Here is a 115,343-nt window from a genome sequence, read left to right on the forward strand (position 1 = left end):
AAAATAAATGCTAAAATGGTCCGAATATCGGATTTTCATTAGAAACATCAGTTTCTAGTACCCTAAAGTGAAGAGGGTTGAAGAACTCTTTTCGATGGCCCCCGAGCACTTGCTTGGGGGATCTTTTTTTTGGATAATTTGTCCACTTTATTTCTATAATATGTTTCGTTTTGTTTGTATATACATGGGTAAATATAAGAAACAAGATGAATTAACCTGTGTTCATCGCAGTTTAATCGGAGGAATATATTTTATGGATGTGAAAGTAAAGAATGATCCCACGAAGCGAACTTTCCAGCAGTACATTTTTCCATTTACGCTTGAAGGTAATAAGATTGAAAAATTTGTGGAAAAGTTGTTTGAGGACAATTTCGTTTTTTTGAACCTGAAAGATATGGAACAACAAGATCAATTTTACGGCGGCCATAAAGTTTCGCACCGTAAACTGGAAAAGTATTTCATGCCTTACATCGAGCCGATTTTATTTCCGGGTAATGCCAAAAAGAAGGAAGGCTTACGGCGTTTCACGAAAAAACTGGATATTGAATGTACCTTCGAATCACCCTATCTGAATACCCCATTTATTATTAACTCTATAGATATCTTCATATGCCCATTTCATATTGGCATGATGAATCTTCGTGTTACTTTACCTGAAGGGCTTGCACATGATGATGTGCTTTATTTTGGCGATACATTCCGAATCCTCGAACCGATTGCTGATGATGAGGAAAAAACGAAAGTAGGCTATCGGAAAAATCAGTATGAACAGGTGAAGGATTTCATTTTCAATGAGCTATTGCCGCCAATTGAGGAATATATGGATGAAGAACAAGCAGACCCGACATATTTTGGCAGTTTGCCCTTCTTCATCGATGAAAGAATGTACGTGATCAGTTATACTGCATTTCCTGAGGATCGTGAAATTTCTAAAAATGACTTATTCCGGATCAGTGAGCTGAACGGGTATGACAATGATGGTGTGCCATATATAGGCGCATTAAACCCTGATTATATAGAAAAGTATTATGAAGGAAGGGTATATGACAGGTGGGGCAAGGAAACCTATTATATAACTAGCATGTATCATTTCGCATGTGTCACGAAAGCGACAGGTAAACTGGAACAGGAACTGGCGAGCGAAATGTATGGCCAGCATTTTTATACAGTGTTGCTTTTCTTCTATTATAAAATCGTACTGCTTAAATTGGCTCATGAACATTCCCAGATTGATGTGGAAAAAGATCAATCGGATACGGAACAGCTGATTTACATGATCACTGAGTTTTCTGCAAAGTACTTATTCACTGAAGTTAATAGTACGGCAATCGGTAAAGAGCTATTCAAAAAAACGGATGAAACCTTCAGGATTGCGCCTCTCTACAGAGAAGTGAAGGAAACTCTTTCCTACCTTTATCAAAATCAGGATAAACTGTCTGGGAAAAGCAGTAATTATCTCTTGCAAATACTAACGATTTATACGGTTGTCTCCGGGATATTCGGAATGAATCTATATATTGAAGATTGGAAAGGGAATTTACCGTGGAAAGCTTATATGCATTACACCTTATACGAATGGGTAGCTGTCATTGTGACGACAAGCGGCCTAGTCATTTCTTGTATCCTGGGCTTTTTCTTCTTGAAAAAATGGCTGCAAGAGAAAAAAAGCCGAAAAAAAAGAATGCTTTAAAGTCCTGTACAATATGTACAGGACTTTTGTTTTAGAAAAAACATGGTTAAATAGAAAAATGAAGAAATTCGGCATGCAAAATCCCCCATTCCCCTAATATTTTGCTAAACTATAGGTATATCATTCTAACTATTCATTAGGAGGAAATCATGAAGAAACTAGCTTTAGTTTCCAGCTTATTGTTGATGAGCGTTTTGTTTCTGGCCGGATGCTCGGATGAGCCAAGTCCGGAAGATCGCTTTGCGGCATACACGAAGCTTTGGAATAAACAGGATTTTGCGAAGATGTACGAGTATCTGTCACCTGAGACAAAGAAAGAAATCAGTGCGGATGAATTTGAGAAGCGTTATGAAAAAATCTATACGGGCATAGAAGCCGACCAATTAAGGGTGGACTATAAACAGCCAAAAGAAGAAAAAGATCATAAAGATGGAGAAAAGGTAAGCCTTTCATATACCGTTGATATGTCCACTATGGCGGGTGCTGTCAGCTCTGACCATAAAGCGACACTTGTCAAGGAAGGGGAAGGCGAGGAAGAAAATTGGTACATCAAGTGGGATGAAAGTTACATATTCCCTCAATTGGAAGCCGATGAGAGGGTATCGGTTGAAACGTATCCAGCCATTCGCGGGGAAATTGTCGATCGAAATGAACGCGGCCTTGCCATGAATGGAACGGTAGCAGAAGTGGGAATCGTGCCAGAGAAAATGGCCAACGAATCTGAAACAGTTAAAAAGGTCGCTGGAATCCTCAATATGTCCACCGACGAAGTGAATCAGAAATTAAAACAATCATGGGTAAAGCCAAGCTATTTCGTGCCCATCAAGAAAGTGTCAAATGATAATACCGCAACCTTGGAAAAGCTATTGAGCATTGCTGGGGTATCTGTCAATAATACGGAAGAGCGTATATATCCGTATAAAGAGGCTACTGCCCATCTAATTGGATATGTCGGTGAGGCATCGGCCGAGGATCTGGAGAAATTGAAAGGAAAAGGATATACCGCAAGTGACGTCATTGGCAAGCGAGGTCTTGAGGAAGTGTTGGAAGCTCGGCTTAAAGGTGAACCTGGCGGTAAAATCTTTATTAAAACCGAAGATGGCGAAGAAAAAGTGATTGCTGAAAAGCCTGCTGAAGAGGGAGAAACAATTACCTTGACCATCGACGCTGAGCTTCAAAAGGATATCTACAAGCAATATAAGAACGAAACCGGATCGGCATCGGCAATTGATCCGAAGACAGGCGAAACGCTTGCACTTGTTTCAAGTCCGTCATTCGATCCTAATAAATATATTTTCGGGATAACAAAAGCGGAACAAAAAGCGCTTGAAGAAGACCCGAGAAAACCACTTTTGAACCGCTTCAGTTCGACGTTTGCACCTGGTTCAACCATTAAGGCCATCACTGCGGCAATCGCTTTGAAAAATGGTGTGGACCCGAAAGAGTCGATCAATATCCAAGGGAAAACGTGGGCCAAATCGACATGGAAAGATCATTCCATTACAAGGGTGTCGGACCCCGGTGTTCCAATCGATATGGAAAAGGCATTAATTTATTCAGACAATATTTACTTTGCCCAAAAAGCTTTGGGGCTTGGAAAGGATAAGTTCACAAATGGACTCAAGGCATTCGGATTTGATGAGTCTTTGAATTACGATTATCCGATCAAAGCATCGAGTATCGGTAAGATTGACAGTGAGGGACGCTTGGCAGATGCCGGATATGGTCAAGCGCAAGTCCAAATGAGCACGCTCCATCTCGCCATGACCTATTCAGCCTTCTTGAATGAAGGAAACATCCTGGCACCTTCGTTAATAACGGGAGATAAAATAGAAAAGAAAATATGGAAAGAAAATGCGATATCAGCAGACCAAGCATATCAGGTCACCAAGTTGCTGACACAAGTAGTGGAACATCCTAAGGGAAGCGGACATGGAATAGATGATCTTGGCATCAAAATCGCTGCCAAAACGGGAACTGCTGAAATCAAGGCATCCAAAAATGCTGACGGAACAGAAAATGGCTGGTTCGTTGCCATGGACACAGAAGACCCGGAACTTCTGATGGCATGGATGATGGAGGATGTAAAAGGACGAGGCGGCAGCCATGTCGTTGTCGATCATATGAAACCGGTATTGAAGAAGTATCTGAAGTAAAGAAAAAAGTCACCCATCAGCAAGCATTCACCATTGAAAAGCAGGACATGGTTTCTTCCATGTCCTGCTTTTATTTTTTTACACGTTATGGATCCCAATTTGTTACGACAAAAAAGCTGGACTTGAAGGATAATGAGTCGTACTTACAGAATGTAAAAAGAGAGTTCAGTAACCTACAAGTAAACCGCAATTCCAATGTGGTCCTGAAATCATGATTTCTGCAGCAGTGACACTCCAGGCCGTTATTTTTCTTTTGCCAATGGATTGAACAGGATTAATTCAAAATCTTAGAAAGATAAATGGAAAAGGAATGAGGATGAAAAGGAATGGGAAGTTTAAAGTATTTGTTTATCGCTTTCTTTATCATTTTGTTTGCATTTCCTTCTCATGAAGCAACGGCAGCGGAAGCGGAAGAGAATGCAACGATGGAAGTGAAACTGAAGAATTATTTGGGGAATAGAACCAGCGTTAAAATAACGGCAACCGGGGACTACCGTACTTCAGGGGGAGAGATATTCATCAAGGGTGGTGAAAAGCTGACTTTGAAAGTGGAGTCGGCTGAACTTGCCGTTTACAAAGGTTTTAAGAAAACGGGATCTTATGCTTCCTTTAAGGTAATGCCAGTTAAACCCAATGCTTCATTGTCCATAGACGGCCGTCCGTATCAAGGCTCATTTTCATTTACAGCGGAGGACGGTTACATCCGGCCAATCAATCATGTTTATATTGAAGATTATCTAAAGGGCGTTGTCCCGCTGGAGATGCCCGCACTATGGCATGCCGAAGCCTTAAAAGCACAGGCGATTGCCGCCCGGACTTATGCACTTCGCCATCAATCCACAATAATTGATGATACGGTTTCTTACCAAGTATATGGAGGGGCTGCCGGCCACTATCGAACTAATTCAGCCATTGAACAGACAAAGGGCATGGTAATCAAACATGATGGCGAAATAATCGAAGCGTTCTTTTCCTCAAGCAATGGAGGAATGACCGAATCGAATTCAAATGTTTGGTCAAGTGGCAACCCTCTTGCGTATTTATCTATAAAACAAGATTTCTATGATCCGAAAACCAATTGGGCGATAACGCTGGACAAGCAGCAAATCGACCTGTCAAAAATAGATTTATCCAAACCGGAAGAATGGTGGACAAGTGTAGAGGAAAAAGATAAAACGGTTGTGCCGAAGCTGAAGGTTTGGCTGAAGAATAATGGATATGCGAAGAAAGATATTAAAATAACGGAGATTCCCTTGTTAACATTTACAGATGAAAAAACGGGAGGCCGTGTTACGAAAGGCTCCATCCAACTGAATTTCTATGTAAGGGATCTCGTTGATGACAGGGGAAAACTTTTGCAGCAAACGGTTAAGCTTACTAATGTAGAAGCCTCCAAAGTCAGGGGTATGGTGGGGCGAGAGGTGATGAAAAGCTATCTGATTGACCATTCAGCCTCCGGTCACTCCAAAATTGCTATTGAAGGGTCTGGATATGGGCATGGTGTCGGGCTAAGTCAGTTTGGAGCGAAAAATAGAGCAGAAGCAGGACAATCATATCAAGATATTTTGGGGTTTTATTATCCTGACACAACTATAGAAAAGGAATATGGACCAGGTGCTGAATCTAAAACGGATCTTGTCGTAAAGTCGGAACCGAATTCAGTAAACATGAAAGCGAAGACGGATCATATAAATGATGAGGTTGGAATCACATATTCCCTGAAAGAAGATGCTATGGTAACCCTCACGATTAAAGATGGTAAAGGTAAAGCCTTAGCTACCCCAGTCCGTAACCAAACCATGAAAAAGGGTACCCATTCAGCAATCTGGAACACAAAAGCGGTAAGTAACGGTACATATAAAGCAGAAGTATCAGCAATGGACCGAGGCGGGAATGAAGGCTTGGCAACAACTGCGATTAAGATCAGTAGAGATACGTCGGCACCGAAAATCACCGATGTCAACACATCGGGTGATTACAGTACCGAGAAAGCGAACATAACGTATACAATTAATGAAAACGCTAATGTAACAGTGGAAATCAAGAACAGTAAAGGTAAGGTTGTCGGCATCCTTTCTGAAAGGCAGTTCAATAAAGGCAGGCAATCAGCAACCTGGGATTTCAAAAATATGTCCAACGGGATATTTACAGTGAAAATCTCAGCAAAGGATGAGAGTGACAATCAGAAAACCATTTCAACGAAAGTCTCGATTAGGAAGACGACGGGAATAGTGACAGCAAGCGAATTATCTATTAAAGAAAGTAGGAATGCATCTTCTGAAACGGTCGGAAATCTATACAGGGACCAAGCCGTAACGATCCTGGCTCAACAAGATGAATGGTATAAAGTGAAAAAGGGAAGCCAAATTGGGTATGTATTAAAAAAACATGTAAAAAAATGAATGGTGGGACGTCACGTATGGCGTCTTTTTTTTGATCTTTTTTATAAATGGTATTAAGGTTCTTCATCAAGTGTACGAGTAAACGCCGCAAACTCACGAGTAAAAGCACCAAATTCACGAGTAAAAGGCGCAAACTCACGAGTAAATGCAGCGAACTCACGAGTAAACGCCGCAAACTCACGAGTAAATGCTGCAAACTCACGAGTAAAGGCGTAAACTCACGAGTAAATGCACCAAATTCACGAGTAAAAGGCGCAAACTCACGAGTAAACACACCAAACTCACGAGTAAACGCCGCAAACTTACGAGTAAATACACCAAACTCTGGGATATCGAACAATTTCGTTAGTAATTACCCTTAAACTTCGGGAAAATTTCCCGAAACTTGAGCTAACGGACCTCAATAGATATGAATACCGAAAAAATCCAGTTAATGAGATAGAATTTTAAAAGAGGAATGAATGTATGTATTCATTCCTCTTTTGTTTTATGCTGACCGGGTGTGAACGGAACACCGGCGGCTTTTGTGATGATTTTCGAAATATCCGTATTTTCAATGACTCCATCAAAGGCTTCACTGCCTGGACCCGAGGCGAAAACGGGAATCATATTGGCTGTGTGCCCTCCTGTGGAACTGGCCGCCCGTATGCTTCGATCAGCTACACCCGCCTTATGATGCCTGGCGATGGTGCTTCCGATTTCCCAATCAATTTGATGCTGTGGATAGACAAGCGTTCTATTCTTTCTTACGTTATCGATGAATTGATCGACTTCCTGATGCGTAAGGGATATATGTGCATACTTCTTGAATGTTGAAACGACACTTTCTGGATTGATTTCATTATTTTTATCGAATGTAATCTGTTTGGACATATATTCGGATGAAACCCTGATTTTTTTCAATGCAGTGATATCCATTGTTTCAGAAGCGGAGGTCCCCATTGTTTCGTGGTCTGCAAGTACAACAATCAAAGTATCATTTCGATTTTTTGCCCAATTTACAACCTCTTTCACGGTTTGGTCAAATTCGATCGTTTCTTTCCATATTCCAGTAATATCGGCTGCATGCTCCATATGGTCAATACGAGCACCTTCGGCCATCAAGAAGAATCCCTTATCACCGCGGGATAAAATATCCATCGCTTTGGATGTCATTTCGGGCAGGGATGGCTCTTGAGAATGTAATACTTCTTTATCCAGTTTGAAATTCATATAGGTAGGGTTAAATAATCCTAAAAGTTTTTCCCGTTTATTAATGGAACTAAGTTCTTCTTTAGTCGTCGTAATCCCATAGCCAGCTTGTTTGAATTTAGCGATTAAATCTTCGCCATTCTGCTTATCCGCCTCGAAATAACTGGCACCTCCGCCGAGAATGACGTCGATCCGGTTTTCAAAGAGCTGCCTCGCGATATTTGCGCCACCTGTCCAGCGGTTAGGTACACTTGCACCAAAGGCAGCGGGTGTGGCATCGACCACCATATTGGTTGAGATGATCCCGACTTTTTTTCCATTGTTCTGAAACGCATCCAATACGCTATCCACCTCGGAACCATTGGCATCGACACCGATTGATTCATTGTTGGTTTTTATACCAGTTGCAATTGCGGACCCTCCTGCTGCCGAGTCAGTGACGTAATTATTGGCGGAATACGTGCGCATCAGAGCAACATGCTCCAGTTTTTCTAAATGGAGAACACCTGTCTTTCCATATTCCAATTGCCGGGCAATTTCTATTGCCCCTACCCCCATGCCGTCGCCAATCAGCAATATGACATTCTTGGGGGTGTTTTTTGTCTCTGCTTGAATAGGGGAGCTCATGCAAATAAAGCAAATAATAAGAACGAATAATCCAAAGTGATGAGGCTGTGTAAGTTTTAGAATGAATTTTCTGCTTGTCTTATTCATCTGTAATCCTCCATTGGGTGAAAGTCTTTCTATTATTTGTTTAAATCGATAAAAAATCCCCTCCCTGATATTCAGGATGGAGCTAATCTTTTTAGCACTGTTAGCTTTTATGGATGGGCATTCAGTTGCTTTTTACGTAATTTATCTTTCAAAAAAAGAAAGAATTTCTATATAATTACAATATGAAGGTGATAATTTATAAACAGTAAATAATTAACTGATATAATTTCACTAAAGTTCAATTGAAATAATAGGAGAGAAAACCCTATGCTATCCAGTATGAAAAAGTTCTTCCAAGAAGGTTCTAAAGACTTAAAGAGAATTTATAAGTTTGTAGAAGATGTGAATCGGCTAGAGGGTAAATATGAAAGATATTCAGATCTGGAATTAAGCGGAATGAAGGATAGATTTAAAAGCGTATTGGATGCTGGTGATATATTGGATATACAAGCCGAAGCTTTTGCGGTCGTGAGGGAGGCTTCTAAACGAGTATTGAATCTTAGGCACCATGATGTTCAGCTTGCAGGCGGTTTTGTCCTGAGTGAAAGGGGCATTGCACAAATGAATACGGGCGAGGGGAAGACGCTTGTCTCTACTTTGCCTAGCTATTTACATGCACTGTACGGTAATGGTGTCCATATTATTACGGCCAATGAATATTTGGCCAGACGTGATAAAGAGTTAATGGGACAAATTCATGAATTTTTAGGATTGACGGTTGGTTTGAACATTTCCCAAATGGGGCCTTCCGCAAAACGTGAAGCGTATGCGGCAGATATCACGTATGGAACGGCAACAGAGTTCGGTTTTGATTATTTGCGTGATAATATGGTTTACCGGAGAGAAGAAAAGGTTCAAAGAGGACACCGATTTGCCATTGTCGATGAGATTGACAGCATTTTGATTGATGAAGCGAGGACACCATTAATCATTGCGGGCAGGGCAAGCGACGGAACCGAGCTTCACCAGATCACGGCACAAATCATGAAGACATTTATAGAAAATGATGATTACGAGATTTTCATCGAGTCAAGGTCTGCCTATTTCACGGATCAAGGGGCTTCCAAGATTGAAGAGGCCTTTGGTATCGACAATCTGTATGGAATGGAACATCAAGAGTTATTACATAATGTTACACAGGCGCTAAAAGCCCATGCAATCATGAAATTGGATGTGGACTACATTGTCATCGATGGAAAGATTGCAATCATCGATAAATTCACAGGCAGGGTGATGGAAGGGCGAAGCTTCAGTGATGGGCTTCATCAAGCAATTGAGGCAAAAGAAGGCTTGGAGATTTCCGAAGAGAATGAAACACAGGCCATGATTACCGTCCAAAATTATTTTCGGTTATATCATACAATGTCTGGGATGACAGGCAGTGCCATGCCATCAAAGTCTGAATTCCAGGAAATATATCAGCTCCCCGTCATTGAAATTCCAACTAATGAGCCCATTATTCGAGTTGATGAGGTTGATTTGATTTATAAAGATGAAACCAGCAAAATCAACAAAATCGTCACGGAAGTAAAGCGGATTCATGATGGGGGAAGACCTATTTTGATCGGAACGACCTCCATTGAGCAATCTGAAAAAATTTCGGTTCAACTAGAGAAGGGGAAAATTAAACATCAAATCCTTAATGCAAAGACGGAAGAGGATGAAGCGGAAATCATCGCGAATGCCGGGCAAAAAAATCAAGTGATGCTGGCTACGAACATGGCTGGGAGAGGAACGGATATAATACTTGGGAATGACGTCAAGGAATTGGGCGGCCTTCATATTATCGGTACGGAGCGACACGAGAGCCGTCGGATTGATATGCAGCTAAGAGGACGTTCCGGCCGTCAGGGTGATCCTGGTTCAACACAATTCATCATTTCTTTGGAAGATGATTTGTTTGATTACTATGATGAAGATGAAATCGGACGTTATATCAAAAAAATCAAAACGGATGAAAATGGATTGGTGCTGAGCCCTGCACCCGATAAATTCGTTAAAATGGTTCAGGAAACGGTAGAGCAGATGCATCAATCAAGCCGTTACCATTTATTGAAGTTAGAACATGCATTAAATGAGCAGTGTAAAATCATCTATACAATGAGAGATCGGATTCTTGGTATGGAGCCTGGACGGATGTCGGCCATTTTACTTGAATATATCGAAAAATACATTACTCGGCTAGTGAAATATTACCCTGAACCTGATTCCTCTGCATTTATTGAAGAGCTTTCCCCTGTTTTCCTGTCGTTAGGTTGGCAGGCAAGTGATTTGCAGGATTTAGAAGGCCAAATTGAAGGAAAAGCGTTGGATGCTTTAGGTGAATTGGAATCGAGACTGGTGATCTTTCAAGACGATGCAGAATGGGGAAACCAGGTGCGCGCTTTCATGCTTCAGCATATTGATACAAATTGGATGAACCATTTGGATGAAATGAACAGTGTGAAGGAAGGCATTGGTTTAAGCGGATATGGTCAGCAGGACCCATATGCGTTGTTTGAAAAAGCGGCTCTCAGTCAATTCAACCTGCTATTAAGTAAAATTGAGTCGGAGATAAGCATCCGTTTTATGGAATATATGGAAAGCAATCAGGAAGATGCAGCTGCTTTGGAGGGTGAGGAACGATGAGTTTATTTGGAAAAAGGGATAATGCTGCTCCAGATGTACATGAATTATTAGTTCAGGATGACACCGTTCATACTGCCCTGATGTTTCACAAAGGGTGGGAAATTTCCAAGCAAGAGGAATATGTATATAAATTCCACCATCAAAGGCTGCCTGCATTAAAACCGAACCAAATTTCAATATCCGGCATCAAGCTGACTAGGGTGGAAGATGATGTAATCATAGTGGCTTTTCTGCGAAATTCAATAGAGAAAGCTGTCAGGTTTGATATCGTGGATTTACTGTTAGTGGATGGAGATGGAAAATTCCTCGCAAAAAAGACATTCGATCTTACAGAGCTTGGTGAGATTCCAGCACTTTCAAGCATGCCATGGAGTTTCTTATTCGAGGAAGGAGATATGTTGGCGGAATCGATTCCTGATGAAGGTTGGAAGATTGCTTTTGAATGGAAGAGAAAGTAGGAAAACAACCGCATGATTTATCGGCAACCGGTAGCTTTTTTTTTGCCGGAGTGCCAAAGCAAAGCCCTCATCATTAATCGTGATGAAGGCTTTTTTTATAAGGGAAGTCATTGTCATTCGTGCTAAATATTTATGCTGTTTTCAGTGTGCAATTTCTCATAAATGGCAACGCTAAGTAATATTTATAAGTAATCTTCCGCAATCAGGCTTAACTAAGGCTTGGAAATAATGAAGAGGAAAGTGGCAGGAGCATGAAGAATAACCTGAATCAACGATTGAAGGAGAGGCTATTTGAAATATTGTCATTTTCAATCGTGGCCATACTTTTCATTTATACGAATGATAGGATGGGTAACGATCTTTCTATTGGGATAATTACGATAATCATCGGTGTTGCCGGTTTTATTATTTATCTGAAGGAGTGGATACCGAATGGAATCGTAAAGGGCATCATTTTTTCAGTTTTCCTTCTTTCGATCATGGTCTTTTTCCTTGGGGACATCTGGTTTTATCGTTATTACTCGACACCTATAACTTCCTATATGTGGATGCAAAAAAGTAATCTGAATGGGCTTGGTGAAAGTATATTCAGTATGATGGAAATCAAGGATGCAATCTTTCTTCTGGTAGGCATTCCAATTGCCGAGTCATTTGTGAAGAAAAAATACCCCCTAAAGCATATGGCGCTTGTACCGGCAGTAATATTCCTGATGATAGCAGGATTAAAGCCGGTCAAGAATATTTTTATCGACAAAGTAGATATAACCCGGCGTTATGAGGCGAATACCTTCTTGAGAAACTGGGGCCCGATCGGTCATCACGCATTGGATACGTATGCCTATTTTACTGACTCGGGAAGGCATGGAATGTCTTCGGAAGAAAAGAAGGCCGTTTCAAACTACTTCAATAAAAAGAACAGGCAGGAAAATGCCCATTCAGGATCCTTGGAGGGGAAAAATCTCATTATCATCCAGGTGGAATCTTTACAGGCGTTTCCGCTATTTCAAAGTAGTGGCGGGCAGGAGGTCACGCCATTCATGAATGAACTGGCGAAAGGCGGGTTGTACTTCCGTCATGTATATCCACAGACGGTATTTGGAAATTCATCTGACGGAGAGCTTATCGTGAATACCGGACTATTTCCTTTAAAGCAAGGTGCGACCTTTTTTCGATTCCCTTATAATGATTTTCCGGGTCTTGCTAAGGAATTAAAGAAATCGGATTATCAAAGTTTTGCTTTCCATGGAGATGAAGAAGACTTTTGGAATAGGCAGCATGCATATCCCTCGCTAGGGTTTGATGACTATCTTTCCATAGAGGATATGCAGCAAGATGAGATGATTTCGATGGGCTTGGGAGACCGCAGTTTCTTCAATCAAAGCTATGATTTCTTAAAAGATAAACGAAATCCCTATTACGCTTTTTTCGTTACTTTGACCAGTCATGTGCCTTTTTCACTACCGAAAGAACAGATAAAATTGAAGCCCGAGGTTGGAAAAGAGAACAGTTACCTGACTAAATATTTTGAAGCAATTCATTATACAGATTCAGCCATCGGAGATTTCATAAAGAAGTTGAAGGATGACGGGAAATTGAAAGACAGCGTGATTGTCATTTACGGAGATCATGACGGGCTATTTTTAAAAGATAAACACGAGGTTGAAGCGTATTACGGGAAAAAAAATAGCGATGAAGAGTGGATTAAAAAATATATGCCCATTCCCGTGATCATTTATCAGGAGGATATGGAAGGAAGAACGATTGATAAGGTAGCGGGCCAAATCGATATTCTACCAACTCTATATGATCTGTTCAATATTAAGAGTACTTCATACTTTGGAGAGAGCATGCTGAATGGCGAAGAAGGCGATGCTTTGATATTAAAAGGGGATTATGGCTCTCAAATGAAAATAAATGAGGAAGGCAAGGTCGATCGATTTTCACCAGAAGACCAAAAGGAGATTGATCTGAGTGATCAAGTGATACGTTCCGATTACTTTAAACAAATGAAGGATTGAGAAAAAGGTAAAAAAAGAGGATGACTGATAAAAGCCATCCTCCATCCATTATAATCCCAGATGTGTTTTTACACGATTTTGGGCTTCAAGCTTTGTATCTTCTGGAACGATGTTGTACCAAACTCCATCTACCCGTTGATTGTCACCTTCAAGTGTATATTGTTCAATATTTTTGAGGGATGATTTGTAGTTATTTTGGATACTCAACATTTCATTGAAACTTAAATTGGTTTCCACGTTTTTACCCAGTGCTTCGAATATATCGTCATAATTGGTAAGTGTTGATAGGCTTGACCCTTTTTTCATGACAGCTTGGATAACCTGGCGTTGCCGCATTTGCCGTCCATAATCTCCGCGGGGATCTTCTTTACGGATTCGGGAATAAATCAAGGCCTCTTTACCGTTTAAGTCGATTGTGCCTTTGTTGAAGGTATATCCTTTATAGGCGAGGTCCATATCATTATTGACTGTGATACCACCAACAGCATTCACAATATCCTGAAAGCCTTCCATATTCATTTTGACGTAATAATCAATCGGAATATCCAAATAGGCTTCCACTGTATTTATCGACATGGCAACTCCGCCATATGCATAGGCATGGTTCATTTTATCATTTGTACCTTTACCGATGATCTCTGTACGCGTATCTCTCGGTAAACTCAATAACTCAATCGATTCTTTTTTAGGATTAACCGTCATGACAATCATCGTATCTGATCGGCCTGAGTCATTTTCTCTTTCATCCACACCAAGAATTAGTAATGAAAATGGATCTTTGCTTTTGAACTTGATGTCCTCTACACGCTTATCCGTTTTATGGGCTGTACCCTGCATAGTGTGAATCGCACCTGCTAATGATTGATAAACTGAAGCGCCATAAACACCTGCGCCAATGAAAAGGATAAGAAGGGTGAAGCCGATTATTTTAAACGTTTTACGTTTCTTTTTCTTTTTTTTATGTTCGGATCTCATTTAATATTCCTCCCTTAACCATCCCACAAAATGGAAGGTGTGAAAAAGTACCTAGTCGGTATTTTTAACTATACCTTTTTTTTGTCAAAAATAGAATAGTTTCTTTTTGTACTTAGAGTGCATATTTACCTTTTTTCATCCAAAAAAAACGAAGGATTCTGGAGAAACCGAATTCCTTCGTTGGCACATCATTCGAATGTTTCGTAAATTGTATAACCAGAGATAAAGAAGCTATGGTTCTTTTACATAAAATTGCCAGACTTTAAGAGGAAAGTCTGGCAAGTAAATCTTATAAACTTCTATAACCGATGATTTTACTTTTGAAATAAGAGTTTGAAGTAGTACTGATTGTTACTCCCTTACTTGATGAGGCATGTATGAATTCCCCGCCGCCCAAGTAGATTCCCATATGGCTTATCACTGCTTTATGGGAACCCGTTGCAAAGAAGATAAGATCGCCGCTTTTCGGTGAAGTAACTTTTTTACCCATATCATAATATGTGGAAGATGAAAGCCTGGGAACTTCATACCCAGCCTTCTTGAACGTATAGTAAATAAATCCGCTGCAATCGAAACCTGATGGGGAGGCACCCGCCCATGAATAAGGTGTACCAATTAATTTCTTTGCTTCGGAAACGAGCTTGGCCACTTTGTTCCCCGAACTTGGGGCTTCCACTTTTCCGTCATCGTTTTTATCTGCAGGGGCAGTGCTTGCCGACTTACTTAATTTTAGTTTTTGACCCACCCTGATTAAATCGGACTTTAACGAGTTGATTGATTTAAGCTGGGCTACAGTCAAGTTGGTTTTGTTGGAAATCTTGGAGAGAGTGTCACCTTTTACCACAATGTATGTAGACGAATTGGCTGTGGGAACATTGGATGGTTTGGAGCTGCTGGGTAAATCAATGGTAGTGGTGGTGGTTGATTTGGATACGATAAGTTTGGCGCCTGCATAAATTCTATCGGATTTTAAGTTATTCATTTTCATCAATTCAGCAAGTGTAAGGTTATGCTTGTTTGCTATCCTGGTTAAGGTATCACCTGAAACAATGGTATATGTGGTTTTCTTTGTTTTTTTCACGGAAACTGAAGAAGCATTTGATGTTGTTTTAGAGTTGGGTGTTATTAACTTTTGATTGATTCTCAAAAAGTCTGATCTTAAGTTATTAAGCTGTTTTAAGTCTTTTACCGTCGTATTATGCTTCTGGGCGATTTTACTTAAGTTATCACCGCTTTTGACTGTATATGTACCGGCAAGGGCAGGAGAAACAAAAGTCGAAGATAAAATGGCTAATGTCGAAAATGCGACAACACTTTTTTTCACGGTTTTCCACCTCTAATATGTCTTTTTCCCTATTCTAGCAAATTAAATGGATTTAAACATATTACATTTTTGTTACAAGGGGAAAATAGTAGTATTTTACTGGTTTATATTGGTGGGGTTTGAGTATTATAATCTACAATATTTTCTATATTGTGAGTCTTTTTTCACGTTGTTGAGTTTTGCGTTTCCATTTGTCTTTTGCTGTAAAAACGTCCCTGTTTTTAGGATGTGCATTTCCTTTGAGGGTTATTGAAAAAAATGAAAACCCACTTCGTTTCACGAAGTGGGTGGTTTTATTTAAAAAGGAAATCAACTAAATTCCTGCTTGAATTTCCCGTGGAGTATTCATTCCATTTTTGGTTAAAGGAAGCGATCTCCATCAATGAATGATCGGCGGCACGGATTTCCCTTAAGAGCTCTTCTGTGGTAGATACAACGGGTCCGGGCATGGAAGAAGAGTAATCCTCCCAGAATCCCCTTTCCTGCACATACTTTTCTAAGTCATATGCAAAGAATATCATGGGTCTTCCCAAAAAAGAGAATTCAAATGGAATCGATGAGTAATCGGTTATTAAAAGATTCGTACTGATCAGCAGTTGATTAATGTGAAAATCACTATTGACAGGGTAAATGAATCCCGGGAATTTATCTTGTAAATCATGCTCTGCTTTTACAGCTGGATGCAGTTTTAGTAATAACGCATAATTTTCGCCCTGAAGTTCCTTGTAGAGCAATTCCAAATCAAGTGCAATTTCTCCGTTTTTCAAACCGTCATTACGGAATGTAGGGGCATATAACATGATTTTCTTATGCTCAAGTTCTGGATACTTGGCCAGCAAAGCATTGCGGGCAGTTCTTTTTGATTCATCATTAAAAAAGAAATCGGTCCGGGGTATCCCAGTCCTTAGGATATGGGATGCCGGTAGTTGAAAACTTTCTTGATAAATCTCGGCCATTCTCTCTGAGCCTGCCGTAACATAATCAAATTTATTATATACCTCTAAAAATCTTTTCCTTGCACCGGCTGAACGGTTTTGAATGGAAGGGTCTTTTGCCCCGAATTGCTTAACGGCACCGGCCGCATGCCACACTTGAACACATGTCACTTGCTTTTTGAATGCAATAGCTGAAAGGAAGCCATAATAATTATCGATGATAATCCATTTTGATGTAGCCAGATGGTAAATCGATCGGATCATGGCAATGATATTTTTTGATTCAAACGGAAGGACGATGGTTTCCCCATCGTCCTTCACTTGTATAAAACTGCTCGATTTCATTAAAAATACTTTTTGAACGAAAATGTCCTGCTTGTCCATTTCATCTGCGATATATTGGCAATTGTCCCCAAATGATGTGACAAAGGTCGTTTTGTCATATAAAGGGAAAAGTTTAAAGATAGAGAATAAAACTTTGAAACAAAAAAGATAAATCCCTATCGCGAATTCTTTAGCCATTAGTAACTTGTAAAAGGTCATCTTTAATTTGGGAAGTCGAAATGCCGATTGTTCTTGGAAGGTAGACCACTTCACAAACTTCGGATAATTCATCGAATTGGCCTTTCCAGTCATCACCCATTACAAAGATATCTACACCTTCACGAACGATGTCTTCCCTCTTTTGTTCCCAATTGTCTTCAGGTATAACTTCATCCACATAGCGAATTGATTCAAGGATCATTTTTCTGTTTTCAAAGCTATGATAAGCTTTTTTATCTTTTAAAGCATTGAATTCATCCGTGGAAATGGCAACGATCAGATAATCCCCTAAATCTTTAGCGCGTTTTAATAGATTGATATGACCCCAATGAAGCAAATCAAAGGTTCCGTAAGTGATTACTTTCTTCATTTTTATTCCTCCTTTAAAACTCTTAAACTGTTATTCAATCAAATTAATATATATTTGGTCTATTAGAATATGAAATGGAACAATCAAACAGGCAGCTAGCATTTAAATTCTGCTTGTTGTTTTCCTATATTTTTAGGCAATGACATTCTCTTAATAATTATAACTTAATAGCTTTACAAATAAACCACAATTTTTTTACAAATAAACCACAATTTTTACATTGATGATTATTGTAAATATTAATTTTTAAGCTAAAATTAAATGTTGACTAATTTGTACTACTCTGTAGGGCATAATAAAGTGTCTATAGAAATGTATGGTTTATACTGAATGGTATTTAAAAATAATTTTCCATCATATTACTTTAAATAAGCTGATGAACGATATGATAAGAAAAATTTCATTATTCTTGCTGCAATCAGAATAAGCCATTCACAATTTTACCACGTTTAGGAGATAACAACTAGAGGAGCTTCATAAATCCCTGTTTTCTATTAGTGAAGGTGAAGTGGCAGAATCGTATGAAGGTCAGATGATGGGGCATGTATAGGCCGAAAATCTATCGCTTCACATTTTAGGGACCCAATTAATGAAGGGCAAGTAAATACAGTTGGCCTGTTTTAAAAGCGTTAACTTTAATGTCAAGAAGACTTCTATGGAATTAAAGAGACTTGTTTTTGCTATTCCCTTTCCATTCTGGCAACATGGAAGAACGTGCATATGATTTTTACGGCAGCACTTCCTTTGAGGTCTTATATTTACGGAATGTTTTTTAGTTTTAGCATAGTTCGTTTTCGACATTAATTAACCAATATTGTGTTTTTTGTTCATTGGAGGAATTATAAGGAAAATATGGGCAGTTTAACTGTCTGTTTAATGATATTGAGGAAAAACCGAAAAAAGTTTATGATTTTAAAGTACATTGAATGACTCATTTTTATTTAAATAATTTGTAATAGGTGGTCTAAAATGATTAAAAAGCTTCTTGGAAAAGGGAAAGCAAAAAAAACTCCTAAAATTAAGCTGAAACAAGTTCTGACCATTGTGCAAGAGGAAGATACGCTGTTGATAAAAGGGGAATTTTCAATAGAACATTATTGCGCAAAAGAACTATGGCTATATTCTAGGGAAAAAGAAGATCAAAAAATAAAAATAGCTGAATCGGTGAGTTCATCTAAATTTGAGTTTAAAGTAAATTTGAAAGATTTAATGCGGAAATTAGCAGATGATGAACCGACTGTTTATGACTGTTATATAAAGGTTTCCGTTCCAGTTGAAAAGCTGAGCCAAAAAACGATACTTAGTATCGAACATAAAGCTGATTATGTAGAAGTGAACGAACAGGTTAATATCGAATATCCAATTCGTCTAGGGCGCTTTCAGGAAACGCACACGAACAATTTGAGTATTTACAACTATGAAGATAAACAAAGTATACTCTCTATAACAAATAAAGGGAATTTATCTCTTTACTTCAATAAAGTCCCTAAAATTCAGATTAAGTCTCAAATTGAAAAAATCAAAAACAAATCGAAAACCATGCAAATTAATGGTCAAATTTTCACCAAGCATTCAAGAATCATAAAAGGTGAGGGCCTAGTAAAAGGAAGACAAAGTGATAAAGAATATCAGGCAAATATATCTTTTATTCATAATAAGGAAATGAATATTAAGAAATATGGACTGAATCGTTATATATATGATCTAAAAATGGATTTAGAACAATTAGTCAGTGCGGATTTGGAAGATGATGTATATGATGTTTACATGAAATTACATTTACATGATCAGGAAGAGCCGAAAATGGTACGCGTCGGAAGACCAACCACAAGAACTAAATTATTAACTAAAAAGACTGATGTCAGCTCGAATAATGGAGTTGCTATCGTCAATCCATATTATACCTTTAAAGCATCCAATTTATCTTTGGAAGTGTTTAATTTCTCTACTGAAAGTTATCGATATTTAAAAAGGATGATGGGGTGGAGGCGATTTCTAGCTTTATTTAAAAAGAAAAAGGATGTCTGGCTAATTGGAGAAAGAACTTATAAAGCCCAGGATACTGGATATCACTTTTTTAAATATATGAGGGAAAACCACCCTGAAAAAGAAGTGTATTATGTAATAGAAGAAAATTCCGTGGAAGCCAAGAACGTCGAGCCCTTTGGAAATATACTTTATTTCAAGTCAAAGGATCATATTAAAAAGACAATGGAATCGACACGTATCATTTCATCACATCACCCGGATTATTTATATCCTTTAAGAACATCTGAATTTAAAAATCGTGTTAAGGGAGTTAAGGTATTTCTTCAACATGGTGTTATGGGCACTAAGAATATGGTGGCAAACTACGGGAAAAATGCAGCCTCCGGTTTTAGTACGGATGTTTTTCTGGTAAGTTCAGACTTCGAAAAGGATATGATTGTAACGGATTTTGGGTACAACGAAAAAGAAGTATTCACGACAGGACTTTCGAGGTTCGACTCGCTGTTTAAGGATGATGTTTTAACAAAGCGGCAATTATTGATCATTCCAACATGGAGAGATTGGATTACATCCGATGAAATATTTTTGGAAAGCGAGTATTTCGAAAGGTATCAGAACTTAGTGAATCATCCGGTTTTACATGAGTTATCTAAAAATAATGGGTTTGAAATCATTTTTTGCCTTCACCCTAATATGCAGAAATTCACGTCCTATTTTAAAGATGCCCCAGTTCGGGTGATTAGTCAGGGTGAAGTGGATGTCCAAAGATTAATTAAGGAAAGTGCGATTATGATTACGGACTATTCAAGTGTAGCTTTTGATTTTAGTTTCCTGCATAAACCGGTTATTTACTATCAATTTGATAGAGATCGTTTCATAGGGAAAAGACCGTCGCATTTGGATTTGGATAACGATCTTCCGGGTGAAATCGTTGATGAATTGGATGAATTGTTAGGTGTAGTAGCTGAATATGTCAACACTGATTTTGTCATGAAGAAAAGGTATATGGATAAGGCCAACCGTTTTATTAAATATCGCGATGTCCATTCTAATTCAAGGATATTCGAAGTGATTCAAAATGCAGAAAAAGATCAGAATTCACTAATTAAATTATATAACCATCCGATATCAAAACTCATTATGAATCGATTTAGGAAAAGTGAAAAGTATTTCCCTGTCATGAAAAAAGTTTATAAAATTATGTCCAGGCTTATCCCGGTTGACCGGAACCTAATTCTTTTTGAAAGTGGGATAGGGAAGCAATTCGCCGATAGCCCCAAGTATATTTATGAAGAACTGGTCAAAAGGGATAATAAATATAAAAAAGTTTGGGTATATAATGGTAATTTACCGATAAAAGGCAAGAATACAAAGCTGATAAAACGCTTAAGCCCGGAATACTATTATTATTTAGCCAAAGCAGGTTATTGGATAAATAATCAAAATTTCCCTACCTATTTAAGCAAAAGGAAGGAAACGACATATATTCAGACTTGGCATGGTACCCCTTTGAAAAAAATGCTATTTGATATAGACAATATTCAAGGAAGAGACGATGGGTACTTAAATCGAGTGCATGGTGCAACGAGAACTTGGGATTATTTAATATCACCAAGTCCATATGCATCCAAGGCCTTCAGAAGTGCTTTCAAATATGAAGGGGAAATACTGGAAACGGGATATCCAAGAAATGATTTGTTTTACAGGGAAGATGCTTCAATAATTGCCAAGTCAGTGATGGGAAAATTGAAGATACCAAAAGGAAAAAAAGTCATCTTATATGCTCCTACATTCCGGGATAATCAAACTTCGAAAAACAATAAATTTGTTTTCGAGCTGAAATTTGATTTGGAAAGAATGAAGGAAGAACTAGGGGATGAATATATCCTGTTGTTAAGGATGCATGTTGTCATAAGTAATAATCTCAGCATCCCGAGCGAATTTGAGGATTTCGTGATGAACGTATCCAATTATTCAGATATTCAGGAACTTTACCTGATTTCTGATATATTGATTACGGATTATTCTTCAGTAATGTTCGACTTTGCTAATACGGCTCGGCCGATTTTGTACTACACGTATGATTTGGAAGATTACAGAGATAACATCCGTGGTTTCTATATGGATTTTGAAAAGGAAGCGCCAGGTCCATTTTTAAAAACAACTGAGGAGATTATCGAAACTATTACCAATATTGATGAAATAAACATGCAATATAAAGAGAGATATGGTTTATTTAGAGAGAAGTATTGTGGAATAGAGGACGGTAAAGCTACACAGAGAATCGTGGATAAATTTTTTAATGATTGATTCCTTAAATAAAGGGTATTGTTGCTTAAAGTAACTGGTAAATTGGCTGCCTGGTCGAAACATCTATGTTACCTCTAGATATAGAAGGAGAGGGATCGTATGAATTTCTTGGTACGTCAACAAGCGAGGGAACTTTTAAAGAGCGGTAATATTCCAATAAAAAATAATCCTGTAAGCTTAAGAAATAAATTTTTAGGAAAAGAAAAAAAAGTCACTGTAGTCACTGCTGCATATAATGCTGAAAAATTCATCAGGAAAACGATTGAATCAGTACTAAATCAAACCATGGGCATAGATCAGATTGAATATATCATCATTGATGATTGTTCGACTGATGGCACAAATAAAATCATTCAAGAGTATACAGCCAAATATAAGAATATCTGTTCAGTTACCCTTCAAGAAAATAATGGGTCACCCGGGACTCCGAGAAACATTGGAATAGAATTGGGAACATCCAAATATATAACTTTTTTAGACGCGGATGACTGGTTTGCACATGATGGACTGGAAAGCCTCTATAACATCCTGGAGGAAACCGGTGATGATTATGTAGTGGGCAAAACGGTAAAAGTTGAATCTGGGTCAGAGAGTGTCATCGGTGAGTTTGCTTCCATTAAAGAAAGAAGAAGCATCACCCCAATGGATGTTCCGCACTTTTTTTATCATATGGGTCCAACGGCCAGGATGATGAATCTGTCTATGGTTAAAGAAAATGAAATTGGTTTTCCGAATATGAAATTCGGTGAAGATAAATGGTTTTTTACTGATGTTTTCTTTAAAGTTAGAGCAGTATCAACTACTAAAAAACCTATTTATTATGTCAATAGAACGTCGGAAAACCCCTCTTCCTTAACACGTGTCACGAATGTGTTGGACAAAAGAAAAGCGGATATTGAAATAATAAAGTATATTCAATCCAAGGATGTTGCCATTGAGTTGAAAAGGGTGGCCCTAAACCGGATTTATGAGTACGATATTGTAAAAACGTTCGACAGTCAAACCTTTGTGAAATCCAAGAAAAAAGAAGATTTTATAGAAATATTAAGTGAAGCTGTCGAAACTGCGAAAAACTTGTCATATGACTTCAAGAATGAATTTAAAGTACCTATTTATAAATTGGCACTTGAATTATTCAGGGAGGATCGTATGGATGATTTCGTAAAGTTGTTTGAATGGTTAAAGCGAGATTCCAATAAAAAATATCATATAAAAGATGGTTTACCATATTATGAACTTCCATTTCTGGAAGATGAATATCGCTTTGTCAGGATACCGATGCTTGCCCGTGCACTTGATTCTTATATATTGGATAATGTCTACCACCAAAGTTTTGAGATTTATGGTGATGATATAAACAACATAGATTCTGTATTGATACGTGATAGGACAAGAATTGACAATGAAATCAATTGCGGAGTTCAAATAGAAGGTAATAGAGGCCATTTCACTGTTTCATTAGATGAAATTGATAAAATGGAAAAGTCATTATTTACGGTGTTCATTCGCTACAATGATTATCAATTGGTGAATATTAAAAGGATCCTGAAAAATAAGATGACGTATAATAAGAAAAATGTGGAGTTTTATACAACAGTGGCAAATAATTTGGGACTGGCAATTAAGTCTTTGGAGTAGCAGTTAGAAGCACACCAAAAATAAGCTCTCCCTTCTATTGGGCGAGCTTATTTTTAATTCGATTTTTTAGCAGTGTTCCATTAACATTAATCAATAAAAGGGAGATCGGATATGTCAAATGAAAAAATTCAAACCTCAAAGAGACCTTCCTTTCTATCGCTAGTTAAAAATAAGGCCAAAGCAATTATTTTAAGAGGATATAAATTGGTTTTTGGATTGGCAGGCACAGTATTGCAGGTGGACCGGAAGCTTGTTATTTTTGAGAGTTTTTTGGGCAAGCAGTATAGCTGCAATCCCCGGGCGATTTATGAATACTTGCAGAGTCACCATCCTGAATATAAAATGTATTGGAGCGTAGATAAAAGATATACAGCTCATTTCGAAGAGGCAGGCATCCCATATCTCAATCGTTTTTCATTTAGTTGGCTGCTCAAAATGACAAGAGCCCGTTATTGGGTAACGAACAGCAGGCTCCCGCTTTGGATTCCGAAGCCAAAGCACACGATCTATTTGCAAACTTGGCATGGTACTCCATTAAAGAAACTTGCGGCGGATATGAATGAAGTTCATATGCCTGGGACGACGACGGATAAATATAAAGAAAATTTCCATGCCGAATCAAGTAAATGGGATTATTTAATTTCACCGAACGCTTATTCAAGTGAAATTTTTGCCCGGGCCTTCAATGTCGATACTTCTAAAATTCTGGAAACTGGTTATCCTCGTAATGATATACTTTACAATGGGAATAATCGTGATACAATCGACTCATTGAAACAGAAGTTGGGTATACCAATAGAGAAAAGGATCGTTTTATATGCCCCAACTTGGAGGGACGATGAGTTTTATAGCAAGGGAAAATATAAGTTTGAAATAAAACTGGATCTTGATCGAATGAAACAGGAATTTGGGGAGGAGTGTGTCATTTTGCTCCGTCTTCATTATTTGGTTTCTGAGAACTTGGATTTATCGGCGTATCAAGGATTTGCCTATGATTTATCCAGTTACGAAGATATTAGTCATTTGTATCTTATTTCGGATTTATTAATAACTGATTATTCATCCGTATTCTTTGATTACGCAAATTTACAGCGTCCGATGCTTTTCTATGTATATGATATTGAAAATTACAGGGATAAGCTTCGCGGATTTTACTTTGATTTCGAAAAGAATGCACCAGGTTTGTTAGTCAAAACATCTGATGCGGTCATTGATAGTATCAAGACGATGAAATATGAAAATACCAATGATATCAATCATTTTCACGAGCGGTTTTGTGCACTCGAGGATGGCCAGGCTTCACGCCGTGTCGTAGAAAAAGTGTTTTTAGGAAGGTCTGTGTAATTTATGAGTTCAGCTTTGACCGTTTTAAAAGAACAAATCAAACATTTTTATTTGGTAAGGCGTTTATCTGTTTATGAGGTGAAAAGTGCCAACAGCAGTAACTACCTGGGAGTCCTATGGGAAATCATCAATCCGATGATACAGATTGCGATTTATTGGTTTGTATTTGGATTTATCATCTTAAATCGCGGGGATGATTTCCTTCCATGGCTGATGGCAGGGATCGTTGTCTGGTTCTTTGTGAACCCGGCCATAACCCAAACGTCCAAATCCGTCTATTCCCGGATGAATATGGTATCCAAGATGAGCTTTCCGATGAGTGTGATTCCATCGTATGTCATCTTTGCTAAGTTGTATCAGCATCTCATGCTGCTGGGAGTCATCATCATCCTATTAGGGTTTACAGGTTACCTCCCTACAGTCTATATCTTGCAACTGCCGTATTATGTTGCAGCGACGGTCTTGCTGTTATTTTCATTAGGTTTAATCACTTCAACATTATCAACCATCATTCGTGACGTTCATAATATAATCGTGTCCTTAATGAAAGTCATGTTTTATTTAACACCAATCCTTTGGGTATTGGATGCTAAGGAACACCCTACCATAGTCAACATCATGAAGCTGAATCCACTATATTATATTGTGGAAGGGTATCGAGCTTCGTTGTTGGGGGAATCATGGTATCTGATAGCGCATTGGGAATATACCCTTTATTTCTGGGCAGTCGTTATCATCTTATTTTTGATAGGTTCCTCGCTGCATGTCAGGTTCAGAGATCGCTTTGTTGACTTTAAGTAAACTGGAAGTGAGAAAATTGGAAAAATCGGTAATTGTCAAAGATATAACGAAAAAATATAAATTATATAATAAAAACTCGGAAAAATTATTGGATCTCCTTTTGCCTAAAAGCTATGGGGAAGAGTACTTCGCTCTGAGGAATGTTAGTTTTGAAGCAGAAAAGGGCGATGTAATAGGATTTGTCGGGGTCAACGGATCAGGTAAATCCACATTGTCCAATATTATTGCAGGCATTGTCCCGCCCACGGACGGAAATGTCCAAACTAACGGAAAAACGGCCTTGATTGCCGTTTCATCGGGTCTGAATAATCAGTTGACGGGCAGAGAAAACATCGAGCTGAAAATGCTGATGCTCGGGTTCGACAAAAATAAAATCAAAGAACTTGAGCCTGAGATCATTGAGTTTTCAGAACTTGGTAAGTTTATTGACCAACCAGTGAAATCCTACTCAAGCGGCATGAAGTCCAGGCTTGGTTTTTCCATTTCCGTGCATATCGATCCAGATATCCTGATTATTGATGAAGCCTTATCTGTCGGGGATAAAAACTTTGCTGAAAAGTGTTTAGAGAAAATGAACGAATTTAAGGCAAAGGGCAAAACGATGTTCTTTGTCAGCCACTCAATCGGTCAGATGAAGAAATTTTGCCAAAAGGCTTTATGGCTTGAATATGGAGAATTAAAGGCATACGGTGCCATGAACGAAGTAATGCCGCAATATGAAGCATTCTTAAAAGAATATAACGCCATGTCTAAACAAGAACAGAAAAAATACCGTGAAGAACAAATGAAAAGGCGTAGTTCCGCACTGGTATGAAAGTGAAAAGCAGACCCGGGCTTCGGGTCTGCTTTTTTTAGTTAAGCACTTCATCATAAGCTTTCTCAAACCGCTCGGCAGCTGAAAGGTGGGAGTATTCGCTTTCCATTTTATATCTTGCTTTTGCAGCTAAATTTGTTGCATACTCAGGGTCATTAAGCAGCATGGAGATGGCTTGTGCAAGTGCTTCTTCATTTTTTTCCTCTACTAACAGACCATCTTCACCATCAATGAGAATCTCCTTTAAACCTCCAATCGCGCTTGCAATGACGGGTGAGCGGCAACTCATCGCTTCTAAAGCAGAAATGGAAGTCGCTTCTTCCACTCCGTGGGAATGAACGCTTGGGATGAGTACGATGTCCGATGCCTCATAGAGGTTATGCATTTTCTCGAACGGCACTGAACCCAGGAAAAGTACGGAATCGGATATTTTGAGCCTGGATGCGGTTTCCTCAAGCCGGCTTCGCTGTTCTCCTGTACCTGCATAGACCAGTACCGTTTCAGGATGGTTTTCCAGCACCTCCGGCAGAGCAAGGAGCGGATAGATGACACCGTTCTTTTCCGTCATTCTTCTCGGAACGAAAAGCATCTTTTTATGTAGCGGTATTTGAAAGTCCCGGCGAGTTTGCTCCCGCTTTGCCATTTCCGGTTTAAAAGCAGACACGTCAATGAAGTTCTTGATCGTATCAGCCTCTATATGTGCCAAATGATTTATATAGTCTTTGATCCTTTGATCGACCGTCACTACTTTTGCAGCAGACTGATAAGATTTTCTTTCTAGCTCCCGAATGATCAAATCCTCTTCACTATCCGGAAGAAGTGCGCCCCTGCTGACTGCCTCGAATGAATAATACCCATGGACGGTTTGCACCGTTGGTATTCCGGATTCGATGGAGGCAAGCGTTGCGAAAATGTCTTGAGCATTAATGACATCATAGTTCTTTTTCAAGGCTTTAATAGATGAAGCCAATAATTTTTGGCGTTGCCGGTCATTGAAAAGCTGGCCGCTCCCCTGTTTTACTTTATTTAATAAAAATCCTGGAGCCTGGGCGAGCATCTTCCTCTTGAAAGGTGGTAATTGAGAGAAAGATAATATATCCACATTATGGCCCCGCGACATTAAACCCTTTTTTAACGTAGTGATATGGCTCGATAGCCCTCCTTCATGAGGGTAGTTGAAAATCGTTGTGATTAAAATGTTCATAATGGCACTCCTTCTTCTAATGTATTACTTTGATGATCTGATCCTTTTCATCGCTTGCAGGCTGCTTACTTTAAAAAGAATGGATAATGCGAGATATAATCCGAATACCAGCAGCGAGATGATCACTAATTCCATGATGATGGGCAACGTTAGGGTAAGCGGATGGATCCAGAGAGCGATTCCGTAAATGATGGTTCCGATGATGGAAAGCTTGGTGCTTTCCTGAAAAACATCCCTGAAAGCGGCCTTGTCCGCTCTAGCTGTCTTCAGCCATAGGTAGATGAAAAGGTAGAGAGATTGCAGGAGCATGGAAATGCCCGATGCTAAAGCAATTCCACCTACGCCGAGATAACGTGATAGGACCCAGCTAAGCAGAACGTTAAGTAATACGGCAATCAGGCAGGAATACATGGCCACTTTCGTTTTCTTCAAGGCGTAGAAGGCGTTCATCAAATAATCCCTCAGTGCAAAGAACGGGAGGCAAGCTGAATAAAAGATGAATGCCCTATAAGTCACTTCGGTTGCTGAAGCATCGAAAGCCCCGCGTTGGAAAGCCAGAGTGATTAAGCTGTTTCCGCTGATTAACATGACGACCATGAACGGAATCGCTAAAAATAATAGCGATTTCAACCCCTTTAAGGTCAAATTAAGGAAAGATTGATAGCCTATAAGCGCCCGCTCGACGATTGAAGGGTACAATACGGTAATCAGCGGCGTGAGGACAATGCTCAATGGCAGCCACAGCAGGCGATTCGCATAGTTCAGGGCCGATACGCTTCCAGTTTCGAGCGAAGTCGCAATAATCCGATCAACAACACTATTCAACTGGATCGCCAAAGCGGCGATAATGATTGGATAAAAGGTGAACAGTGTTTGTACGATCTGCCTTTTATGAGGCAGGAAAGAGACGATGGGCCGGATTCCGTATTTCTTCAATGAGGGGTATTGAATAAGGAACTGGCTTGCTGCACCGAACACAAACCCCCAAGCCAATCCTTCAATCCCAAACGGAGCAGCGAACAATACAGTGGCTGCTATAATGACCGTGTTTTGTGCAGTTGAAGTGAGTGCCGGCAGAATAAAACGCTTATTCGCATTCAGGACCCCCGTCGCCATGAATGAAAGCGTGAAAAATAGTAAACTTGGCAGCATGATTCGGGTCAGTGACTCCGCCAGGGCAAGCTCTGAATCAGAGAAACCCGGGGCTGTCAACATGACGAGCGGCTTTATGAAAATCATGCAGGCAATGGTCAGGACTCCGGCTACCAGCATAAAGAAAGAACCTAAAACACTGATGAATTCATCAGCTTTCAACGGGTTATCCGCTTTCTTTTCCAAGTAAATAGGAATAACGCCAGCCTGAAGACCGCTGCCCAGAGCCGTAAAAAGAATGGTTGGTATGAGGCTTGCCACGAAAAAAACATCTGCCATTGATGATGCCCCGAAATAGGCGGCTATGATCGATTCCCGCCCGAATCCGAGGACCTTTCCAATAGCTGCAATAATAGTGACGAGCCCGACCGATTTAATGACATGTGAAAGAGTAGGCATATTTTCAATCCTTTAAAATGATGTCCTTCTGTAAATAGAATCCCAAACAACTATAAAATATCAGCGTAAACGTTTTATCTTCGAGAATATTGTAGAAAAGTCCTGCTAATAATGCGGCCAACATCAGGCAGATGGTGAACGCTGCTAAAGTGCCATTTCCCGATTTTAGGATTTTACGGCAGGTGAAAAAGATGAATGCAAGAACCGCAAGGAAGCCGAGTACACCAGTTTGGACCAGGATCTGGATATATTGATTATCGGTATACATCCTTTCACCAATTTGGTACTCCTGATAGATTGGTGAGGAAAAGGAAAGTGTGGCAGAATCCCCGAAGGTGGCCAGCCCGGTGCCGATTATCGGGTGATCTTTGAAAATTTCAATTCCCTTGATTAAGACATATAACCGGCCCCATTCCGTACTTTGGTGCAGGGTCTTATCAGAGAACATTTCTGAAAAGCGATTGGAGAGGGCATGTTCGTGTTCAGAAGAGGGTGTGCTGCCAATTACCACATTTTCCATGGGAATCGATGCGGATACCTCCACTTTACTTGATGCAAATAAAACTGGGTAATAAATAAGAAGCAGGCCGAAACAAAATGCTCCTGCAGCATATTTGAGAAATGGTTTATTTCTAGTCCATATTATAAAGACAAGCCCCGCGAACCCGAATGCAATCATCGTGCCCCGTGAATAGGTAAGCAGTAACGTTCCGGAAAGCAGGATGGCTGCCAGAAAGACGATCCATTTATATTTTTTCAACGACTGAAATAGAAAGAAACTAAGGAATAACTGGATGCTTAAGAATAAGGCAAATACATTAGGATTGGCAGGTGCTCCATAAATCCTCATCCGGTTTGTTGGAGAAAGATTCCATTTTTCCCATGCATGGGGAAGCAGGATCGTACGTGAAAAGATTTTCTCCACTATGCCATGCAGGCAAAGTAAGATTGTAAATATTAGCATTACCTTCAAAAAGCGAAAGATATCCTTTCTTTCTAGATTTAATTCACCGATAATGTAAAGAAGCAAGAATGTAATAAGCAATGCACGGAGTTCAAATAGGATGGGGTGGATTCCCACTCCGTTTATGAGTGCAGCTGCGGCACCAATTAAACAAAACAACCAAAATGGCGCAGTAAAGTGATATTTCGAAAATTGCCATTCGTTCTTTTTGAATCTTTCAATAAGCAAAGAAATGAATAAAGTGAGGATAATCAGGTCGCCTGTATAGGTTAAGCCGCTATTCAGTTCCATGAATAAGGGACGGGCAGGGAAATAAATGAATAGAATTAATAACAGGTTTTTTTTATTTATACCGATAAAAACGAGCATCAACGCCGTTGCTATGTAACCGGCGATAGGGTGAGGCACTGCCGATGGGATGAGCAGGCACAGAAATAGAATGGGTAACGATTGTTTTTCTATAAACTTCAATTGATTAACCACCTTTGAATCAAAAATCATGTTCTATGATGTGTATGAAAAAATTTCTTGAATAATACCCCACCCTTTAGATGTATAGTACATATGAAAGGCTGAAGTGAAATGACAGAGAAGTTTGTTGAGATACTATCCATACCATTCATTGATAGCAATATGGATGAATTCATGAATGGAATGATTTATCCGAGATTGATGAATCAGGAAAAAACGTTTGTCGTTACGGCAAATCCGGAAATAGTCGAGTATGCAAATGAACATCAGGATTATAAAGACATCATTATATCGGCTGATTACATCACTCCGGATGGCGTTGGTATTATTATGGCCTCTAAATGGCTAAATCAACCTTTACAAGAGCGGATTACAGGATTCGACTTGATGAATGAATTATTTCGGGTCGCTGATGAAAAAGCGTTGAAGGTTTATCTGCTTGGAGCGGAGGAAAACGTGATTGAAGCAGCGGCCCTGAAAGTAAAAGAATTATATCCGGGTCTCGAGTTGGTGGGATACAACCATGGTTACATTGATATCAAGGATGATACCCTGCCGAAGTCGATAGCGGAACTAGAACCTGACATCATATTGACTGCATTAGGGTTCCCTAGGCAGGAGAAATGGGTTTCCAGACACTATGCGTTATTCAATAAAGGGGTATTCATGGGAGTAGGGGGAAGCTTTGATGTCCTTGCGGGAAAGGTGAACCGCGCCCCGGTTTTCTGGCAAAAAATGCGTCTTGAATGGTTGTACCGACTGATTCAACAACCTTCACGGTGGAAACGGATGCTTGCGCTGCCAAGATTCGTATTAAAGGTTAGGCGGTTAAGGAAAACGGTGCAGCGTTCCTGAACATAAGGAGTGGACTGGATGAGAATCTTGCACTTAAACGCTGGTAATGAAACCGGCGGCGGTATGTTTCATATTATGTCCTTACTGAACCAATTGAATAAAGAGGAGTGTTTGCTTGGTGTATTTGAAAAGGGTGAACTATACCGGCGGGCCATGTCCTCCGGGATACAAACTGAACTTTTCAAGCAACATTCCAAATATGACCTTTCAATTTTGAAACCTTTAAGGGACTTTATCCGTCTAAATAATATAGACATCATCCATACACATGGTCCGCGGGCGAATATATATGGTGCTTTTATAAAGCGCCTCATTAAATGCCCATGGCTACTTACTGTTCACAGTTCGCCTCATCATGATTTTTTAGGGCAGGGTGTAAAAGGAAAATTGTTTACGGGCCTTCATGTAAGGTCATTTCAATATGCCGATCATATACTGGCGGTTTCTGACCGCTTTAAGCAGGACTTGATTGACCAAGGAATCCATTCGACCAAAATAACAAAGATCCTGAACGGAATTGACTTTGAAAAGGAACTGCCTTTCCCGTTTCAAAGAGAAGATTTCGGGTTCGGGAAAGATGATTTCATCATCATCATGCCTGCAAGGCTTGAACCGGTGAAAGGTCATGAATTTGCATTAGCGGCATTAAGTGAAGTGGTATCGGAATTTCCCCATGTGAAGCTGATCCTTGCAGGGGACGGGAGCAGGAGATCCGCTCTGGAAGAGATGGTCTCGGAAAAGGGATTATCCGATCATGTGTACTTTTTAGGGTATCGTGAAGATTTAGATCGAATCTACCCGTTGGGGGACATCACATTATTGACTTCCTTAAGCGAAAGTTTTCCACTCGTTTTACTTGAAGGAGCAAGATCGGGCCTTCCGGCAATCACTAGTGATGTCGGCGGTGTACAGGAATTGATTCCCGATCGGAGCAAGGGGTGGATAACGGATATCGGCAATGTCGAACAGCTGAAACTGGCCATCTGCAATGCTTTGGAATTAAAAAAATCCGGGGACTTGACAAAGATAGGGCTGAATTTACAAAAATTTGCAAAAAACAACTTTTCTATAGAGATTTTAGCCAATAACGTATATAATGTTTATTTGAGGATGAAAAATTAAAATAAGCATTTATATATAGGTTTTCTTATAGATCGTAACGGGTATTAGATTTTTAGTTGAATTGAGGTGGTTCTTGATGTTAATAGGGGCCTTGTTGGTAGCCTTTTTATTATCCATCTTTTTGACTCCTTTTGTCGGAAAGCTGGCCTTTAAATTAGGAGCTACCGATAAACCGAATGAGCGAAAAGTGCATAGTAAAATTATGCCGCGCATGGGCGGTTTAGCTATATTTTTGAGTTTTTTCATTACCTTCTTGCCCTTCTTGCTTTTCATGGATGATTTTGGGGAACAGCTGCCCCTTCTGGTGGGAGCCCTTGTCATCATATTGATCGGGATGGCTGATGATATTTTTGAATTAAGAGCTGCACCCAAATTCCTGGGCCAGGTTTTGGCTGCCCTCATTATCGTATTATGGGGCGGTCTTGAAGTGGAATTCATCAATTTGCCGTTCTTTACCGATACACTTGAATTTGGTGTTTTCAGTATACCGATCACCATTTTGTGGATTGTCAGCATCATTAATGCAATCAACCTAATAGATGGACTGGATGGTCTTGCAGGCGGTGTCTCAACGATCGCATTAGTGACAATTGCAACTATGGCCCTTATTAAAGGGGACCTATTTGTTGCTATGGTCGCATTGATCGTGATTGGAAGCACTCTTGGCTTTTTGAAATATAACTTTCATCCGGCTAAGATTTTCATGGGAGATACAGGTGCATTATTCTTAGGTTACATCATTGCCGTTCTGTCCCTGCTAGGGTTTAAAAACGTTACGATGATTTCATTGATCGTACCGATCATCATTTTGGGTGTTCCCATTTCGGACACATTTTTCGCGATTATTCGCAGGCTCGTCAATAAACAGCCGATCTCGGCTGCTGATAAATCCCATTTACATCACTGTTTGATAAATTTGGGATTCACTCATAAGCAGACTGTCTTGCTCATTTACGCTTTAGCTGCTTGCTTTGGTTTAGCGGCCATAATCTTTTCATTTGCAACGATGTGGGGAGCTTTGATCCTTGTAACGGGACTCCTGCTGATCATAGAGATTTTTGTGGAGAAAATTGGTTTGGTCAATTCAAACTATCAGCCGTTGCTCAAGATGCTTAACTTTAAAAACAAGCCATGATCGTTTTGGAAATAGATTACTAGATTAGCTAATCTTGCTAGATAAATGAAAAGCCGCCAATCGTTTAAAGTAACGGTTGGTGGCTTTTTGCTGCTAACTGGAGGACATGATCATATTAAGGCTATCTGCACAGCATGTGATTTCATATAAGAAAACTATATGGGACAGAATGCATCAAAAAAGGAAACCCCCACTCATGACGAGTGGGGGTTTTCCTTTATTCTTGTATTTGTGATTGAACTGCTTCAGTTTGATTGCCTTCAGCTGGTCCCAGGTTCAAGTGGGATTGAAGCAACAGCTTAGTGTTCGCTAATGATGTTTCGTTCAGCTGATAATAATAGGTTCCGCCAATGGTAGAATCCTGACCTTCAAGTTTGATGGTTTCAAGATTGAGGCCTTTATCGGTAGTTACATATTTTATGAAACCTCTCATTTGTGAGAATTGAAGGTTCGTTGTCATATTGTCACCGACAGCTTCCATTACGTCTGTATATTTCGTTAGTGATCCAGCAGAGGTTGCTTTGGCAATGATGGCTTTTAGGACTTCCTGCTGACGCTCACCACGTTGGATATCACTGTCCTTTTTACGTGTCCGTGCAAACGCTAATGCTTCTTCACCATTAACGGTCTGTAATCCTTCTTCGAGATGGATGGCATTCTTTTTGTCATGTGAATCGATTTCATACATTTCATAAGGGACGTCGACTTCGATGCCATCCAATGAATCTACGACATCGATGAAAGCATTAAAGTTCATGCGAACATAATAATCGACTGGGATATCAAATAACTCCTCTACGGTGTCCATCGTCGCTTTTGGTCCGCCGGCTGCATGGGCCGCGTTGATTTTCGTGGTTACGCCTTTGGCTGGCACGTACACATATGAATCACGGGGAATGCTTAATAGTTTTATAGATTTTTGATCTTTATTGAATGTGGCAAGAATTAAAGCATCCGAGCGGGAATTTCCTTTTAAGTCACGGTCCTTACTATCATCAATTCCTATGAAAAGGATCGAGAAATTATCTTCGAGCGGGTCGATCGCTGCACTTCGCTTTCCTGATGCTTCTACAGGGTCATAGGAACCATTGAATACATTCTGGGCTTTCATATACAGGGTTGCAGCATACGTAGAAGCTCCCAGACCAAGTACCAGCAGGGGAACAAGCAATAACCAAAGCCTCTTTCGCCTTTTTTTCTTCGTTTTTTTAATTTTATAAACACGCCTAGTAGTAGACATCTTTTTATTCTCCTTTTAAATAACGAACATCAGACATATATCGCTATTTTTCGAATCCTGCAGTTTATATTTCGTCATATATTACACCTAATTTTACAATGATTTAATAATTTCGTAAAATAAATATTTCTTTTCAATTATATTACAGCATAAAAAAAGGAAAAATATGCAGGAGTCTATCAGGCGAATTCCTCTTCCAAATAAAGCATTTCTTCCTCAGTGATGTGGCCTTGACCATTTGTCAGCTCTGTAATCCAAGCGGTATATGTCTCTTTTTGTGTTTCCTCAACATATACAAGGATATTGACCTGATCAAGGTACTGAATTTCCTTTATTTGATAAATGGAAGATCGCAATTCGTTTTCCAATTTTCCAAGCCAGGTATAGTCAACGGTTGTCGAAATGACCCGCATTAGTTTTCTAATGACTACACCAGTGGCATTTATTCCTTCTGAAGTCGCTTTGCTGTAAGCGCGAATGAGACCGCCAGCACCAAGTTTGATGCCGCCAAAATACCGTGTGACCACAACAGCGGTGTCTTTCAGTTCTTTTTTCTTAAGCACTTCTAGGATAGGGACGCCTGCCGTTCCGCTCGGTTCCCCATCGTCTAGGGCTTTTTGGATTTGATTTTGTTCCCCGATCATATAAGCTGAACAATTATGTGTAGCATCTTTGTGTTTTTTCTTGATTTCCTGGATAAAGGCCTGTGCGGCATCTTCGGTTTCAACTCGGGCGATGTGGGAAATAAAACGGGATTTTTCAATGACGATTTCATGTTCGCCGCGACCTGCCACCGTTAAATATTGAGTGAGCATAACTATTCCACCTTCGTACTTCCTATTAGTTGATTTATTATAAGGCTTTGCGGAAAAAGTGGCAATGACGATTCATTTACATACCGCATGTGTAAAGAAACTTTAATATAAGATAAAGCTGTACGTGTTATAATTAATTTCATTGCCTGTTATTGTTATTAGCTGGTCATATATGCTTAAAAGAATAACATTGTAGGAAAGACATGAGTTCTGTGCCATTATCCTGGCTTTACCTTAACGTGTCCTCTCATTTCAAGGATTTTGCCATTTAATAAATGCATCTGTTTCATATGATAATCAATGGAGCGGAATATCCCATTTGATTGAAAAGGATATTTTGTATTAGGCTAATAGAAATGGCTTTCTGCCTTTAATAGGTAGACTTAATGGCGGGAATATGAGATGTATAGTAAATATGTACATTTTATGGAAATCATAAAAGGGAATTAACGTATTTTTAATCTTTTTTTGGTACAATATGTTCATGAAGGTTACTTCATACAAAGTTTCCTGAAATTTAACCATTCATGAAAAAGGAAAAGAACTTTTTTCCATATACATAGTCTTTAAGACAATAAATTGTTTAAGTCTTTTGATTTAAGTGGAGGGATCTTAATGTCCATAAAAAAGGTTGATGCTAAAGCATTGGACAAGATCTTAGAAACAATGGTGAGCACTGTTAGTGAAAGTAAGGATGAAGTCTTTGATATCGGCGAACAATGCCGAAAGGATTTCGAGTCATTATCAAAAGAGCTTGATGATGTGAAAATCAGGGTTGCCATTGTGATAACCGACAGCGATGCACTGGATTCAAAAGCCAGGTTTGCTCGAAAAAGGCTTTCAGAAGTCAGTATGCACTTCAACCATTTTTCTGAAGAACAGGTGCGCGATGCTTATGAAAGGGCACATAAGCTTCAAGTCGATTTACAAATTAACCGGCAATTGGAGAAAGAGCTCCGTAATCGCCGGGATGAGCTTGAGTTAAGGTTAAGGGGTTTACAGCAGACAATCGATAAAGCGGTGCATCTCGTCTCGCAAATATCGGTAGTGCAGAATTATTTGACACAGGATCTTAAATTTGTGGGGGAAGCCCTTCAAGAAGCGAAACGCAAACAGGACTTTGGCCTGAAAATAATCGAAGCCCAGGAGCAGGAACGTAAAAAGCTCTCGCGTGAAATTCATGATGGTCCGGCGCAAATGCTGGCAAATGTCATGATGCGCTCAGACCTGATAGAACGAGTGCAACGGGAGAGAGGTCCTGATGAAGCGTTAGTGGAAATCCGCAGCTTAAAGGTCATGGTAAGGAATGCTTTATATGAAGTGCGCAGAATCATCTATGACCTTCGCCCTATGGCGCTTGATGATTTAGGACTTGTTCCTACTCTCAGAAAATACCTGCAAACGACCGAAGACTATAATAATGGCGTGAATCTGAATTTCGTCAACCTTGGACAGGTCAAAAGGCTTCCTTCCGATATGGAGGTCGCTTTATTCAGGCTGGTTCAAGAGGCTGTACAAAATTCATTGAAGCATGCGGACCCAAAACAGATTCAAGTTAAACTGTCCATTTCCAAGGAGATGGTGACCGTCGTCGTCAAAGATGATGGAAAGGGGTTTGACTCTACGATTCAAAAAGAAGGTTCATTTGGCTTGGTAGGAATGAGAGAAAGAGTCGAGCTGCTGGAAGGTGAAATGACGATCGATTCACAACCGGGGGCAGGCACTTTGGTATTTATACAAATTCCCTACCATTTATAAATTATAGAGAATAGACATATTAAATAGAAACTAGGAGGAAGAAGCCGTTGAAGACTAGTATCATCATAATCGATGACCATCAGCTTTTCCGTGAAGGCGTAAAGCGCATATTAGATTTTGAATCATCCTTTGATGTTGTTGCCGAGGGCGATGACGGAAGCGAAGCTATGGATCTCGTTGAAACACATAAACCTGATGTTGTTATCATGGATATCAACATGCCGAACATGAATGGGGTCGAAGCAACAAAAATGCTCGTGAACCGTTACCCTGAAACAAAGGTCATCATCCTTTCCATTCATGATGATGAAAACTACGTGCAGCACGCATTGAAAACAGGAGCACAAGGTTATCTGTTGAAAGAAATGGACGCAGATGCGTTGATTGATGCTGTGCGTGTAGTCGCTGAAGGCGGCTCATACCTTCATCCGAAGGTGACCCATAACTTAGTTAAAGAATATCGCCGCTTAGCAGCTGAAGAGGGTGCTGATCGTGATTCCGTACATACAATAGAAATCAGGAGGCCGCTTCACCTATTGACTCGACGCGAATGTGAAGTGCTTCAACTTTTAGCGGACGGGAAAAGCAACCGGGCCATCGGCGAAACTCTATATATCAGTGAAAAAACAGTCAAGAACCATGTGAGTAACATTCTTCAGAAGATGAATGTGAATGACCGTACACAAGCGGTTGTCCTAGCTATTAAAAACGGCTGGGTAGAAGTGAAGTAATTAAAGCGTTCGATAAGTCCGGCTCTTCAGATTCCGCAATGCGTGCTGAAGGGCTGGATTTTTTTTTTTTTGGCTGGATGACTCGATTCAAATTTAAGGTTTCATATTTAGGGCAATGCAGAAAGCTATTTAATGCAAATAAAGGCATTTTCAGATAGAATGGTGAATAGGATACAGAGTAAATTTTTATAAGGATGGTACTATTATGAAAACCGCAGTCGTAACAGATAGCACTGCATATATACCTAAGGAAATACGTGATCGTTTACATATACATATGATGCCGCTTAATGTCATTTTTTCCAATGAAGCTTACCGGGAGGAAGTTGATATTACTGCGGATGAGTTTTATGAGGAAGTAAAGAGGCAGGAGAAATTGCCGACCACTTCACAGCCTCCAATCGGGAAGTTTGTCGAGAAGTTCGAGGAACTGCAAAAAGAATATGATGATGTTATTTCAATTCATTTATCGAGCGGCATCAGCGGAACGTATCAAGGTGCGGTATCTGCAGGTGAAATGGTCGAGGGAATTAGGGTTCATGCCTTTGATTCGGAAATCAGCTGCATGGTACAGGGGTTTTACGTGATCGAGGCGGCAAAGATGGCACTTGATGGTAAAGGTGCAGAAGAAATCATGGCCAGGCTCGAAGAAATGAAACCATCGGTCAGGGCATACTTCATGGCAGATGACCTATCCCATCTGCAACGCGGCGGCCGCTTAAGCAGTGCCCAAGCATTGATTGGCAGTCTGCTTCAAGTGAAGCCGGTCCTCCATTTTGTTGATAAAGTCATCGTCCCGTACGAAAAGATTCGTACAAGAAAGAAAGCGATGAAACGGATTGCCGATTTGCTTGGAGAAGACGCGGCGAGCGGCGAGAAATTTAAAGCCGTCATTATTCATGCAAAACGGGAAAGCGAAGCTAAAGACTGGAAAGCAGAACTTGAAGCTCGGTTCCTAAATGTCGAGTTCGACATCAGCTACTTCGGTCCAGTAATCGGAACGCATCTGGGCGAAGGCTCAATGGGGATGGGCTGGTATAAAATTTAAACTGTGACGCCTTTACTAAGTGAAAGGCGTTTTTTTATGGAGCAAAAAGGAATCCGTGAGTAAAAAGCGAATGTTAAGGAGGAGTGAAATTTATAAGAAATGGAGGTTGCAGTTTGAAAAAAGTGAGCATTTCCCCCCCATATTCCCCGGAACTTCAGAACCATCTCACCGGAAAACATCTTTTGGCCTTCGAAATCCCCTTCTCCCAAGAAATTCTCGCAGAGCACCTCAAGAACGGGTATGTCTCGCAAACTTACGGTGTGCAATCCGGGAATGGCAGTTATCAATGTGTACGCTGCGGTAACAAAGATCAAACTTTGTTTTATACATTCCCTTGCAAGATTTGCAATCAAGATTGTACTTACTGCCGGTCATGCATCATGATGGGACGGGTCAGTGAATGTGCAAAGCTATATAGGTGGACCGGTCCCGGCATTCAATTTACGATTCCTGACAATGTGATGAGGTGGGCAGGCACTTTGTCGGCAGGTCAACAAAATGCCTCTGACTGTGTCGTTGAAGCCGTAAACGGAAAAGATGAATTCCTGGTATGGGCTGTATGCGGGGCAGGGAAGACGGAGGTCCTATTTCCAGCGATTGAGGCAGCCTTGCATGCCGGGAAACGGATTTGTTTGGCAACACCGCGGACCGATGTCGTTCTCGAACTTTCCCCAAGGTTAAAAAAAGCCTTCCCTGCCATTGAAGTCACGACCCTTTATGCCGGCAGTGCAGATAGACATGGCTTTTCGCCACTAACCGTTGCCACGACCCATCAGCTATTCCGTTTTATTGAAGCTTTCGATGTCATCATCGTTGATGAAGTCGATGCGTTTCCCTACTCAATTGATGATTCGCTGCATTATGCGGTTAATAAATCGAAAAAGATTTCTGCGGCAACCATCTATTTGACCGCCACACCTTCGAAAAGGATGCAGCGGCTATACCGAAGCGGTAAATTGAAAGCCGTCATAATCCCGGCCCGTTATCATCGTCAGCCCATCCCTGTCCCTGAAATGAAGTGGAGCGGCAATTGGCAAAAACTATTTCTTCAACAAAAGATTCCTCCCGTAATCAACGGATGGGTAAGTGAACGCCTTAAGCAGAATATCCCCTTCCTATTGTTTTTTCCAAGCATTCAAGTGATGGAGCAGGCCATTCCGCTGTTCCAAAGGGTGTCTCCAAAATTATCGATTGTCCACTCCCGGCACCCTGATCGAAAGGAAAAAGTAATGGCACTAAGGAATGGATTGGTTCCAGGGTTACTGACCACGACCATCTTGGAACGCGGCGTGACAATTGAACGGTTGGAAGTTGCCGTGATCGGTGCTGAACATGAAGTGTTTTCTGATAATGCCCTCGTTCAGATTGCCGGCAGGGTAGGGAGAAGCTTTGCTAACCCTGCCGGGACGATCACCTTTTTTCATTACGGTAAAAGTAAAGCGATGGTCGAGGCGATTCACCATATACAAATGATGAATAAAGATGCCATGAAAAGGGGGCTGCTGGATGAATAGATGTCTTGTTTGTGATGAAGGGATGAAGCAGGCATTGACATGGAGGAGCCTGCTTAAGCGGGCTGAGGCAAGGGCAATCTGCGAAGGATGTGAGGGGAAACTTAATAGGATAGCCGGAGAAACATGTTCAATGTGCTCAAGGGAGCTGGGCGGGGATCATATCACTGGTGACCTCTGTCTGGATTGTTCTAGATGGGAAAGGAATAGGGAATGGGGAGGTTATTTGTCGAAGAACACATCGCTATTTCATTATAATGAATCCTTAAAAGATATTATTGCTAAATATAAGTACCGGGGGGATTATGCATTAGCTGAGGTTTTTGTCCCTTTTTTGAAAGAAGGGTTAAAGGACATGGAGTTTGACCTGGTAACGGTCATCCCGCTTAGTCATGAACGGCTTAGGGAGCGGGGATTCAACCAGGGACAGGCTTTGGCAGATCTTCTTGGACTTCATACGGTTGAGACCCTGACAAGAATCCATACGGAAAAACAATCAAAAAAATCACGTCAAGAGAGAATGTCATTACCACAGGTTTTTCAGGTCAGGCAAGCTGATTTGCTGGAGCATAAATCTATTTTGATCATCGATGATATTTACACAACAGGCACAACTCTCAGGCATGCAGCCAAAGCCTTAATGACGGCAGGGGCCAAAGAAGTATCATCCATCACCCTGGCTAGGTAAAACAGCTTATTTTAATAAACATCCTAAAGTATCGCCGGGATTATTCGATATATACAGTACTGAAGAATAATCGCTGTGATGGTGAAGGAGGAGCCTCGATGGAAGTATTCAACTGTTCAAACTGTAATTCGTTATTCGTAATGACAAAATTCCATGATGTATGCGATGCCTGTTATAAAGAAGAAGAAGCCCAATATGATAAAGTGTATGCATATATTCGCAAGAAAATAAATAGAACGGCGTCCATGATGCAGGTGGTTAAGGACACAGGCGTTGAAGAAACGTTAATAATTAAATTTGTGAGAACCGGAAAGCTGGGGGTTTTGCAGTTTCCCAACCTAGGAATTCCATGTGAAAAGTGCGGCGCTAACATCAAGAGCGGAAGGTTATGCGGTAAATGCGGCGATTCACTGCGATCGGATTTGTTGGCATTTGAAAATGAGGAAAAGCGCCTGACTGAAATTCAAGGAAATGATAAAAAAAATACGTACTATATGAAGGATGATCAGAAAGGGTAAATCATGGAAACGTGATGCGGTATTTGTTAAAACATTCGATATTGAGAACAATATTCGACAATGGTTGTCGAAGGAAAGATTACGGAAACAATTAAAAAAATCCATTCCTTGTCGATAATAACGATAGGGAGAATAACACAGTCCAGAGCCATTTTCATGTGTTAAGGAATCGAAACATAATGGGATTTATAAAATCGACCGAAGGAGAGGATCTGGAATATGAAAATCAATAACGTCGGTATGACAGGTGTTAACCCTTATAATCTTCAAGCCAATAAAACGGGGAATATCAAAGAATCCAACGTCAAATCCTCGGATAAAGTTGAAATTTCTTCAGCGGCAAAAGAAATGCAGCAATCATCTCCGATTCTTGCTGCAAGACAAGCAAAAGTGGACGAACTGAAAATACAAGTTGAAAAAGGGAATTATAAATTGAATGCACAAGCAACGGCTAAGGGTCTCATCGATTTTTACCGGAAATAAATTTTAAATGAAAAAGTTTGATGAAGTGGACGGAGCCATTTTCCGTCCTTCATTTATGAGCGGAGGAGGCAGCGAAATGTCTGCACGGAACATCATCGGATCGCTTGAAAAATTGATTAAGATTCATAAAAGCTTCAATCAATTGGCGATAAGAAAAACAGCCATTTTGAAAGCAAATGATACCGAGGCGATTTCTGCCCTGCTGATTTTGGAACAAAAGCATATGAAAGCCATCAGTCAAACGGATAAGGAAAGAGAAAGGGCAGTCGAGGAATTTCTTGCTGCCAATGGAACGGTAGGAAAGCCGGCCTCCATCCATACCGTGACTGAACTGACAGGACCAGGAGAAACGGAAATCCTTGAAATGCTAAAAGCGGTATTGATTGATGAAGTGGCAAAGCTGAAGGAGCGGAATGGTTTAAATCAGCAATTAATCTATCAGTCCCTTCAATTCATCAATGTCTCTTTGGATATTCTGAGGCCGCAGAACCAGAATCTGAATTACGGGGATTCGGTTAGGAAAACGGCGAAAATCGGCATGGGAATGTTTGATTCCAAAGCATAAGAACCAGAAAAAAGATGGAGGTGCGGCAAATGATTTCAACCTTTATGGGTCTTGAGACCGCCAAACGCGGATTATCCACCTCGCAAGGGGCCTTGTATACAACAGGAAATAATGTGGCCAATGCCAATACATTAGGATATTCAAGGCAGCGGGTCAACTTGGTCCAGACGTCGGGCTTTCCTACTGTCGGTTTGAACAGCCCGCGCGTTGCCGGCCAAATTGGGACAGGGGTGGCAGCCGAAACGGTTCAGCGGATACGAGACAGTTTCCTGGACGCACAATACAGGACACAAAGTAATAAAATCGGTTATTACGGGGCCATGAGCGAATCCCTGACGAAAATGGAAGGCGTCATGAATGAACCGACCGACAGCGGATTAGCCGCCATGATGGATAAGTTTTGGAATTCCCTGCAAGGGCTGACGGCGAATACGGAAAACTCCGGGGCGCGTGAAGTCGTTGCCTCGACGGGCGTCATGGTTGCGGATACTCTAAACTACTACTACAACTCGCTAACGAACGTTCAAACGGATATCGGCAATCAGATAAACGTCAAAGCGAACGAAATCAATGCGCTCATCAGCAGTATTGATCAGCTTAACCAACAGATCAGCAAAGTGGAGCCTCATGGTTATATCCCCAATGACCTTTATGATAAACGTGATGTACTCGTAGACAATCTCTCACAGCTTATCAGCATTAAAGTGAATAACGTCATTCCGACGGTTTACGGCAGAGCCAGCTATGTGGCCACAGGTCTATACAACATCGAATTGATGCAAGAAGACGGTTCACCTTTTGCGCCGCCCATCAATCTAGTCAGTGTCAACCAAACCGGGATGGTGGGAACTTCGAAAGTTGAAGTTAGCCATGATAAAACTACAGGTATGGTAGACGGATTGAAGTTTGGTTCGAAAACATTGACCGATTACAAATTCTCGGGAGAACTATCCGGTTTGATCAAAAGCTTTGGCTATAAGAAGGCGGATGGCACGAACTGCGGCGCTTATCCGGATATGCTGAAAAAGCTCGATAAAATGACGACGGCTTTTGTGAATGAGTTTAATGCCATCCATGAACAAGGTTATGCCTTAGGTGATGACAACACTTCAACATTGAACTTCTTTGAAATTGAACCAGGTAAGAGTGCCGCCCAAAGCATCAAGGTGAATGGTGAAATCGTTAAGGATCCCACAAAAATTGCCGCAGGCGGAAAAAGCGGAGGGGCATCCGGTGATAATGAAAATGCCAAACTCCTGGCTGACCTTAAAAAGAAGGCGTTTAGTGAGTACTCGACTAAAGAACAAAACTCTGACGAATTGACGGGAAGCTTCGACACTTATTATTCCGGTATCATCGGAAAGCTTGGTGTGGATTCCCAAAGCGCCCAAAAGAACCTTTCCAACTCTGTCGTGCTTGCTGCCTCCATCAATCAAAATAGGGAGTCTGTCAGTTCCGTATCCCTTGATGAAGAAATGACGGACATGATCAAATTCCAGCAGGCATACAACGCATCTGCAAGAATGATGACGATGATGGATGAAATGCTCGATAAAATCATAAACGGAATGGGTACAGTAGGACGATGATAGGAGGAGACGATATGCGGGTAACGCAATCGATGCTAACCAATAATATGTTGAGTAATTTGAGCAGCAGTTACGAAAAGATGTCCAAGCTGCAAGAGCAGGTTTCCTCTCAAAAGAAATTCTTCAAACCATCCGATAACCCTGTTGCGGCCATGATAGGAATGGGGTACCGGACGAACCTCAATCAATTAGGGCAGTATCAAAGTAACATTGCCGAGGCGACCAATTGGATCGAAAGCACGGATGATGCCATTACGGAAGCGGTTTCCGCCATGCAGCGGATTCGTGAATTAACCGTTCAAGGCAGCAATGGTACGTATGAAGGGGAACAACTGAAAACCATTACTGAAGAAATTAAACAATTAAAAGAACATCTCATAACTCTTGGCGACACACAGATTGGCGGGAAATATATTTTCAACGGACAGGATACGAATGTGAAGCCTTCTTCCATTAAAGATGGAAATGGGAATACGGTATATGGCACAGGGGACATAAACCTTGAAGTGTTTTCCGGGATTTCCCTCAAAATCAATACGGACGGTTCCAAGATTTTTGGTGATGCACTCGCTGCCGGGGGAAGCATCGACCAGGCAATCGATGCTCTCGAAAACGGCGGGGACGTGAGTGGGACGCTTGCGGGACTTGACGCAACGATAAATACTTTCTTGGGCATGCAGGCACAGGTTGGTGCAAGGCAGAATCGGATTGAGCTGATGACGGACCGTCTCAAGCAGCAGGAGGTTTTTGCCACTGAAATCCTTTCGAAAAATGAGGATGTCGATATCGAAAAGGCGATCATGGATTTGACGACCCAGGAAAGTGTCCATAGTGCTGCTTTAAGTATCGGAGCAAAAATCATGCAACCGAGTTTATTGGATTTTCTTCGCTAAGCTATTCTTAAATGGATAGCTTTTTTCTATAAGGAGTGTTGATGATGCAGATTCCACAAATTAGATTGCAATCCACCCCAATGAAAATTGGATTGAATATAGAGCAGTCTGTACAGCAAATCGAACAGAAGGCGGCAGTCCAATCAATCGAACAGCCGCAAGCCATACTGGAGATTCAAACGACCCCAGGTAAGCTGACGATTGATCAGTCACAAGCAAGGGAAGACATGGATTTAAAAAGCCTCTCAAGAAGAGTCGATGAATTCGCGCAGCAGGGATATCAAGATTGGCTGGCGGGTATGGCAAGACGCTCGCAGCAAGGGACGGAGCTGAGGCATATTGAAAAAGGCGGTAACGCACTGGCAGATCAGGCCAGGCAAAACAGCAAAGGACCTGAGAAGCGATTCAATCTCGGCTGGATTCCCTCTCATTTCAGCGTGAAGCTTGACTACCAGCCAGCCCAGGTGAAAATCGAAGCAACCGCTCAAAAACCGATCATTGATGCTCAAATCAATAGTGCGAACCATACATACACACCAGGTAGTGTGGATGTGGAAATTCTACAAAAAAATGCTCTGGATATAGAATTCATCAATATTTTCCGGATTTAGATAGGGTAGTGAAAACATAGATGATCATACAAACAAAATTTCATGGCGAAATGGAATTGGCAGAAAAAGAGTTTTATGTATTTGAAAGCGGGATACCAGGATTTTTGGAAGAAAAACAGTTTTGCTTGCTAGCTTTGGATGACACGCCATTTTTCGTCCTGCAATCGATAGAAACAAAAGAGCTTGCCTTCATTGTGACGGATCCTTTCGAAGTGTTTCATGGTTACGAAGTGAAGCTTACAGATGAGGTATTATCTTCTTTACAAATAGAAACGGAACTGGAAGTGATTACTTTGGTCATCTTAACGATCCAGGACCCTTTCAATGAAACGACGGCGAATCTCCAGGCCCCCATCATCATAAATAGTTCTAAAAAAACGGGAAAGCAATTTATCATGACCGCTAGTGAATACCGTACAAAGCACAGACTGTTTGAACCTCCAGCAGAACAGGAGGGGAAAAGATGCTCGTATTGACCAGAAAACCAAATGAAGCGATCATGATTGGCGATGATATCGAAATTACGATCCTGTCCGTTGAGGGAGAACAGATCAAACTGGGTATCAATGCCCCTAAAAACGTCGATATCCATAGGAAAGAAATCTACCTGTCCATTCAGCAGGAAAATAGAAAAGCCTCTAATACAGAAACCAATTTTCTTGAAAATGTAAATGAGTATTTCAAGAAAAAATCTTAAAATCCGCTAAATATGTTTCCAAGCAGGTCGATATTAAATATACAACGATGGGCAGTGAAATAGGCGGCCGACTTAATCACTGCCCATCGTAAACAACCATATGGACGTGGGGACTTAAGACTCAAGGAGGAAACATAAATGATTATCAATCACAATATCTCAGCTCTAAACACGCATCGTCAATTATCAAGTGCAACGAATGCTCAATCCAAATCAATGGAAAAACTTGCATCAGGCATGCGCATCAACCGTGCAGGCGATGACGCAGCCGGTCTTGCAATCTCTGAAAAAATGCGTGGGCAAATCCGCGGATTGGACCAAGCTTCCCGTAACTCACAAGATGCTATCTCATTGATCCAAACTGCTGAAGGTGCATTAAACGAAACGACTGACATCCTTCAACGTATGCGTGAACTTGCTACACAAGCATCAACGGATACTAATACAACAAATGACCGTGGAGAAATCCAAAAGGAAATGGATTCATTAACATCTGAAATCAACCGTATCGGTAATACTACTGAATTCAATACACAGAAATTATTAAATGGTTCTAAAGATTCTACCACTAATGGTAACTTAGCTAAGGTTGAATTTGATTTAACTGGAATGACAGCGGGATCTGTAGATATTTTAGGAGAAACAGTAAACTTTGATACTGATGAAGCCACTACTGCAGAAGCCATCGAAGCAGCTATTACTGGAAATGCTGATTTAAATGCGAAATACACTGTTACTGTTACTGGTAACAAAGTGGAGATTGCAGCGAAATCAAAAGGTGAGGATACAGATTTAAAAGCTGATCTTACTAAAGGTACTGGTGTTACAGACAAAACAGTCACAAATACAGAAGGAAAGGCTGATGGAGCAGGTCTTCAATTCCAAATCGGTGCAAACGAAAACCAAAGCCTTACACTTGAAATTGGTGACATGCGGGCAAGTGCTCTTGGATTGACTGGTGCTGCTGGAGATGCAGGGTTCACAACTGATGCAAATGTAAGCAATGGTACAGATTCTAAAGGTGTTGAATCTGGGCTGGATGTTTCTAATGCTAAAAACGCATCGGCGGCTATCACAAAAATCCAAACTGCGATTGACACTGTATCAGCAGAACGTTCTAAATTAGGTGCCAACCAAAACCGTTTAGAGCACACTATCAACAACTTAGGTACTTCTTCTGAAAACCTGACTGCTGCTGAATCACGTGTTCGTGATACAGATATGGCTAAGACTATGATGGAGCAAACTAAAAACTCTATCTTGGCGCAAGCATCTCAAGCAATGCTAGCTCAAGCAAATCAGCAACCGCAGGGCGTTCTTCAGTTACTTCGTTAATTGAATAGTTAGCCTAACAATAAAGGGTCTGACACTTTGTGTTAGGCTCTTTTATTTGTACTGCTTGAAGGGTGTAGGGAACACTACGATGTAGAAAAAAAAGAGATTACTGACCCTTAAAAAGTAAGGGGCCATTCGTTAATCTGTCACCAAGGAATCTTATGGCTACAATCCTAATGATATTATCTTCATTGAGTATGATGGTACTACAAAATACGTAGATGAAGATGTCGTTACTGTGTATGGTGAAATGACTGGTGAATACAGCTATCAATCACAAGCCGGATGGGATAGATCAATTCCTAGTATGTTCGCTGATTCATTTGAATAAAAAGGGAAGACCTATAATTAAAATAGTCAGTCATAATTTTTTCCGAACGTAGAGAAGTGATTATCACCTCAGTTTTAACTTAGGTAAAAAGAGCAATCTAACTGTAAAACAAAGTTGATTGGAACGGAAGGTGCGAGACTCCTGCGGGAATACGCGTCCAAGGGAGACCCCGCAGGCGCAAAGGAGCCGAGGGCGGACCGCCCGCGGAAAGCGAGTGCCTGGAGTGGAAATCAACGGGCAAATTTTAAAAACCTAAAAAACTGCAGACTTTTATTCTGGATTTTTTTTAGTAGAATCTCTTTTATAGCAAAGGATCATTAATGAAAGTCTGCAGTTGAAACCAAAATCAAAGCTTGACTAAATATAAAACTGTAAGAACCGATATAAAAAGTAAAGATATCATATTGGGGGCTATTTAGATGCTGGAGAGTTTGTCCACGAATATTCTATCTTCACAACTTAGAACAGCAATCTCGGAAGGAATGAGTTCATATTATCAGCGGGAAATGAATACGCTCGCCTATTCGGAACGAAGGGTGGAGTCTACTGATGAGCCTTCAAAAGAAAAGATGCAGGAAGTTGTGGATAGTTTGAACACTTTCCTGGATCCAATACATACAGCCGTTCGTTTTGAATATCACGAGAAGCTGAACGAGTACTATGTCAAGGTAGTGGATGATGTAACGGATGAGACGATCAGGGAGATTCCTCCAAAGAAGTTACTGGATTTCTATGCGGCAATGACGGAGTTTGTCGGAATCATGGTGGATGAAAAAATATAAGCGGGTGATCAATTTTGGTGCGAATCAGTGGTTTAGCAAGTGGAATGGACATTGATGAACTAGTTAAGAGCATGATGCAGGCAGAACGGGTGCCATTGGATAAATTAACACAGAAAAAGCAGTATTCCGAGTGGCAGCGGGATGAATACCGCTCGATAAATACAGCTTTATCAGAATTGGATACGCTCATTCGTGATGGAATTGGGAAGCAGTCTTCCTTTATTAAAAAGAAGGTGTCGATATCGAATCCAGATGCTGTATCAGTGAGAAATGTGAATTCGACCAGTGATTTTTCCGGGAATATACAAGTGAATGGACTTGCCATAGCCGCAACCATGACAAGTACGGAGAAATCAGCTGTTACTGACCCCAAAAAGAAATTATCGGAATTGGGTATCACGACACCTCAAGATATTACGATTTTGGCCATCAATAAAGATGGCGGTTTTGATACGGAAGTAAAAGATGGGGCAACAGTGGAAAAACCGTACACGCTTATCCTTAATGCGGACGATACGTTAGAGAGTGTCATAAATAAAATGAATGCTAACTCGGGAGTGACCCTATTTTTCGATGAAGCGTCCCAGAATTTTTCCATCACTGCTAAAAATACCGGTGATGTTAAAGATCGGCCTGAAATTGAATTGGGAGGCACCGGAGATTTTTTCAATGCGTTAAAAATGGGCAGTAACAATGAAGGGACTGGCGGCTCAAAAGGGGAAAATGCGTCCGTTGTTTATAATGGACTGGAAATTTCCCGGCCCTCGAATACGTTTCAGATTAATGGAGCGGAAATAACGATAAAGCAAAAAACGACGGATACAGTCACATTTTCATCAACAGCTGATGTGGATGCCATCTTGGACACGATCACACAGTTTGTGAATAAATACAATGAAATCATTAAAAAGGTTCAAGATAAAACGGGTGAAGCTAAATATCGCTCCTTTACCCCGCTTACCTCTGAGCAAAAGAAGGCAATGATGGAAGATGAAGTGAAGCTGTGGGAAGAAAAAGCGAAGAGCGGTACATTAAAAAGCGATTCGACATTAAAAAGTCTTCTGACCACAATGAGGTCATCCCTATACACCTCGGTGGACGGGATCACGGGAAAAAACAATCTCAGCAGTTTGGGAATCACGACCACCAAGAATTATTTGGAGGGCGGTAAATTAACGATCGATGAGGACAAGCTCCGGGCAGCCATTAGTGAGGATCCCAATGCGGTTTATGATATGTTCATGGCCAATGGAACGGAAAAGAGCAACAAAGGCCTCGCACGCCGATTAAGGGATGATATAGAATCATCTATGAAGGTTATTACTGAAAAAGCCGGAAAGGCCGGCTATGTTAATAACAATTTTACAATCGGAAAATTGGTTGATGGGCTGGATAAGAGAATGTCAACATTTGAAGCAAAGTTAACGAAATTGGAATCACGATACTACAGCCAGTTCACGGCGATGGAAAAAGCGATTCAAAAAGCAAACAGCCAAAGTGCATCGTTAGCTTCTTATTTTAGTTAAGGTAAGTTGGAAAGGAAGTTAAATATGGCGATGAATAATCCATATCAATCGTACCAGCAAAGTTCAGTCAATACAGCATCCTCGGGAGAGCTTACATTAATGCTTTATAATGGCTGTTTGAAGTTCATCATGCTTGGGAAGAAGGCCATTGAAGCAGGAAATATCGAAGCGAAGAATACGAACATCATAAAGTCGCAAAATATTATCCGCGAATTGATGGTGACGCTGAATATGGATGCGGATGTATCCAAAGATATGATGAGTCTGTATGATTTTATGAACCGGCGCCTGATAGAAGCGAATATGAAAAATGATGTTTCTGCCTTGGAAGAAGTCGAGGGACTTGTTACTGAGTTCCGGAATACTTGGAAGGAAGTAATTCAGATCAATCGAAAAAAACAATTTACCCAAAGCGGTCAAGTGTAATGGTGATTAGAACCTTTCATGATTTGACTGCTGAATTACTTGCCGTTCTGGAAGATCGCACGATTACAGAACGTGATGATAAAATAGAAAGGGTTACAAAGCTGATTGATCAGCGAGATGGACTTCTTTCTCAAATCACCCCCCCTCTTACTGGTGAAGAGCAACAGCTGGGCCGTGCAGTCATGTTGCTCAACCAACAGGTCGATCACTTGCTGAAGCTCCAAAAGCAGGAGATACAGCGGGATATCCAGGAAATAAATAAGAAGAAACGATCATCCAATATATACACGAACCCGTATGAAAGTCTATCAGTGGATGCCGTGTTCTACGATAAAAGAAATTGATTTACCCAACCGTTTGGATTCCAAACGGTTTTTATGTTAATTATTTTTAAATTTTCTGTAAATAATATAGGCTTAATTTTTTCTTTATAGCATAGCATTTGATATAATGAAGCTAGGGCAGACATCAACCCTTTCCAAACCTTCCGACAATTGTTTCATTATTTCGACATATTTCATGATGTGTTTCTAAAAGGAACCGGAGGGGTATTGTAGAATCTAACTGTATAGTCTTAATTTAAGGAGGACTCACTTTATGAATTACAACGTACGCGGTGAAAACATTGAGGTAACTCCAGCAATTCGAGAATACGTCGAAAAGAAAATTGGCAAGTTAGAACGATATTTTAACAATACACCAGATGCAAATGTGTTAGTGAATTTAAAAGTGAACAATAATACATCAAAGGTCGAAGTGACGATTCCCATGCAGAATTTGGTTCTTCGCGCTGAAGAGGAAAATGCGGATATGTATGCTGCCATTGACTTGATCAATGATAAGCTTGAACGCCAAATTCGTAAACATAAAACGAAGGTCAATCGTAAGTTCCGGAACAATCTATCGACTACACCAGATGCATTCGCCTTCAATACGGAAGTTGACGAAGTGGTGGATGAATTCGAAGACGATAATGATATTGAAGTGGTCCGCAATAAGCGCTTTGATTTAAAGCCGATGGACAGTGAAGAAGCGATTTTACAAATGAATATGCTTGGTCACAGTTTCTTCGTATACACGAATGCGGATACTAATACAACGAACGTAGTGTATCGCCGAAAAGATGGACGCTATGGATTGATTGAACCTAGTTAATTATTATTCTAAGATCAAAAGCACAGCCCAGCCTCTGGGTTGTGCTTTTTTAATGCATGTTGATAGAATTCGCTTGAAAAGTAAAAAAAATGATTGTTTATTTTGTTCTCTAAAGAATACAAATTAATAAAAACCCCTTTTAAATAAAACTTTTTTGTTCTTTATTAAGATAAATAGTTAATTTTACCTATTCAAATATCCCTATCTTTTGCACTATACTCGAATTATTATTCTTTAAAAAGAACAACTAGTTATTTATAAAAAAAACAATTTGATCCTGGTGCAGAGGGGTTGGATTACTTGTATCGAAAGAATTGCCATACATGCCATAGGGCTACATTTAGCAGTGCGGAATATGGAGAGTGGCTCTGCCGACCTGCGGTGAGGACTTAACAGTGCAAAAAGCCCTGGGTGCACTTACAATTGAGAAGAATCAATACACCCCAACGAAATATTATGAAGAGCAATATTTTACTATTATATAAAAAAACGAAGTTGAATTAGTCTATGATAAAGTCACTTGAACTTTGAATTTTCAAAATTTTGTAATATTTTGTCGGATGAAAGTTTTTGCATTTAGGTAGATTACTGACATAAAATAGCAATATATGGAGGGTTTATCCGTTAAAATATGATTTAAGTATTATATTTGGAGATAAATACCAGGAAAAGGGCAAACTTATTGAAAGATAAGGGCGCAAAGGCACATGTCTAAGGTCCTTGTGACTATGATGGCTGGTCTGCCTGAAATACAAAGAGTATTTTAGGAGGTAGAAGAGGTGGCTAATGTGGAGATGGATCAAGAATGGGTGAAATTGATTTCAGAAGCAAGGAGCTTGGGTTTCAAAAAAGAGGAAATCAGTGCTTTTTTGAAACGGGAAAGCCTTGAGGTTACATTAGAGGAGAACGATGGAAAATAGGTTCCGAACAAGATCGAGAACATCCCTATAAACAGTGGTTCGATTCATTAGCTGTTTATAGGGTTTATTGATTCTAGCGAGTCTAGCTTATTCAAGCTGTATTCTAAGATTATGTAGGTAAACTAGTGCATTACCACTCTACTCTTCTTTATCTTTTCTCCATTTATTAAACTCGATGAATTCCCTGAATTGTTGTTTTGAAACACCCGAATTCATAGCTTCCTCAACGATTTTCATCCAGTCAGTGTCCAATGTTTCCTTATTTGGTGCATCATAAAGCAGGGCATCAACAGGAATGTTAAGTACAGCGGAGATTTTTTCAAGAAATTGAATAGAAGGATTCGTTTGTAAGTTCCGCTCGAGCGAACTTAAATAAGACTTTGCCACACCCGCTTTATCGGCAAGTTCAGTCATCGACATTTTCTTTTCTTCTCGCAGTTTTTTTACACGTTCACCAATCATCAATACCACCTCGAAACATGTTCTATTTATCTTCCGCTAATAAGTTTCAGTATCCCACCTTATCATTCAAAAACATGACGCCTGTAAGGTTGGATTACCTTGACATGCTATCGCTAGAGAGGGCACAGCATCTAGTGATGGAAGGTTATGGATAATTCTCGTTTGCATATGGAATAGTGGGGAATTTTGCAACATATTTTTTATACTTCCTTCTATTTTAACAGTTTTACTCCTCATTTATCCATTGTTTTTCTCAAGAATTGAATTCAGGTCTATACCAGAGAAGTGACATGAAGTTGTACCTCTAGGGTAGAAGTGGTAAAATTAAGCGTACATTAGTAATAATAGAAGATGTGTTTCTTCTTACTTATATGAATTTTGTCATTGATCGATATTACCATAATAGAGGAGCGTTATTGAATGCTTAATATATTAAATAAAGTTTTTGATCCGAATAAGCGAGAAATCAAACGTTTAGAAAAAATCGCTGATCAGGTCGAAGCGCTGGCCGATGAGACGGCTTCGTTATCGGATGAACAGTTGCGTGCCAAAACGGGTGAGTTTAAAGAGCGTTATCAGAATGGGGAAACCGTTGATGATTTGCTTGTTGAGGCTTTTGCGGTTGCGCGTGAAGGGGCAAAGCGTGCTCTGGGCTTATATCCTTACCGTGTTCAAATCATGGGTGGGGCATCCCTTCATGATGGAAATATCTCCGAGATGAAAACAGGGGAAGGTAAAACCTTAACATCCACGATGCCTGTATATTTAAACGCGCTTACCGGTAAAGGTGTACATGTCGTTACTGTCAATGAATACTTGGCACACCGTGATGCCACCGAGATGGGTGTATTGTATGATTTCCTTGGTTTGACCGTCGGATTGAATTTGAACAGTCATTCTAAAGAAGAAAAGCAGGCGGCGTACAATGCGGATATTACGTACAGTACGAATAATGAGTTAGGTTTTGATTATCTTCGTGACAATATGGTGTTATACAAAGAACAAATGGTACAGCGTCCGCTGCACTTTGCTGTCATTGATGAGGTCGATTCGATTTTGATCGATGAGGCGAGAACGCCATTGATCATTTCCGGTTCGGCACAAAAATCGGCTCAGCTTTATATCCAGGCCAATGCGTTTGTTAGAACCTTAAAAAAAGATACGGACTACACATATGATGAAAAGACAAAAGGTGTTCAGCTGACGGAAGATGGGATGAATCGAGCTGAAAAAGCGTTTAATATCGATAATTTGTTCGATATTAATCACGTTACTTTGAATCATCATATCAATCAGGCGTTAAAGGCGCATGTTTCCATGCATTTGGATGTGGATTATGTGGTCCAGGAAGGCGAGATAGTCATCGTTGACCAATTCACTGGCCGTTTGATGAAAGGCCGACGTTACAGTGAAGGTCTCCACCAGGCGATCGAAGCGAAAGAAGGACTTGAAATTCAAAATGAAAGCATGACTCTTGCGACGATTACATTCCAGAACTATTTCAGGATGTATGAAAAACTTTCAGGTATGACCGGTACAGCCAAAACGGAAGAAGAGGAATTCCGCAATATTTATAATATGAATGTCATTGCGATCCCGACAAACAGGAATATCATTAGGGATGACAGGGCAGATCTTATTTACGCGACAACTGATGGGAAATTCAAGGCTGTTGTGGAAGACATCGCCGAACGTTATACAAAGGGTCAGCCTGTGCTTGTCGGTACGGTTGCCATCGAAACATCTGAAGTCATATCTGCCTATTTATCCAAAAAAGGAATCCCTCACGATGTTTTGAATGCCAAGAACCATGAGCGAGAAGCGGAAATCATTGCGAATGCAGGTAATCAAGGCTCAGTTACGATTGCTACGAACATGGCAGGGCGCGGTACGGATATCAAGCTTGGTGAAGGTGTCAAAGAGCTTGGGGGCCTTGCTGTAATCGGCACGGAACGTCATGAAAGCAGGCGTATAGATAACCAGCTGCGTGGTCGGTCCGGCCGTCAGGGAGATCCAGGGGTCACTCAATTCTATTTATCAATGGAAGATGAATTGATGCGCCGCTTCGGTTCGGATAACATGAAAAACATGATGGCACGCCTTGGAATGGATGATTCCCAGCCAATTCAAAGTAAAATGGTGACAAGGGCCGTTGAATCCGCACAGAAACGGGTGGAAGGCAATAACTTCGATTCACGTAAGCAATTACTGCAATACGATGATGTTCTCCGTCAACAACGGGAAATTATATATAAACAGCGTTTCGATGTCATGGAAAGCGAAAACTTACGTGAAATCGTCGAAACGATGATTACGGCATCCATCCAGCGAAATGTTGTCGCGTTTGCACCAATGGGGGATGAGGAAGGCTGGAATTTACAAGGCCTTGTCGATTACCTGAATGGTAACCTATTTAATGAGGGTTCAATCACTTTAGCTGATTTGGAAGGAAAAAATGAATCGGAATTGGTTGAGTTCATTTTAGCAAAAGTGAAAGAAAGCTATGATCAAAAAGAAGAAGAGCTATCTGAAGAACAAATGCGTGAATTCGAAAAAGTAATCGTTCTTCGTGCAGTCGATAGTAAGTGGATGGACCATATTGATGCAATGGAGCAATTGCGCCAAGGGATCCACCTTCGTGCATATGGCCAAATCGATCCGTTACGTGAATATCAATCAGAAGGTTTCGCAATGTTTGAAGCCATGATCGCTTCAATGGAAGATGAAGTAGCCAAATACATCATGAAGGCTGAAATCCGCAACAATTTGGAACGTAAGGAAGTCATAAAAGGGCAAGCGGTCAATCCGAAGGAAGAAGACGGGGGAAAAGTGAAAAAAGCCCCTGCCCGTAAAAAGGAAGACGTTGGCAGAAACGCGTTATGCCCATGCGGAAGCGGTAAAAAATATAAGAATTGCCATGGCAATTTAGGCTAAAGTTAGGTGTATAATGAATATGAGACGGTTAAGTTTAAGGCTTGCCGCCTCTTTTCATGTTTAGTTTGCATAAAGCAATATATTTGCATATAGTTTGAAGAGGTTTATTTGTAATGACGAATCCCTCTTCAGGGATTTTTTTTAACATACTTAATGAGGTGAAGAGAAATGGAATTAGCAGAAATAAGAAATGAACTTGAACGTACAGCGCAACGATTAACGGACTTTAGGGGGTCTCTTTGACTTAGATGAAAAAGAGGCACGAATCGCACAGCTTGAAAATGAGATGACACATCCCGATTTTTGGAATGATCAGCAAAAAGCACAAACTGTCATCAATGAAACGAATGCTTTGAAAGAACAAGTCAATCAGTTGTCCGATCTGAATGAATCATATGAAAATCTGGATTTGACATATGAATTAGTGAAAGAGGAGAATGATCAAGAACTTTTGGCGGAGCTGGAAGAAGAAATCACGATTCTTTCACAAAAGATGAATGACTTTGAACTTCAACTTTTACTAAGTGAAGAATATGACTCGAAAAATGCCATTCTTGAACTGCATCCTGGTGCAGGCGGAACGGAGTCCCAGGATTGGGGTTCCATGCTGCTTCGTATGTATACAAGATGGGGTGAAAAAAGAGGCTTTAAAGTGGAAACCCTTGATTACCTTCCAGGTGATGAAGCTGGAATCAAGAGTGTCACTTTAATTTTTAAAGGACATAACGCCTATGGTTATTTGAAAGCGGAAAAAGGGGTACACCGCCTTGTCCGAATTTCTCCTTTCGATTCCTCAGGGAGACGCCATACTTCATTCGTTTCATGTGAAGTCATGCCGGAATTTGATGAGACGATCAATATAGAAATACGCACGGAAGATTTGAAAGTCGATACGTACCGGGCAAGTGGTGCTGGTGGTCAGCATATCAATACAACGGACTCCGCAGTCCGGATCACCCATATACCTACGAACACTGTGGTAACGTGCCAAAACGAGAGATCTCAAATCAAAAACAAGGCCCAAGCCATGAATATGCTGAAAGCCAAATTGTATCAACGTGAAATTGAACAGCAACAAGCGGATTTGGATGAAATCCGTGGTGAGCAAAAGGAAATTGGCTGGGGTAGCCAAATTCGTTCTTATGTTTTCCACCCGTATTCCATGGTTAAAGATCACCGTACTAGTGCGGAGACCGGAAACTTGGGAGCAGTCATGGATGGGGATATCGATATGTTCATTGATGCTTACTTGCGTTCAAAATTATAAGAACAGCCAGTCGGACCGGTTTCCCCGGTCCGGCTTTTTTTATGATTCCCTTTTTAACGAATCTTCTGGCTGACATTTACAGGATTGAAAAGGGATGCTCTACCTCGTTCGGCCAATACTAAATAATAATGATGGTTCGAGGAGACTTATGCAAAATGAGGAAAAGATATCGGGAGCAGAAGCACCCTTTAATTCAAAAGTTAATGGAGTATGGATTGGTGATTGTCGGTTCGGCCATAATTGCCATTGGATTTAATGTATTCTTACTGCCTAACCAGGTTGCATCTGGCGGGGTAAGCGGGATTAGCACGATTCTCGCTTCAACTCTCGGTTGGGAGCCGGCTTATGTACTTTGGGGTTTTAATATCCCCTTGTTCATCGCGGGGCTTATTATCCTTGGAAGACATTTCGGAGCCAAAAGCCTGATTGGAACCTTGTTTTTGCCTTTAGTGGTATTTCTGACAAAGGATTGGGATGCTTGGACGAATGATGCATTGCTTGGTTCGATTTGCGGGGGGATGATGGTCGGACTTGGGCTGGGGATCGTCTTTCGCGGGAAGGGTTCCACAGGGGGGACCGATTTAGCGGCACAGATCTTCCATAAGTATACCCATCTGTCATTAGGGACCTGTGTGGCTGTCATTGATGGAATCATCGTTTTAAGTGCTACCATTGTTTTTGATATTGAAAAGGGGCTTTATGCATTAATAGGATTATATGTGACAAGCAAGACGATCGACCTCGTCCAGATTGGATTGAACCGGTCCAAGATGTCACTAATTATCACGAATAAAGAAATGGAGATAAGGGATGCTATCATACATGAGCTGGACCGGGGCGTAACAGGCATATCCGGGTATGGCGGCTATACGGATGATACTCGTCCAATTTTGATGTGCGTAATAGACCAGTCGGAATTCACCAAATTGAAACAATTGGTGAAACTTGTTGACCCTAAAGCGTTTGTAATTGTAATGGACGCATCGGAGGTACTCGGGGAGGGTTTTAAACTGGATTGAAATTGGTATAATGTTCTTGTGCTGGTATAAATCAGAGGGGGTAAATTCAATGAAAATGAAATGGTTAGCCTTAGTTTTGGGTACTTCTTTGGCCTTGGCTGCATGCGGTGGGAACGATGATGCTGCAGATAAAGAGCCTGCAGGTGAAAATAATGAAACGACTACGGCAGGTGCCGGTGATGCCGCAAAAATTTATGAAAACAAATGTTCAAGTTGTCATGCAGTGAATCTTGAAGGAGGCGTGGGACCGAATTTAACGAAGGTCGGTTCTAAGCTATCAAAAGCAGACATCGAAAAAGTCATTGCGAATGGTCAAGGCGGAATGCCAAAAGGTATAATCCAGGGCAAGGAAGCGAGCATGGTCGCTGAATGGCTTGCTGAACATAAGTAATGATTAAAGAAACGTTCTGCTTAGCAGGACGTTTCATTTAGCCTCCTTTAAAACCTCGAAACCACTCACATTTAATCCCTTATCAAGCAATCAAATCCTGGAAATATTACATAGATGTTGATATATGTCTAACTGAAATGAAACTGTAATATTTTTTATGCTTAATTTGACAAAATATGATGTTATAATGTTTCTGTGCTCAAGTAAGAGAGATTCATGTCAGATTTCAGTGAAAATTGTCGAAAAAGCTGTAGATACATAGTGATAATCCAAGCAAATTAGGTGGTTTTAGAATGATAGAAATGATAGATGTGAAAAAGACATATCCAAATGGCGTAATTGCCATTAATGGAATCAATGTGAAAATAAAGCCAGGCGAGTTCGTTTATGTAGTGGGTCCGAGCGGTGCCGGAAAATCGACCTTCATCAAAATGATGTATAGGGAAGAAAAGCCTACAAGCGGTAATATCTTGGTCAATGGTCTTAGCCTGCCAAGTATCCGCAATTCGAAAGTTCCCCTATTCCGCCGTAATATCGGTATGGTATTCCAAGATTTTAAACTCCTTCAAACATTCACTGCATATGAAAATGTTGCTTTTGCCATGGAAGTTATTGAAAAGGAACCAGAAGAAATCAAAAAGAGAGTCATGGAAGTTCTCGATCTGGTTGGCATTAAACATAAAGCAAGAATGCTGCCTTCCGAGTTATCTGGTGGGGAACAGCAAAGGGTTGCAATAGCCCGTTCGATCGTCAATGATCCTAAGGTAGTCATAGCCGACGAGCCTACAGGTAATCTTGATCCCGAAACATCATGGGAAATCATGAACATATTTGAAGAAATTAATAAACGCGGAACGACACTTGTCATGGCCACTCATAATAGGGACATCGTCAACAACATTAAACGACGTGTCATTGCCATTGAAAGTGGAAAAATAGTTCGAGATGAACATCGAGGTGATTACGGATATGAAATTTAGAACATTGCTCCGTCACTTCCGTGAAAGTTTTAAAAATATTGGCCGTAATGGATGGATGACGTTTGCTTCAGTCAGTGCAGTAACGGTCACTCTAACATTGGTCGGCGTCTTTTTAGTGCTCATGATGAATTTAAATCATATCGCGGGAAATGTGGAGAAAGATGTCGAAGTTCGTGCACATATTGATAATGCGGCGAATGATGACGATATAAAAACTATCGGTAAGCAAATTATGGAGATGAACGGCATTGAATCAGTGATTTTCTCTCCAAAAGATGAAGAGCTTACTAATTTAATAGATGATTTAGGAGATAATGGTGAGGCTTTTAAACCATTTGAACAGGATAACCCATTAAGGGACGTTTATGTTATCAAAACGAAATCTCCGCAAGATGTCATCAAGGTGGCAAAAGAAATCGAAGGCCTGGAGTATATCCAAAGTGTTAAATATGGACAAGGCTACGTCGAGAAACTATTCAGCTTTGTTAATATTGCTAGAAATATAGGGATCGTTCTTATTGTAGGTTTACTATTTACTGCAATGTTCCTGATTTCGAATACGATTAAAATTACCATTGTAGCCAGAAGAAAAGAAATTGAGATCATGAGATTGGTAGGAGCAACGAATACGTTCATCCGTTGGCCATTCTTCTTGGAGGGACTCTGGTTGGGAATCCTCGGTTCCATCATTCCCATAGGTCTGATTGCAGTACTCTACTACAATCTTTATAAATATGCAGCACCGCAGATTACGTTCAAATTCATAGATTTCCTGCCTGCAAATCCGTTTATTTATCAAGTTTCGGCCATCCTCATCGTAATTGGTGCCGTTATCGGGATATGGGGCAGCTTGATGTCCGTCAGGAAGTTCTTGAAAGTATAAAGGTATATCTTTACTCGAAAGCCAAAAGAAGCCGGATTTAAATAGAGAGACGTTACAAGGCTCGGATGTAACGGGATTGAAAGGGGAAATGAAACGTTGAAAAAAAATATCATTGCCATGAATGCCTCCATCATGATCGGGTTGGGAAGCATTCTAGCGGCACCTTCGGTTTATGCCGAGTCGATATCGGATTTAGAAAAACAGAAAGAATCCATCCAGGAAAAACGTTCGGGGGTTGAATCGAATATTTCTGAAACGGAGAAGAAAATCGATAACCTGCAGGATAAGCAAATGACAGCAGAAGATCAAATCGCTGCCATTGAAGCGAAAATTGCAGAGTCTGCAAAAAAAATCGATGCTAAAAATGCTGAAATTACACAAACGAAAAAAGAAATCGAGGCATTGAAAGAAGAGATTAAGGTATTAAAAGAGCGGATCGCTAAACGTAATGAAGTATTGAAGGAAAGGGCACTTTCTTTCCAGGAGACTGGCGGGGATGTGAACTACCTTGAAGTATTATTCGGATCATCCAGTTTTGGAGATTTAGTTGACCGTGTCGGAGCTGTAGCGACAATTGCTGAAGCCGACCGCGATATTTTAAAACAGCATGAGCTGGATAAAAAGGATTTGGAAGAAAAGCAAAACGCAGTTGAAACGAAGCTTGCCAGTTTAGAAGTGGCAAAAGCTGAACTATTGGAAATTCAAAAGCAACAAAAACAGCAGAAGCAAGAAAAGGATGCATTGGTTAAGAAATTAAAGCAACAAACTGAAAAGCATGAACATGAGAAGATGGGCCTAGAGGAAGAAAAAGCGAATCTTGCTGCTCAAGAAAAAGCCATCAAATCAGCCATCAGCTTAGAGCATCAACGTCTTGCCGAGTTGGAAGCAGCTCGTAAAAAAGCGGCAGCCGAAGCGAAAAAACGTGCAGAGCAAGAAGCGGCACAAGCGGCAGCACAAGCATCATCACAAGCATCCGAAACAAAAAAACAATCTACTTCTTCAGGATATAGTGCAAAAAGCAACAGTTCATCATCAGCACCATCATCTTCACAAGTTTCGGCTAATGTTAGTCAAACGCCAGCAGTATCATCGGGTACTTTCACTAGACCAAGTGCAGGATATGTATCTTCAACAATGGGTGTACGCTGGAATAAACAGCATGCCGGCATCGATATTGCTGCTAGCGGAACAGTTCCAATTGTAGCCGCAGCCGACGGAGTCGTAAGCCGTTCTTACTTTTCAAGTTCATACGGTAACGTCATCTTCGTTACCCATTCAATCGGCGGTCAGCAATGGACTACGGTGTATGCACATTTAAATTCTAGACAAGCAAGTGAAGGTGCTGTTGTCGCCAAAGGTCAACAAATCGGCATCATGGGGAACACAGGACATTCATACGGTCAGCATTTACACTTTGAGCTACATAAAGGCGCATGGAATTATAGCAAGTCAAATGCTGTTAATCCATTAGACTATATACCTAATTAATACCCAATATATCAAATGAAAAACAGACCAGGATAAATTCCTGGTCTGTTTTTTTTGTGTGATATCACCGTTTTCTATATGCATATTCCTTCCAATCCCCACATATAGTGAAATACATATCAGGTCAGAAATGGGGATAAATATGGTCAAAAAATGGGTACTTCTTCTAGCGATCGTCATGTCACTAGCCATTGGAGCAGTGGGGGGCATATATTGGACAAGCCTTCCGGCCAAGAATGAAGTAAAGGATGAAAGCCAAGAAATATCGAAGGATAAGGAATGGGCAAAAGTGGAACAAGCTTACGGTTTGATCGTAAGTCAGTATGTAGAACAGGTGGACGGTTCCAACCTGGTGGAGGGTGCCATCCAAGGCATGCTGTCAGCGCTGAAAGATCCTTATTCCGTATATATGGACAAGGAGACCGCTAAGCAATTCAATGAAACCCTGGACTCCTCTTTTGAAGGGATAGGAACTGAAATCGGAATGGAAGATGGTAAGGTCATAATTGTTTCTCCTTACAAAGATTCGCCTGCTGAAAAAGCTGGATTAAAGCCGAAAGATCAAATCCTTAAGGTGAATGGTGAAAGTGTAGAAGGTTTGGATCTGTATGAAACACGCCTGAAAATCCGCGGCAAAAAAGGGTCACCCGTCAAAATGGAAATAAAACGGGCAGGGGTTGATAATCCACTTGAGTTCAATATGGTGCGGGCCGAAATTCCGTTGGATACCGTATTTTCATCAATTAAGGAAGTTGCCGGAGAACAAATCGGTTATATCGAGTTGACCACGTTCTCGGAAAATACTGCGACTGATTTCAAAAAGCAGATGAAGGAGCTGGAAAAGAAGGGAATCAAGGGCTTGGTCATAGATGTACGGGGCAATCCAGGCGGCCTTCTTTCTAGTGTGGAAACGATTCTTGGCGAGTTTATCACAAAAGACAAGCCCTATTTGCAAATTGCAGAAAGAACGGGGGAAACACAATCGTTTTTTACAAGCCTTAAGAAAGCGAAAAGTTATCCCATTGCCGTCTTGACGGATAAAGGAAGCGCCTCAGCCTCAGAAATCCTGGCCGGCGCTATGCAAGAGGCGGGAGGTTATCCATTGGTTGGCGAGAAGACCTTCGGGAAAGGGACAGTACAGCAAGCTGTACCAATGGGTGATGGCAGTAAGATTAAACTTACGTTATATAAGTGGCTGACTCCTTCAGGGAACTGGATCCATAAAAAAGGGATCGAACCGACGATCAAAGTGAAACAACCGGAGTATTTTGATGCCCATCAGCTGGCCATTGAGAAGGTGTTGCAGCGGGATATGAATGATGAACAAATCCAGTATGCCCAAAGCATTCTGAAAGGACTTGGATTTGAACCGGGTCGTGAGGATGGATATTATGATTGGAGTACGGAAATCGCAGTAAAGGCATTCCAAAAACAATTTGGCCTGGAAGTGACTGGAAAGCTGGACGCTAAAACAGCAGCACATCTGGAATCCGCCATTCTGGAAAAGATCCAGGATGAAGATAATGATATTCAGTTACGCACGGCTTTGAATTATTTAGTGAAATAACTTGATGGCACCGTTCCTCTTGGAGCGGTGCCTCTTTTGCATTTGATCGGCCCAGCTTGCGAACATGAAGGCAGTATAGGGGAAACTTAAGATAAAGCCACTTTTTCTGCATCTTAATAGGCATGGAGGCTACATTTTTGATAGAATAGGAGGTAACTGACCAGAACGAAATTTGACAAAATTTTGATTACTTTTGAGGATGGTGGAAAGAAATTGACAACGGATTGGCTGATAGCATGCTTAATGGGATTAGGAAAACTCTTCCTTCATCCTTTACTTTATGTTTCGATTGCCTATTGTTTATTCATCGGCTATCTTCGCGTTAAACGGGAACGCCATGATTTTAATACGAAAATTTACAGTATTTCCATGGAGCTGCGTTCCATGTTACCTCAAGGATTGATATGGGGATTGATCCTTTCCTTCCTCACGCTGGCTACTGGACTCGCCATTCCTTTGGCGGCACTGTCCATCATGTTTGTGGTTACGGTTTTGTCCATGCTATCCATGAAAAAGAGGTTTGTTTCCCCCGTTTATACAGTGGGGCTCACCTTCTTTATCCTTTTCTTTTTATATGATAGAGATATCGAGCTTACGTTATTTCAGGATGCCTTTAATCAGCTGGATCGGTCCGTATATCCCACACTTGTTATTTTAATAGGGTTATTACTGATTGCTGAAGGGTTTTTGATTGTTGGCAATGGAAGTAAAAAGGTCTCTCCTCAGTTGGAGGTATCCAAGAGGGGGCAGCCAATAGGTGTGTATGTTTCACAGCGAATCTGGATGATTCCCATGTTCGTTATGATTCCTGGAGGACAACTTCCAGTGCCTTTCGAATGGTATCCGGTTTTTTCAATCGGGGACATGTCCCTATCGCCGGTCGTACTGCCCATTTTAATCGGCTTTAAGCAAAAAGTTCATGGGACGCTTCCGGATCTGGCCATTAGGGCGCAAGGCAAAAAGGTAGGGGCATTGGGAATTGTGATTACGCTATTGGCGGCAGTTGGTTACTGGTACCCTCCATTGGCAATCATAACGGCTGTTTTAGCAATCCTTGGTCGTGAATTCCTGCATTATTCCCAAAAGGCAATGGATCAAAAGCTTCCTTTTTATTTTTCGAAAAGTAAGCTGGGTGTCCAGATCTTAGGCGTTATCCCTCAATCTCCGGCAGATAAAATGGGGTTGTTAAAAGGCGAGGTCATTTCGAAAATAAATGGGGTCGTCGTCAGGGAAGAAGAAGAGTTATATAGGGCGCTCCAAATAAACCGGGCACATTGCAAGCTTGAGGTCATCGATAATAATGAACAGATTCGTTTTGTACAAAGAGCTCTATTTGACGGGGAGCATTACGAATTGGGCCTCTTATTCGTTGACGATCAATTGAAGGAAAGCGGACAAGTGGGTTAATGACACATTCATATAAAATAAAAGGCCTGTCTCGAATTATATCGAGAAAGGCCTTTTTCAGCAGGATCTCAATCCTGTATTATTACTTTTCAAGCATGATCTTTTCTATATCGTCCAACATTTTATTAGCTGCAATTACTCCGCCAGCTGTATTCCATGTTGCGTCGCTAACCTCATGGGCATTTCCATTTTTGACTGCATCAAGGTTTTTCCAAAGTGGATCATTAGTCATTTCTTTTGCTGTGCTTAGTGCTTGTTTGTCCCCTTCAGGAGCATAAGTGAAGTAGAAGAGAATATCTCCATCCATTTTAGGGATGACTTCTTTCCCAACCTCGATGGCAAGGTTACCTAATTTATTATCTGCAGTGAACAGTTCCTTCTGTTGTTCTGCACGTTTAAATCCTAATTGATCGAAAATCACTCCAGAGAATGAATCCGTGTAATAAATACGAGTAGTTCCAGCCATGAAACGAACAATGGAAACTTCTTGATTTACCTTATCACCTAATTTAGCTTTAAGATCTTCTGTGTGTTTATCGAATTCTGCAATTACGTCGTTACCTTTTTCTTCAAGGTTCAAGGCTTTTGCATATAGTTTAAAGTTTTCTTTCCAATCTCCTCTTAGCGTTTCCGAAAAAACGGTAGGGGCGATTGCATTTAATTTATCATAAACAGCTTCTTGGCGTATCTTGCTTCCGATAATCAAGTCAGGCTTCAGTGATGCGATTTTCTCTAAGTTAACTTCATGTTCAACACCAACAACTTCGACCCCATCCATCTCATCTTTAATATGATCGTACCAAGGGTCACCAAGCCATGATTGAACGGCGCCAACAGGTTTAATTCCTAAAGCAAGTAATGCCTCAGTGCCTTCATTTGTTAGAACGACCACTCTTTTAGGCGTTTCTTTCAACTCGGCAGTACCCATGGCATGCTCAATTGTGTAGCTTTTCTCCTCTTTCTTGCCTTCAGCTTTATTTCCATCGGCTTTCTCATCCGAATTCCCGCAAGCTGCTAGAAGGAAGACTGCAAATATTGTAAATATCGTTAATAAAGACTTAAATCTAAACATCTATGTATCCCTCCCAATTTTTCAGCAAATGATAATCATTCGCACTTAACAGCATCATCATAAAATGAATATACTTTTCTGTCAACATATAATTGAAAATGATTCTCAAATTCGTTGACATAATCCTGTTAACGCCAGTACAATTAAATAATGATTTACAAACGTGATTGGAAAGGTAACTGGATATGTTATTAAAAAATTCATGGCAGAAATGGATGGGGCTGTTCATTACCATTCTTTTGCTGCTGTTTTTACTGTGCTCCAGCATTGTATACGGTTATACAGATACAACATGGAAAATGGCAATCGATGCTTTTACCCATTTCAATGGGACGAATGAACACATTGTCATTCAATCAGTCAGACTTCCGCGTGCCCTGATTGCTTCGGCAATTGGTGCGAGTTTAGCCATCTCGGGGGTCTTGATGCAAACGCTAACTAAAAACCCCCTCGCCTCTCCTGATATATTCGGGGTCAACGCCGGGGCGGGATTGGCGGTGGTCACTGGGGTCACCGTTTTTGGGATAAGCAATCTTCAAGTATTCACATGGCTGTCTTTCATAGGGGCGGCCATAGCCGCGATAAGCATATATATGATTGGAAGCATGGGGCGCGGCGGCTTGACACCGATGAAGCTGACATTGGCTGGTGCAGCCATGACGGCCATGGTAGCTTCACTTACACAAGGTCTTCTTGTTTCTAATGAAGCTCTTTTAGAGCAAGTCCTATTCTGGCTTGCCGGGTCCGTTTCCGGTAGAAGTCTAGACAATTTAGTTGCCGTCCTGCCTTATCTTGTCGTAGGTTGGGGCCTTGCCTTGATCATGTCCGGTAAAATGAATGTGTTATCCATGGGTGAAGATGTTGCAAAAGGCCTTGGACTGAATATAGTTTTCCTTAAACTGGTTCTGGGGCTGGCAATCATCCTGCTCGCTGGCGGATCAGTAGCGGTTGCGGGTCCGATCGGCTTTATAGGAATCGTCGTTCCGCATCTTACCCGTTCTATAGTAGGCATCGATCATCGCTGGTTGATTCCCTTCTCTGGACTTTTCGGGGCGGTGCTTTTGATTTCAGCCGATGTCATATCCAGGTATATCCTGATGCCTCGAGAAGTTCCGGTTGGAGTCATGACAGCCATAATCGGGACCCCATTCTTTATTTATATAGCTAGAAAGGGGTTCAGCGGTCGATGAAGTCATATAAGAGCTTTCGTTTGTTTAATGAAAAAATATCATTCGTGATGGATAAAAAAGCTATGATCGTGATTTTCATCTTGTTTTTAGTCACTTCACTAGTGTTTGTAATCAGTACTGGAGTGGGTGAAATGAATATAAATCCGTTAAGTGTCCTCCAGGTCTTAATCGGAGGGGGGACGGAGAGCGATCGGCTTATTATCCAATCTTTCCGCCTGCCTAGAATAATTGTCGCCCTGTTGGTAGGGATGGGCCTTGCTGTAGCTGGAGGAATCCTTCAAGGGATGATTCGAAATCCACTTGCTTCGCCTGATATCTTGGGGATAACAGGGGGAGCGACCGTTGCGGTCGTTGGATTCTTGGCCATTTTTAGCGATAAGAATCATTCTTTAACAGTGAGCATCAATTGGCTGCCGTTAGCTGCATTCATTGGGGCTACAGTCGTGGCCTTACTTGTTTATTCCTTAGCCTGGAAAAATGGGGTTCCCCCGATAAGGCTTGTGTTGATCGGGATTGGGGTGATGGCTTTAATGAAGGCACTCACTACGATGATGATGATTCTTGGCCCGGTCTTTCAAGCGAGCCAGGCAAACCTTTGGATCACGGGGTCAGTGTCCAACTCCACCTGGAATAATATCGCTGTACTGGCACCATGGACGATTCTATTCCTGTTAATTGCCTTCCTGTATGCCAGAAATATTAATTTACAGGAGCTAGGCGATGATCTTGCAACGGGGCTTGGGGGACATGTCCAAAAACAGCGGTTTGCGTTATTGATGATCAGTACGGCCTTGATTGGTGGTTCCACAGCTTTTGCTGGAGGAATAGGATTTGTGGGATTAATGGCACCCCACATGGCCAGAAGGCTGGTTGGTTCGAGTTTTGGAGTGTTACTGCCCGCTTCAGCTTTGCTTGGTGGCATCTTGGTTATGGTGGCGGATTTGATTGGACGGACCCTATTCTCACCTTTGGAAATACCGGCTGGTGTTTTCACAGCGAGCATCGGGGCACCATACTTCATTTATTTACTTTATAAAACGAGGAATTCGTAAATCGGGTAAATGTAGAAAGCAGCAGTCATCCTAGGGATGGCTGCTGCTTTATTTCATTAAGCTTCTTTAGCTGCTTCGATTTCGATGGTAAGCGTGATTTGATCGCCGATCAGTACGCCGCCTGTTTCTAATGCCGCGTTATAGGTTAGACCATAATCACTGCGTTTGACTTTCCCTTTTCCGCTAAACCCTGCTTTTTCATTTCCCCATGGATCTTTCCCTTGGCCTTCGAAGGTGATGCTGAAAGTTTCTTCTTGTGTGATTCCATTAAGAGTCACATTTCCAGTTACATCGTATTCATCTTCATTCGTTTTCACGATTTTTGTTGATTTGAATGTTAATGTAGGATTTTTTTCTACATCAAAGAAGTCAGCGGAACGCAAGTGATTATCCCGGTCTGCATTGCGTGTATCAATACTGGCCACATCAACGGTAAAATCGATTTCTGCAGTTGTTAGATCCAATGGGTTTGCTAGAATGCTTGCCTCGAACTTATTAAAACTTCCTTTTACTTTAGCGATCATCATATGTTTTACGGAGAATTCAATAGCACTGTGAGTAGGGTCGACTGTCCATTTTGTATTTGTCATGTTTATTCCTCCTAATTATTAATCTTGAATTTATATATTTTTAATTTGAGATATCTTAACTTAATGTAATTATAAGAGGTGAAAGCAATAGTGTCAACTGAAAGTTTTCCTTAATTTTGAAAACATGAAAAACCCTGTGCATTTATGGGGCACAGGGTTCTTTCTTATGAAGAAGAGTAAAGCTGACACCTATATTAATTGGCATGTTCTTTCACTTCTTGATTGGTCACTTTACTCGGCCAAAAAGCACGGCGGCCAAGTAGGGCGGTGATTGCAGGAACAAGGAACGGGCGCACAATGAATGTGTCCATTAACACACCAAGAGCAGTAATGAGACCGAATTGAACCAATACTTGAATCGGAAGTGTGGCTAGAACGGAAAAAGTGGCTGCCAAGATTATTCCGGCAGAAGTGATGACACCGCTAGTTTCGGCAACGCCCTTTCTGATGGCATTCTTGATTGGCATCGTTTCTTTCTTACGCCAAATGCTTGAAACCATGAAAATGTTATAATCTTCCCCAAGTGCAACGAGGAATACGAAAGAATAAAGTGGAATTGTCCCTTCTATGGCATCGACACCCATGAAATAGTGCAGGATTATCCAACCTAAGCCCATAGCTGCAAAGAATGAGAGAATGACTGTCCCCATTAAATACACCATGGCTGTCACAGATCGCAAGTAGGCTAAAAGGAGTAAGGAAATCAGGACGATGATGATCGGGATGATCATGAATTCATCGGATTTTACGGTATCCCTATTATCGAATTGCGTCGCAGTTTGCCCGCCAATCCAAACCTTTTCATCAACGGGAGATATATGGGCTGCCTTCAATTCTTTCTCCGCCATTGTGCGGATTTCCGGAATGGAATCAATTGCCTCGATATCATATGGGTTGATGTTGAATGTGACCTCATAGGATTGCAGATCTTTATTGGATTTACTTGTGACTGGATCGGCAACACTTTCAACAATATTCATCCCTTCTAATGCAGGCGCTAAATCGATATCTTCACCATCCGTATCGACAACCACAGTGGCCGGTGCCAGTTCGCCCGGCGAGTACGAGTCGGAAATGACAGAATAGCCTTCACGGGAGTTCATATCTTCAGGAAAGGAAGAGAGAATATCATATGAATATTTTATTTGTGAAGAATATCCAGCTAAAACGCTGAAGATGATCAGGCATGTAAGAATGACGGTCCATGGCTTGGTTGTGACAATATGACCAATCCAGTTACCGATGCGTCCTTCTTTATGCTTTTTGACGGCTTTTCCCTTTTTCTGAGCCCGTGCTTCTTCCATTTCTGGTGTACGCGGAACGATCGGGAAGAAGGAAGCCCTTCCGAATACAGAAAGCAATGCCGGTACAAGTGTTAAAGCTGCCAGCATCATGATTAAAATGGACAAGCTGAATGGTACAGCAAAACGGTGGTAGGCTCCGTATTTGGCTACAAGCAATGTTAGCAGGGAGATGACGATCGTTAGGCCGCTCATCGCAATGGCACCTGATGAATCTTTAAATGCGGCTATCATGGCTTTCCGTTTGCTTTCATGATTTCTTAATTCACTTCTGTAGTGAGAAATTAAAAATAGACAATAATCCGTTCCGGCACCGAATAATAATACGGTCATGATTGATATGGCCTGTGAATCGACTGTAATCCAACCATGATCTGCCATGAATCCAAGGATCGGGCTCGTGACAATATAGGCGAAGCCTACTCCGATTAGAGGAATGATGGCTAAAAGCGGAGAGCGGTAAATGAGTAATAACACGACAAGTACAAGTATTACTGTCGCTAATAGCAATTTGAAATCAGCACCTGAAAATAAACCCGTTGCATCCACGGATATCCCTACAGGGCCTGTCACTCGAAGGGATAATTCATCTGAATCTGTCGGGACCTTGAATGGGTCCGATCCAATGCGTTCCGATACTGCTTCATTAATGCTTTCAAGATTTTTTTCGAGAATTTCAGTCTCGGTCTTTTCTTTAAAGAAAAGCGGCTGTACGAAAGTCGTTCCATCTTCTGAAACCGATTCTTGAAGAGCGGGCAACGGAATTTCATGAAGCGGCGGTAAAAAAGATTGCTGTGTCAATGGGTTATCTGTCAGTTCTTTCGAAAGGTACTGGATTTCAACAAAGTCGGACTCTGTCAGTCCACCTTCCCGATGCCATGTAAGCAGGGCAGGTAATCCAGAGGATTTTGGAAACTCTTCTTTAATAAGTTCATCAGCCACGACAGAAGGTGAGTCTTCAGGCAAGTCTGCGGCATTATTTGCTGTTCGATCATTAACGGCAGGCAATGTGAAGGTTAATGCGATTGCTGCAATTATCCATAGAGCAATGACAACCCAACGACTGGTTTTTCCGGTCATCATCCTGCCAAGTCTTCCTAATATTGATTCGTCCAATGAAGTCACCCCGCTTTTTGAATTTTTATCCTTAGTTCATTATAATGGTGCGCTGTTGGCATATACAAAAATGGGTACGCTCACTCCATGTTTCTGCTAAATGCATCAAAACTTTCTTATCATTATATGATTTAGGCCAGTTGTTAATGGCATGAAAATATGCTTCATCGATATATAGGGGAAAAGTACTTATTTAACTAATTTCAATTAAATTTGAAGATTGAAGAGTGAAATATAGGGAATAGGGGAAAGTATAGTAGCATTATGGATTTTATTAACAGAGGAGGGATTTTTTTGTCTGATAAATCTAAAAAACCAAATGATGAATCGAAAGAAACATTAACGAACAGGCAAGGGCACCCGGTAACGAATAACCAGAGTCTTAGAACTGTAGGGAACAGAGGTCCTAGTACACTTGAGAACTATGATTTCCTGGAAAAGATCAGCCACTTCGATAGGGAGCGTATCCCTGAACGGGTTGTGCATGCCCGTGGTGCAGGTGCACATGGTTATTTCGTTCCGACCGGTAAAGCTGGGGACGAGCCGATTTCAAAATATACGAGAGCGAAGGTTTTTCAGGAAGAAGGTAAAAAAACCCCGGTATTCGTGAGATTTTCATCTGTTATTCATGGAGGGACGTCCCCGGAGACGTTACGTGATCCCAGGGGATTTGCCGTTAAATTTTATACGGAAGATGGAAACTGGGATCTTGTAGGCAATAACCTGAAGATTTTCTTTATTCGTGATGCCATGAAATTCCCGGATTTGATTCATGCCTTCAAACCGGATCCGGTCACGAATATTCAGGATGGCAGGAGGATTTTCGATTTTTGCTCGAGTTCGCCTGAAACATTCCATATGATTACCTTTGTGTTTTCCCCATGGGGCATTCCAGCTAACTACCGCATGATGCAAGGGTCAGGGGTCAATACTTATAAATGGGTGAATGAGGAAGGGAAAGCAGTGCTTGTCAAGTATCACTGGGAACCGAAACAAGGGATCAAGAACCTGACACAGCAAGAGGCAAATGAAATTCAAGCTACGAATTTCAATCATGCCACACAGGATCTATATGAAGCGATCGAACGCGGGGACTATCCTGAATGGGATCTCAACGTACAGATCATGAGTGATGATGATCATCCTGAGTTGGATTTTGATCCGCTGGATGATACGAAGATCTGGCCGAAAGATGAGTTCCCATGGCTGCATGTCGGTACGATGGTCTTGAATAAAAACCCTGAAGACTATTTCACTGAAGTCGAACAGGCTGCATTCGGCACGGGTGTCCTAGTGGATGGACTGGACTTTTCTGATGACAAGATGTTACAGGGACGTACATTCTCTTATTCCGATACACAGCGTCACCGTGTTGGAGCGAATTATCTGCAATTGCCGATTAATGCTCCAAAGAAACCAACAGCCACTAATCAGACTGGCGGACAGATGCAATATGAAGTTGGCAGAGGCAGCCAAAGCCCCCACATCAACTACGAACCATCAACTGTCGGCGGTTTGAAAGAAGCCAAGCAGACGGGCAAGGAGCATACACCTATGGTGGAAGGGAAACTTGTTCGTGAGACAATTGATCGCCAAAACAATACGAAACAGGCTGGTGAAACATTCCGTGAATTCGAGGATTGGGAAAAAGACGATTTAATTTCCAATTTAGTGGCGGCATTGGCTCCTGCCGACAAGCGCATTCAGGAAAAAATGATTGCACTTGCCGAAGAGGCCGATGAAGAGTATGGCCGCAGATTGAAAGAGGGGCTGGCCTCGGCATCTGAACATACGGAATCTTCAAAACCTCTGGGTGGGACTGATAACCCTGATGATGCCGTTAGAAAAGGACATGAAGCGGATCCATATTGATTGGACTGAAAAGAAGCAAACTTCCCTTTAAAGGGGTTTGCCTCTTTTTTTGATGGGCATAATTGATGGATGTGTGGAATGTTCTCCTGATGATGCCTTGAAAATCAAGTGGGAAATTGATTGGCAAAAAACTTCATAATCATTTAAACTGAAACTACTCTATTTTTCTCTTATAAAGGAGATGAAAAAATGATTAAAATTCTTTCTGCCCTTTTCCTTCCTTGTCTACTTGTCATGCTATTTTCAAGAGTCACCTATAACAATGTCGTAGGTCTTGTTTTAACAGTTGCCTTGATTACAGCTTCCGCATATAAAGGTTATACGCATACAAACTTATTGATCATCGTCGATGCCTTATCCCTGACAGTGGGATTTTGGTTATCAAAAAGAATGATGAAACGTACATCCAAGAGCGCCTGACATCAAAGGTGCTTTTTTTGTACTCAAACTTGTCATTCCCCTCAACGCAGCATGAAGTCCATAAAACAAAAATAGAATGGATGTTCGCTTATTGCTGGTTTGTTTTAAGGCTATTGTGGTAGAATGTGTATATATGCTTTATTAAACCGGAATAAATAGAAGGGACATAGGCATGTCCCGTTTTCATATAAAAATATTTCAATAGGAGGCTATGCTTGGTGAAGGATAAGTTTGAGTTAGTCTCAAAATACTCTCCTCAAGGAGATCAACCGGCAGCAATTGAAATGCTGGTCGAAGGGATTAAGGAAGGCAAGGAAATGCAGACGTTATTGGGGGCAACGGGGACAGGGAAAACGTTCACCGTTTCCAATGTGATTCAAAGAATCAATAAACCGACTCTTGTCATTGCCCACAATAAAACGTTGGCAGGGCAGCTTTACAGTGAGTTCAAAGAGTTCTTCCCTAATAATGCCGTTGAATACTTCGTTAGCTATTATGATTACTACCAGCCAGAGGCTTATGTTCCATCCACGGATACATTCATCGAAAAAGATGCAAGCATCAATGATGAAATCGATAAACTGCGTCACTCGGCAACCTCGTCTTTGTTCGAAAGGAAGGATGTCATCATCATTGCCAGTGTTTCGTGCATATATGGACTCGGTTCTCCTGAAGAATACCGGGAGATGGTTGTTTCCCTCCGAACAGGCATGGAAATAGACCGGAATGCCTTGCTGCACAGACTCGTGGATATTCAATATGAGAGGAATGATATTGCTTTCCAACGGGGGACCTTCCGCGTTCGCGGTGACGTGGTCGAAATTTTCCCGGCTTCACGTGATGAACATTGCGTACGGGTCGAGTTTTTCGGGGATGAGATTGACCGTATCCGTGAAGTCGATGCCCTGACTGGTGAAATTACCGGTGAACGTGAACATATCGCCATTTTCCCGGCTTCCCACTTCGTAACCCGCGAAGAGAAAATGCGGATAGCCATTCAAAATATCGAAACGGAACTGGAAGAGCGATTGAAGGAATTAAGGGAAGATGAAAAACTCCTTGAAGCGCAGCGCTTGGAGCAACGGACCCGTTATGATTTGGAAATGATGCGGGAAATGGGCTTTTGTTCCGGGATCGAGAACTATTCCCGCCATTTAACCCTTCGTCCCTCAGGTGCGACACCATACACTTTAATGGATTACTTTCCAGAGGACTTCCTATTGGTCGTGGATGAATCACACGTAACCCTTTCGCAAATACGCGGAATGTTCAATGGAGATCAGGCGCGGAAGCAAGTGCTCGTCGATCATGGCTTCCGTCTGCCGTCTGCAAAAGATAACCGCCCGCTGAGATTTGAAGAATTTGAAAAAAAGGTCCATCAATCCATATTCGTTTCGGCAACTCCGGGACCATATGAACTCGAACATACGCCAGAAATGGTTCAGCAGATCATCCGTCCTACCGGATTGCTGGATCCGACAGTAGAAGTTCGGCCGATTGAAGGGCAGATAGATGACTTGATCGGTGAAATACAGGAGCGCGTCAAAATGAACGAGCGTGTGCTCATAACGACCTTGACGAAAAAGATGTCTGAAGATTTAACTGATTATTTAAAGGAAATCGGCATCAAGGTCCAGTATCTTCATTCGGAAGTGAAGACCTTGGAAAGGATAGAAATCATCCGGGAACTTCGAATGGGCAAATATGATGTACTCGTTGGAATCAACCTTTTAAGGGAAGGCCTGGATATTCCGGAAGTGTCGTTAGTGACCATTCTGGATGCCGATAAAGAAGGGTTCCTTCGCTCGGAACGTTCGCTTATTCAAACGATGGGCCGTGCAGCCCGTAATGCCAACGGCCACGTCATCATGTATGCTGACCGCATCACGAATTCGATGGAACTTGCCATCAATGAAACGAGGCGGCGCCGTGAAATCCAGGAAAAATATAATAAAGAGCATGGAATAATGCCTCAAACCATTCAAAAGGATATCCGTGACTCCATAAGGGCGACTCATGTAGCCGAAGAAGGCGAAGAGTATAAAGAAGACCTTGCACCAAGCCTCGCGAAACTCCCTAAAAAAGAGCGTTTGAAAGTGATGGCAAGCATGGAAAAAGAAATGAAGGAAGCGGCAAAGGCACTGGATTTCGAGCGAGCTGCCGAGCTGCGTGATCTATTACTAGAGTTAAAAGCGGAAGGGTGACGAAACATGGCAATGGATAAAATTGTGATAAAAGGCGCCAGGGCCAACAATTTAAAGAATATTGATATCACGATACCGAGAGACAAACTTGTTGTGCTGACCGGATTATCCGGATCAGGAAAGTCTTCCTTGGCTTTTGATACGATTTATGCAGAAGGGCAAAGGCGTTATGTAGAATCACTGTCCGCTTATGCTCGTCAATTCTTAGGCCAAGTGGATAAACCGGATGTGGATGCGATCGAAGGTTTGTCACCAGCCATTTCCATAGACCAGAAAACGACCAGTCGAAATCCTCGTTCAACCGTTGGGACTGTTACGGAGATCTATGATTATTTAAGGCTGTTATTTGCACGGGTCGGCAGGCCGACCTGTCCGATCCATAATATTGAAATCACCTCACAAACGATTGAGCAAATGGTGGACCGCATTCTTGATTACCCTGAGCGAACCAAGCTTCAGGTATTGGCACCGCTTGTCTCAGGCAGAAAAGGGACACATGCAAAAGTTTTGGAGGAAGTTAAGAAACAAGGGTATGTCCGCATTCGTGTGAATGGGGAAATGCATGATCTCAGTGAAGAGATCACTCTCGAAAAAAATAAAAAACATTCGATTGAAGTCATCATAGACCGGATCGTCATTAAAGAGGGTATCATGGCTAGGCTTGCAGATTCATTGGAAAGTGCCTTGCAGCTTGGCGAAGGCAAAGTCATCATTGACGTCATGGGTGAGGAAGAGCTGCTGTTCAGTGAACATCATGCTTGTCCATACTGCGGATTTTCGATCGAAGAGTTAGAGCCGAGAATGTTCTCATTCAATAGCCCGTTTGGGGCGTGCCCGGATTGTGATGGCTTGGGGGCAAGGCTTGAGGTGGACCGTGATCTGGTCATCCCGAATCAGGATTTAAGCCTCCGACAACATGCGATTGCGCCATGGGAGCCGACGAGTTCTCAATATTATCCGCAGCTCCTTGAAGCGGTAGCCAACCATTATGGGATAGATATGGATGTGCCCGTTAAAGATTTACCGGAAGAGAAGATGGATAAGGTCTTGCTTGGTTCAGGTAAAGATAAGATATATTTCCGTTATAAAAATGATTTTGGAAGAGTGCAAGAAGGATATATTCCTTTTGAAGGAGTTTTAAGAAACATCGAAAGGCGCTTCAAGGAGACGAGTTCAGACTATATTCGTGAGCAAATGCAGAAATATATGTCAGAACATCACTGTCCAACCTGTAAGGGTCATCGATTGAAAAAAGAGAGTCTTTCCGTGCTCATTCAAGGGGTCCATATAAGTGAAACGACAGCTCTATCAGTGGAAGATGCGTTAGTATTTTTCGATGAGCTTGATTTGACTGAAAAGGAAGCTGCAATAGCGAGATTGATTTTACGTGAAATTCGTGAGCGGCTCGGTTTCCTGGCTAATGTAGGTTTGGAATATTTGACGTTGAGCAGGGCAGCGGGAACATTATCAGGCGGTGAAGCGCAGCGTATAAGATTGGCGACGCAGATCGGTTCCCGATTGACGGGAGTCCTCTATATTTTGGATGAACCCTCAATAGGGCTGCATCAGAGGGATAACGATCGATTGATCGAAACATTGAAGAATATGCGCGAAATAGGGAACACCCTGATTGTTGTCGAGCACGATGAAGATACGATGATTGCTGCGGATTATTTGATCGATGTTGGTCCTGGAGCTGGAGCGCATGGAGGAGAAATAGTGGCCGCAGGTACTCCGGAAGAGGTCATGAATAATCCTAAATCATTAACGGGTCAATATTTAGCAGGAAAGAAATTCATCCCATTGCCATTGGAACGCCGGAAAAATGATGGCCGTGTCATTGAGATTAAAGGTGCCAAGGAAAATAATTTGAAAAACGTAAATGTTAAATTCCCACTTGGGGTCTTTACAGCCGTTACAGGAGTCTCGGGATCAGGGAAAAGTACATTAGTGAATGAGATACTCCATAAATCATTGGCTCAAAAGCTGAATCGGGCAAAAGCCAGACCAGGCGATTTCCGTGAAATCAAGGGAATTGAGCATTTAGATAAAGTCATTGATATTGACCAATCACCGATCGGCAGAACCCCACGATCGAATCCAGCTACCTATACGGGTGTATTCGATGATGTTCGTGATGTATTTGCCTCGACTAATGAGGCGAAGATCCGCGGTTATAAAAAAGGAAGGTTCAGTTTCAATGTGAAGGGCGGCCGCTGTGAAGCATGCCGTGGTGATGGCATTATCAAGATTGAAATGCATTTTCTCCCAGATGTATATGTCCCATGTGAAATCTGTCATGGGAAACGTTATAACCGGGAAACTCTTGAAGTAAAATATAAAGGGAAAAACATATCCGACATTCTCGATATGACAGTTGAGGAAGGCGTTAGTTTCTTTGAAAATATCCCAAAAATCAAACGGAAGCTACAAACGATTTTTGACGTTGGTTTGGGTTATATCAAGCTTGGACAGCCTGCTACCACTTTATCAGGCGGTGAAGCGCAAAGGGTGAAACTTGCTTCTGAATTGCATCGCCGTTCCACTGGGCGTTCCTTTTATATCTTGGATGAACCAACTACCGGACTTCATGTCCACGATATAGCAAGGCTGCTCCAAGTTCTGCAGCGGCTGGTTGACAATGGGGATACAGTTTTGGTGATCGAGCATAATCTGGATGTCATCAAGACAGCGGACCATATTATTGACCTGGGACCGGAAGGCGGAGATAAGGGCGGTACGATCGTCACTTATGGAACACCTGAAAAAATATGTGAAGTTTCCGAATCGTATACGGGAAAATACTTAAAACCTGTACTTACCCGTGATCAAATTCGCATGGAAAATTGGATTGAAGAAAAAGAAACTGAGCATGAACATGCTTAAAAGAACAAGCCATCCGGCTTGTTTTTTTGTAGAAAAATGACGGTATGCATTTAATCAATCATTTGATTAAAGAAAAGGAAAACAAGATATTTCCGGGGAAATCATACATCTTCCTTTTCGGAAATTGTCATTTCCCTTTGTCGAATGATGGGAAAAACGGTATTTATGAAACTTTTTAGATATCTAGGCGTATGTATGAATAAAATGATAGAAGAAAGCGAGGAATGTTCATGCAGGAGGAAAGAAAGAAAATTTTAGAAATGATTCAGGATGGAAAGTTATCAGCGGAAGAAGCCATGGGCCTATTGGAAGAATTAGATAAAGCCAGTCAGGAAAGTGAAGCTAAAGAGCAGAAATTGCAAAATGAATTATCGACGGTAGTCGTGGATAAGAAAAGCGAAGGAAGCACTCAGGATACGTTTAAGAAGAATATCCAGTCATCGAAAGAAAAGATTATTGATTTCGTTGAAAGTGCTTTTAAGAAAATCAAAGAAACGGACCTTGATTTCAATTTCGGGAAATCTGTGGAGGTCAGTCATATTTTCCAGCATGATCATGATTTCCTGAATGAAGTTGATGTAGATATAGCAAATGGGAAAATAAAAATCGCCGCATGGGACCATAACGATGTCCGGGTTGAATGCCAAGCTAAGGTATACCGTGTGGAAGATATAGAAGAAGCCAGGAAAAACTTTTTGGAAGAAGTCGAATTCACGATTGAACATGGAAAATTGAAGTTCAAGGTTCGTGAAAAATCCATAAAGGTTGATACGATCATGTACATTCCAAGGAAGGAATATGAGGACATTCATGTAAGGATGTTCAATGGCGCAATCACGACTGAATCACTGAAATCTGAGAACCTTAAAGCAAAAACAGCGAATGGTGCCATTCATATTATGCAGGGTACAGGTGATTCGTGTGAGCTTGAAACAGGTAACGGGATGATCACCATTTCAGCTACCAACTTTAATGACTTGGAAGCCGAGACCCTGAATGGAGCGATTAATGCCGATGGATATTTCAAGAAATTGGAAGTCCAAACCTTCAATGGGGAAATCATCTGTACGAATTCAGGGATGGATTGCGATTCGATCCATGCTAAGTCAGTCACTGGAAAAGTCCAGCTGACACTGCCACCAGGTAAGGCGATCGAAGGAGAGTTGAAATCAAATTTAGGAAGCTTTAATGTAACTTTGGAAGGGATGACCATCATCGAAGAGAAAAGTGATGTGGTTCAGAAGGTCCTTAAGTTTAAGACAGTTAAAGAAGAGGTTCCTGTGCTTCATGTTTTTGCAGAAACCAAGACTGCAGCGATAACGGTTTCCTAAAGAAACAGAAAGGGATTCTATCTAAATTTTAAAACAAAGTTGATTGGAACGTAAGGTACGAGAGTCCTGCAGGAAAAGCGTGTCAGGGGAGACCCGCAGGCGAAAAGGCGCCGAGGAGGCTCCCGGACCGCCCGCGGAAAGCGAGTGCCTGGAGTGGAAATCAAGGTTATATTGTGTAAAACCTTAAAAACTGTAGACAAACTTGATTTTCATCGAGTTTGTCTACAGTCTGAAAGCCCGCCAATATAAACTGGCGGGCTTTCTTTTATTTTGGTCTAAGGACCATGTATGTTCCTCTCATCTCTTTCCTATTTAAGGGACTTTCCCACTGCCATCATCCGGGTGGAGTGAATAAAAAAACAATAAATCGATAATGCTTTGTTTGGTTATTAACAGAAAAATGCTAAAATAGAAAAAGTATCTCAAAAAATAGCATCGCTCCAAAAGGAGGAAAGATATATGGCAAAAGTCCGTACAAAGGATATAGTAGAAGCGTTCGGTCTAGAACTTATCAGTGGGGAAGAAGGAATTAACCGACCAATAGTCACGAGTGATTTATCTCGTCCCGGACTTGAAATAGCCGGTTTTTTTGATTATTATCCCGCGGATCGAGTACAGCTTTTAGGTATGACGGAGATGTCCTTTTTTAATCGGTTGAATGAACCTGATCGAATACAGAGGATGGAAGAGTTATGCAGGGACTTTACTCCAGGAATCATCATTACGCGTGGTCAGGAAGTGCCGATAGAGTTGATAGAAGCTTCCGAGCGGGAATCCGTTCCTGTGATGAGATCTAATATGAAGACAACAAGGTTATACAGCCGTCTGACCAATTTCCTTGAAAGCAGGTTGGCACCAACCACTGCTGTTCATGGTGTATTGGTGGATATCTATGGGTTAGGGGTGTTGATCACCGGGAAAAGCGGAGTCGGTAAAAGTGAGACAGCCCTGGAATTAGTGAAACGGGGTCATCGTCTCGTAGCCGATGACTGCGTCGAAATCAGGCAGGAAGACCAAGATACGCTAGTCGGGAATGCCCCGGATTTAATCGAACATCTTCTTGAAATAAGAGGATTGGGAATCATTAATGTAATGACACTTTTTGGAGCTGGTGCAGTCCGGAGCAATAAAAAGATCTCAATCGTCATCAATTTGGAACTATGGGAAAAAAACAAGCAGTATGACCGGGTTGGTCTTGATGAAGAAAAAATGAAAATCATCGATACGGAAGTGACGAAAATTACCGTACCTGTCCGTCCAGGGCGAAATTTAGCTGTTATCATTGAAGTGGCGGCCATGAATTACCGCCTGAAACGAATGGGAGTAAATGCTGCAGAACAGTTTTCAGATCGCTTGAACCATGCCATTGCAGATCCGGAACATGATGAATTTTAAAAGGTTATAGGAAAAGAGGGGACAAAATGGAACAAGGAATACAGCCGCTGAATCCAATAGCGATAGATCTAGGTCCCATCCAGGTACATTGGTATGGACTAATCATCGGTTTCGGTGTGTTATTGGGCCTTATTATCGCTCTAAGGGAATCGGAGCGAAGAGGTCTTGATAAGGAAATATTTACTGATATGATTTTGTTTGCTGTCCCAATCGCGATCATTAGTGCCCGTATTTATTATGTGATCTTCCAATGGGAGTACTATTCACAAAACCCGGGGGATATCATAAAAATATGGAATGGCGGAATTGCCATACATGGTGCGTTGATTGGAGCGGTGCTGACTGCGATCGTTTTTGCCAAGGTCAAGAAAGTGTCATTTTGGAAGCTGGCGGATATTGCTGCACCGAGCTTATTGTTGGGGCAGGCGATTGGCCGTTGGGGTAATTTCATGAATCAGGAAGCGCATGGAGGAGAAATAACAAGGTCATTCCTGGAAAATATGCATTTGCCTGAATTCATCATAAATCAAATGTACATAAACGGTACGTATTATCACCCGACCTTTTTGTATGAATCGATTTGGAATATCGTCGGTGTCATTATTCTCTTAAGTTTACGGAAAGTGAACTTGCGCAGGGGGGAACTATTTTTAACCTATGTAATATGGTATTCCATAGGCCGTTATTACATTGAAGGATTGCGGACCGATAGTTTGATGCTGACGGAGTCACTGCGTATCGCACAAGTGATCTCAATTGTGTTGGTAGCTGTAGCCATTGCTTTAGTGGTCTATAGAAGGGTCCGCGGGCATGCAGACAAAAGATATTTAGATGCATAGGGAATATGTGTAAAGGGAGAGGGCAAAGTGATAGTAGATTCGGTTAAAAAGGGACTTCTTTCAGGCTTGAATACAACTTGGTCTTTGGGAAAAGTGATATTCCCGGTTACTCTGATCGTCACTGTGCTTCAATATACGCCTGTATTGCCATTCATCATCAACTTGATAGCGCCTTTGATGAATCTCATCGGTCTTCCAGGGGATGCGGCAATTCCGCTTGTGTTAGGGAATTTCCTGAATTTATACGCAGCGATCGCTGGCATATTAACGCTTGATTTGACTGTGAAAGAAGTTTTTATTATCGCAATGATGCTATCTTTTTCACATAATTTATTGATCGAGTCAGGTGTGGCGATGAAAACCGGTGTCAAGCTGTGGGTCATCTTAGCAGTAAGGATCGGGCTTGCGCTTTTATCAGCGGTCGTCATCAATCTTGTCTGGCAAGGCGGATCTGAAATGGCCCAAGGAGTGGCAATCGGGGAGGCTGCAGAGATTAACGGAGCTGGTGCAATCCTTTTACATGGGGTCCTCCAGGCCCTTTCAGGAATCGGTCAGCTGGCGGTCATCGTTATTCCGCTCATGGTGGCGGTTCAAATCATGAAAGATTTAAAATGGCTGGAAGCCTTCTCGAAAGCCCTTGCTCCCTTCATGAGGGTCCTGGGGATGAAGCCGAATGCTTCCATGCCTTTCGTTACAGGCCTGACTCTCGGTTTGGCATATGGGGCAGGCGTAATGATTCAAGCAGCTAAAGAAGATAATGTTTCGAAGAAGGATATGACGATTGCATTCATCTTTTTAGTTGCCTGCCATGCTGTTGTAGAAGACACACTGATTTTTATTCCGCTGGGGATTCCGGTCTTGCCGTTGTTACTTATTAGGGTACTCACTGCCATTGTTTTAACGATGGCCGTTGCGTATATATGGAATCGGGCTGACAGGGTACAGAGAAAGGAAGCTGTATATGAACAGTAACATAACTACATTATTATTTGATCTTGATGGGACGTTGATCAATACAAATGAATTGATCATCGCCTCTTTTACAGAAACTTTAAACCACTTTTGTCCTGGAAAGTTCAATCGGGAAGATATCATTCCATTTATCGGACCGACTTTGGCCGATACTTTCTCTTCCATTGATCCAAAACGGGTGGATGAAATGATCGCTTACTATCGGGAGCATAATTGGAGGAACCATGATTTGCTTGTCACACAATTTGACGGGGTGTTCGAAACCGTTCAAACGTTGAAGCAAAGCGGTTATAAATTGGCAGTCGTTACGACAAAGAAGCGTGATGTCGTCGAAAAGGGCCTGCGTTTAAGCAAACTGGATCAATTCTTTGAAGTGGTGGTCACACTGGATGAGGTGGAAAAGGCAAAGCCGGACCCAGAGCCTTTGGTAAAAGCTTTAAATCAACTCGGTTCGGTTCCTGAAGAAGCGATCATGATTGGCGACAGTTATCATGATATTATGGGCGGGAAAAATACAGGTACAAAAACGGCAGGGGTCTCATGGTCCATTAAAGGCCGTGAAATCCTGGAAAGTTATCACCCTGATTATATGCTTGAGCAGATGGCAGATTTATTGAATATCGTTAAGGTTGAAAAGCTCACGGAGGCAAGAAAATGAGACGTACGTCCCGCTATCCAGTTGAAGGGGCTAATTCACTATGGCATGTATATAAGACCGTTCCATTCCGGAAAGTCGTAAAGAATTTTGTGGTGATACAGCTAGCCCGTTATACGCCTTTTCTGGGAATGAAGAATTGGCTATACAGGACTTTTTTACATATGAAAGTCGGGAAGCATACTTCGTTTGCCTTGATGGTCATGCCGGATGTGATGTTTCCGGAAAAAATATCGGTTGGAATGAATACTGTCATTGGCTATAATACGACGATCCTTGCTCATGAATATTTGATTCATGAATATCGTTTAGGAGATGTAGTCATTGGTGATGAAGTATTGATTGGAGCGAATTCGACCATTCTTCCAGGACTTTCAATTGGTAATGGGGCGATTGTCTCTGCAGGGACGCTTGTCCATAAGGATGTTCCGGAGGGAGCTTTCGTCGGGGGAAATCCAATGAAAATCATTTATACCAAAGAGGAAATGCTTGAAAGAGAGCAGCAAACTTCCTTATGAAAAAAGGGACTTGCCCATATATGCGGCAGGTCCTTTTTAATGGCATTTTGGGTATAACGGAGTCAGTTCATTCTTTAGATGCTCTATCACTTCGTTGATTGATACATTTTCCTGGTTCACCGTCGCTTCATACGTTTCTTTTAAAATTTGAAAAAACCTTTCCTGTGCCTGTTTATCCATCTTGAGCTTGTCCTCCTATCATCTATTAAAGATTTATGAAGAGGGGGCTGAACAACTTCAGCCCCACATCTCATTTATCTATTCCGATTTCAATAAATCGGCAACCAATACGTACCGTTCCGGTGCACTACCAATATATGAAAAAGGATAGCAGGTTGTTACTGTAAGTGTGGCTTTAGGCTTGGGAACGATCACGGTACGGTCATCTGCATCGACGATACGAACCTTCCTCACTTTATATGTAAACGTACCGGCTTCTGTCTTGGCAATCAGCAAGTCACCCTCGCCGACTTCACCTAGATCTCTGAAAATTGTATCTCGGTGACCGGATAAAACGGAATTATCCTTTTCACCGGGGAGGACGGACCCCGCATAATGACCGACGCCTTTTTCGAGTTCATCTTCGTCCGTTCCGTGATAAATGGGGAGTGTTGCCTCGATTTTTGGAATATAAAGCTCACCCATCAAATCACCTGTCTCCGGTCGTACTTCATATAGTTCAAGCCCATCCGGAATATCTGCTTTCGTCTTCGGATCGGGGAGCTTAGCCGTCGCTTCCGTTGTTTCAGATTTATTCCATTTATATAGGGCATACCCTTTTAACAGCGTATAGGCGTTTGTCGTTGTAAAATAAATACCTAAGGTTAAAAAGCAAACAGCAGTGATAAGTAACGATTTTTTCTTATGCCTGGATTGCCTATTTTTGCTCATCTTAATTAGTGAGTCTCGCTTTTCTAATTAATCCGAAAGCGATCCCCATCAAAACTAAACCGATTAAAGAACCGAATAAGTAATTACCAGCCGTTTTAGGAAGCACTCCGCCTTTTTCCGTTTTATGTTCAGGTCTTGCGGGTTTCTTCTTTTCTTTTTTTACCTCAACCACTTTAGAAATGACCTCAGTGGACTGTTTAATGTCATTACCGGTTTCTTTCACTAAATCGGATCCGATCATTTCACCTGTCAATTTAAAATCGAGCAAAAAATTGCCGTTTAAATCATAAATGGAAACTAGTAAACTAGCATTCGTCAATTCCTTAAGCTGGAATAAAGCCTCAAGGGATAGGTTTGTCGTGACACCATCCTGAATTAAGGCGAATTTAAATTGAATTTGCAGCAAGCTTTGAAGTTCATTATATATAGAAAGCAATTCAGCCACTTGTTCTACAGATAATTCATCAATTGTTTCAAAATATTCAAGTTGATCCATCCTATCGGAGATCGCCATTAAACGAGCTTCAAACGAAGGGTCTTCGACGATAGGTAAAAGGTGGTTCATGAATCTGTCAAGCTCTTCATCTGTAAGGCCGATCTCAGTAAATAGGCCATCCATTAAATCGATGATTTCTTCATCATATTCCATCTCTTCCTCATCATAATCCATTTCTAAATCGATGATATCCTCAATGTCGTAAATGAAATGGAAGGTTTCGATGATGGAATCTCCCTCTTCCAGTTCACCGTATTCTATTAATAATTCCGTAAGTTCAGCTTCTGTCATTTCATATTCTTTAAGTAGATTCTGTAAGGTCTCAGGAGTGACGGTCGGTCCTAATGTATCACGCAACTCTTCTACCGATTCCAGTTCATTCAATGTTAAGTCGTAATAGGATAAATACTCTTCCAATTCTTCTTGCGTCATTCTAACTTCAGAAAGGTATGCATTAAGCTCATCCTGGTCGATCTTAGTTGCCGCAAAACCCTTCGTTCCGCTTAAACCCAGTGAAAAAAGAACGATAAGTGCCATAAAAAACGAAAAATATTTCTTCATTCCCATTTCCCCCTAAAAATTTCTAATATTGCCAAACTCCTGAATATTATAAAACAGCTAAACCAAAAGGTATACATTAATAACAATGAATGGATAAAAATAGGAAGAATTATCCGGTGAAAAAGGTATAAATCCTTCTGTTTGGACTTAAACCGATCATGAAGAATATTCCAAGACCGCCTTGGTTTTGAAGTAATGGGATTAGGCATATTTTCCTTGACGTAAGGTGGGGGCAGGGGTAAACTATTAATAACTTCAACCTACTACCATATTAGCGAACTAAAGTGATTTAATAGATTATTGCGAGTATTTATATGATTATGTCATTTTATTTGATACTATTTTTATATGTTATCCGAAATTTGGATTTAAGCGTGAAACCTTGGAAAGATAAAGGGATAAACAAAATAAGGAATGGGTGCATCGGTTTTTGCCTATAGGCGGATCGATTGGATATAGAAAGTAATCAATATTTCAAAAGGATGTGCAGTCGTGACAAAGCCATTTATGTTTGAAAAACCGCTAGGCATGAGAGATACATTGCCGGTGCTGTATGAAACGAAAGTGTCGGCCAGAAATAAAATGAGTGATGAAATCAAGAAGTGGGGCTATCAATTTATTGAAACGCCTGCTTTGGAATATTATGAAACAATTGGCGAGGCTTCGGCAATATTGGATCAACAGTTGTTTAAACTTCTTGATTCCCAGGGGCATACGCTTGTACTCCGTCCCGAGATGACAGCCCCCATAGCACGGGTCGCAGCATCCAAACTGTTAAAACAGCAAATTCCTCTTCGCCTGGCCTATTCCGCGAATGTATACCGGGCACAGCAGCGTGAAGGAGGCAGGCCGGCAGAATTCGAACAGATTGGTATTGAATGTATCGGAAATAAGTCTATAAGTGCCGATGCTGAAATGATTGCCCTGCTTGCGGATGCTCTAAAGGCTGCAGGGCTTCAGGAATTTAAGGTTTCCATTGGACATATCGGATTTCTGCAAGAATTTTTCTTGAGTATTCTAGGTACGGAGGAAAGAGCCTCTATATTAAGGAAGTTTTTGTATGAAAAAAATTATGTGGGTTATCGCGAGCATGTTAAATCACTGCCGCTTTCATCCATTGATAAACAACGGCTTATCGAATTTACCTCATTGCGTGGCAGTGAAGGAACCCTGAAAAAGGCGCTAGGATTGGTTGAAAATAATAAAGGGCAAGATTCTTTGGCTGAACTGAAGGAATTGTCTGCGCAGCTGAAAGAATTTGGCGTTGAACAATATGTAAGCTTCGACTTAACATTGGTCAGTCATATGAGTTATTACACGGGAACTTTATTTGAAGTGTATGCCGGACAAGTGGGTTCGCCAATCGGCAATGGCGGCCGGTATGATAATCTGCTTGAGAAGTTCGGCTGGAATGCTTCGGCCACAGGTTTTGCAATCCGGGTCGATCGTCTTGCAGAAGCTCTTGGGGAGCCGATTCAGCCTGTCGCGCCAGAATGTATTTTATTCAGTCCCGAACGGAGATTGGAAGCAATTGAATTTGCAAGGAAAAGACGCTCCGAAGGGAAATTGGTAACGATTCAAGATATTACAGTCGTCCAAAATGTCGATGCTTTTACACGGACATTTTCTGAAGTTCATTTATTCGTAGGGAATGGGGGGAATGGAAAGGATGAATAATAGCTTTTTAACGATTGCTATGCCGAAAGGGAGAATATTTGAAGAAGCGGCAGAGCTATTAAGAAGGGCCGGTTTTCGTCTCCCTCCCGAGTTTGATGATTCCCGGAAATTGATCCTTGAAGTGGAAGAGGAGAATCTGCGGTTCATTTTAGCTAAACCGATGGATGTCGTAACCTATGTGGAACACGGCGTCGCTGACATTGGAATTGCAGGGAAGGATGTCATGTTAGAAGAAGAACGTGATGTCTATGAGTTACTTGATTTGAAAATCAGTGCCTGCTACTTAGCCGTAGCTGGACTGCCTGGTACGAAAATAAGTGACATCGCCCCAAAAATAGCCAGTAAATACCCGAATGTAGCTTCCAGTTATTTTCGCGAGCAGGGGGAGCAAGTCGAGATTATAAAGTTGAATGGGTCTATTGAGTTAGCACCGTTAATTGGTTTAGCTGAACGAATCGTCGATATCGTTTCAACGGGGCGGACACTGAAGGAAAACGGTCTTGTGGAATATGCGAAAATCGCCAATGTAACTTCGAGGCTGGTAGCAAACCCTGTCAGCTATCGAATTAAAGAAGCAAGGATTACCGAAATCGTGGAACGGCTAGCAGAAATTATTGAATAGTAAAGAATCGCTAATGAGGTGAAGGTATGAAAATAGAACGGTTTGCTGAAGGGATTTCACTGAAACGCTCGGTTGAAGCAGGTACTGTCGATCAAAGAAAAGCGGTTCAGGATATTATTTATGATGTCAGGAAAAGCGGAAACGCCGCTTTACATACCTATACCGAACGTTTCGATGGTGTCAGCCCAGGGGAATTACTTGTATCGGAACAGGAAATGGAAGAAGCGACAGCGGCCTTAACTGCTGAGCAGCTTGATATTATTCAAGAAGCTGCGAATAATATCCGAATGTTTCACGAGAAACAAATTCGAAATTCATGGTTTACGACTGATGATACGGGAACGATGCTAGGACAAAAATTGACTCCTCTTGATGCTGTAGGTGTTTATGTACCTGGAGGCACAGCAGCATATCCATCGTCAGTATTGATGAATGCGTTGCCTGCGAAGGCCGCGGGGGTAAAACGGATCGTTATGGTTTCTCCTCCAGGGAAGGATGGGAATTTATCGCCAGCGGTTTTGGCAGCTGCCAAAATTGCCGGAGTTAAGGAAATCTATAAAGTTGGCGGGGCTCAGGCCATAGCTGCTCTCGCTTACGGGACGGAAACAATTAAGAAAGTGGATAAAATAGTGGGTCCGGGAAATATATATGTGGCGTTAGCGAAGCGTGAAGTATTCGGAGATGTTGCCATTGATATGATAGCAGGTCCAAGTGAAATAGCGATATTGGCGGACGAATCAGCCATCGCTTCAGAAGTTGCGGCAGACTTGCTATCACAGGCGGAGCATGATGCCCGTGCTTGCAGTGTTTTGGTGACGACTTCAACGTCTCTTGCAGAAGAAGTGGCAGCAGAAGTGACCAAGCAGGTGGCCTTACTTCCACGCCATGATATTGCTGCAGCATCCATAAGGGATTACGGAAGAATCGTTGTATGCGGGAATATGGGAGAAGCTGTTGAGGCGATTAATGAACTTGCACCGGAGCATCTGGAAATTGTGGCCAAAGATGCACTTGAAATCATGGCTAAAATCCGGCATGCCGGGGCAATTTTTATTGGCCGTTTTAGTTCGGAGCCCGTCGGGGATTACTTTGCAGGTCCCAATCATGTGTTGCCTACTAATGGAACCGCCCGTTTTTCCAGCCCGCTGAATGTGGATGATTTCCAAAAGAAATCGAGCATCATCATGTATAGTGAAACGGCCTTCCGCAAAAATGCAGAAAAAATCGCAGCATTTGCCAGAATGGAAGGACTTGAGGCTCACGCCCGTGCCATTGAATCACGTGGGGTGAATGAATCCGGGAAAAAGTCCTGAATTATTAAATAAGTGAAATCTGATATAAAGACTTTTGACATGCTTTTACATCTTGGGAAAAGGGGTCTTACCCCGTTGAGGAGGAGTTGTAATGGAACGTTTTGCTAGTGTGGAGCGAAAGACGAATGAAACGGAAATAAGGTTGAAGTTTGGTGTCGATGGGGAAGGTAATTCCTCCATTAAGACCGGTGTTCCGTTTATGACGCATATGCTGGATTTATTCACGAAACACGGGAAGTTTGATTTGACAGTAGATGCCAACGGGGATACAGAAGTGGATGATCACCATACAACTGAAGATATTGGCATTTGCTTGGGTCAGACGTTATTGGAGGCCCTTGGAGACAAGCGAGGGATAAAGCGTTACGGAAATGCTTTCGTACCGATGGATGAAGCACTCGCCCAGGTTGTCATCGATTTAAGCAATCGTCCGCATCTGGAGTTCCGGGCTGAATTTCCTTCACAAAAGGTCGGAACTTTCGATACTGAACTTGTGCACGAGTTTCTTTGGAAATTAGCTCTTGAAGCCAGGATGAACCTGCATGTAGTCGTTCATTACGGTCACAACACACATCATATGATCGAAGCAATATTCAAAGCGCTTGGACGTGCATTGGATGAAGCTACGACCATCGATCCACGTGTCAAAGGCATCCCTTCGACGAAAGGAATGTTGTAAATGATCGGGATTGTCGATTATGGCATGGGGAATTTATTTTCTGTAAGTAAAGGGCTTGAGCGCCTTGGTGCCGATTCATTCATTTCCGATGACCCAAAAGAACTTTCAAAGTCGAAAGGGATCATACTTCCCGGCGTTGGCTCTTTCAGGGATGCCATGAGTCTCTTGGAAAAACAAAAGCTGGATGAATTCCTGAGGGAATATGTAGCCGATGGAGGTCATCTATTAGGCATCTGCCTTGGTATGCAGCTTCTCTTTGATGAAAGTGAGGAAAATGGACCGGCAAAAGGATTATCTCTCATCCCAGGAAAAGTCGTTCGATTTAAGGGAGTGGATGCAAATGACCAGGTTTATAAAGTGCCGCACATGGGCTGGAATCGTCTTGAATTTAAACACGCGTCACCAGTGAATGAGGGGCTTGAAGAGGAACATGTTTATTTCGTCCATTCTTACTACGTCGATACGGATGAATCATTCGTTACCGCTTCGGCGACGTATGATGTGGAAGTGCCGGCGATCGTCGGTAAAGGGAATGTATTCGGCATGCAGTTCCATCCGGAAAAAAGCGGGAAGATGGGCATGTCACTCTTGAGAAATTATCTGTCATTAGTAGAAGGGAAGGAAGAAGCATGAGCAACTTTACTATTTACCCGGCGATTGATATGCGCGGAGGCAAATGCGTCCGCTTAATCCAGGGAGATTACGATCAGGAAACCGTTTATGGCGATTCCCCCTTCGATATGGCTAAAAGCTTTGCGGACCAAGGAGCCGATTGGATACATATGGTTGACCTTGACGGAGCTAAAGAGGGAGTACGCATCAATGATTCATACGTAATTAAAGCTGCAAGTGAGTTAGGGGCCCGCATTCAAATCGGCGGCGGCATCCGTACGGAACGGGATATAGCCCATTATCTGGATAATGGAGTGGGACGTGTCATTCTAGGCAGCACGGCCGTTTCAGACCCTGATTTCACTAAAGATATGATTAGGAAATATGGAAGCCATATCGCAATCGGGATCGATGCGAAGGATGGCAGGGTTGCCACTCATGGTTGGCTTCAAACTTCTGGAACCCTTGCGATAGATCTTGGCAAATTACTGGCCGATGCTGGGGCAGAGACCTTTATCGTGACTGATATCGCGACGGATGGCATGCTTTCAGGTCCGAATGTGAAAGGTATATTGGCTATGGCGGAGGCAACTGGTAAAAACGTGATTGCTTCGGGAGGCATTAGTTCACTCGAAGACCTTATCACCCTCAAAGAGTATGAAGCCCAAGGCATTGCAGGGGCAATCATTGGCAAGGCACTTTATATCAATCGCTTTACTGTAGAAGAAGCACTAGAAAAGGTGCGTGGTTAAATGCTCACTAAACGAATTATTCCATGTCTCGATGTAAAGGATGGACGCGTAGTCAAAGGCATACAATTTGTTTCCCTTAGAGATGCTGGAGATCCGGTCGAACTTGCAACCTTTTACGACCAAGAAGGTGCCGATGAGCTTGTCTTCCTGGATATTTCCGCATCACATGAAGGCAGGGAAACGATCGTCGACGTTGTTCAATCGGTAGCGGGCAGCTTGGCAATCCCGTTCACGGTGGGCGGAGGCATTAATTCATTGGCGGATATGAAGAAGATCTTACGAGCTGGTGCCGATAAGGTATCTTTAAATACAGCAGCCATTTTGCGCCCTGATTTAATTAATGAAGGTGCTGATTACTTTGGTTCCCAATGTATCGTGGTCGCCATAGACGCCCGATATGATGAAGAGCTTGGGTCATGGCGCGTATATACCCACGGCGGTCGGAAATCGACTGAATGGGAAGTGATCGAGTGGGCGAAGGAAGCCGTAATCCGCGGTGCAGGTGAAATTTTATTGACAAGCATGGATTGTGACGGCGAGAAACAAGGGTTTAATATCGCTTTGACAAAAGCGGTATCCGAAGCCGTTTCAGTGCCGGTCATCGCCTCAGGCGGGGCTGGTAACGCTGGGCATTTCCAGGAAGCTTTCCAAGAAGGTAAAGCCGACGCAGCATTAGCCGCATCGATTTTTCATTATAAAGAAACATCCGTCAAAGAAGTCAAGGCGTTTCTCAAAGAACAAGGAGTGGTTGTACGATGAATCTTGAAACTATTAAATACGACGAAAAAGGTCTGATTCCGGCAATTATTCAAGATGCAGGAACCGGCGAAGTGCTGACACTTGCTTATATGAACCAAGAATCACTGCAATTGTCGATTGAAAAAGGTGAAACGGTTTTCTTCAGCCGTTCGCGCAATGAATTATGGCATAAAGGAGCAACCAGCGGTAATACCCAGAAAATCATCGAAATGAAGTATGACTGCGATCAAGATGCATTGGTCGTTCGGGTTGTTCCTGCAGGTCCAGCTTGCCATACAGGGGCAACAAGCTGTTTTAGCGAAACGATTTACCAAAACAGTGAAGCCGGACAAGCCGTGAAGGCGAATGTGACTTTCTTGACGGAATTGGAAAAATTGATTGAAAAAAGAAAATCGGAAATGCCTGAAGGTTCATATACTACCTACCTATTCGATAAGGGCGTTGATAAGATCCTGAAAAAAGTCGGTGAAGAAGCGGCAGAAGTGATCATTGCAGCTAAGAACCGGGATGCAGAGGAACTTTCGATGGAAAGTGCCGATCTCCTCTATCACTTATTCGTTCTTCTTCAGGAGCAGGAGTTGCCTTTCCAAGCAGTGCTTGATGTATTGAAGGATAGACATGCCGATAGGGACGAACCGAAAGAAACCGAATGAATGATGATTGCCCTCCGTCAATAGGAGGGCTTTTTTGTGTGTATTTACGATTATAAGCAGCAATCTTGACTCCCCATTTGCCTAGGAATATACTTCAATTTTCTCTTAAAGAAAGCATCGTGATTCCCAATTTCCATTTTCTTGAATTATTCGGCAAATTTACACCAATATGTTATAATACTATGGTTAATCAACTTGAAGATGGAGGATTACATGAGTAAAGACTCTAAATTTGGCCAACAGGCAAAAATTCTAACTTTTCACCCAACAGGTGAGTATTATTTCACCAAGGGTTTAAAAGCTTATCATAGACGAGAATTACCTAAATCAAAAAAATACCTGGAACGTGCGCTGGAACTTGAACCTGCTGAACCGATGATAGCCTGTCAATTGGCAATCACTTGCTCGGAAATCGGTGAATATAAATATTCAAACAACCTCTTGGAAAACATCTTGGATGTGATGGATCCCTATATGTCGGAATGTCATTACTTCCTGGCGAATAATTATGCCCACTTAGGCATGTTCAAGGAGGCTTATCGTCATGCCAGTGCTTATCTTGATAAAGAAGAAGACGGGGAGTTCAGCGATGACGCAGAGGATCTGCTTGAACTGATAACTTTTGAGTCGGATGAGTCAGAAGAAAATCCCTTTAAGCATGATGGGCTCATTACCAAACAGGAACAAGCACGTGAGTATCTTGAATCAGGCAATTTTCCGAAGGCAATCGAAGTATTGAAAGAAACGATTGCCGAGTACGAGGATTACTGGTCCGCATATAATAACCTGGCACTTGCCTATTTCTATCTTGGTCAAGTAAATGAAGCTTTTGAAACACTTGATGAGGTACTGGAAAAAAGTCCGGGAAATCTGCATGCGCTTTGTAACCTTGTTGTTTTTCATCATTATCAACAGGATGAAGCAAAGGTTGAAGAGCTCATACAGATGCTGGAGAAAATTCGGCCGATGCTATCCGAACATCGTTTCAAGCTTGGAGCGACCTTCGCTTTGATCGGAAACTATGCTTCTGCATATAAATGGCTGAAAGTACTCCAAAAGCAAGGGTTCGAGGGAGATGGAACCTTCTACTATTGGCTTACCATTTCCGCTTACCACTTAGGCCATGAACAGGCTGCCAAAAAGGCATGGAAAAAGGTCGTGGAAATGAACCCGGAAAAGGAAGGCATGGAGCCTTGGGGAGATATGAATGCAACTTCAGATGGTTTTGAACATCATTTTCCTTCAATTATAAAAAGGCTGGAAAGTGAATTCATCGAAGAAAGGCTGTTTGCCATTTTTCTTCTGAAACATTCGGTTCATAAACAGAAGCTATTGAAAAACCAGGTCCTCAACCTAAATCAGAATTTCACTGATTTGGAACGTGATTATGCCGAACTTGTTCAAGCTCCTGCTAAAGATCGCCAATTAACAGCAATTGATTTTGCTGATCGCACAGCTGAGTTATTATATCAGCATTTCCAACCGATACAATTAAATGAAGCCGGGCTCTATTTAATGTGGTTTTCCGTCTTCATCGAAGCGGTGAAATCCGAGCAGAAGTTAAATAATCCAGCAGGCTGGGCATCTGCGGTGGAGTACGTGTGGAATCAGCTTAAAAATGAGAAGGCGAGCAAACAGGCAATCGCAGACAAACATTTCATATCGGTGTCCACCTTATCGAAGTACGTAAAGTTGGTTCAAAACTTACTGGGATGAGCAGATATTTGGACGAAAAATTATTTGTTATATAGGATAATAGGTAGGGAACACTAACCGTAGTGAAGGTTCCATTTGTAATGGAATATGGAGGAGTGAAAACATGTCTGAAAAAATTTATGACGTTGTTATTATTGGAGCTGGTCCTGCAGGGATGACGGCGGCTGTCTATACATCACGTGCGAACCTTTCAACATTGATGTTAGAACGCGGAGTACCGGGCGGACAAATGGCCAATACAGAGGAAGTTGAAAATTATCCTGGATTCGACACTATACTCGGACCTGAACTTTCAACGAAAATGTTTGACCATGCAAAGAAATTCGGTGCGGAGTATGCCTATGGGGATGTTAAGGAAATCATTGACGGTGAAGAGTATAAAACGATCAAAGCCGGTTCCAAGGAATTCAAAGCACGTTCAATCATCATTTCATCTGGTGCCGAATACAAGAAAATCGGCGTTCCTGGCGAAAAAGAATTGGGCGGCCGCGGTGTATCGTATTGTGCAGTTTGTGATGGTGCATTCTTCAAGCAAAAAGAACTGTTCGTTATCGGCGGCGGAGATTCTGCTGTTGAAGAGGGTGTGTACTTAACACGCTTTGCTTCAAAAGTGACGATCGTTCACAGACGTGACGAACTTCGTGCTCAAAAGATTCTTCAAGATCGTGCATTTGCCAATGAGAAAATTAACTTCATCTGGAATCATACTTTGAAGGAAATCAATGAAAAAGGCGGCAAAGTCGGCGGTGTCACTCTAGTTTCCACTGAAAACGGAGAAGAGACAGTGATGGACGCAGATGGTGTATTCATTTATATCGGAATGCTTCCGCTAACTAAACCATTTGAGAACCTGGGCATCTTGAATTCCACAGGCTATATTGAAACGAATGATCGGATGGAAACACGCGTCCCTGGTATTTTTGCTGCTGGTGACGTTCGTGAAAAAACATTGCGCCAAATCGTTACAGCTACAGGCGATGGAAGCATTGCCGCTCAATCCGCTCAGCACTTTGTTGAGGAACTTCAAGAAAAATTTCAGCCAAAGGCTTGATTTCACCAGATACAATCGTAATTCCGTTTTAACGATGTTGTAACACGTGTGAAATAATGATTGGGTATAGTATGGGTAGAAGTTGACCCCCTTTAATTATAAACGTTTAAGGACACAGATTAAGTTTCTGTGTCTTTTTTTTGTGTTTCCTGCTTTGAGACTATATCTTTAGTTCCAATTTTTAGGATGTTTTCAAATGGTTTTTAATGTGAAGTAAGCCAACCCTTTGCATTTAGGCAGCGAAAGTGGAGAAGAATAGGAGTTAAGCAGGATAAAGGCGGACCTCCGTGATTCCTTGCGAATGAATATTCCCCCAATGCAGGAAGTTTACTTTATTGTTAGCTCATTTTAAAAATAGTATAATGATAAGATATACTAAACATATATATAGCTTTCATAATGGTAAGAAGATGAAAAATACAACTTGTTTGAACTATTAGCATTTGTAAATCGCCAAATGGATATCTAGCGGCGGTTTAAGGATAAAAACTGAATCTCTTCAAGACGGGGGGATGAAGGTTTCTATAGTCGAGCAGAGCCAATTGAGGTGAAGAACGTGCAACGTGTCACAAACTGTGTATTGATCAAAGATAATCAAATCCTCTTATTGAAAAAGCCTAGACGCGGATGGTGGGTAGCTCCAGGCGGCAAGATGGAGCCTGGGGAATCTGTACGCGATGCTTGTATTAGGGAATATCGCGAAGAAACGGGCGTTTATTTAAAAAACCCTTCCATCAAAGGTATTTTCACCTTCATTATGAAGGACGGAGATAAGGTTTTATCAGAATGGATGATGTTCACTTTCTTTGCAACGGATTCCGATGGTGTAAATGTGGATGTTTGTGAAGAAGGGGAACTTAGCTGGCATCCGGTTGAAGATGTTAAAAAGCTGATGATGGCTGAAGGTGATTTTCATATCCTGGACTATATGGTTCATGGAAGTGGGATCATTTATGGAACCTTTACCTATACTCCTGAGTTTAAGCTACTTTCATACCGATTGGATCCAGGTTAATCTTCACATATAAAAAAGATTGCTATACATGGGGGCGGAGAAACTATGAGTACAGGGCAGATGAGTGAAACGCAATTGGTCATCATTACCGGAATGTCCGGAGCAGGTAAGACAGTGGCGGTTCAAAGTTTTGAAGACCTCGGCTTTTTTTGCGTCGATAATTTGCCGCCCACGCTATTGCCAAAGTTTTTGGAGTTAATGAAGGACTCCGGGAATAAGATGAATAAAGTGGCCTTGGTCATGGATTTAAGGGGAAGGGAATTTTTTGATTCCTTATTTCTTGCACTGGATAATTTAACGGATACAGCTGCAGTATCACCAAGAATCCTTTTTCTTGAAGCTGATGATGATTCCTTGGTACGCAGATATAAGGAAACGAGAAGGACCCACCCTCTTGCTCCATTAGGCCGGCCATTGGAAGGCATTAAAATGGAACGGGAACTTTTGGACGAATTAAAGGGAAGGGCTCAGTTGATCTTTAATACTTCCCAACTGAAACCGCGCGAATTGAGGGAGAAAATCGCTTCGGAATTTTCTGCCGATAAAAGTGTCGGTTTTACAGTCAATGTCATGTCGTTCGGGTTCAAGCATGGTCTGCCCATAGATGCCGACCTTGTGTTTGATGTGCGTTTCCTGCCAAATCCATATTATATTGACCATATGAGGCCAAGGACTGGCTTGGAACAGGAAGTGTCGAGTTACGTTTTAAAATGGAGTGAGACGCAAAAATTCTTGGAAAAAGTGACCGATCTGCTTGCATTCATGCTTCCATATTATAAACGTGAAGGGAAAGCACAGCTTGTTGTTGCGATTGGATGTACAGGCGGTCAGCACCGTTCTGTAGCATTGACGGAGTATATTTCAAACCACTTCAAAAAGGATTACAGGGTTCAAGTATCACATCGCGATATCGAAAAAAGTAAGGGGAAAGCAGATGTTAGATAAAAAGAAACAACCTAAGGTTGTGATCATTGGAGGGGGAACCGGCCTTCCCGTTTTGTTGAGAGGGTTAAAGAAGCATCCAGTGGATATAACGGCAATCGTAACGGTAGCTGATGATGGTGGAAGTTCAGGCCGCCTTCGCGAGGATATGGATATTCCCGCTCCGGGTGATATTCGTAACGTGCTGGCTGCGTTATCGGATGTAGAGCCCCTTGTTGAACAAATGTTTCAACATCGCTTTCAGAGTAAAAATGAGTTGTCCGGGCATTCGCTGGGGAATTTGATACTGGCGGCAATGACCTCGTTGACCGGGGATTTCGTCCATGCGATCCAGGAAATGAGTAAATTTCTTAATGTCCGCGGTAAAGTGCTTCCGGCTGCCAACCAAAGTGTGGTTCTCCATGCGGAGATGAATGACGGAACGGTTGTTACAGGAGAATCCAAGATTCCCTTCTCAGGAAAGAAAATAAAAAAAGTATTTCTGTCTCCTCATCATATAAAGCCGCTCAGTGAAACTCTCCAGGAAATTAAGCAGGCAGATCTTATTGTAATAGGTCCAGGAAGCCTATATACTAGCATTCTGCCTAACTTACTTGTCCCTGGTTTAGGAGAAGAGGTTGCCCGTTCCAAGGCTAAGAAGGTGTACATTTGCAATTTGATGACACAAGCCGGCGAGACGCTGGATTATAGCGCGAGCGATCATATAAAAGCGATTTATGACCATATGGGAAATGCATATATTGACAGGATACTTGTTAATAATGAGGAAATACCAACCGAGATTCAGCAACGCTATCAAGCTGAATATGCCAAACCGGTCATGTATGATGTGGAAAGTTTAAAACGGATGGGTCTTGAAATCATACAAGAACGCATTTTCAGCTATGAAGGGAATGTAATACGCCATGACACGAAAAAAGTGGCGGATTTGCTTTATAATATGCTTGTAAATGAAACAAAAAGCCACATAGTACCGTAGATATAAGCGGGGACGGTTTTTTGAATGATAAAAATAGATTACCTGCGTTCGATTGGGGGTGAAATGGATGTCTTTTGCTTCAGAAACGAAAAAAGAGCTTACTACATTAGAGGGAAAGGATTGCTGCGGTAAAGCGGAATTGTGCGCGCTTATCCGGATGAACGGATCCCTTTCATTTTCTAATCGGAAGCTTGTTGTGGATATTCAAACTGAGAATGCTGCGATTGCCAGAAGGATTTATACGCTGCTGAAAAAAAGTTATGAGGTCCAGGTCGAGCTGTTGGTCCGTAAAAAGATGAAGCTTAAAAAGAATAATGTATATATTGTCAGGATGTCATCCGGAGGGCAGCGGGTTTTAACCGATTTGGAAATTTTAGGCGATGGCTTTGAAATTCTCCATGATATATCCGATACTATTGTTGGGAAGAAATGCTGTAAGCGTTCTTACCTAAGAGGTGCATTTCTTGCGGGGGGTTCGGTAAATAATCCGGAAACGTCTTCCTATCACCTTGAGATTTTCTCACTTTATAAAGAGCACAATGATGCCCTTTGTGAGCTAATGAATAAGTTTGGCTTGAAGGCCAAGACGCTTGAACGCAAGAAAGGGTATATCATTTATTTGAAAGAAGCAGAAAAGATTGCCGAGTTTTTAAGTATAGTTGGCGCCCATTCAGCTTTATTAAGGTTCGAGGATGTACGGATTGTCCGTGATATGCGTAATTCAGTGAATCGGCTTGTGAATTGTGAGACAGCCAATTTGAACAAAACGATTGGGGCCTCATTGCGTCAGGTTGAAAATATCCATTATATCGAGGATACGGTAGGACTAAGCATTTTACCGGATAAGCTCCGGGAAATTGCGGAGCTTAGGATAGCGTTTCAGGATATAACCTTAAAGGAACTTGGGGAAATGGTATCCGGGGGAACCATCAGTAAGTCCGGGATAAATCACCGATTACGAAAGATTGATGAAATAGCTGACAGGCTCCGTGGGGGAGAAGCTATTGCTGCGAAAAAATAAAGCTAACAGGGGAGATCAAGATGGTGGAAAAGCAAGTTGAGGTAAAATTGAAAACGGGTTTGCAAGCTCGGCCGGCGGCTCTTTTTGTACAAGAAGCTAACCGCTTTCATTCAGATGTTTTTCTTGAAAAAGAAGGAAAGAAAGTGAATGCAAAAAGTATAATGGGGTTAATGAGCCTTGCCATCAGTTCTGGCGTGTCCGTGAAGTTAATCGTCGAAGGACGCGATGAAAAAGAAGCGTTAGAGGCATTGGAAGAGTTCGTTCAGCAAGAGGGTTAAAAGAACAAGGATGCCTAAAAGTGCATCCCTTTCTTTTATAGTAAAAAAGGCTCCGGAAGTCGCTTGAGGCGATTTTCGGAGCCTTTTGTTGCATAATTATTTAGAGTCTTTTTTATCATCAAGGATGCTGCGCGTGATGACTTTGTCAATCAAGCCATATTCAAGAGCTCTTTCGGAAGTCATGAAGTTATCACGTTCCGTATCCCTTTGAAGGACTTCAATAGGTTGACCAGTGCGTTCCGCCAAGATTTGGTTCAGTTTATCTTTCAAGTGAAGGATACGGCGGGCAGCAATTTCAATTTCGGTAGCTTGACCTTGAGCTCCTCCAAGTGGTTGGTGAATCATGACTTCACTGTTTGGCAACGCATAACGTTTGCCTTTTTCGCCAGCTGCCAATAGGAAAGCGCCCATGGAAGCGGCCATACCGATGCATACTGTGGATACATTAGGTTTGATATATTGCATAGTATCGTAAATGGCCATACCGGAAGTGATGCTTCCACCTGGGCTGTTGATGTATAGAGTGATATCTTTTTCAGGATTTTCCGCTTCTAAAAATAGTAATTGGGCAACAATGGAGTTGGAAACATTATCGTCAATTGCACTTCCTAGCATAATGATCCGGTCTTTTAATAAACGGGAGTAAATATCGTAGGCACGCTCCCCACGACTTGTTTGTTCGATAACTGTAGGAATTAAATTCATGTTCATTTCCTCCTTCGATTAAGAGAATCATTTAAATTCTTTATGTATGTATGATACACTTTTTGGTCAATTTAGGTCAAACAAAACAAACCCTATAATGGATAATTTGTTCGACAATTTTCTGGCTAAGGCTCCTTCCCGATAGATTACTTTATATATTATGCCGCACAGGGATGAATTTCCACATTACCCATAATACCCAAATGAAGAAGTTTTAAACCTGATAACCCTTGCAAAGGAGGGGATTCTATCATATAATGAAGTCTGTTGAAAAAATATTTTCTATTACGCCCTCGTAGTGCAACGGATAGAACGCAAGCCTCCGAAGCTTGAAATGCAGGTTCGATTCCTGCCGAGGGCATTACCAATCTTCTGCTTAATAAAGTGGGGGATTTTTTATTGGTCATTTTTAAGAGGATCCCTAAGGTTTTTGGTGAATTTACTCGTTTTCTGTAATATTCCATCGAATCCTGTAATGTCAGTCCTGTCTTGAAAATATTCGCCCACACTATTGAAAAATGGTGATTTTTCAATAAAAGTAGTTGTTAAATTTGCATTTCTAACATATAGTATTTAAAACAAATAAACTATTCAGAAAAAAACGTAAGCGTTTTCATGGGTTTTTGTGTAGAATTTTCTCCTGATAATGTAAAATGGAGTGGGGGAGGGATGAATCGATGAGTATGAATATGAAAGCAGGACTTTTTCAACAGCAAACATTAAAGATGGCAATGACCCAGGAGCTTATGCAAGCTATTACATTGCTGCAATATTCCTCGCAGGAGCTATCGGCTTTTTTAGAAAGTAAAATGGTGGAGAATCCATTACTGTCCATAGATCAGCCAACATCTTCTTTATTTCAACCGACTTTTGATCGGAAAAAGGGTAAACGGACTCTTAAAAATACGTATGATGCCAACTATTGGATTGAACAGATCAGTGAAGACACTATATCGCTTGAACAGCATATCATGTCCCAGGTGAATCACCAGCAGTTTTCCGGTGAGCAGCAGAAGGCAATGCTGCTATTAATTCATAACCTTGATGAAAACGGTTACTTGAGGACTCAACTGGAAGATATATGCGTCCCAGGCATATCTCCGGCCGTTTTGGAAGAGAGTCTCTCGATTTTGCAGGAACTCGAGCCGCATGGTATTGGAGCGAGAAATCTTCAAGAGTGCCTTTTGCTTCAGGTGAAAGCAGAAGGGGAGAATCTGCTGGCAGAATCGATCATAGAAAACCATTTCCTCGATTTTGCTGAAAAGCGCTGGAAAGACCTAAGTAAGAAGATCGGTGTTACAATGAAGGAGATTCAAGAAGTCTTTGATTATGTCCAGAGGTTGAACCCGCGTCCGGCTTCACTCTTTTTTCAGGAAAAACCTTCTTATATAGTGCCGGATGTGGTTGTGGAAGTTCGGGATGGCATGCTGCTAGTCGGGAATTATGATGGTAACACACCCAATCTTAATGTGGATAAAGGGTATTTAAACCGAATGAAGAGCCATAAGGATCAGGGAGTTCAACGGTTTATCCAGGATAAGTGGCAGGAATACCAATGGATCTCCAGAGGAATCCAACAGAGAAAAGAAACTATATTGAAGGTTATTCAGTGCATCGTCGAAAAACAGCCGGCGTGCTTTCATCATGGCCTGAACTATTTGAAGCCAATGACGATGAAAGAAATTGCTGACGAACTTGGAATACATGAGTCCACAGTAAGCCGGGCGGTTAAAGGGAAATACGTACAGACACCATTTGGCACGATAGAGATGCGGATATTTTTCACTACTTCTTTACAGTCAGTCGGCCTGGATGAGGATATGTCGGGCATGCAAGCAAAAAAGAGCCTACAGGCAGCCATCAATGGGGAAAATAAACAAAAGCCACTTTCGGATCAAGACCTGGCAGAACGGTTGAAAGAGGAGCATGGAATTATCCTGGCACGCCGAACCGTTGCCAAATACCGGGAACAATTAGGGATCCCTTCTTCATCTAAACGAAAAAGATATGATTGAAAAGGATGAGTGGTTTGGAAACAAATGCGTTCGTTTTATATAGTAGGGATAAATGCCCGTTATGTGATAAAGCCAAGCAGGTACTTGAAGAAGTGAAAGTGGAGTCAGGCATAGGCTATAAGGAAATCGATATCCATACCGATGATGATTTGCTTGAGAAATTCGGGCTGATGATTCCCGTCGTTGAATGGAAAGGTGATATCGTTCAATTCGGAAACGTTGATAAATCAGCTCTAAATCGGCTTTTGGAAAAATAATTTTTCAAATCATTTGAAGAAACATTCCGTTCCTGCTAGAATAAAATATGTAGCAGGAATATTTTTTTTGTTTAAGTGGGACAGAAAATGACTACGCGGGACATTAAATGTCCAACTTAACTTTTTAGGAGTTTTAAATATGCGTACATTACTCGAGGTACAAAGAAAATTATTACCAGATTTCCTTATGGTTATGCAAAAAAGATATGATATCCTGCGTTATATCAAAATGATGCAGCCAGTTGGAAGGCGCAGTCTGTCCGTGAGCCTTAATTTGACAGAGCGGACGCTTAGAGGCGAGGTTGATTTTCTGAAAAGTCAGAACCTGGTTAACATATTCAGCTCTGGCATGACGCTGACTGATGAAGGGATTGAAATCCTGGATAAGTTAGAAGGAATAATGCGTGAAGTAATGGGTATAGACATAATGGAACGGCAATTGCAGGATTTGTTACAAGTGGATGAGGTCATTATTGTCTCAGGAAATTGTGATGAGACCCCATGGGTGAAAAAAGAATTGGGTAAAGCTTGTGCAAACCGTATGAAACGAGAATGGAACTCAAAGAATATCATTGCGGTTACCGGTGGATCGACAATGGCCGAAGTGGCTGATTCGTTGTCACCTGATGATGCGTCGAAGAAATTGACATTTGTCCCAGCCCGCGGGGGAATTGGTGAAGCAGTGCAGAATCAGGCGAATACGATTGTCGAAAAAATGGCACAGAAGGCACAGGCGTCATACAGAGTGTTATATGTACCCGATCAATTAAGCGGTGAGGTTTATGCTTCCTTTCAGAAGGAACCTGCAATTAAAGAAGTGATTTCCCAAATCAAATCTGCCGATATGATCATTCATGGAATCGGTGATGCCATGGCGATGGCAGAGAGAAGGAATTCTTCGCCAGAAATGTTAAAGAAGCTGTTAGATGGAAATGCTGTAGGAGAGGCATTCGGTTATTATTACGATGAAAACGGCAAAGTTGTTCATAAAGTTTTGACAGTAGGCATCCAGTTAGATGATCTTAGCCCTGAAAAGCGAGTGATAACTGTGGCAGGTGGCAAAACTAAAGCAAAAGCTATCCGTTCCTACATGAAAGGCGCACCTTCATCAACCGTTTTGATCACGGATGAAGCTGCGGCACAAGAGTTAATTCAGGGGAATTACACCCCTTAATATATTTGCGAACTTAAAAGGAGGAATTTTTCATGGCAGTAAAAGTTGGTATTAATGGTTTTGGACGTATTGGACGTAATGTATTTCGTGCAGCATTGAGTAATCCTGGGGTAGAGATTGTTGCTATTAACGACTTAACGGATGCTAATATGTTAGCGCACCTTCTTCAATACGATACAATTCATGGATCTCTTAATGAAAAAATAACAGTTGATGGGGATTACCTTGTTGTTGGTGGTCACAAAGTAAAAGTATTGGCTGAACGTGATCCTGCACAATTAGCATGGGGTGAACTAGGAGTAGAAGTAGTTGTAGAATCTACAGGACGTTTCACAAAACGTGCGGATGCAGCTAAGCATTTAGAAGCTGGCGCGAAAAAAGTAATCATCTCTGCTCCTGCATCTGATGAAGATATCACAATTGTCATGGGTGTAAACGAAGACAAATATGATGCAGCAAACCACCATGTAATCTCTAATGCTTCTTGTACAACGAACTGCTTAGCTCCATTTGCTAAAGTGCTTCATGAACAATTCGGAATCAAACGCGGTATGATGACTACTGTTCACTCTTATACAAATGATCAGCAAATCCTTGATTTGCCTCATAAAGATTATCGCCGTGCACGTGCAGCTGCCGAGAATATCATTCCTACAACAACTGGGGCAGCAAAAGCTGTTGCACTTGTCCTTCCTGAACTTAAAGGGAAATTGAATGGTATGGCAATGCGCGTACCTACTCCAAACGTGTCTGTTGTCGACCTTGTTGCAGAGCTTGAAAAAGACACAACAGTTGAAGAAGTTAATGCAGCATTCAAAAAGGCTTCTGAAGGCGAATTAAAAGGAATTCTTGAGTACAGCGAACTTCCGCTAGTATCAACTGACTATAACGGTAACCCATCATCATCTACAATTGATGCCCTTTCCACAATGGTAATGGAAGGAAACATGGTTAAAGTATTATCTTGGTATGATAATGAAACAGGATATTCTAGCCGTGTTGTTGATTTGATCGACTATTTGGCTAAAAAAGGATTGTAATTAGAATAATAAAAAAAACCTCACCAAGGTGAGGTTTTTTTTATCACACCTCTAAAAAAACTTGGCAGAAGATGATATTATTAGTAAGTCATTAATCAGTCAAGCGTTTACATTTCTTGTTTTTGGATAATTTCCTGGAAACCGACTATAATGAAAAAGAGAAAAGGGGAGTTGGGAAATTTACCCTCTCCCTTTTTGACTAAAAGAATCAAAAATATGATAACAATATCTAAGGAGGTTCTTGGATTATGAATAAAAAGTCGATTAGAGATATTGAATTAAAGGGGAAACGCGTATTTTGCCGTGTTGATTTCAACGTGCCGATGCAGGACGGAAAGATTTCGGATGATACGAGAATCAAAGCTGCACTGCCGACGATTTCCCATTTGACTGAACAGGGCGCTAAAGTCATCTTAGCCAGCCACCTTGGCCGTCCTAAAGGACAAGTTGTGGAAGAATTGCGTTTAGCACCTGTTGCGGAAAGACTAAGCGAACTTAGTGGCAAAGATGTGCAAAAGGCAGAAGAAGCTTACGGCGAGACCGTTCAATCAATCATTGATAACATGCAAAATGGCGAGATTCTGTTGTTGGAAAACGTTCGTTTTTATCCAGGAGAAGAGAAGAACGATCAAGAATTGGCTGAGTCATTTGCTGCACTGGCTGATGTTTATGTTAACGATGCATTCGGAGCTGCACATCGTGCACATGCTTCAACGGAAGGAATAGCACACCATCTCCCAGCTGTTGCCGGATTGCTGATGGAAAAAGAGCTTTCTGTACTAGGAAAAGCCCTATCCAACCCAGAGCGTCCTTTTACAGCTATAATTGGCGGAGCAAAAGTAAAGGATAAGATAGGCGTTATCGAAAACCTTCTGGAGAAAGTCGATCACTTGATCATTGGTGGCGGACTGGGTTATACATTCATTAAAGCGCAAGGTCATGAAATCGGAAATTCTTTATTGGAAGAGGACAAAATAGAATTGGCCAAATCTTTCATCGAAAGTGCAAAAGAAAAAGGCGTAAAACTTCATTTGCCTATCGATGCAGTCGTAACGGCTGAATTTTCACCTGATGCAGAGGCAGAGAATGTCGATATCGATGCTATTCCAAATGATAAAATGGCTCTTGATATCGGTCCAAAAACAAGTGAATTATTTGCGGATGTAATCAAAAGTTCTAAGCTTGTCATTTGGAATGGACCAATGGGTGTATTCGAGTTCGATAAATTTGCGAATGGTACGAGAACGGTTGCTAGAGCCTTGGCGGAAGCAAAAGATACTTACAGCATTGTAGGCGGAGGGGATTCAGCCGCAGCTGCAGAAAAGTTTGGCTTGGCAGAAAAGATGTCCCATATTTCAACTGGCGGCGGTGCATCTCTTGAGTTCATGGAAGGCAAAGAGTTGCCTGGCGTTGTGGCCTTGAACGATAAATAAGATTATACCGTTACATATTTCAACTTTAGAAGGGATGAGAAACCAAATGCGTAAACCGATTATTGCAGGAAACTGGAAAATGAATAAAACACTATCTGAAGCGACTGCCTTTTTAGAAGAAGTGAGCAATTTGATTCCGAAGCAAGATGTAATCGATACGGTTGTATGTGCTCCAGCTTTATTTTTGGATCAGCTGGTTCAAGCAGCAAAAGGAACCGATGTGAAAATCGGGGCGCAGAACATGCACTTTGAAGAAAGCGGTGCTTTCACAGGAGAAATCAGCCCAATAGCACTGGCTGATCTTGGTGTATCCTACGTCATACTTGGTCATTCTGAGCGCCGGGAAATGTTCAACGAAACGGATGAAGCCGTTAATAAAAAGGCTCATGCCGCTTTTGCCCACCAGTTGACCCCGATTGTTTGCTGCGGTGAAACACTTGAGCAAAGGGAAGCTGGAGAGACGAATGATTTCGTAGGCAGCCAGATTGAAAAAGGCCTAGCAGGATTATCTGACGATCAATTGAAACAAGCCGTTATAGCTTATGAGCCGATTTGGGCGATTGGAACAGGAAAGTCGTCATCTGCTCAAGATGCTAATGAAGTTTGTGCGCATATCCGCTCAGTTGTTGCCGACAAATTTTCAAATGAAGCAGCTGCAGCCATTCGCATTCAGTACGGTGGCAGTGTAAAACCTGAGAATATTAAAGAGTACATGGCACAACCTGATATAGACGGTGCGTTGGTTGGCGGTGCAAGCTTGAAATCCGATTCATTTTTACAATTGCTGGAGGCTGGTCACTATGAGTAAGTCGCCTGTGGCACTTATCATCTTAGACGGTTTTGGCTGCCGTAACGAAGAAAAGGGAAATGCTGTTTTTCATGCGAAAAAACCAAACTTTGACCGTTATTGGAAACAGTATCCGCATTCCCATTTAACTGCAAGCGGGGAAGCGGTCGGCTTGCCTGCCGGCCAAATGGGGAACTCGGAAGTGGGGCATTTGAATATCGGGGCAGGACGGATCGTTTATCAAAGCTTGACCCGTGTGAACCTGGCTATCCGTGAAGGCGAGTTTGCACAAAACCCAACTTTGGTTGATGCCATGAGCCATTCCAAGAAAAAAGGCACCGACCTTCATCTTTTCGGTCTTCTTTCAGATGGCGGAGTACACAGTCATATTGAACATATGTATGCCCTTCTGAAATTGGCCGCTAAAGAAGGAGTTAAAAATGTATATGTACATGCATTTTTAGATGGCCGAGATGTCGGACCGAAAACGGCGCAGGGTTATATTGAGGAAGCGGAAGCGAAAATGAAGGAAATCGGTGTTGGTCAGTTTGCGACCATATCCGGAAGATATTATTCGATGGACCGTGATAAGCGCTGGGAACGTGTGGAGAAATCCTACCGTTCGATGGTGTATGGTGATGGCCCTGCTTACTCTTCTGCGATGGAATGTGTCGAGGATTCGTACGAACATGGTATTTTTGACGAGTTCGTGATACCTTCAGTCATAACGGCGGAAGACGGTAAACCGGTGGCAACGATTAAAAATGATGATGCCGTAATCTTTTATAACTTCCGTCCAGACCGGGCGATCCAGATTTCCAATACGTTCACGAATGAGGATTTTCGCTCATTTGACCGCGGCCCTGGGCATCCGAAGCATCTTCATTTTGTCTGCTTGACACATTTTTCAGAAACAGTTGACGGATATGTTGCATTTAATCCGACAAATCTTGATAATACATTAGGGGAAGTACTTTCCCAAAACCAGCTTACCCAGCTCCGTATCGCTGAAACTGAAAAATATCCGCATGTGACGTTTTTCATGAGCGGCGGACGTGAAGAGAAGTTTCCTGGTGAAGAGAGGATTTTAATTAATTCTCCGAAAGTCGCTACATATGATTTACAACCGGAAATGAGTGCTTATGAAGTAACGGATGCATTGGTGGAACAAATTGAGGCTGACCGTTTTGATGCCATTCTCTTGAATTTTGCCAACCCGGACATGGTTGGTCATTCAGGGATGCTAGAGCCTACCATTAAAGCGATTGAAACAGTGGATGAATGCCTAGGCAGGATTGTCGATTTAATCGTCTCAAAAGGCGGTACAGCAATCATTACCGCTGACCATGGGAACGCTGATGAAGTCGTAACGCTTGATGGCAACCCAATGACAGCCCATACTACGAATCCCGTGCCTGTCATTATCACTAAAAATCAGGTAACATTAAGAACAGGTGGTATTCTAGGCGATTTAGCTCCAACGATGCTTGATTTGCTTGGAGTCGAAAAACCTGTTGAAATGACAGGGAAATCCCTATTATCTAAATAAAATTGTGAATAGGAAAAGGAGAGATTTATAATGCCGTACATCGAACATGTATATGCACGTGAAGTGCTAGATTCCCGTGGTAATCCAACAATAGAAGTAGAAATTCAAACAGAGTCCGGATACTTCGGACGTGCAATCGTACCATCAGGTGCTTCAACAGGAGAACACGAAGCTGTTGAGCTTCGTGACGGAGATAAATCTCGTTACCTGGGTAAAGGGGTACAAAAAGCAGTCGATAATGTAAATGATATCATTGCTGATGCTGTAATCGGTTTGGATGTAACGAACCAAGCAGGCCTTGACCTTACTATGATTGAATTGGATGGCACTGAAAACAAAGGAAACTTGGGAGCTAATGCAATCCTTGGGGTATCAATGGCTGCTGCCCATGCCGCTGCGGAATTCTCAGGTTTACCATTGTATCGTTACCTTGGAGGGTTCAATGCGAAACAACTTCCAACACCAATGATGAACATCATTAACGGCGGATCTCATGCTGATAACAATGTTGACTTCCAGGAATTCATGATCCTTCCTGTAGGAGCTCCTAGCTTCAAAGAAGCAGTTCGTATGGGTGCTGAAGTATTCCATGCATTGAAATCAGTCCTTTCTGCCAAAGGCTTGAATACGGCAGTCGGCGATGAGGGCGGCTTTGCGCCAAACCTTGGTTCAAACCGTGAAGCGCTGCAAGTCATCATTGAGGCAATTGAAAAAGCTGGCTACAAAGCTGGCGAAGATATCTACCTTGGCATGGACGTAGCTTCATCTGAATTCTATAACAAAGAAACAGGCAAATATGATCTTGCAGGCGAAGGCCGCAATGGCGTGACATCCGAAGAAATGGTTGCTTTCTATGAAGAGCTAGTGAATGAATTCCCTATTCTCTCCATCGAAGACGGCCTGGATGAAAATGACTGGGATGGCCACAAACTTTTAACTGAGCGCATCGGTTCTAGAGTTCAACTTGTTGGTGACGATCTTTTCGTAACGAACACGAAAAAATTGGCTGAAGGCATCGAAAAAGGCATCGGAAATTCCATCCTGATCAAAGTGAACCAAATTGGTACACTGACTGAAACGTTTGATGCAATCGAAATGGCTAAACGCGCAGGCTACACTGCAGTCGTTTCCCACCGTTCCGGTGAAACGGAAGATGCAACGATCGCTGATATCGCCGTTGCAACAAACGCAGGACAAATCAAAACTGGTTCCATGTCCCGTACGGACCGTATCGCTAAATACAACCAACTTCTTCGCATCGAAGATCAGCTTGGTGACTTGGCTGTATATGGCGGCTTGAAATCTTTCTATAACTTGAAGAAGTAATGATTTGGGGATTCCGCTTCTAACGAGAAGAGGGATTCTGCACAGTGATTTCTTTTCACCTCCTATTCAATGTGAAAATACACATTGAATAGGAGGTTTTTTGTGCTTATAAAGAATGAGAATTCGTCCAGTCACTGATTCCAGCTTGATTCAGGGTCTGATAAAAGGATTTAATCAAACGTTTGATTAATACCATCTCATAAAAAAAAGGTGCCGCATCCTGGCACCTTTTTTTTTATTTAGCCGTTACAGCTTCCGCTGGTACGGCATTATAGTATTCTTCTAATGTAATCTTCGCTTCAAAGATTTCAGTTGCGGTATCGACACCAACATAACGGATGTGCCATGGTTCGTATTTATAACCTGTGATGTTTTCCTTGCCTTCAGGGTAGCGGATGATAAACCCGTATTCATGTGCATGTTCAGCAAGCCAGGCCGCTTCATTCGTATCACCGAAGCAGTCTTGGGCAGCGCATGCTCCATCGTGGGTCGTGACATCAATCGCTAGGCCCGTTTCATGCTCGCTTGTCCCAGGCATTGCACTGTAGGTTTTCGCTTTTTCTTCCCCGTCCTTAGCCACATAGTTATTAAAGACCGTGATTTGTGTTTGGTGTGAGCGGTAAGCGGAAACGCCCGCAAAGTGCATGTTGTCTTTTTCGGCAGCTTGGAACATTACTTCAAGAGCCTTCCCCGCTTCTTCGCGCATCATTCTTTTTTCGATTTTATCTTGAAAGATGAAATCCACTTTTGGGTAGATAAGGTCATCAGGTTTGTAATCTTCAGGCAGGCTGTATTGTTTATTGACAAGTACAGGTATGCTTTCCGGATGGGCTAACGTCTGAAGGCCAGCCTGTGCGGGTTTAGCCGTTTCATCAACTTCCACCTGGCGTTGGGCCGGTTCTTTTGAATCATTATTCTTGTCGGTTTCTGTCTCCGTATCCGTATCCTGGGAGCTCGGTTGTTCTTCTTTTTGCACTTTTTCATGATTGCTTGTCAGGTCGGATGAACAGCCAGCCATCAGAATGAAAGATGATAGAGCGGTTGCTGCAAATATAGGTTTTAACATATGAAAGGCCCCTTGCTTTTAAAAATATAAGATTTCCAATAAAAGTAGTTTTGAAAAATTACCGTGATAAGTAATCCCTTGATAATTCACTTTGATATTTATCAAGAAATAAGCCAATCCAGACGACCATCAATAAAAATGGATAATCATTACGAACTGCGGTTTCCACGACTGGATCAGACCAAAAGTTCGAAAGGAAACCAGATGACATCCTGATTGTCTCGAATGTGACAAGGGCGTGAAGCGATAACCAAAGAATCGTAAGAGTATTGGTCCCAAACCCAATGACCGCTGCTATGACGCTCAGCAAGGCGGCTGCTGCCCCTATCAGGAGGACATTGAAGTTAGATTGGAAAAAGTCGGTACCGCTATTGGAAAGTCCATTATAAATAATAGCAGTAAAATAAACGGTTGTCGTGATATATGCAGCAAATAATAAGTATCGATTTCCGTGATACTTTGCCAGCAGCAATAAAAGCGGTGATAGGAAGATCAATAGGACACTGATAAGATTGCTTCCGCCTGTCCATAAAGAATAGCCGGCAACCGCCGAGAATAGGATGGTCAGGAGATCAAGAATCCGAAGTATGGACTTAAACATGGTGACACCTCTTTCTCTATTTATGCAAATTATCTCAAACTTTGTTTCAAAAAGAAATAAATGACTATGGGTTTTTAGGAATTCTTACCATCATAGTATAACAAAGATTGTGGATATTTATTGGGTGTGGTAAAGTTAAAGTAATTGTTTATTGGTTCTTCAGGAGGTGTAATTGCATGCATGCATTTCTCATAACGCTTTTAGTGATTGTCAGTATCGCCCTCATTGTGACGGTATTGCTTCAATCAGGTAAGAGTGCAGGTTTATCGGGTGCGATTGCCGGCGGTGCTGAGCAGCTATTCGGAAAGCAAAAGGCACGTGGTTTGGACCTAGTTTTACATCGTGCAACGATAGTATTAGCGATTTTATTCTTTGCTTTAACTCTACTTGTTGCATTCTTTGATGTGTAATGGATCAAAAATGAGTCTAGCTAAATAGCTAGGCTTTTTTCTTTGCACAATAGTTGCATGAATAGATATAGTGATTTTAGTACTTAATTATAGGATAGGGATTTTTTTAATTCTATTTACTGATAAAGGAGCTTAAGGTCATGAAAATCAAGCTGCAGCAGCCCTTTACTTTTGAAGGCGGAAAAAGAGCTGTCTTACTTTTACATGGATTTACGGGGAATTCCGCGGATGTACGGATGCTTGGCCGTTACTTGGAGAAACAGGGATACACCTGCCATGCCCCGCACTATAAAGGACATGGCGTTCCGCCAGAGGAGCTAGTGAAAACGGGTCCGGAAGATTGGTGGAAAGATGTCATGATGGCCTACGATTTTCTGAAAAGCAAAGGGCATGAAGAAATTGCTGTTGCCGGACTCTCATTAGGAGGCGTATTTTCTCTTAAATTAGGTTACACTGTACCTATAAAGGGTATCGTATCAATGTGTGCGCCTATGTATATCAAAAGTGAAGAAATGATGTTTAAAGGAGTATTGGAGTACGCCAGAGAATTTAAGAAGTACGAAGGAAAAGCTCAAGAGCAAATAGAGCTTGAAATGGACCTCCTTGCCGATAAACCCATGAATACATTGAAAGCCCTTCAGGAATTGATAACGGATGTACGAGAGCACGTCGACCTTATATACGCGCCGACATTTGTCGTGCAGGGTCGGCATGATGATGTTATCAATCCAAAAAGTGCCGATATTATTATTGATGCCATTGAATCACCGGTCAAACGAATCAAGTGGTATGAAGAATCCGGTCATGTCATAACTCTTGATAAAGAAAAAAACCAGTTGCATGAAGATGTATTTGAATTTTTAGAAAGTCTGGATTGGTCCGAATAACAAATTTATCATACCCTGAATAGGAGGGTTTTCATGGAAGATAACATTCAAGAACATATTAATAAGCTTCTGACATACATGACGGATGAAGCGTATAAGCCGTTAACCGTACAAGAACTGGAAGAGGCTTTGAAAATCGAAGACTCGGCAGATTTCAAGAATTTCGTTAAGGCTTTAGTAAAGATGGAAGAAAAGGGATTGGTGGTCAGAACGAGGAGCAATCGTTACGGCCTGCCGCAAAAAATGAATTTGTTCCGCGGTAAATTAACGGGACACGCAAAGGGATTCGCCTTTGTGACACCTGAAGATAACCCGGGAATGGATGATATTTTCATTCCGCCAAATGAAACGGGTACAGCGATGCATGGAGATGTCGTCATGGTACGAGTGTCTTCGGAAACATCGGGCTCAAGGCAAGAAGGCACGGTCATCAGAATACTTGAACGCGGAATTACACAAGTGGTCGGTACATACTCCGAAAGTAAAAGCTTTGGTTTCGTCATCCCTGATGATAAAAAGATCGCAAACGATATCTTCATTCCACAGCACGCCTCACATGGAGCGGTAGAGGGCCATAAGGTTGTCGTCAAGCTGACTTCTTATCCTGAAGGACGCATAAGTGCTGAAGGAGAAGTCATTGAGATTCTTGGGCATAAAAATGACCCTGGTGTAGATATTCTTTCTGTGATCCATAAATATGGTTTGCCGATGGAGTTCCCCGATGACGTCATGGAGCAAGCCAATGCCGTTTCGGATACCATTCAAGAAAGTGAAATTGGCAGCCGCAGGGATTTGCGCAATGATGTTTTGGTCACGATTGATGGCGCGGATGCAAAGGATCTGGATGACGCCGTCACTGTTTCTAAACTTGAAAATGGCAATTACAAGCTGGGTGTTCATATTGCTGATGTCAGCCATTATGTGAAAGAAGGATCTCCAATCGATAAGGAAGCATTGGAAAGAGGGACGAGCGTTTATTTGGTGGACAGGGTCATTCCAATGATTCCGCATCGTTTATCGAATGGCATTTGTTCCTTGAAC

Annotated in this window: 100 protein-coding genes, 1 tRNA gene, 1 pseudogene and 1 riboswitch (1 of these 103 only partly in view); of the genes and pseudogenes, 82 read left to right on the forward strand and 20 right to left on the reverse strand. The window is 41.6% G+C overall.

Translation table 11 applies throughout. The features are described 5' to 3' along the window. Positions 1–253 precede the first annotated feature (253 nt). The 3 genes from Q8G36_RS00270 to Q8G36_RS00280 all read left to right on the forward strand — a co-directional run bounded on the left by Q8G36_RS00270 (position 254) and on the right by Q8G36_RS00280 (position 6,248). The gene (locus tag Q8G36_RS00270) at positions 254–1,690 is read left to right on the forward strand and encodes a hypothetical protein (protein WP_305158451.1); all 1,437 of its coding nucleotides are present in this window, start codon (positions 254–256) and stop codon (positions 1,688–1,690) included. A gap of 149 nt (positions 1,691–1,839) precedes the next feature. Further along, the gene (locus Q8G36_RS00275; protein WP_305158452.1) at positions 1,840–3,846 is read left to right on the forward strand and encodes a penicillin-binding transpeptidase domain-containing protein; all 2,007 of its coding nucleotides are present in this window, start codon (positions 1,840–1,842) and stop codon (positions 3,844–3,846) included. Positions 3,847–4,172: 326 nt separating this feature from the next. After that, entirely contained in the window at positions 4,173–6,248 is a 2,076-nt protein-coding gene (locus Q8G36_RS00280) for a SpoIID/LytB domain-containing protein (RefSeq protein ID WP_305158453.1), read from the forward strand. 471 nt (positions 6,249–6,719) lie between these two features. Here the strand turns inward: Q8G36_RS00280 and Q8G36_RS00285 are convergent, their stop codons facing one another. Beyond that, a complete protein-coding gene (locus tag Q8G36_RS00285; RefSeq protein WP_305158454.1) occupies positions 6,720–8,153 on the reverse strand; it encodes an alkaline phosphatase in 1,434 nt (477 codons plus the stop codon). Between the two features lie 267 nt (positions 8,154–8,420). Here Q8G36_RS00285 and secA (Q8G36_RS00290) point away from each other — a divergent pair, with 267 nt between their 5' ends. From secA (Q8G36_RS00290) to Q8G36_RS00300, 3 genes are all read left to right on the forward strand, one after another. Then, a complete protein-coding gene (gene secA / locus Q8G36_RS00290) occupies positions 8,421–10,781 on the forward strand; it encodes a preprotein translocase subunit SecA (RefSeq protein ID WP_305158455.1) in 2,361 nt (786 codons plus the stop codon). Continuing rightward, complete coding sequence (locus Q8G36_RS00295) at positions 10,778–11,239, forward strand: SLAP domain-containing protein (protein WP_305158456.1); 462 nt, start codon at positions 10,778–10,780, stop codon at positions 11,237–11,239. The genes secA (Q8G36_RS00290) and Q8G36_RS00295 overlap by 4 nt, the downstream gene beginning before the upstream one ends. A gap of 251 nt (positions 11,240–11,490) precedes the next feature. Next, positions 11,491–13,257, forward strand: a complete 1,767-nt coding sequence (locus Q8G36_RS00300) for an LTA synthase family protein (protein WP_305158457.1) — start codon at positions 11,491–11,493, stop codon at positions 13,255–13,257. A 48-nt stretch (positions 13,258–13,305) separates the two neighbouring features. Here the strand turns inward: Q8G36_RS00300 and Q8G36_RS00305 are convergent, their stop codons facing one another. From Q8G36_RS00305 to tagD, 4 genes are all read right to left on the reverse strand, one after another. Further along, positions 13,306–14,232, reverse strand: a complete 927-nt coding sequence (locus Q8G36_RS00305) for an LCP family protein (protein ID WP_305158458.1) — start codon at positions 14,230–14,232, stop codon at positions 13,306–13,308. A 289-nt stretch (positions 14,233–14,521) separates the two neighbouring features. Then, positions 14,522–15,556: a LysM peptidoglycan-binding domain-containing protein gene (locus Q8G36_RS00310; protein WP_305158459.1), complete on the reverse strand. Its 1,035-nt coding sequence runs from the start codon at positions 15,554–15,556 to the stop codon at positions 14,522–14,524. Between the two features lie 293 nt (positions 15,557–15,849). Beyond that, positions 15,850–17,013, reverse strand: coding sequence for a CDP-glycerol glycerophosphotransferase family protein (locus Q8G36_RS00315; protein ID WP_305158460.1), 1,164 nt, complete (start codon positions 17,011–17,013; stop codon positions 15,850–15,852). Then, complete coding sequence (gene tagD / locus Q8G36_RS00320) at positions 17,006–17,404, reverse strand: glycerol-3-phosphate cytidylyltransferase (RefSeq protein WP_057278149.1); 399 nt, start codon at positions 17,402–17,404, stop codon at positions 17,006–17,008. The genes Q8G36_RS00315 and tagD overlap by 8 nt, the downstream gene beginning before the upstream one ends. Positions 17,405–18,373: 969 nt before the next feature. Here tagD and Q8G36_RS00325 point away from each other — a divergent pair. From Q8G36_RS00325 to tagH, 5 genes and pseudogenes are all read left to right on the forward strand, one after another. Further along, on the forward strand, positions 18,374–21,703 hold the full coding sequence (locus tag Q8G36_RS00325; protein ID WP_305158461.1) for a CDP-glycerol glycerophosphotransferase family protein: 3,330 nt from the start codon (positions 18,374–18,376) through the stop codon (positions 21,701–21,703). A gap of 99 nt (positions 21,704–21,802) precedes the next feature. Further along, positions 21,803–23,341, forward strand: a complete 1,539-nt coding sequence (locus Q8G36_RS00330; protein ID WP_305158462.1) for a glycosyltransferase family 2 protein — start codon at positions 21,803–21,805, stop codon at positions 23,339–23,341. Positions 23,342–23,479: 138 nt separating this feature from the next. Further along, positions 23,480–24,685, forward strand: a pseudogene (locus Q8G36_RS00335) (CDP-glycerol glycerophosphotransferase family protein); the annotation flags it as partial. A 3-nt stretch (positions 24,686–24,688) separates the two neighbouring features. Beyond that, on the forward strand, positions 24,689–25,486 hold the full coding sequence (locus Q8G36_RS00340; RefSeq protein ID WP_305158463.1) for an ABC transporter permease: 798 nt from the start codon (positions 24,689–24,691) through the stop codon (positions 25,484–25,486). Further along, positions 25,449–26,300, forward strand: a complete 852-nt coding sequence (tagH, locus tag Q8G36_RS00345) for a teichoic acids export ABC transporter ATP-binding subunit TagH (RefSeq protein WP_336622939.1) — start codon at positions 25,449–25,451, stop codon at positions 26,298–26,300. Before Q8G36_RS00340 ends, tagH begins: the two co-directional genes overlap by 38 nt. Before the next feature lie 37 nt (positions 26,301–26,337). Here the strand turns inward: tagH and Q8G36_RS00350 are convergent, their stop codons facing one another. The 3 genes from Q8G36_RS00350 to Q8G36_RS00360 are packed head-to-tail and all read right to left on the reverse strand — an operon-like array spanning position 26,338 to position 30,490. Then, complete coding sequence (locus Q8G36_RS00350; RefSeq protein ID WP_305158464.1) at positions 26,338–27,504, reverse strand: glycosyltransferase family 4 protein; 1,167 nt, start codon at positions 27,502–27,504, stop codon at positions 26,338–26,340. Positions 27,505–27,528: 24 nt separating this feature from the next. Beyond that, positions 27,529–29,055 carry a murein biosynthesis integral membrane protein MurJ gene (murJ, locus tag Q8G36_RS00355; protein WP_305158465.1) on the reverse strand — a complete coding sequence of 509 codons (1,527 nt, stop codon included), beginning with the start codon at positions 29,053–29,055 and terminating at the stop codon, positions 27,529–27,531. Between the two features lie 4 nt (positions 29,056–29,059). After that, complete coding sequence (locus tag Q8G36_RS00360; RefSeq protein ID WP_305158466.1) at positions 29,060–30,490, reverse strand: O-antigen ligase family protein; 1,431 nt, start codon at positions 30,488–30,490, stop codon at positions 29,060–29,062. 111 nt (positions 30,491–30,601) lie between these two features. On the opposite strand from Q8G36_RS00360, the gene Q8G36_RS00365 reads away from it, so the two are divergent. The 3 genes from Q8G36_RS00365 to Q8G36_RS00375 all read left to right on the forward strand — a co-directional run bounded on the left by Q8G36_RS00365 (position 30,602) and on the right by Q8G36_RS00375 (position 33,602). Next, a complete protein-coding gene (locus Q8G36_RS00365) occupies positions 30,602–31,345 on the forward strand; it encodes a WecB/TagA/CpsF family glycosyltransferase (RefSeq protein WP_305158467.1) in 744 nt (247 codons plus the stop codon). An 18-nt stretch (positions 31,346–31,363) separates the two neighbouring features. Then, complete coding sequence (locus Q8G36_RS00370) at positions 31,364–32,467, forward strand: glycosyltransferase family 4 protein (RefSeq protein ID WP_305158468.1); 1,104 nt, start codon at positions 31,364–31,366, stop codon at positions 32,465–32,467. A gap of 76 nt (positions 32,468–32,543) precedes the next feature. Then, entirely contained in the window at positions 32,544–33,602 is a 1,059-nt protein-coding gene (locus tag Q8G36_RS00375; protein ID WP_305158469.1) for a glycosyltransferase family 4 protein, read from the forward strand. 217 nt (positions 33,603–33,819) lie between these two features. Here the strand turns inward: Q8G36_RS00375 and Q8G36_RS00380 are convergent, their stop codons facing one another. Next, a complete protein-coding gene (locus tag Q8G36_RS00380) occupies positions 33,820–34,842 on the reverse strand; it encodes an LCP family protein (protein WP_305158470.1) in 1,023 nt (340 codons plus the stop codon). Between the two features lie 179 nt (positions 34,843–35,021). Further along, the gene (locus tag Q8G36_RS00385; protein WP_305158471.1) at positions 35,022–35,657 is read right to left on the reverse strand and encodes a YigZ family protein; all 636 of its coding nucleotides are present in this window, start codon (positions 35,655–35,657) and stop codon (positions 35,022–35,024) included. Between the two features lie 615 nt (positions 35,658–36,272). On the opposite strand from Q8G36_RS00385, the gene Q8G36_RS00390 reads away from it, so the two are divergent. The 20 genes from Q8G36_RS00390 to Q8G36_RS00485 all read left to right on the forward strand — a co-directional run bounded on the left by Q8G36_RS00390 (position 36,273) and on the right by Q8G36_RS00485 (position 53,224). Continuing rightward, positions 36,273–37,415, forward strand: coding sequence for a sensor histidine kinase (locus tag Q8G36_RS00390; protein ID WP_305158472.1), 1,143 nt, complete (start codon positions 36,273–36,275; stop codon positions 37,413–37,415). Positions 37,416–37,462: 47 nt separating this feature from the next. Then, positions 37,463–38,146, forward strand: a complete 684-nt coding sequence (locus Q8G36_RS00395) for a response regulator (RefSeq protein ID WP_101223770.1) — start codon at positions 37,463–37,465, stop codon at positions 38,144–38,146. A gap of 205 nt (positions 38,147–38,351) precedes the next feature. Then, positions 38,352–39,194 carry a DegV family protein gene (locus Q8G36_RS00400; protein ID WP_305158473.1) on the forward strand — a complete coding sequence of 281 codons (843 nt, stop codon included), beginning with the start codon at positions 38,352–38,354 and terminating at the stop codon, positions 39,192–39,194. Positions 39,195–39,316: 122 nt separating this feature from the next. Next, the gene (locus Q8G36_RS00405) at positions 39,317–40,708 is read left to right on the forward strand and encodes a DEAD/DEAH box helicase (protein ID WP_305158710.1); all 1,392 of its coding nucleotides are present in this window, start codon (positions 39,317–39,319) and stop codon (positions 40,706–40,708) included. Next, complete coding sequence (locus Q8G36_RS00410; protein ID WP_305158474.1) at positions 40,701–41,393, forward strand: ComF family protein; 693 nt, start codon at positions 40,701–40,703, stop codon at positions 41,391–41,393. The genes Q8G36_RS00405 and Q8G36_RS00410 overlap by 8 nt, the downstream gene beginning before the upstream one ends. A 98-nt stretch (positions 41,394–41,491) precedes the next feature. Next, positions 41,492–41,911 (forward strand): TIGR03826 family flagellar region protein, encoded by a 420-nt coding sequence (locus Q8G36_RS00415; RefSeq protein WP_305158475.1) that lies wholly within the window; start codon positions 41,492–41,494, stop codon positions 41,909–41,911. Between the two features lie 219 nt (positions 41,912–42,130). Next, a complete protein-coding gene (gene flgM / locus Q8G36_RS00420; RefSeq protein ID WP_305158476.1) occupies positions 42,131–42,394 on the forward strand; it encodes a flagellar biosynthesis anti-sigma factor FlgM in 264 nt (87 codons plus the stop codon). Between the two features lie 7 nt (positions 42,395–42,401). Continuing rightward, the gene (locus tag Q8G36_RS00425; protein WP_305158477.1) at positions 42,402–42,959 is read left to right on the forward strand and encodes a flagellar protein FlgN; all 558 of its coding nucleotides are present in this window, start codon (positions 42,402–42,404) and stop codon (positions 42,957–42,959) included. A 29-nt stretch (positions 42,960–42,988) separates the two neighbouring features. Next, positions 42,989–44,548, forward strand: a complete 1,560-nt coding sequence (gene flgK, locus Q8G36_RS00430) for a flagellar hook-associated protein FlgK (protein WP_305158478.1) — start codon at positions 42,989–42,991, stop codon at positions 44,546–44,548. Positions 44,549–44,562: 14 nt separating this feature from the next. Continuing rightward, entirely contained in the window at positions 44,563–45,441 is an 879-nt protein-coding gene (gene flgL / locus Q8G36_RS00435) for a flagellar hook-associated protein FlgL (protein WP_305158479.1), read from the forward strand. Positions 45,442–45,485: 44 nt separating this feature from the next. Next, positions 45,486–46,052, forward strand: a complete 567-nt coding sequence (locus tag Q8G36_RS00440) for a DUF6470 family protein (protein ID WP_305158480.1) — start codon at positions 45,486–45,488, stop codon at positions 46,050–46,052. 20 nt (positions 46,053–46,072) lie between these two features. Next, positions 46,073–46,528, forward strand: coding sequence for a flagellar assembly protein FliW (fliW, locus tag Q8G36_RS00445; RefSeq protein ID WP_305158481.1), 456 nt, complete (start codon positions 46,073–46,075; stop codon positions 46,526–46,528). Next, complete coding sequence (gene csrA, locus Q8G36_RS00450; RefSeq protein WP_305158482.1) at positions 46,516–46,749, forward strand: carbon storage regulator CsrA; 234 nt, start codon at positions 46,516–46,518, stop codon at positions 46,747–46,749. Before fliW ends, csrA begins: the two co-directional genes overlap by 13 nt. A 138-nt stretch (positions 46,750–46,887) precedes the next feature. Beyond that, on the forward strand, positions 46,888–48,084 hold the full coding sequence (locus Q8G36_RS00455; protein WP_305158483.1) for a flagellin: 1,197 nt from the start codon (positions 46,888–46,890) through the stop codon (positions 48,082–48,084). 750 nt (positions 48,085–48,834) lie between these two features. Then, positions 48,835–49,197 (forward strand): flagellar protein FlaG, encoded by a 363-nt coding sequence (flaG, locus tag Q8G36_RS00460; RefSeq protein WP_305158484.1) that lies wholly within the window; start codon positions 48,835–48,837, stop codon positions 49,195–49,197. A gap of 17 nt (positions 49,198–49,214) precedes the next feature. Beyond that, positions 49,215–50,723, forward strand: a complete 1,509-nt coding sequence (locus Q8G36_RS00465) for a flagellar hook-associated protein 2 (RefSeq protein ID WP_305158711.1) — start codon at positions 49,215–49,217, stop codon at positions 50,721–50,723. A 24-nt stretch (positions 50,724–50,747) separates the two neighbouring features. Next, positions 50,748–51,149: a flagellar export chaperone FliS gene (fliS, locus tag Q8G36_RS00470; RefSeq protein WP_305158485.1), complete on the forward strand. Its 402-nt coding sequence runs from the start codon at positions 50,748–50,750 to the stop codon at positions 51,147–51,149. Continuing rightward, entirely contained in the window at positions 51,149–51,493 is a 345-nt protein-coding gene (locus Q8G36_RS00475) for a flagellar protein FliT (RefSeq protein ID WP_305158486.1), read from the forward strand. The genes fliS and Q8G36_RS00475 overlap by 1 nt, the downstream gene beginning before the upstream one ends. A gap of 253 nt (positions 51,494–51,746) precedes the next feature. Then, positions 51,747–52,304 (forward strand): ribosome hibernation-promoting factor, HPF/YfiA family, encoded by a 558-nt coding sequence (gene hpf, locus Q8G36_RS00480; RefSeq protein ID WP_063233921.1) that lies wholly within the window; start codon positions 51,747–51,749, stop codon positions 52,302–52,304. Between the two features lie 662 nt (positions 52,305–52,966). Next, positions 52,967–53,052, forward strand: a riboswitch (cyclic di-GMP riboswitch). Positions 53,053–53,083: 31 nt separating this feature from the next. Beyond that, the gene (locus Q8G36_RS00485) at positions 53,084–53,224 is read left to right on the forward strand and encodes an anti-repressor SinI family protein (RefSeq protein WP_305158487.1); all 141 of its coding nucleotides are present in this window, start codon (positions 53,084–53,086) and stop codon (positions 53,222–53,224) included. Between the two features lie 138 nt (positions 53,225–53,362). Here Q8G36_RS00485 and Q8G36_RS00490 read toward each other — a convergent pair whose 3' ends face one another. Next, positions 53,363–53,686 carry a helix-turn-helix domain-containing protein gene (locus Q8G36_RS00490; protein ID WP_063233922.1) on the reverse strand — a complete coding sequence of 108 codons (324 nt, stop codon included), beginning with the start codon at positions 53,684–53,686 and terminating at the stop codon, positions 53,363–53,365. 420 nt (positions 53,687–54,106) lie between these two features. On the opposite strand from Q8G36_RS00490, the gene secA (Q8G36_RS00495) reads away from it, so the two are divergent. From secA (Q8G36_RS00495) to Q8G36_RS00535, 9 genes are all read left to right on the forward strand, one after another. Further along, complete coding sequence (gene secA, locus Q8G36_RS00495; RefSeq protein ID WP_305158488.1) at positions 54,107–56,620, forward strand: preprotein translocase subunit SecA; 2,514 nt, start codon at positions 54,107–54,109, stop codon at positions 56,618–56,620. A 168-nt stretch (positions 56,621–56,788) separates the two neighbouring features. Continuing rightward, positions 56,789–57,887 (forward strand): peptide chain release factor 2 gene (gene prfB / locus Q8G36_RS00500; RefSeq protein WP_251426756.1). Its coding sequence is split into 2 segments (ribosomal slippage): positions 56,789–56,851 and positions 56,853–57,887, totalling 1,098 coding nucleotides; the frame shifts between segments, so codons are not numbered across the junction. Positions 57,888–58,090: 203 nt separating this feature from the next. Then, positions 58,091–58,906, forward strand: coding sequence for a YitT family protein (locus Q8G36_RS00505; RefSeq protein ID WP_370694008.1), 816 nt, complete (start codon positions 58,091–58,093; stop codon positions 58,904–58,906). 49 nt (positions 58,907–58,955) lie between these two features. Next, positions 58,956–59,297: a cytochrome c551 gene (gene cccB / locus Q8G36_RS00510; protein ID WP_305158490.1), complete on the forward strand. Its 342-nt coding sequence runs from the start codon at positions 58,956–58,958 to the stop codon at positions 59,295–59,297. 293 nt (positions 59,298–59,590) lie between these two features. Then, positions 59,591–60,277 carry a cell division ATP-binding protein FtsE gene (gene ftsE / locus Q8G36_RS00515; protein WP_061141190.1) on the forward strand — a complete coding sequence of 229 codons (687 nt, stop codon included), beginning with the start codon at positions 59,591–59,593 and terminating at the stop codon, positions 60,275–60,277. Continuing rightward, a complete protein-coding gene (gene ftsX, locus Q8G36_RS00520; protein WP_305158491.1) occupies positions 60,267–61,160 on the forward strand; it encodes a permease-like cell division protein FtsX in 894 nt (297 codons plus the stop codon). The genes ftsE and ftsX overlap by 11 nt, the downstream gene beginning before the upstream one ends. A 96-nt stretch (positions 61,161–61,256) precedes the next feature. After that, positions 61,257–62,648: a murein hydrolase activator EnvC family protein gene (locus Q8G36_RS00525; protein ID WP_305158492.1), complete on the forward strand. Its 1,392-nt coding sequence runs from the start codon at positions 61,257–61,259 to the stop codon at positions 62,646–62,648. A gap of 142 nt (positions 62,649–62,790) precedes the next feature. Continuing rightward, a complete protein-coding gene (locus Q8G36_RS00530; protein WP_305158493.1) occupies positions 62,791–64,215 on the forward strand; it encodes a S41 family peptidase in 1,425 nt (474 codons plus the stop codon). A 213-nt stretch (positions 64,216–64,428) separates the two neighbouring features. Beyond that, the gene (locus tag Q8G36_RS00535) at positions 64,429–65,622 is read left to right on the forward strand and encodes a PDZ domain-containing protein (RefSeq protein ID WP_305158494.1); all 1,194 of its coding nucleotides are present in this window, start codon (positions 64,429–64,431) and stop codon (positions 65,620–65,622) included. Positions 65,623–65,704: 82 nt separating this feature from the next. On the opposite strand, the gene Q8G36_RS00540 is transcribed toward Q8G36_RS00535, so the two are convergent. Next, positions 65,705–66,694: an ABC transporter substrate-binding protein gene (locus tag Q8G36_RS00540; RefSeq protein WP_305158495.1), complete on the reverse strand. Its 990-nt coding sequence runs from the start codon at positions 66,692–66,694 to the stop codon at positions 65,705–65,707. A 185-nt stretch (positions 66,695–66,879) separates the two neighbouring features. Between Q8G36_RS00540 and Q8G36_RS00545 the strand changes: the two genes are divergently transcribed. Both Q8G36_RS00545 and Q8G36_RS00550 read left to right on the forward strand, forming a co-directional pair. Then, positions 66,880–67,884 (forward strand): FecCD family ABC transporter permease, encoded by a 1,005-nt coding sequence (locus tag Q8G36_RS00545; RefSeq protein ID WP_305158496.1) that lies wholly within the window; start codon positions 66,880–66,882, stop codon positions 67,882–67,884. Continuing rightward, on the forward strand, positions 67,881–68,936 hold the full coding sequence (locus tag Q8G36_RS00550; RefSeq protein WP_305158497.1) for a FecCD family ABC transporter permease: 1,056 nt from the start codon (positions 67,881–67,883) through the stop codon (positions 68,934–68,936). The genes Q8G36_RS00545 and Q8G36_RS00550 overlap by 4 nt, the downstream gene beginning before the upstream one ends. Before the next feature lie 56 nt (positions 68,937–68,992). On the opposite strand, the gene Q8G36_RS00555 is transcribed toward Q8G36_RS00550, so the two are convergent. Then, entirely contained in the window at positions 68,993–69,526 is a 534-nt protein-coding gene (locus Q8G36_RS00555) for a YceI family protein (protein ID WP_305158498.1), read from the reverse strand. 194 nt (positions 69,527–69,720) lie between these two features. After that, positions 69,721–71,943, reverse strand: a complete 2,223-nt coding sequence (locus Q8G36_RS00560; protein WP_370694000.1) for an MMPL family transporter — start codon at positions 71,941–71,943, stop codon at positions 69,721–69,723. Positions 71,944–72,207: 264 nt separating this feature from the next. Between Q8G36_RS00560 and Q8G36_RS00565 the strand changes: the two genes are divergently transcribed. From Q8G36_RS00565 to Q8G36_RS00610, 10 genes are all read left to right on the forward strand, one after another. Further along, positions 72,208–73,815 (forward strand): catalase, encoded by a 1,608-nt coding sequence (locus tag Q8G36_RS00565; RefSeq protein WP_370694001.1) that lies wholly within the window; start codon positions 72,208–72,210, stop codon positions 73,813–73,815. 189 nt (positions 73,816–74,004) lie between these two features. Continuing rightward, positions 74,005–74,235, forward strand: coding sequence for a CsbA family protein (locus Q8G36_RS00570; protein ID WP_034309928.1), 231 nt, complete (start codon positions 74,005–74,007; stop codon positions 74,233–74,235). 218 nt (positions 74,236–74,453) lie between these two features. Further along, positions 74,454–76,439 (forward strand): excinuclease ABC subunit UvrB, encoded by a 1,986-nt coding sequence (uvrB, locus tag Q8G36_RS00575; RefSeq protein ID WP_305158500.1) that lies wholly within the window; start codon positions 74,454–74,456, stop codon positions 76,437–76,439. A 6-nt stretch (positions 76,440–76,445) separates the two neighbouring features. Beyond that, on the forward strand, positions 76,446–79,325 hold the full coding sequence (gene uvrA / locus Q8G36_RS00580) for an excinuclease ABC subunit UvrA (protein ID WP_305158501.1): 2,880 nt from the start codon (positions 76,446–76,448) through the stop codon (positions 79,323–79,325). A 230-nt stretch (positions 79,326–79,555) separates the two neighbouring features. Beyond that, positions 79,556–80,656 (forward strand): DUF4097 family beta strand repeat-containing protein, encoded by a 1,101-nt coding sequence (locus Q8G36_RS00585; protein WP_305158502.1) that lies wholly within the window; start codon positions 79,556–79,558, stop codon positions 80,654–80,656. Positions 80,657–81,115: 459 nt separating this feature from the next. After that, on the forward strand, positions 81,116–82,051 hold the full coding sequence (gene hprK / locus Q8G36_RS00590) for an HPr(Ser) kinase/phosphatase (protein WP_034309933.1): 936 nt from the start codon (positions 81,116–81,118) through the stop codon (positions 82,049–82,051). Positions 82,052–82,077: 26 nt separating this feature from the next. Continuing rightward, entirely contained in the window at positions 82,078–82,890 is an 813-nt protein-coding gene (gene lgt / locus Q8G36_RS00595; protein ID WP_305158503.1) for a prolipoprotein diacylglyceryl transferase, read from the forward strand. Positions 82,891–82,917: 27 nt separating this feature from the next. Then, entirely contained in the window at positions 82,918–83,862 is a 945-nt protein-coding gene (locus tag Q8G36_RS00600; RefSeq protein ID WP_305158504.1) for a nucleoside recognition domain-containing protein, read from the forward strand. Then, entirely contained in the window at positions 83,852–84,520 is a 669-nt protein-coding gene (gene ppaX / locus Q8G36_RS00605; protein WP_305158505.1) for a pyrophosphatase PpaX, read from the forward strand. Before Q8G36_RS00600 ends, ppaX begins: the two co-directional genes overlap by 11 nt. Continuing rightward, positions 84,517–85,035, forward strand: a complete 519-nt coding sequence (locus Q8G36_RS00610) for an acyltransferase (protein WP_305158506.1) — start codon at positions 84,517–84,519, stop codon at positions 85,033–85,035. The genes ppaX and Q8G36_RS00610 overlap by 4 nt, the downstream gene beginning before the upstream one ends. Before the next feature lie 36 nt (positions 85,036–85,071). Here Q8G36_RS00610 and Q8G36_RS00615 read toward each other — a convergent pair whose 3' ends face one another. The 3 genes from Q8G36_RS00615 to Q8G36_RS00625 all read right to left on the reverse strand — a co-directional run bounded on the left by Q8G36_RS00615 (position 85,072) and on the right by Q8G36_RS00625 (position 86,983). Next, the gene (locus Q8G36_RS00615; RefSeq protein WP_305158507.1) at positions 85,072–85,215 is read right to left on the reverse strand and encodes a hypothetical protein; all 144 of its coding nucleotides are present in this window, start codon (positions 85,213–85,215) and stop codon (positions 85,072–85,074) included. Between the two features lie 78 nt (positions 85,216–85,293). Next, positions 85,294–85,932 carry a class D sortase gene (locus Q8G36_RS00620; RefSeq protein WP_305158713.1) on the reverse strand — a complete coding sequence of 213 codons (639 nt, stop codon included), beginning with the start codon at positions 85,930–85,932 and terminating at the stop codon, positions 85,294–85,296. Continuing rightward, positions 85,928–86,983: a processed acidic surface protein gene (locus Q8G36_RS00625; RefSeq protein ID WP_305158508.1), complete on the reverse strand. Its 1,056-nt coding sequence runs from the start codon at positions 86,981–86,983 to the stop codon at positions 85,928–85,930. The genes Q8G36_RS00620 and Q8G36_RS00625 overlap by 5 nt, the downstream gene beginning before the upstream one ends. A gap of 492 nt (positions 86,984–87,475) precedes the next feature. Between Q8G36_RS00625 and Q8G36_RS00630 the strand changes: the two genes are divergently transcribed. From Q8G36_RS00630 to Q8G36_RS00700, 15 genes are all read left to right on the forward strand, one after another. Continuing rightward, the gene (locus Q8G36_RS00630) at positions 87,476–88,660 is read left to right on the forward strand and encodes an ATP phosphoribosyltransferase regulatory subunit (protein WP_305158509.1); all 1,185 of its coding nucleotides are present in this window, start codon (positions 87,476–87,478) and stop codon (positions 88,658–88,660) included. After that, the gene (gene hisG / locus Q8G36_RS00635; protein WP_034311625.1) at positions 88,653–89,282 is read left to right on the forward strand and encodes an ATP phosphoribosyltransferase; all 630 of its coding nucleotides are present in this window, start codon (positions 88,653–88,655) and stop codon (positions 89,280–89,282) included. The genes Q8G36_RS00630 and hisG overlap by 8 nt, the downstream gene beginning before the upstream one ends. 26 nt (positions 89,283–89,308) lie before the next feature. Further along, positions 89,309–90,595, forward strand: a complete 1,287-nt coding sequence (gene hisD, locus Q8G36_RS00640) for a histidinol dehydrogenase (protein WP_305158510.1) — start codon at positions 89,309–89,311, stop codon at positions 90,593–90,595. A gap of 91 nt (positions 90,596–90,686) precedes the next feature. Beyond that, positions 90,687–91,274, forward strand: coding sequence for an imidazoleglycerol-phosphate dehydratase HisB (hisB, locus tag Q8G36_RS00645; protein WP_305158511.1), 588 nt, complete (start codon positions 90,687–90,689; stop codon positions 91,272–91,274). After that, a complete protein-coding gene (gene hisH, locus Q8G36_RS00650) occupies positions 91,275–91,907 on the forward strand; it encodes an imidazole glycerol phosphate synthase subunit HisH (RefSeq protein ID WP_305158512.1) in 633 nt (210 codons plus the stop codon). Continuing rightward, complete coding sequence (gene hisA, locus Q8G36_RS00655) at positions 91,904–92,638, forward strand: 1-(5-phosphoribosyl)-5-[(5-phosphoribosylamino)methylideneamino]imidazole-4-carboxamide isomerase (RefSeq protein WP_305158513.1); 735 nt, start codon at positions 91,904–91,906, stop codon at positions 92,636–92,638. The genes hisH and hisA overlap by 4 nt, the downstream gene beginning before the upstream one ends. Further along, positions 92,639–93,397, forward strand: coding sequence for an imidazole glycerol phosphate synthase subunit HisF (gene hisF / locus Q8G36_RS00660; RefSeq protein ID WP_305158514.1), 759 nt, complete (start codon positions 92,639–92,641; stop codon positions 93,395–93,397). After that, a complete protein-coding gene (gene hisIE, locus Q8G36_RS00665) occupies positions 93,394–94,050 on the forward strand; it encodes a bifunctional phosphoribosyl-AMP cyclohydrolase/phosphoribosyl-ATP diphosphatase HisIE (RefSeq protein ID WP_305158515.1) in 657 nt (218 codons plus the stop codon). Before hisF ends, hisIE begins: the two co-directional genes overlap by 4 nt. Positions 94,051–94,263: 213 nt before the next feature. Next, positions 94,264–95,766 (forward strand): tetratricopeptide repeat protein, encoded by a 1,503-nt coding sequence (locus tag Q8G36_RS00670; protein WP_305158516.1) that lies wholly within the window; start codon positions 94,264–94,266, stop codon positions 95,764–95,766. 103 nt (positions 95,767–95,869) lie between these two features. Next, positions 95,870–96,817 carry a thioredoxin-disulfide reductase gene (trxB, locus tag Q8G36_RS00675; protein WP_305158517.1) on the forward strand — a complete coding sequence of 316 codons (948 nt, stop codon included), beginning with the start codon at positions 95,870–95,872 and terminating at the stop codon, positions 96,815–96,817. 556 nt (positions 96,818–97,373) lie between these two features. Beyond that, entirely contained in the window at positions 97,374–97,832 is a 459-nt protein-coding gene (locus Q8G36_RS00680; protein ID WP_063233957.1) for an NUDIX hydrolase, read from the forward strand. 45 nt (positions 97,833–97,877) lie between these two features. Next, a complete protein-coding gene (gene rapZ / locus Q8G36_RS00685) occupies positions 97,878–98,777 on the forward strand; it encodes an RNase adapter RapZ (RefSeq protein WP_289351316.1) in 900 nt (299 codons plus the stop codon). Continuing rightward, the gene (locus Q8G36_RS00690; RefSeq protein WP_305158518.1) at positions 98,767–99,753 is read left to right on the forward strand and encodes a gluconeogenesis factor YvcK family protein; all 987 of its coding nucleotides are present in this window, start codon (positions 98,767–98,769) and stop codon (positions 99,751–99,753) included. Before rapZ ends, Q8G36_RS00690 begins: the two co-directional genes overlap by 11 nt. A gap of 67 nt (positions 99,754–99,820) precedes the next feature. Beyond that, positions 99,821–100,774 (forward strand): DNA-binding protein WhiA, encoded by a 954-nt coding sequence (whiA, locus tag Q8G36_RS00695; protein ID WP_034309971.1) that lies wholly within the window; start codon positions 99,821–99,823, stop codon positions 100,772–100,774. Positions 100,775–100,794: 20 nt separating this feature from the next. Beyond that, entirely contained in the window at positions 100,795–101,052 is a 258-nt protein-coding gene (locus Q8G36_RS00700; protein WP_048688029.1) for an HPr family phosphocarrier protein, read from the forward strand. A 96-nt stretch (positions 101,053–101,148) separates the two neighbouring features. Here the strand turns inward: Q8G36_RS00700 and clpP are convergent, their stop codons facing one another. Further along, entirely contained in the window at positions 101,149–101,757 is a 609-nt protein-coding gene (gene clpP / locus Q8G36_RS00705) for an ATP-dependent Clp endopeptidase proteolytic subunit ClpP (RefSeq protein ID WP_063233960.1), read from the reverse strand. A gap of 289 nt (positions 101,758–102,046) precedes the next feature. Between clpP and Q8G36_RS00710 the strand changes: the two genes are divergently transcribed. The 9 genes from Q8G36_RS00710 (at position 102,047) to eno (ending at position 111,338) form a co-directional block, all read left to right on the forward strand. Further along, a tRNA-Arg gene (locus Q8G36_RS00710) sits at positions 102,047–102,118 on the forward strand. Between the two features lie 316 nt (positions 102,119–102,434). Further along, positions 102,435–103,772: an RNA polymerase factor sigma-54 gene (gene rpoN / locus Q8G36_RS00715; protein WP_336622940.1), complete on the forward strand. Its 1,338-nt coding sequence runs from the start codon at positions 102,435–102,437 to the stop codon at positions 103,770–103,772. Positions 103,773–103,786: 14 nt separating this feature from the next. Beyond that, on the forward strand, positions 103,787–104,029 hold the full coding sequence (locus Q8G36_RS00720) for a glutaredoxin family protein (RefSeq protein ID WP_305158519.1): 243 nt from the start codon (positions 103,787–103,789) through the stop codon (positions 104,027–104,029). Between the two features lie 139 nt (positions 104,030–104,168). Continuing rightward, positions 104,169–105,203, forward strand: coding sequence for a sugar-binding transcriptional regulator (locus Q8G36_RS00725; protein WP_305158520.1), 1,035 nt, complete (start codon positions 104,169–104,171; stop codon positions 105,201–105,203). A gap of 32 nt (positions 105,204–105,235) precedes the next feature. Continuing rightward, on the forward strand, positions 105,236–106,243 hold the full coding sequence (gene gap / locus Q8G36_RS00730; protein WP_305158521.1) for a type I glyceraldehyde-3-phosphate dehydrogenase: 1,008 nt from the start codon (positions 105,236–105,238) through the stop codon (positions 106,241–106,243). A 248-nt stretch (positions 106,244–106,491) separates the two neighbouring features. Next, positions 106,492–107,676, forward strand: a complete 1,185-nt coding sequence (locus Q8G36_RS00735; protein WP_305158522.1) for a phosphoglycerate kinase — start codon at positions 106,492–106,494, stop codon at positions 107,674–107,676. A 46-nt stretch (positions 107,677–107,722) separates the two neighbouring features. Further along, on the forward strand, positions 107,723–108,484 hold the full coding sequence (gene tpiA, locus Q8G36_RS00740; RefSeq protein WP_048688041.1) for a triose-phosphate isomerase: 762 nt from the start codon (positions 107,723–107,725) through the stop codon (positions 108,482–108,484). Continuing rightward, positions 108,477–110,012 carry a 2,3-bisphosphoglycerate-independent phosphoglycerate mutase gene (gene gpmI, locus Q8G36_RS00745; protein WP_305158523.1) on the forward strand — a complete coding sequence of 512 codons (1,536 nt, stop codon included), beginning with the start codon at positions 108,477–108,479 and terminating at the stop codon, positions 110,010–110,012. The genes tpiA and gpmI overlap by 8 nt, the downstream gene beginning before the upstream one ends. A gap of 30 nt (positions 110,013–110,042) precedes the next feature. Next, entirely contained in the window at positions 110,043–111,338 is a 1,296-nt protein-coding gene (gene eno, locus Q8G36_RS00750; RefSeq protein ID WP_305158524.1) for a phosphopyruvate hydratase, read from the forward strand. A gap of 235 nt (positions 111,339–111,573) precedes the next feature. On the opposite strand, the gene Q8G36_RS00755 is transcribed toward eno, so the two are convergent. Both Q8G36_RS00755 and Q8G36_RS00760 read right to left on the reverse strand, forming a co-directional pair. Then, positions 111,574–112,404, reverse strand: coding sequence for a M15 family metallopeptidase (locus Q8G36_RS00755; RefSeq protein WP_305158525.1), 831 nt, complete (start codon positions 112,402–112,404; stop codon positions 111,574–111,576). Positions 112,405–112,462: 58 nt separating this feature from the next. Next, entirely contained in the window at positions 112,463–113,005 is a 543-nt protein-coding gene (locus Q8G36_RS00760) for a hypothetical protein (protein WP_305158526.1), read from the reverse strand. A 176-nt stretch (positions 113,006–113,181) separates the two neighbouring features. On the opposite strand from Q8G36_RS00760, the gene secG reads away from it, so the two are divergent. The 3 genes from secG to rnr all read left to right on the forward strand — a co-directional run. Beyond that, positions 113,182–113,415, forward strand: coding sequence for a preprotein translocase subunit SecG (gene secG, locus Q8G36_RS00765; RefSeq protein ID WP_063233970.1), 234 nt, complete (start codon positions 113,182–113,184; stop codon positions 113,413–113,415). Positions 113,416–113,555: 140 nt separating this feature from the next. Continuing rightward, positions 113,556–114,302, forward strand: a complete 747-nt coding sequence (locus tag Q8G36_RS00770) for an alpha/beta hydrolase (protein WP_305158527.1) — start codon at positions 113,556–113,558, stop codon at positions 114,300–114,302. Positions 114,303–114,335: 33 nt separating this feature from the next. Then, a protein-coding gene (gene rnr, locus Q8G36_RS00775; protein ID WP_305158528.1) for a ribonuclease R crosses the window boundary here: on the forward strand, positions 114,336–115,343 show its 5' end (the start). Its footprint extends 1,350 nt past the window's final position; the window shows 1,008 of its 2,358 coding nt (coding positions 1–1,008); its start codon is at positions 114,336–114,338; the stop codon falls past the right edge of the window.

Source organism: Peribacillus frigoritolerans (assembly GCF_030676415.1).
GTDB classification, from domain to species: Bacteria; Bacillota; Bacilli; order Bacillales; family DSM-1321; genus Peribacillus; species Peribacillus frigoritolerans_A.

Bases quoted from the DNA above. Each gene is read 5' to 3' on its own strand.
- Q8G36_RS00270 (WP_305158451.1), top strand. From the start codon at position 254: ATGGATGTGAAAGTAAAGAATGATCCCACGAAGCGAACTTTCCAGCAG.
- Q8G36_RS00275 (WP_305158452.1), top strand. From the start codon at position 1,840: ATGAAGAAACTAGCTTTAGTTTCCAGCTTATTGTTGATGAGCGTTTTG.
- Q8G36_RS00280 (WP_305158453.1), top strand. From the start codon at position 4,173: ATGGGAAGTTTAAAGTATTTGTTTATCGCTTTCTTTATCATTTTGTTT.
- Q8G36_RS00285 (WP_305158454.1), bottom strand. From the start codon at position 8,153: ATGAATAAGACAAGCAGAAAATTCATTCTAAAACTTACACAGCCTCAT.
- secA (WP_305158455.1), top strand. From the start codon at position 8,421: ATGCTATCCAGTATGAAAAAGTTCTTCCAAGAAGGTTCTAAAGACTTA.
- Q8G36_RS00295 (WP_305158456.1), top strand. From the start codon at position 10,778: ATGAGTTTATTTGGAAAAAGGGATAATGCTGCTCCAGATGTACATGAA.
- Q8G36_RS00300 (WP_305158457.1), top strand. From the start codon at position 11,491: ATGAAGAATAACCTGAATCAACGATTGAAGGAGAGGCTATTTGAAATA.
- Q8G36_RS00305 (WP_305158458.1), bottom strand. From the start codon at position 14,232: ATGAGATCCGAACATAAAAAAAAGAAAAAGAAACGTAAAACGTTTAAA.
- Q8G36_RS00315 (WP_305158460.1), bottom strand. From the start codon at position 17,013: ATGGCTAAAGAATTCGCGATAGGGATTTATCTTTTTTGTTTCAAAGTT.
- tagD (WP_057278149.1), bottom strand. From the start codon at position 17,404: ATGAAGAAAGTAATCACTTACGGAACCTTTGATTTGCTTCATTGGGGT.
- Q8G36_RS00325 (WP_305158461.1), top strand. From the start codon at position 18,374: ATGATTAAAAAGCTTCTTGGAAAAGGGAAAGCAAAAAAAACTCCTAAA.
- Q8G36_RS00330 (WP_305158462.1), top strand. From the start codon at position 21,803: ATGAATTTCTTGGTACGTCAACAAGCGAGGGAACTTTTAAAGAGCGGT.
- Q8G36_RS00340 (WP_305158463.1), top strand. From the start codon at position 24,689: ATGAGTTCAGCTTTGACCGTTTTAAAAGAACAAATCAAACATTTTTAT.
- tagH (WP_336622939.1), top strand. From the start codon at position 25,449: ATGTCAGGTTCAGAGATCGCTTTGTTGACTTTAAGTAAACTGGAAGTG.
- Q8G36_RS00350 (WP_305158464.1), bottom strand. From the start codon at position 27,504: ATGAACATTTTAATCACAACGATTTTCAACTACCCTCATGAAGGAGGG.
- murJ (WP_305158465.1), bottom strand. From the start codon at position 29,055: ATGCCTACTCTTTCACATGTCATTAAATCGGTCGGGCTCGTCACTATT.
- Q8G36_RS00365 (WP_305158467.1), top strand. From the start codon at position 30,602: ATGACAGAGAAGTTTGTTGAGATACTATCCATACCATTCATTGATAGC.
- Q8G36_RS00370 (WP_305158468.1), top strand. From the start codon at position 31,364: ATGAGAATCTTGCACTTAAACGCTGGTAATGAAACCGGCGGCGGTATG.
- Q8G36_RS00375 (WP_305158469.1), top strand. From the start codon at position 32,544: ATGTTAATAGGGGCCTTGTTGGTAGCCTTTTTATTATCCATCTTTTTG.
- Q8G36_RS00380 (WP_305158470.1), bottom strand. From the start codon at position 34,842: ATGTCTACTACTAGGCGTGTTTATAAAATTAAAAAAACGAAGAAAAAA.
- Q8G36_RS00385 (WP_305158471.1), bottom strand. From the start codon at position 35,657: ATGCTCACTCAATATTTAACGGTGGCAGGTCGCGGCGAACATGAAATC.
- Q8G36_RS00390 (WP_305158472.1), top strand. From the start codon at position 36,273: ATGTCCATAAAAAAGGTTGATGCTAAAGCATTGGACAAGATCTTAGAA.
- Q8G36_RS00400 (WP_305158473.1), top strand. From the start codon at position 38,352: ATGAAAACCGCAGTCGTAACAGATAGCACTGCATATATACCTAAGGAA.
- Q8G36_RS00410 (WP_305158474.1), top strand. From the start codon at position 40,701: ATGAATAGATGTCTTGTTTGTGATGAAGGGATGAAGCAGGCATTGACA.
- Q8G36_RS00415 (WP_305158475.1), top strand. From the start codon at position 41,492: ATGGAAGTATTCAACTGTTCAAACTGTAATTCGTTATTCGTAATGACA.
- flgM (WP_305158476.1), top strand. From the start codon at position 42,131: ATGAAAATCAATAACGTCGGTATGACAGGTGTTAACCCTTATAATCTT.
- Q8G36_RS00425 (WP_305158477.1), top strand. From the start codon at position 42,402: ATGAAAAAGTTTGATGAAGTGGACGGAGCCATTTTCCGTCCTTCATTT.
- flgK (WP_305158478.1), top strand. From the start codon at position 42,989: ATGATTTCAACCTTTATGGGTCTTGAGACCGCCAAACGCGGATTATCC.
- flgL (WP_305158479.1), top strand. From the start codon at position 44,563: ATGCGGGTAACGCAATCGATGCTAACCAATAATATGTTGAGTAATTTG.
- Q8G36_RS00440 (WP_305158480.1), top strand. From the start codon at position 45,486: ATGCAGATTCCACAAATTAGATTGCAATCCACCCCAATGAAAATTGGA.
- fliW (WP_305158481.1), top strand. From the start codon at position 46,073: ATGATCATACAAACAAAATTTCATGGCGAAATGGAATTGGCAGAAAAA.
- csrA (WP_305158482.1), top strand. From the start codon at position 46,516: ATGCTCGTATTGACCAGAAAACCAAATGAAGCGATCATGATTGGCGAT.
- Q8G36_RS00455 (WP_305158483.1), top strand. From the start codon at position 46,888: ATGATTATCAATCACAATATCTCAGCTCTAAACACGCATCGTCAATTA.
- flaG (WP_305158484.1), top strand. From the start codon at position 48,835: ATGCTGGAGAGTTTGTCCACGAATATTCTATCTTCACAACTTAGAACA.
- fliS (WP_305158485.1), top strand. From the start codon at position 50,748: ATGGCGATGAATAATCCATATCAATCGTACCAGCAAAGTTCAGTCAAT.
- Q8G36_RS00475 (WP_305158486.1), top strand. From the start codon at position 51,149: ATGGTGATTAGAACCTTTCATGATTTGACTGCTGAATTACTTGCCGTT.
- hpf (WP_063233921.1), top strand. From the start codon at position 51,747: ATGAATTACAACGTACGCGGTGAAAACATTGAGGTAACTCCAGCAATT.
- Q8G36_RS00490 (WP_063233922.1), bottom strand. From the start codon at position 53,686: ATGATTGGTGAACGTGTAAAAAAACTGCGAGAAGAAAAGAAAATGTCG.
- secA (WP_305158488.1), top strand. From the start codon at position 54,107: ATGCTTAATATATTAAATAAAGTTTTTGATCCGAATAAGCGAGAAATC.
- Q8G36_RS00505 (WP_370694008.1), top strand. From the start codon at position 58,091: ATGGAGTATGGATTGGTGATTGTCGGTTCGGCCATAATTGCCATTGGA.
- cccB (WP_305158490.1), top strand. From the start codon at position 58,956: ATGAAAATGAAATGGTTAGCCTTAGTTTTGGGTACTTCTTTGGCCTTG.
- ftsE (WP_061141190.1), top strand. From the start codon at position 59,591: ATGATAGAAATGATAGATGTGAAAAAGACATATCCAAATGGCGTAATT.
- ftsX (WP_305158491.1), top strand. From the start codon at position 60,267: ATGAAATTTAGAACATTGCTCCGTCACTTCCGTGAAAGTTTTAAAAAT.
- Q8G36_RS00530 (WP_305158493.1), top strand. From the start codon at position 62,791: ATGGTCAAAAAATGGGTACTTCTTCTAGCGATCGTCATGTCACTAGCC.
- Q8G36_RS00540 (WP_305158495.1), bottom strand. From the start codon at position 66,694: ATGTTTAGATTTAAGTCTTTATTAACGATATTTACAATATTTGCAGTC.
- Q8G36_RS00545 (WP_305158496.1), top strand. From the start codon at position 66,880: ATGTTATTAAAAAATTCATGGCAGAAATGGATGGGGCTGTTCATTACC.
- Q8G36_RS00550 (WP_305158497.1), top strand. From the start codon at position 67,881: ATGAAGTCATATAAGAGCTTTCGTTTGTTTAATGAAAAAATATCATTC.
- Q8G36_RS00555 (WP_305158498.1), bottom strand. From the start codon at position 69,526: ATGACAAATACAAAATGGACAGTCGACCCTACTCACAGTGCTATTGAA.
- Q8G36_RS00565 (WP_370694001.1), top strand. From the start codon at position 72,208: ATGGATTTTATTAACAGAGGAGGGATTTTTTTGTCTGATAAATCTAAA.
- Q8G36_RS00570 (WP_034309928.1), top strand. From the start codon at position 74,005: ATGATTAAAATTCTTTCTGCCCTTTTCCTTCCTTGTCTACTTGTCATG.
- uvrA (WP_305158501.1), top strand. From the start codon at position 76,446: ATGGCAATGGATAAAATTGTGATAAAAGGCGCCAGGGCCAACAATTTA.
- Q8G36_RS00585 (WP_305158502.1), top strand. From the start codon at position 79,556: ATGCAGGAGGAAAGAAAGAAAATTTTAGAAATGATTCAGGATGGAAAG.
- hprK (WP_034309933.1), top strand. From the start codon at position 81,116: ATGGCAAAAGTCCGTACAAAGGATATAGTAGAAGCGTTCGGTCTAGAA.
- lgt (WP_305158503.1), top strand. From the start codon at position 82,078: ATGGAACAAGGAATACAGCCGCTGAATCCAATAGCGATAGATCTAGGT.
- ppaX (WP_305158505.1), top strand. From the start codon at position 83,852: ATGAACAGTAACATAACTACATTATTATTTGATCTTGATGGGACGTTG.
- Q8G36_RS00610 (WP_305158506.1), top strand. From the start codon at position 84,517: ATGAGACGTACGTCCCGCTATCCAGTTGAAGGGGCTAATTCACTATGG.
- Q8G36_RS00615 (WP_305158507.1), bottom strand. From the start codon at position 85,215: ATGGATAAACAGGCACAGGAAAGGTTTTTTCAAATTTTAAAAGAAACG.
- Q8G36_RS00625 (WP_305158508.1), bottom strand. From the start codon at position 86,983: ATGAAGAAATATTTTTCGTTTTTTATGGCACTTATCGTTCTTTTTTCA.
- hisG (WP_034311625.1), top strand. From the start codon at position 88,653: ATGAATAATAGCTTTTTAACGATTGCTATGCCGAAAGGGAGAATATTT.
- hisD (WP_305158510.1), top strand. From the start codon at position 89,309: ATGAAAATAGAACGGTTTGCTGAAGGGATTTCACTGAAACGCTCGGTT.
- hisB (WP_305158511.1), top strand. From the start codon at position 90,687: ATGGAACGTTTTGCTAGTGTGGAGCGAAAGACGAATGAAACGGAAATA.
- hisH (WP_305158512.1), top strand. From the start codon at position 91,275: ATGATCGGGATTGTCGATTATGGCATGGGGAATTTATTTTCTGTAAGT.
- hisA (WP_305158513.1), top strand. From the start codon at position 91,904: ATGAGCAACTTTACTATTTACCCGGCGATTGATATGCGCGGAGGCAAA.
- hisF (WP_305158514.1), top strand. From the start codon at position 92,639: ATGCTCACTAAACGAATTATTCCATGTCTCGATGTAAAGGATGGACGC.
- hisIE (WP_305158515.1), top strand. From the start codon at position 93,394: ATGAATCTTGAAACTATTAAATACGACGAAAAAGGTCTGATTCCGGCA.
- Q8G36_RS00670 (WP_305158516.1), top strand. From the start codon at position 94,264: ATGAGTAAAGACTCTAAATTTGGCCAACAGGCAAAAATTCTAACTTTT.
- trxB (WP_305158517.1), top strand. From the start codon at position 95,870: ATGTCTGAAAAAATTTATGACGTTGTTATTATTGGAGCTGGTCCTGCA.
- rapZ (WP_289351316.1), top strand. From the start codon at position 97,878: ATGAGTACAGGGCAGATGAGTGAAACGCAATTGGTCATCATTACCGGA.
- Q8G36_RS00690 (WP_305158518.1), top strand. From the start codon at position 98,767: ATGTTAGATAAAAAGAAACAACCTAAGGTTGTGATCATTGGAGGGGGA.
- whiA (WP_034309971.1), top strand. From the start codon at position 99,821: ATGTCTTTTGCTTCAGAAACGAAAAAAGAGCTTACTACATTAGAGGGA.
- Q8G36_RS00700 (WP_048688029.1), top strand. From the start codon at position 100,795: ATGGTGGAAAAGCAAGTTGAGGTAAAATTGAAAACGGGTTTGCAAGCT.
- clpP (WP_063233960.1), bottom strand. From the start codon at position 101,757: ATGAATTTAATTCCTACAGTTATCGAACAAACAAGTCGTGGGGAGCGT.
- rpoN (WP_336622940.1), top strand. From the start codon at position 102,435: ATGAGTATGAATATGAAAGCAGGACTTTTTCAACAGCAAACATTAAAG.
- Q8G36_RS00725 (WP_305158520.1), top strand. From the start codon at position 104,169: ATGCGTACATTACTCGAGGTACAAAGAAAATTATTACCAGATTTCCTT.
- gap (WP_305158521.1), top strand. From the start codon at position 105,236: ATGGCAGTAAAAGTTGGTATTAATGGTTTTGGACGTATTGGACGTAAT.
- Q8G36_RS00735 (WP_305158522.1), top strand. From the start codon at position 106,492: ATGAATAAAAAGTCGATTAGAGATATTGAATTAAAGGGGAAACGCGTA.
- tpiA (WP_048688041.1), top strand. From the start codon at position 107,723: ATGCGTAAACCGATTATTGCAGGAAACTGGAAAATGAATAAAACACTA.
- gpmI (WP_305158523.1), top strand. From the start codon at position 108,477: ATGAGTAAGTCGCCTGTGGCACTTATCATCTTAGACGGTTTTGGCTGC.
- eno (WP_305158524.1), top strand. From the start codon at position 110,043: ATGCCGTACATCGAACATGTATATGCACGTGAAGTGCTAGATTCCCGT.
- Q8G36_RS00755 (WP_305158525.1), bottom strand. From the start codon at position 112,404: ATGTTAAAACCTATATTTGCAGCAACCGCTCTATCATCTTTCATTCTG.
- Q8G36_RS00760 (WP_305158526.1), bottom strand. From the start codon at position 113,005: ATGTTTAAGTCCATACTTCGGATTCTTGATCTCCTGACCATCCTATTC.
- secG (WP_063233970.1), top strand. From the start codon at position 113,182: ATGCATGCATTTCTCATAACGCTTTTAGTGATTGTCAGTATCGCCCTC.
- Q8G36_RS00770 (WP_305158527.1), top strand. From the start codon at position 113,556: ATGAAAATCAAGCTGCAGCAGCCCTTTACTTTTGAAGGCGGAAAAAGA.